Annotated in this window: 77 protein-coding genes and 1 tRNA gene (1 of these 78 cut by a window edge); 42 read left to right on the forward strand and 36 right to left on the reverse strand. The window is 41.3% G+C overall.

The features are described from left to right. From BVU_RS05670 to BVU_RS05705, 9 genes are all read right to left on the reverse strand, one after another. Nucleotides 1-495 carry the start of a glycoside hydrolase family 127 protein gene (locus BVU_RS05670; protein WP_011965051.1) on the reverse strand. It extends 1,911 nt beyond the left edge of the window, so the window shows 495 of its 2,406 coding nt (coding positions 1-495); the start codon lies at nt 493-495; the stop codon falls past the left edge of the window. Nucleotides 496-565: 70 nt separating this feature from the next. Continuing rightward, entirely contained in the window at nt 566-2,968 is a 2,403-nt protein-coding gene (locus BVU_RS05675) for a family 43 glycosylhydrolase (RefSeq protein WP_011965052.1), read from the reverse strand. Between the two features lie 36 nt (nt 2,969-3,004). After that, entirely contained in the window at nt 3,005-5,728 is a 2,724-nt protein-coding gene (locus BVU_RS05680; protein ID WP_011965053.1) for a glycoside hydrolase family 97 catalytic domain-containing protein, read from the reverse strand. Between the two features lie 198 nt (nt 5,729-5,926). Next, a complete protein-coding gene (locus BVU_RS05685; protein ID WP_011965054.1) occupies nt 5,927-8,191 on the reverse strand; it encodes a DUF6055 domain-containing protein in 2,265 nt (754 codons plus the stop codon). Nucleotides 8,192-8,217: 26 nt separating this feature from the next. After that, entirely contained in the window at nt 8,218-8,367 is a 150-nt protein-coding gene (locus BVU_RS22355; protein WP_154577111.1) for a hypothetical protein, read from the reverse strand. A gap of 79 nt (nt 8,368-8,446) precedes the next feature. Then, nucleotides 8,447-9,457, reverse strand: a complete 1,011-nt coding sequence (locus BVU_RS05690; RefSeq protein WP_008666523.1) for a DUF4859 domain-containing protein — start codon at nt 9,455-9,457, stop codon at nt 8,447-8,449. Nucleotides 9,458-9,488: 31 nt separating this feature from the next. Then, the gene (locus BVU_RS05695) at nt 9,489-11,168 is read right to left on the reverse strand and encodes a RagB/SusD family nutrient uptake outer membrane protein (RefSeq protein WP_011965055.1); all 1,680 of its coding nucleotides are present in this window, start codon (nt 11,166-11,168) and stop codon (nt 9,489-9,491) included. 20 nt (nt 11,169-11,188) lie between these two features. Further along, nucleotides 11,189-14,218 carry a SusC/RagA family TonB-linked outer membrane protein gene (locus tag BVU_RS05700; protein WP_011965056.1) on the reverse strand — a complete coding sequence of 1,010 codons (3,030 nt, stop codon included), beginning with the start codon at nt 14,216-14,218 and terminating at the stop codon, nt 11,189-11,191. Between the two features lie 34 nt (nt 14,219-14,252). Next, entirely contained in the window at nt 14,253-16,688 is a 2,436-nt protein-coding gene (locus BVU_RS05705; RefSeq protein ID WP_011965057.1) for a glycoside hydrolase family 127 protein, read from the reverse strand. A gap of 378 nt (nt 16,689-17,066) precedes the next feature. Here BVU_RS05705 and BVU_RS05710 point away from each other — a divergent pair, with 378 nt between their 5' ends. Then, nucleotides 17,067-17,678 carry a master DNA invertase Mpi family serine-type recombinase gene (locus tag BVU_RS05710; RefSeq protein WP_005844090.1) on the forward strand — a complete coding sequence of 204 codons (612 nt, stop codon included), beginning with the start codon at nt 17,067-17,069 and terminating at the stop codon, nt 17,676-17,678. Between the two features lie 840 nt (nt 17,679-18,518). Here the strand turns inward: BVU_RS05710 and BVU_RS05715 are convergent. Next, entirely contained in the window at nt 18,519-19,082 is a 564-nt protein-coding gene (locus BVU_RS05715; protein ID WP_041174417.1) for a PD-(D/E)XK nuclease domain-containing protein, read from the reverse strand. Beyond that, nucleotides 19,075-19,374, reverse strand: coding sequence for an AAA family ATPase (locus BVU_RS23005; protein ID WP_011965059.1), 300 nt, complete (start codon nt 19,372-19,374; stop codon nt 19,075-19,077). Before BVU_RS23005 ends, BVU_RS05715 begins: the two co-directional genes overlap by 8 nt. 188 nt (nt 19,375-19,562) lie before the next feature. Between BVU_RS23005 and BVU_RS05725 the strand changes: the two genes are divergently transcribed. The 4 genes from BVU_RS05725 to BVU_RS05740 all read left to right on the forward strand — a co-directional run bounded on the left by BVU_RS05725 (nt 19,563) and on the right by BVU_RS05740 (nt 31,879). Continuing rightward, on the forward strand, nt 19,563-22,610 hold the full coding sequence (locus BVU_RS05725; protein ID WP_226890755.1) for a SusC/RagA family TonB-linked outer membrane protein: 3,048 nt from the start codon (nt 19,563-19,565) through the stop codon (nt 22,608-22,610). A gap of 26 nt (nt 22,611-22,636) precedes the next feature. Beyond that, nucleotides 22,637-24,256 carry a RagB/SusD family nutrient uptake outer membrane protein gene (locus tag BVU_RS05730; RefSeq protein WP_011965061.1) on the forward strand — a complete coding sequence of 540 codons (1,620 nt, stop codon included), beginning with the start codon at nt 22,637-22,639 and terminating at the stop codon, nt 24,254-24,256. A gap of 139 nt (nt 24,257-24,395) precedes the next feature. Beyond that, nucleotides 24,396-27,752, forward strand: coding sequence for a beta-L-arabinofuranosidase domain-containing protein (locus BVU_RS05735; protein ID WP_041174418.1), 3,357 nt, complete (start codon nt 24,396-24,398; stop codon nt 27,750-27,752). Between the two features lie 140 nt (nt 27,753-27,892). Beyond that, nucleotides 27,893-31,879 carry a hybrid sensor histidine kinase/response regulator transcription factor gene (locus BVU_RS05740; RefSeq protein ID WP_011965063.1) on the forward strand — a complete coding sequence of 1,329 codons (3,987 nt, stop codon included), beginning with the start codon at nt 27,893-27,895 and terminating at the stop codon, nt 31,877-31,879. A 93-nt stretch (nt 31,880-31,972) separates the two neighbouring features. Here BVU_RS05740 and rbr read toward each other — a convergent pair whose 3' ends face one another. Continuing rightward, nucleotides 31,973-32,551 carry a rubrerythrin gene (gene rbr / locus BVU_RS05745; protein WP_011965064.1) on the reverse strand — a complete coding sequence of 193 codons (579 nt, stop codon included), beginning with the start codon at nt 32,549-32,551 and terminating at the stop codon, nt 31,973-31,975. A gap of 180 nt (nt 32,552-32,731) precedes the next feature. Here rbr and BVU_RS05750 point away from each other — a divergent pair, with 180 nt between their 5' ends. Both BVU_RS05750 and BVU_RS05755 read left to right on the forward strand, forming a co-directional pair. After that, nucleotides 32,732-33,001, forward strand: a complete 270-nt coding sequence (locus BVU_RS05750) for a DUF4884 domain-containing protein (protein ID WP_011965065.1) — start codon at nt 32,732-32,734, stop codon at nt 32,999-33,001. Nucleotides 33,002-33,099: 98 nt separating this feature from the next. After that, a complete protein-coding gene (locus BVU_RS05755; protein ID WP_005844072.1) occupies nt 33,100-34,782 on the forward strand; it encodes a SulP family inorganic anion transporter in 1,683 nt (560 codons plus the stop codon). A gap of 189 nt (nt 34,783-34,971) precedes the next feature. On the opposite strand, the gene BVU_RS05760 is transcribed toward BVU_RS05755, so the two are convergent. From BVU_RS05760 to BVU_RS05770, 4 genes are all read right to left on the reverse strand, one after another. Further along, nucleotides 34,972-35,148: a hypothetical protein gene (locus BVU_RS05760; RefSeq protein ID WP_157226777.1), complete on the reverse strand. Its 177-nt coding sequence runs from the start codon at nt 35,146-35,148 to the stop codon at nt 34,972-34,974. 222 nt (nt 35,149-35,370) lie between these two features. Then, nucleotides 35,371-35,502 carry a hypothetical protein gene (locus BVU_RS22685; protein WP_255323867.1) on the reverse strand — a complete coding sequence of 44 codons (132 nt, stop codon included), beginning with the start codon at nt 35,500-35,502 and terminating at the stop codon, nt 35,371-35,373. Nucleotides 35,503-35,692: 190 nt separating this feature from the next. Further along, entirely contained in the window at nt 35,693-36,469 is a 777-nt protein-coding gene (locus BVU_RS05765; RefSeq protein ID WP_008666505.1) for a radical SAM protein, read from the reverse strand. 45 nt (nt 36,470-36,514) lie between these two features. Beyond that, nucleotides 36,515-38,587 (reverse strand): helix-hairpin-helix domain-containing protein, encoded by a 2,073-nt coding sequence (locus tag BVU_RS05770; RefSeq protein WP_011965066.1) that lies wholly within the window; start codon nt 38,585-38,587, stop codon nt 36,515-36,517. A gap of 162 nt (nt 38,588-38,749) precedes the next feature. Between BVU_RS05770 and BVU_RS05775 the strand changes: the two genes are divergently transcribed. Next, on the forward strand, nt 38,750-39,256 hold the full coding sequence (locus BVU_RS05775) for a DUF4294 domain-containing protein (protein WP_007847909.1): 507 nt from the start codon (nt 38,750-38,752) through the stop codon (nt 39,254-39,256). A gap of 30 nt (nt 39,257-39,286) precedes the next feature. Here the strand turns inward: BVU_RS05775 and BVU_RS05780 are convergent, their stop codons facing one another. Next, nucleotides 39,287-39,823 carry an RNA methyltransferase gene (locus BVU_RS05780; protein WP_008666503.1) on the reverse strand — a complete coding sequence of 179 codons (537 nt, stop codon included), beginning with the start codon at nt 39,821-39,823 and terminating at the stop codon, nt 39,287-39,289. A 721-nt stretch (nt 39,824-40,544) separates the two neighbouring features. Here BVU_RS05780 and BVU_RS05785 point away from each other — a divergent pair. Further along, nucleotides 40,545-42,863: an outer membrane beta-barrel protein gene (locus tag BVU_RS05785; protein ID WP_011965068.1), complete on the forward strand. Its 2,319-nt coding sequence runs from the start codon at nt 40,545-40,547 to the stop codon at nt 42,861-42,863. A gap of 101 nt (nt 42,864-42,964) precedes the next feature. Further along, the gene (gene nadA, locus BVU_RS05790) at nt 42,965-43,957 is read left to right on the forward strand and encodes a quinolinate synthase NadA (protein ID WP_005849968.1); all 993 of its coding nucleotides are present in this window, start codon (nt 42,965-42,967) and stop codon (nt 43,955-43,957) included. 254 nt (nt 43,958-44,211) lie between these two features. Here nadA and BVU_RS05795 read toward each other — a convergent pair whose 3' ends face one another. Beyond that, complete coding sequence (locus BVU_RS05795; protein ID WP_005844057.1) at nt 44,212-44,793, reverse strand: non-canonical purine NTP diphosphatase; 582 nt, start codon at nt 44,791-44,793, stop codon at nt 44,212-44,214. A gap of 159 nt (nt 44,794-44,952) precedes the next feature. On the opposite strand from BVU_RS05795, the gene BVU_RS05800 reads away from it, so the two are divergent. Then, nucleotides 44,953-45,480 (forward strand): GNAT family N-acetyltransferase, encoded by a 528-nt coding sequence (locus BVU_RS05800; RefSeq protein ID WP_005844055.1) that lies wholly within the window; start codon nt 44,953-44,955, stop codon nt 45,478-45,480. Between the two features lie 98 nt (nt 45,481-45,578). On the opposite strand, the gene BVU_RS05805 is transcribed toward BVU_RS05800, so the two are convergent. Next, nucleotides 45,579-46,475, reverse strand: coding sequence for a YitT family protein (locus BVU_RS05805; RefSeq protein ID WP_005849962.1), 897 nt, complete (start codon nt 46,473-46,475; stop codon nt 45,579-45,581). A gap of 81 nt (nt 46,476-46,556) precedes the next feature. Then, the gene (leuS, locus tag BVU_RS05810) at nt 46,557-49,391 is read right to left on the reverse strand and encodes a leucine--tRNA ligase (RefSeq protein ID WP_005849960.1); all 2,835 of its coding nucleotides are present in this window, start codon (nt 49,389-49,391) and stop codon (nt 46,557-46,559) included. Nucleotides 49,392-49,758: 367 nt separating this feature from the next. Here leuS and BVU_RS05815 point away from each other — a divergent pair, with 367 nt between their 5' ends. The 4 genes from BVU_RS05815 to BVU_RS05830 all read left to right on the forward strand — a co-directional run bounded on the left by BVU_RS05815 (nt 49,759) and on the right by BVU_RS05830 (nt 61,203). After that, the gene (locus tag BVU_RS05815) at nt 49,759-53,742 is read left to right on the forward strand and encodes a hybrid sensor histidine kinase/response regulator transcription factor (RefSeq protein WP_011965069.1); all 3,984 of its coding nucleotides are present in this window, start codon (nt 49,759-49,761) and stop codon (nt 53,740-53,742) included. A gap of 139 nt (nt 53,743-53,881) precedes the next feature. After that, complete coding sequence (locus BVU_RS05820) at nt 53,882-56,320, forward strand: sugar-binding domain-containing protein (RefSeq protein ID WP_011965070.1); 2,439 nt, start codon at nt 53,882-53,884, stop codon at nt 56,318-56,320. 33 nt (nt 56,321-56,353) lie between these two features. Continuing rightward, nucleotides 56,354-59,407, forward strand: coding sequence for a SusC/RagA family TonB-linked outer membrane protein (locus BVU_RS05825; protein ID WP_011965071.1), 3,054 nt, complete (start codon nt 56,354-56,356; stop codon nt 59,405-59,407). A gap of 14 nt (nt 59,408-59,421) precedes the next feature. Next, nucleotides 59,422-61,203 carry a RagB/SusD family nutrient uptake outer membrane protein gene (locus BVU_RS05830; RefSeq protein WP_008666490.1) on the forward strand — a complete coding sequence of 594 codons (1,782 nt, stop codon included), beginning with the start codon at nt 59,422-59,424 and terminating at the stop codon, nt 61,201-61,203. A gap of 66 nt (nt 61,204-61,269) precedes the next feature. Here the strand turns inward: BVU_RS05830 and BVU_RS05835 are convergent, their stop codons facing one another. Continuing rightward, complete coding sequence (locus BVU_RS05835; protein ID WP_011965072.1) at nt 61,270-64,494, reverse strand: S41 family peptidase; 3,225 nt, start codon at nt 64,492-64,494, stop codon at nt 61,270-61,272. 178 nt (nt 64,495-64,672) lie between these two features. Here BVU_RS05835 and BVU_RS05840 point away from each other — a divergent pair, with 178 nt between their 5' ends. The 7 genes from BVU_RS05840 (at nt 64,673) to BVU_RS05870 (ending at nt 76,897) form a co-directional block, all read left to right on the forward strand. Then, the gene (locus BVU_RS05840) at nt 64,673-65,260 is read left to right on the forward strand and encodes an RNA polymerase sigma-70 factor (RefSeq protein ID WP_005844047.1); all 588 of its coding nucleotides are present in this window, start codon (nt 64,673-64,675) and stop codon (nt 65,258-65,260) included. An 88-nt stretch (nt 65,261-65,348) separates the two neighbouring features. After that, complete coding sequence (locus BVU_RS05845; RefSeq protein ID WP_008674594.1) at nt 65,349-66,359, forward strand: FecR family protein; 1,011 nt, start codon at nt 65,349-65,351, stop codon at nt 66,357-66,359. A gap of 64 nt (nt 66,360-66,423) precedes the next feature. After that, a complete protein-coding gene (locus BVU_RS05850; RefSeq protein ID WP_007834225.1) occupies nt 66,424-69,951 on the forward strand; it encodes a TonB-dependent receptor in 3,528 nt (1,175 codons plus the stop codon). A gap of 21 nt (nt 69,952-69,972) precedes the next feature. Next, nucleotides 69,973-71,895: a RagB/SusD family nutrient uptake outer membrane protein gene (locus BVU_RS05855; RefSeq protein ID WP_011965073.1), complete on the forward strand. Its 1,923-nt coding sequence runs from the start codon at nt 69,973-69,975 to the stop codon at nt 71,893-71,895. Between the two features lie 94 nt (nt 71,896-71,989). Then, nucleotides 71,990-73,411, forward strand: a complete 1,422-nt coding sequence (locus BVU_RS05860; protein ID WP_007834230.1) for a sulfatase — start codon at nt 71,990-71,992, stop codon at nt 73,409-73,411. A gap of 110 nt (nt 73,412-73,521) precedes the next feature. Further along, nucleotides 73,522-75,048, forward strand: coding sequence for an arylsulfatase (locus tag BVU_RS05865; RefSeq protein WP_005849945.1), 1,527 nt, complete (start codon nt 73,522-73,524; stop codon nt 75,046-75,048). Between the two features lie 256 nt (nt 75,049-75,304). Next, nucleotides 75,305-76,897, forward strand: a complete 1,593-nt coding sequence (locus tag BVU_RS05870; RefSeq protein ID WP_008666477.1) for an ABC-F family ATP-binding cassette domain-containing protein — start codon at nt 75,305-75,307, stop codon at nt 76,895-76,897. 89 nt (nt 76,898-76,986) lie between these two features. Here BVU_RS05870 and xyl3A read toward each other — a convergent pair whose 3' ends face one another. From xyl3A to BVU_RS05885, 3 genes are all read right to left on the reverse strand, one after another. Continuing rightward, nucleotides 76,987-79,581: a xylan 1,4-beta-xylosidase gene (gene xyl3A / locus BVU_RS05875; RefSeq protein WP_008666475.1), complete on the reverse strand. Its 2,595-nt coding sequence runs from the start codon at nt 79,579-79,581 to the stop codon at nt 76,987-76,989. Nucleotides 79,582-79,766: 185 nt separating this feature from the next. Then, entirely contained in the window at nt 79,767-81,260 is a 1,494-nt protein-coding gene (locus tag BVU_RS05880; protein WP_005849940.1) for an acetyl-CoA hydrolase/transferase family protein, read from the reverse strand. A 37-nt stretch (nt 81,261-81,297) separates the two neighbouring features. Next, entirely contained in the window at nt 81,298-81,648 is a 351-nt protein-coding gene (locus BVU_RS05885; RefSeq protein WP_005849938.1) for a hypothetical protein, read from the reverse strand. A gap of 337 nt (nt 81,649-81,985) precedes the next feature. On the opposite strand from BVU_RS05885, the gene miaB reads away from it, so the two are divergent. Continuing rightward, nucleotides 81,986-83,356: a tRNA (N6-isopentenyl adenosine(37)-C2)-methylthiotransferase MiaB gene (gene miaB / locus BVU_RS05890; protein ID WP_005844029.1), complete on the forward strand. Its 1,371-nt coding sequence runs from the start codon at nt 81,986-81,988 to the stop codon at nt 83,354-83,356. After that, nucleotides 83,356-83,757 (forward strand): FKBP-type peptidyl-prolyl cis-trans isomerase, encoded by a 402-nt coding sequence (locus tag BVU_RS05895; RefSeq protein WP_005844027.1) that lies wholly within the window; start codon nt 83,356-83,358, stop codon nt 83,755-83,757. The genes miaB and BVU_RS05895 overlap by 1 nt, the downstream gene beginning before the upstream one ends. 9 nt (nt 83,758-83,766) lie before the next feature. Here BVU_RS05895 and BVU_RS05900 read toward each other — a convergent pair whose 3' ends face one another. Next, nucleotides 83,767-84,003 (reverse strand): PspC domain-containing protein, encoded by a 237-nt coding sequence (locus tag BVU_RS05900; RefSeq protein ID WP_005844025.1) that lies wholly within the window; start codon nt 84,001-84,003, stop codon nt 83,767-83,769. Nucleotides 84,004-84,140: 137 nt separating this feature from the next. Between BVU_RS05900 and BVU_RS05905 the strand changes: the two genes are divergently transcribed. From BVU_RS05905 to folK, 7 genes are read left to right on the forward strand one after another with little or no spacing between them, the layout of a single operon-like run. Beyond that, nucleotides 84,141-85,037, forward strand: coding sequence for a class I SAM-dependent methyltransferase (locus BVU_RS05905; RefSeq protein ID WP_011965074.1), 897 nt, complete (start codon nt 84,141-84,143; stop codon nt 85,035-85,037). A gap of 2 nt (nt 85,038-85,039) precedes the next feature. Next, on the forward strand, nt 85,040-85,909 hold the full coding sequence (locus tag BVU_RS05910) for a cell division protein FtsX (RefSeq protein ID WP_005844021.1): 870 nt from the start codon (nt 85,040-85,042) through the stop codon (nt 85,907-85,909). 12 nt (nt 85,910-85,921) lie between these two features. Then, nucleotides 85,922-86,167: a DUF3098 domain-containing protein gene (locus tag BVU_RS05915; RefSeq protein ID WP_005844019.1), complete on the forward strand. Its 246-nt coding sequence runs from the start codon at nt 85,922-85,924 to the stop codon at nt 86,165-86,167. Nucleotides 86,168-86,204: 37 nt separating this feature from the next. Further along, on the forward strand, nt 86,205-87,005 hold the full coding sequence (locus tag BVU_RS05920) for an undecaprenyl-diphosphate phosphatase (protein WP_005844017.1): 801 nt from the start codon (nt 86,205-86,207) through the stop codon (nt 87,003-87,005). Between the two features lie 4 nt (nt 87,006-87,009). After that, entirely contained in the window at nt 87,010-87,717 is a 708-nt protein-coding gene (gene truB / locus BVU_RS05925; RefSeq protein WP_005844015.1) for a tRNA pseudouridine(55) synthase TruB, read from the forward strand. Nucleotides 87,718-87,728: 11 nt separating this feature from the next. After that, complete coding sequence (gene queA / locus BVU_RS05930; RefSeq protein WP_005844013.1) at nt 87,729-88,784, forward strand: tRNA preQ1(34) S-adenosylmethionine ribosyltransferase-isomerase QueA; 1,056 nt, start codon at nt 87,729-87,731, stop codon at nt 88,782-88,784. Between the two features lie 18 nt (nt 88,785-88,802). Next, a complete protein-coding gene (folK, locus tag BVU_RS05935; RefSeq protein ID WP_005844011.1) occupies nt 88,803-89,249 on the forward strand; it encodes a 2-amino-4-hydroxy-6-hydroxymethyldihydropteridine diphosphokinase in 447 nt (148 codons plus the stop codon). Between the two features lie 411 nt (nt 89,250-89,660). Here folK and BVU_RS05940 read toward each other — a convergent pair whose 3' ends face one another. The 9 genes from BVU_RS05940 to BVU_RS05980 all read right to left on the reverse strand — a co-directional run bounded on the left by BVU_RS05940 (nt 89,661) and on the right by BVU_RS05980 (nt 99,718). Further along, nucleotides 89,661-90,521, reverse strand: a complete 861-nt coding sequence (locus tag BVU_RS05940; protein WP_011965075.1) for a thiol-activated cytolysin family protein — start codon at nt 90,519-90,521, stop codon at nt 89,661-89,663. Nucleotides 90,522-90,550: 29 nt separating this feature from the next. Further along, entirely contained in the window at nt 90,551-91,123 is a 573-nt protein-coding gene (locus BVU_RS05945; protein WP_011965076.1) for a hypothetical protein, read from the reverse strand. 11 nt (nt 91,124-91,134) lie between these two features. Then, complete coding sequence (locus BVU_RS05950) at nt 91,135-91,503, reverse strand: DUF3244 domain-containing protein (protein WP_005844002.1); 369 nt, start codon at nt 91,501-91,503, stop codon at nt 91,135-91,137. A 182-nt stretch (nt 91,504-91,685) separates the two neighbouring features. Beyond that, complete coding sequence (locus BVU_RS05955) at nt 91,686-93,380, reverse strand: tetratricopeptide repeat protein (RefSeq protein WP_041174419.1); 1,695 nt, start codon at nt 93,378-93,380, stop codon at nt 91,686-91,688. 275 nt (nt 93,381-93,655) lie between these two features. Beyond that, complete coding sequence (locus tag BVU_RS05960) at nt 93,656-95,269, reverse strand: IS66-like element ISBvu4 family transposase (protein ID WP_011964728.1); 1,614 nt, start codon at nt 95,267-95,269, stop codon at nt 93,656-93,658. Nucleotides 95,270-95,337: 68 nt separating this feature from the next. After that, the gene (gene tnpB / locus BVU_RS05965; protein WP_008671451.1) at nt 95,338-95,847 is read right to left on the reverse strand and encodes an IS66 family insertion sequence element accessory protein TnpB; all 510 of its coding nucleotides are present in this window, start codon (nt 95,845-95,847) and stop codon (nt 95,338-95,340) included. 453 nt (nt 95,848-96,300) lie between these two features. After that, on the reverse strand, nt 96,301-97,443 hold the full coding sequence (locus BVU_RS05970; protein ID WP_011965078.1) for an acyltransferase: 1,143 nt from the start codon (nt 97,441-97,443) through the stop codon (nt 96,301-96,303). A gap of 14 nt (nt 97,444-97,457) precedes the next feature. Then, on the reverse strand, nt 97,458-98,201 hold the full coding sequence (locus BVU_RS05975) for an endonuclease/exonuclease/phosphatase family protein (protein ID WP_011965079.1): 744 nt from the start codon (nt 98,199-98,201) through the stop codon (nt 97,458-97,460). A 140-nt stretch (nt 98,202-98,341) separates the two neighbouring features. Then, nucleotides 98,342-99,718 (reverse strand): MFS transporter, encoded by a 1,377-nt coding sequence (locus BVU_RS05980; RefSeq protein ID WP_005849911.1) that lies wholly within the window; start codon nt 99,716-99,718, stop codon nt 98,342-98,344. Nucleotides 99,719-99,995: 277 nt separating this feature from the next. On the opposite strand from BVU_RS05980, the gene metK reads away from it, so the two are divergent. From metK to tyrS, 8 genes are all read left to right on the forward strand, one after another. Continuing rightward, nucleotides 99,996-101,288 (forward strand): methionine adenosyltransferase, encoded by a 1,293-nt coding sequence (metK, locus tag BVU_RS05985; protein ID WP_008666460.1) that lies wholly within the window; start codon nt 99,996-99,998, stop codon nt 101,286-101,288. A 114-nt stretch (nt 101,289-101,402) separates the two neighbouring features. Continuing rightward, nucleotides 101,403-101,990: a TIGR00730 family Rossman fold protein gene (locus BVU_RS05990; RefSeq protein WP_005843984.1), complete on the forward strand. Its 588-nt coding sequence runs from the start codon at nt 101,403-101,405 to the stop codon at nt 101,988-101,990. Continuing rightward, complete coding sequence (locus tag BVU_RS05995) at nt 101,987-102,799, forward strand: DUF4271 domain-containing protein (protein WP_005843981.1); 813 nt, start codon at nt 101,987-101,989, stop codon at nt 102,797-102,799. Before BVU_RS05990 ends, BVU_RS05995 begins: the two co-directional genes overlap by 4 nt. Nucleotides 102,800-102,803: 4 nt before the next feature. Continuing rightward, nucleotides 102,804-103,553, forward strand: a complete 750-nt coding sequence (locus BVU_RS06000) for a uroporphyrinogen-III synthase (protein ID WP_005843977.1) — start codon at nt 102,804-102,806, stop codon at nt 103,551-103,553. 102 nt (nt 103,554-103,655) lie between these two features. After that, on the forward strand, nt 103,656-104,048 hold the full coding sequence (rnpA, locus tag BVU_RS06005; RefSeq protein WP_005843974.1) for a ribonuclease P protein component: 393 nt from the start codon (nt 103,656-103,658) through the stop codon (nt 104,046-104,048). After that, nucleotides 104,045-104,266, forward strand: coding sequence for a membrane protein insertion efficiency factor YidD (yidD, locus tag BVU_RS06010; protein WP_005843973.1), 222 nt, complete (start codon nt 104,045-104,047; stop codon nt 104,264-104,266). Before rnpA ends, yidD begins: the two co-directional genes overlap by 4 nt. Before the next feature lie 14 nt (nt 104,267-104,280). Then, nucleotides 104,281-104,910 carry a TatD family hydrolase gene (locus tag BVU_RS06015; protein ID WP_011965080.1) on the forward strand — a complete coding sequence of 210 codons (630 nt, stop codon included), beginning with the start codon at nt 104,281-104,283 and terminating at the stop codon, nt 104,908-104,910. A gap of 79 nt (nt 104,911-104,989) precedes the next feature. Then, nucleotides 104,990-106,282 carry a tyrosine--tRNA ligase gene (gene tyrS / locus BVU_RS06020; RefSeq protein ID WP_005843969.1) on the forward strand — a complete coding sequence of 431 codons (1,293 nt, stop codon included), beginning with the start codon at nt 104,990-104,992 and terminating at the stop codon, nt 106,280-106,282. Nucleotides 106,283-106,406: 124 nt separating this feature from the next. Here the strand turns inward: tyrS and BVU_RS06025 are convergent, their stop codons facing one another. Beyond that, entirely contained in the window at nt 106,407-109,661 is a 3,255-nt protein-coding gene (locus BVU_RS06025; RefSeq protein ID WP_011965081.1) for a S41 family peptidase, read from the reverse strand. A 134-nt stretch (nt 109,662-109,795) separates the two neighbouring features. On the opposite strand from BVU_RS06025, the gene BVU_RS06030 reads away from it, so the two are divergent. Then, nucleotides 109,796-109,866: transfer RNA gene (locus tag BVU_RS06030), tRNA-Gln, on the forward strand. A 129-nt stretch (nt 109,867-109,995) separates the two neighbouring features. Here the strand turns inward: BVU_RS06030 and BVU_RS06035 are convergent. Further along, nucleotides 109,996-110,502, reverse strand: coding sequence for a flavin reductase family protein (locus tag BVU_RS06035; protein WP_005849897.1), 507 nt, complete (start codon nt 110,500-110,502; stop codon nt 109,996-109,998). 118 nt (nt 110,503-110,620) lie between these two features. On the opposite strand from BVU_RS06035, the gene mutS reads away from it, so the two are divergent. Together mutS and BVU_RS06045 are read left to right on the forward strand one after the other, a co-directional pair. Beyond that, nucleotides 110,621-113,233 (forward strand): DNA mismatch repair protein MutS, encoded by a 2,613-nt coding sequence (mutS, locus tag BVU_RS06040; protein WP_005849895.1) that lies wholly within the window; start codon nt 110,621-110,623, stop codon nt 113,231-113,233. 49 nt (nt 113,234-113,282) lie between these two features. Beyond that, on the forward strand, nt 113,283-115,262 hold the full coding sequence (locus BVU_RS06045; protein ID WP_011965082.1) for a family 20 glycosylhydrolase: 1,980 nt from the start codon (nt 113,283-113,285) through the stop codon (nt 115,260-115,262). The last annotated feature ends 81 nt before the right edge of the window (nt 115,263-115,343 follow it).

The raw sequence follows: 115,343 nt of genomic DNA on the forward strand, positions 1-115,343 counted from the left end.
GAATTCATGACTCAGTTCCTCCACCTTCTCCCACCGTTTGCTTCCTGCCCACTCATGCGGATGTTTGGGATTCATGGTACGCGAAGTATAAAGATAACCATCCGGTTCCTGTGCCGCAGCGACAATAACCAGCACACTATCAATATACTTAGCCAGTTTCTTATCCGGATAGGTCTGTAACAGATAACTGGCACCTTCTATCGTTTTGTACACATCGGTATCATCAAAAGCCAGTCCGCCTACTTTAATGGTATCACTGGGATGGGCGGCATTGACAAAGTTAGTATAACGTCCTGTTTCCTCGCATTTGCTGAACGCCAAGGGAATCGTTACTTCACGGCTGGCATTCAGTCGCTGTCCCCAAAATGAATCGGTTACTTTCACCGAAGTGAAAGGTACGGGGTCGATGGGATAGCCGTGCGACTGATTTTTTACTTGCGCTGTTCCACTTGCTACGGTAGCAGTCAACAGAGCAGTGACTAAAAATTTTTTCATGGTTCTATCATTTAATTGTTTATCATAGTTTTTGCAAAAATACATATTCCGGTCATAGGAAAAGGGTGAATCACTCTTTCAACGGCAAATATTCATCCCATAATTTCAATGAGTGCAGATAACCGGTAAAGGGCCAGTCTCCTTCGGCATTGCGTCCCAATGTGATGAATTGTGACGGTTTCACCAGCAACTGGATATCTTTCTCACTGACTAATTTTCCATTGACATAAACCTGTTCCATCCGCCCATCAAAGCAGATATAGATGTGCTGCCACTTTCCTGCCAATTCCTTCATGTCCTTATATCCTGCATCTTCATACCAGCCATAGTGATTGATTACTCCACAACGAGGCTCCGTGCCGTTGACCAACATGATTTTCTCCAATTCATCATGCGAGGTAGTAAAATCGGCCACACATTCATTTTCACTAATGGAATCATTCAGTACCCACGCCTCCAAGGTATAAGGAGCATTATCCTGCAAAGTGGCAGGAAGCATAAAACTGGAAGTATAGACCTGAGTACCCTCAAAATGAAATGCCTTTTTCCCTTTCACTTCTTTCACAACGAGAGGTAATTTCCGGGCTTCAAAATAACCTTTTACTCCTCGGTTTTCCAGATAAGGAACCGTATCGTTCACTGCAAAATCATCAGCAGAAAGACTGACCACCAACCCATGTTTCTGCTGATCGGCTACAGGCAGACGCACGATATCCGTTTCCGCATCGTATGCCTTTTCCGCTGCTTCCTGCTTCCAATTGTAGTAACGGAAATTGGTAATGACCAAAGGTTCGGTGGAACTATGCAGCGCAATCGCTCCTGATGAAAGACACGACTCCGCTTCATAACTCTGCCATTTACCTGACTTGTAAACCAACCCACTAACCGTATGCTCTTTGGACGAAGAGAGTAACGGATGGCGATACTCCAACGTAGTTCCCGGTTCCAGTACCAACGCATCACGCCCACCGATGCGCTGTGTGCGTGCCGAACCTTCCTTCAATGTAAAAGCCCCTCCCAGCATCCCTTCATTGTTCTGCCATTCACGACCATTCCAATCGGCAGCGGTAAGTCCCAGCCATTGTTGCGGAGCCGATGCTTCCACCCCATCAAAGATTTTCAAGTTCCAGACCGCCCCGCCAAATCCGTTCTTCTGTCCTCCGGTAAAGCTCAGACGGACATAACGAGCCTTCACTTTGCCAAAATCGACCATCGGGCTGCCTGCCAGACGATTATTCCGTTTATCAGCGAAAACAGACCAATGCTTGCCGTCGACAGAAGTTTCAATTAAATATTGATAAAATTGTGTGCCATACTCAAATTGAGTCCAGATAGTTTGTATTTGCCGGGCAACGCCCAAATCCACTTCTATCCACTCCTGTCCCATTCCACGAGGACGCCATAAAGTTCCGTTATTATCATCTACAGCATATTCGGGACGGAAACCGGCATCATAAAAAGAAGAAGCCCTCACCTTAGCACCCAATGCCAGATTTTTTGATTTCACGACAGAAGATGCCAATGCACCTATGCCGTCATGAGTGGGAATAAGGGGTTTAATACTTCCATCTTCGGCAAACTCCATACGGTCCACACAAAGCTGACGATGAAATCCGCGGTTGGAATGCGGATTATCATGACGGTGATAGACCATATAATATTCATTGCCTTCTTTCAAAATGCTATGATGTCCCGGCCCATGGATTGTTCCATCGGCATTGGTTTCAAGAATACATCCCTGATAGGTGTACGGCCCCATAGGCTTGTCCGAAGTGGCATACTGCACCCGATAGGTGTGGTCGTGACAGGAACCCGAAGAATACATAAAATAATAGATACCGTTCCGTTTCATCACAAAGGGCGCTTCAAAAAAATCCGTGGCTTCCGTATTCGGAATCAGACGCGTTTCAGTAAAACTCTTCATATCGGAAGCCAGTTTTCCGGCCCCGCAACCGAAACCTTTATAAATCCCCCAAGTCCCCCAATACAAATATACAGAACCATCATCATCCACAAAGGTCTGTCCGTCCAATGTAATGGCATTCGTCACAAAACGGTCGGGTACAAGAACAGCCTCACTTTCGCCCAATATATTTTTCCAAGGACCGCGCGGTGTTTCACTGACTCCGCAATGAATCATACAGGGCTGACAATAAAAATAATAATAATTCCCATCCGTATGTTTCATCACATCAGGAGCCCATATCCAATGACTGTCCGGCCAGTTCATAGGCATCAGCGTCCAGTTTACAAAATCCTTGCTGGTCCACACCTGTGCAGGACCGAAACCGGCTCCACTGCCATCCGTAGTGGCATACATATAATACGTATCGCCAAACTTCTTCACCGTGGGATCGGCAAAATATCCGGGAATAATGGGATTCCCCGTACCCGAAGCATTAAAAGGCTTCTGAGCAAAGCCTGTAGCAGCTCCCAACAATAAGGAAGCAACAACCAATCGTATCTTATTCATCTCTATATAGCAAAATTCTATTTGTCCCTGCGACGCTTATTCATGCACCACATTATGAATGGGAATTTCTATCTCATAAAAATATTCCTGCAACAACCGATACATATCCGGATCATACGTCTTCAGTTTCGTGCGGCGGTTCACCCAGTTATGAACTCCGTTTGCAGGTTCGGCATAGCGGTTACAGTTAAAGAAAGACTGTACGCACTCGGCAAAGTATTCCTCTTTATTGCTCACTGCATACGTCTTTTCCCACAGCCCTTTCCGGATTGCATTCTGACGAAGTGCCTCCAAACGCTCATTAAAGTCTGGCTCCACTCCCACTATACCTACCGTATGAATAAGGTGAGCGAACTCATGAATCAGGATATTCTCACCTACATATTTATCCTGCGGCAATGCCAGCAGATTCTCTTCTCCGCAACTGGATGAAAATTCATCTTCCGGTGCTCCGCCAAAACCACGGGCACGCCAGTTCCAATATTTAATGCTGTCCTCACAATTGCAGATATGGGCAAACTCCGGCAAATCGCAAGTTTCCTCATCTTTACCGATTATCATGACGTGGCAGCCTTTCTTCACCATGTGTGCCTTCACATCCGGACGTTTTGCCAACATCAAACTGATGATATCACAAGCTTTCAATAAGGCCTCATCGCTCACCTTTCCAGAAGAGGTGACATACAGACCTTCTGTCTCTATGTATTTCTGATAGAAAGAAGGAATATTTTTCCCTTCAGGAATACCGGTAACCTGTCCGTGAACAGGGCAAAGCTCCAACTTCATGGCGAATCCGCCTCCCGATGCCAGATGCAAAGTCAACCGGCTGTCCTTATCAATCCGGATGGTTTCCTTGCGATAGTCCTCGGCCTGCTTATTGGCATTCACACCGTCTTTAAACAAAACAGCCGTATAAGACATTCCTTCGGGAAGGAAAGAGAAATCGAGCTGCACATCACGTTCATCCCAATTGGTCATACCGCCGATATACCAGTTCACATCCTTCTTACGCACCGTTACAATATATTTTCCCAACTCGCCCGAAGCAATAAAAGTAGAATCCACCTCCACAGGCAGAGAAGCTATGAAATCCACACATTCCTGCTCATTCAGATAGTTGGTAGGCGCATCACACAACATGGTAAAAGGAGAATCGTGTACAATATAGGCAGCCAGCTGATGACACCGGGTTCCCATGCTGGCCGGTGTGTAATACATGGCGCGCCAATCTGCCTTCGTGGCATTGCGCATAGCTCCCGGCGTATAATCCACCGGTCCCGCCATCATACGGATATAGGGGAAAGTAACATCATAAAGAGGCATATTATTCTTGATATCCGTCCATTTCACCTCTTCCATGCCGAACACGCTTTCAAAATTGATAATATGAGGGTAGGTACGGTTGATACCTGTCGGTTTGTAAATGCCGTGCAGATCAAGGGTTAATTTATACCGGGCCGTCATCTCAGCGATGCGATACACCATTTCGACGGCAGTCTGATCATCACGATCCAGGAAATCCACCTTAAAACCTTTGATTCCCATATCCGCATATTTCTTACAAGCTGCTTCCAACTGGCTGTCGAGTACATTAAACACCGTCCAAAGCACTATTTCCACCCCTTTGGATTTGCCGTATGCTATCAGTTCCGGCAAATCAAGTTCGGGAATAACGGTCAGCATATCCCCGCTCTTCGGATCATACCATCCTTCATCCAACACAATAAACTCCAATCCGTTCCGGCTGGCGAAATCGATATAATATTTATACGTATCCATGTTGATACCGGCTTTAAACGGCACTCCTTTCAGATTCCAGTCATTCCACCAATCCCATGCCACTTTGCCTGTCTTTATCCATGAGGTATCACCGATACGGTTGGGAGAAGCCAGAGCATAGACTAGGTTGTTGACCGGCATATCCGTATCCTTCTCCGTAATGGCCAACACACGCCACGGATAGGAACGGGAGCCACGGCTACGGGATATAAAATCGGTAGTTTCAGTTACATATTCCTGCTTCCGCCAAGGATAAAAGTCTGTTTTAGCCGGATAAGGAGCAAAGACACCTTTCAATCCATACTTTCCCTGCTGTGACTGCACAAACATGCCCGGATAAGCTTCCAAATCTGACTCCAACAGGGTCAGTTTTACGCTGCCGCAATCCACGGTAACCGGAAGAAAAGCCAGTTTAGGCTGTGCTTTTGACAGAGGAGTGATGTCATATACATTCTGATAAGCCATCGCCATCGGTTTTTTATCATTGGTGGTATAAGGAAGATAAGCCGTATAATCTTCCTTAAAATTAAACTCGGCCTGTTCCTCCTTTATAATGATATCCGAAGATTGTGTGGTATAGAATCGATAGGCGACTCCCTCATTGTATGCACGGAAGATGATTCCGAACCCGCCTTTCAGCTTCAAGTCGAGTTCGTTGCCTGTTGCAACGAACTCCTTGAAACGGTAAAAAGGTGATTCTATGTTATCCTTTATCTTTCTCCTTCTTTCCCCTGTGATACGGGGAGTTTTACCTACTATAGTTCCGTTTTCCAGAACCAAACCTATATTAGAGTGTGAGAGAATTGTATCATTTCCATGCATCACTTGGTAGGCCAGTTCGTTTCCGGCGCTGATTTCCACTTTCAATGTTCCATCGGGTGAAGAGAGTACATATTTCTTTTCCTTGGCTGCAAATGAAGCATTTCCACTCAATAAAAGCAAAGATAAAATTGCAAGACAGAGTTTCTTGTTGTTTTTCATAATCTATCGGTTATATACGTTGTTCACTTGCAAAGTAAAATAAAAAAATTACAAGAAAGGGAAGATATAATATAATGTAATGGCAGAATCGTCCAATAAATCTCATTTTATGGATTTGACAGTTAGGCGGTTGTACTATTCTTCCATTCGTTTAGACTATTTTTTTATCCTCTTGGAGGTGTACGGTGTAAACAGCTATTAAAATTGCATATTCAACACAATAGTCGCTTTATACTGTACACCATTTCTGGTATATATCAGAGTAGGTTTCAACATATATTTCTGGCCGGCAACACTTACTCCTTTCCGGTGTCCGTATGTCATGGTCAGTCCACTGAATTCTACATAGACCGGTGCCGTATCACCCCAGTTGCCTACGTTGCCATTGGCTTCACACCAAAATCCGTTATTGGCAGTAGAAGTGTAAGCAAAAGTGCCGTCAGTCTGACCGAGTGCGATAACCACTTTGTCCTCGGCAGGTTCTGTACCTACACTGGCCAGTTTACTTTCCAACACGGCAGGCTTCATGACAAACGCCTGTGCCAAATCTTTATTTGTTTTCAGGTCCACCGTTCCTTGTGGATAATCCTCGGAACCGGCATTGCACTTCACATCGAATGTCAATGTAATATCTTTAGGCATAGCCGTCTCGTCAATAGAGAAATTGCCAAGCAAGTCCGTTCCTTCAAACTTTACTTTGTAAGGCCATTGCTCATCGTCAGTCTCATCATCATTCCATGGATGTGACTTATACTGAACGGGAGCGCCCATTACCACTAGGCATAATTTTTCTGTTCCGATCGGTATCGTATAAGAAACCACTCCTGCATTTTCCTTATTCATAGATGCGTATTGTGGAGCTCCATTCACAATAGCCACAAATCCATATCGCCATCCGGCTGCCGTATTGCCACCATTATTGTTGTAAGCGGTAGCCGTACCTGCCACATTGCCGTCGGCATCCAATGTCGTTCCCGGATCCTCTTCTGCCAAAGCACATCCCACAGCCAGTCCGGCAAAATTCGCCTTGACCGTTGTTCCGGCTTCGGGAACGTTCAATGGAATGATATTGAATCCAGTAGTGCCCGGACAGCTGGCATAGCCTACCTGATAATATCCTCCGGCTGCATCATACATTTTCGTTGTATAATTGCAAGCGGTCTCTGTGACATAATTCCGCACCACGTCCATATCATAAGTCACCATACGGGTAGCGTAGCCATAAAGTTCCGTATAAAGTGTTTGCAAGTCATTGTTACAGTACAGACGCTGATAAGTCATGAGCGGATCTTCCGGATAGCGCGACTGTGTCCAGACATTCCCTACCACATCGACTCCATGTTTCTGCGCCCAGTAATATTGCAACCAATAACTGGCATAACGCATCCATTCATGATTGAAATGGCGATGGTAATTGGCTTTCCACACATCTACATGGTAACCGAACAGCTCCGCCGGATAATCTTGGAACGACTGCCATTGCGCACATTGTTCCCAAAAGCCATTTCCACCTTCACCACTCGACCCATAACCGTATCTGAATCCTACTTGCGAAAAGTCCGCCTCTCCGTTCAACATCTTGTCACAACTTACCTGATACTGGAAACTATGTCCTATTTCGTGCGCAATGGTAGAACCTACCGGTTGGCAGGTGCTGGGATTTACCCACAATGCACCGATTGTATTGTCGTAACCGGAACCTGTAGCAAGCCACTCAGTCTGATACAGCAAGTAAATCTCCATCTTATATTTATCCAGAAAAGACTTGTTTTGCCCAGTGTCAGCAAACTTCAAGGTTTCGATATTTGTCCGGTAGAATTGTTCGGCCTTTGCCAATAAATCATCAATGTCTACACGCAATACCTCCGGCACTGACTCTGCTCCCGGATCGTTGCCGAACCCCGGTTCCCAAAACACGAAGAAATGCTCGCTTTGCTTCATGCGCCACCATGACCAGCGCGCATCACTGCGAAGCATATTCATATTACTAAACTCAATAGGTTTGTAATATTTATCAAAATCTTTGATATCAGCCGAATTCAAGGTTAACACAGCATTGGGATTAGCTTCCTGGCGGATATGGACGGTTACTTCGGATTCTCCGCATACTATGACAAGAGTTGCTTCCCGATAGTTTTCGCTATCATTCTTCTGCAACAACATGGGCAATGAAATTTCGCCTGCCTCACCTTCATATCGGGGCAGTTTAATCCAAGTGCAACTGGAATCGGTGGCACGGCTGGTTACATCTTCTACAGTGGCTGTCCAAGGACCGGTAGCGGAGAACTTTACGGAAGCTTCTGTCTCATCCCAAAATAGTGTTTTGCTTTGCTGACTGCTGTCTAGGGTGAGCTGGAGGATAATACTTTCATCCTCGCTGTCACTGCAACTGCTGAAGGCAATAAAGAAACAGCAAAAAATGGATAAAGCAAATAGTAATTCTTTGCACAATAATTTCTTCATAATTATAGCTTTTATTGGAGTCCCATTTAAATGCCTGCGGTAAAGTCAATATTTACCCCATTACCACTAACACATATATAAAGTTTTTGATGGTCATTCGTTTCAGCTAAAACATTTATAAAGCTAAAATATCCTAATAAAGTCACTAAAAGACTTCTTAATAATAATATTTTCACACATTTGTTTTTCTGAATTTACTAAATAAAAAAGAGAAACCAATATCCATTATAGATACTGATTTCCCTCGATAAAATATTATTCCAACGTTGCTTTAACAATAAACTCTACGAATTTACTATTATCCTCCTTAAGCGCATATACAAAATTTACATTAAAAACAGAACCGGAAGTTGAAGCTGGATTTCGACCTATATTAACCATATCACCATTCTCTTGTGTTTCAACAAACAAAACACTACCAGTCGAACCATCATCACTCCAATTCGTTACTTTTAAATTAGAAGTCAGCCAATAACCTATTCCACTACCACCAGCAGTATAATCACTAGTAGTATTCCATTCACCAGATTCACTATCGACCATATACAGAGCAATCGGGCCTCCCGGTTCTTTGCAAGCGGTAATGAATTCAGATAAAGTCAGCCCCAAACAACTTTCTATCACCTCCTGATAATCTGCAAATTCAATAGAAAATGCAGAATAGTCACCTGCTGGAATAGTATTGGCAACAACAATACGTCCCGGATCAGTAACGGTCACATCAAAAGCAAAACGTACATAATCATCAAAATTTGCACCATTGTTTATAGCAAATCCAACGTTAATGGAGATAGCTGTACCTACAGAAGCGGTTTCGAGCACATTAAGAACCAGCTCCTTCTTTGTTGCATCCAACTCAATACTAGCTATACCAGAAGCTGCATCACAAACACCGCCTGCCGTATTATAGTACCAACCGTTGGTACCCTTGGTAGGAGCTGTTCTATTCCAACAGTTTTTCGATATATTGATAGGATAAAACACCACACTCCCATTAGACAATGCAGCCAACGTCTCATCTACCGTCATCCCCAAATACGTATGAAACTTTTCTGCATAATCAGTCAGTTTAACCGTCTTCGCTTCCAAACGGCTGATGGGAAACTCTGCTTTGGTAGAAACCACAGCATCCGCATTCGTCTTCAGATAGGGATTTTCATTCTCCCCGTACACATGCTTGCTGGTAGCATCCTCCGGATCCGTACTGCATGCAGCCAGTGACAGAGTGAAACAAGCAATTAAAGCATATATAAAATTCTTTTTCATCGTACTTTTCTTTTTTTAATTAATGAATTCATTATTCGGCACCACCATATCCCGGATTCTGCTTCAACTTAATGTTGCCATCCAATGCAGACTTAGGTAACGGAAAAATATCACAATGCCTGTCTGTCTTATCCGTCTTCGCATCTTTGCAAAACCATGACTTGCCATTATATACATTCTGATTGGTTCCGTTTATACGGAAACGGATCAAGTCCTGACGACGGTGATGCTCTGCCACAAACTCCCAGGCCAGTTCGTCCAACAAACCACCCAGTTCAATATCATCGCCCCCTTCTTCTGTGATAATCCAGTTATCGGCTTCTCCCATGATTCCCTGATTCTCCCGATGTCCGTAGTTATAACGGCTGCCACCCTTCAATTGAGCTACAGTAACCGTTGCTTTACCGGGATCGGACTTGAAGGCACGTTGGCGTACAGCTGTTACCAAATCGGCCGCCACTTGCTCGCTTTCTCCATTGTAACCACCTAAACGAAGCAAGCACTCCGCTTTAATAAAATAAGCATCAGCCAAACGGAAGAAAGGCACATCATCATAAGAAGTTCCATAGTCGCCTGAAAGTATTTCATATTTCACCAAGCGTTCACTTTCAAAGGGATAGCAACCGGGATTGTCTATACTATGTAATTCCCGAGTATATACCAAAGGTTCACTGTCCACATAAATGGGAGCACCGGCATAGTCATATTGCTGTCCTGATATCCAACAGTCTTCATAGCGGCTGTCTTCTTCATCGTATGTTTCCAGAAATTGAGGAAGAACAGCCGCCCCACCGGTAGCCCATCCGTTAAACTGCCACGTTGCACGTCCGGCTACATGCATCCACATATTTGCCATATAGTTACCTCCGGCATAATTGAATTCAAACGGAATACCAAAGATAATTTCAGGCGAACCGGAAATATCTTCTCTAAAATTATCCGAATAATTCGGAGCCAAAGAGAACTTGCCACTGTTAATCACTTCATTTACCTCATCAATAGCCTTTCCGTAATAAGAATTATCAGAGTAATCATTGAACCATGCATTGTGGTTCAAATACATTTTTGCCAGAAGCATATTGATGGCATAGTCGTTCAGCTTACCCATTTCTACTTTTGTTCCACATTTCCCCTTTACATCCGTCAACTCACTGATCAGGAAATCCCACATCTGTTGGGGAGTTGCCTGTTCGGGCAACCATCCGTCTTCATGTTCATATTGCGTATCCAATGGGATGTTGCGGAACAAATCGAATAAAATATAATAATAAAGAGCGCGATAAGCCCTTAATTGCGAAGAAGTGGTTATATCAGCAGCAATGACTTCATCTGCCAACAGTTTGTTACAGGCATTGATACCGGCATAGTTACGATTCCATGTATCATTGAAATGGGCTATCTGTGAATGGAACTGATGTTTGTGCATAGACACGTACAAATCTCCCCAGCCGATACTGATCCGATAAGGAATACACCATGAATCGGACGACTGGTCCATCATATCGGCATAACTATACCATCCCCAATACACATCACGAAGACTGCTGTATACCGGAGCAAACATGGCCGCCCGGTCTTTTTCTGTAAACTCATACTTCTCGGAAGCAATCGTATCATAAATCGTTTCGCTCAAATCTGTACAACTGCCCAAAGACAAGGTACAAGCTCCTATCGCTGAAGCCCAAAGTGCTTTATTGAATATTGTTTTCATGTTAGTTCTTCATTTAAAAGTTAGAAAGATACATTCAGACCGAAAGTGAATGAACGGGTAGAAGGATATTTATCGCGCCAGTCAATACCCAAAGACCAAATATCACCATTTGACATTTCAGGATCCAATCCATCATATCCGGTAATGCAGAATAAATTATCGGCAGAAACATAAGCCCGGATATTTTTCACAAACTTACTGCTTTTCAATGGAATGTTATAGCCCAACGTAATGTTAGTCATTTTCAAAAAATCACCATCCTCCAAATAATAGCTTACAAAAGTCTGTTTTTGGGCTGTTGATAAGGTATATTGTCCACCATAAGGAGCCTTTTGCACAGATTTCAAGCGATTATAAGCGATCGAGTTGTTCTCATAATAAGCACGAGGCTCGTTCAGAATCTTAAAACCAAACTGGCCTGTCATCTGGAAAGATAAATCAAAATTTTTATATCTGAACGAGTTGTTCCATCCCAAATACAATTTAGGAAGAGCATTCCCTAAATATTGACGGTAGTCATCATTAGACAGCATATTGTCTGTAAACTCTTCAATCTCACCAGTCTTCGTATTCTCAACCATCCAAAGTCCGTTTTCTGAAACACCAACGGACTTCATGCCATAAAATTGTCCCATAGATCTCCCCACTTCCATCCGCTGGGTAGAAAGATTGATAGGTTCACCCAAATAAGCATGATCTATCTGATTTGAAGTCTCATACAAGTCATTTGAAAGACTCAATAATTTGTTCGCATTATGAGAGGCGGTAACTGTGGTTTTCCATTCAAAATCCTTTGTCCGTACAGGAATGGCATTGACAGCAATTTCAATACCTTGGTTACGCATCTTGCCGGCATTAGCCAAAGTCTTGTTATACAAATTGGGAGGAGTCGGTACCGTAAAATCATATAGCATATCCGAAGTCTTCTTCTGATATACATCAATAGAACCACTCAGACGTTCATCCAATACAGCCCAGTCCAGACCAATATTAAATTCCTTGGAAGTTTCCCATTTCAAATCAGGATTAGGATTGGATTTTACGCTTAACCCCTGATGCCAGACGCCATTATCATAGAAATAAGGAGAACCATACTCATACCGGGTTAATGAATTATAAGAGTCACCTACAATGACACCTGTCACACCATAACCGGCACGTAACTTTAAGTTATTCAGCCACGTAAGGCCTTCCATGAATTTTTCGTTACTGATAGTCCATCCCAAAGAAACAGAAGGGAAAGTAGCCCATTTATTGTTCTCACCAAATTTGGAAGAGCCTTCACGGCGTACACTCAGCAGAACATTATATTTATTATCGTAACCATAGCTCACACGTCCGAAGAAACCAATCAAGGTATTGTCATTCTTGTAACTGCTCATGCCGGCTTTTCCATCTTTCAAAGCTGTACCTAATCCCAAGTTATTCCAAAGATAAAAATCTGTTGGATAATCATAGTTATTAGCTCCAAAACCTTCATTTACATTATACTGGTAATTATATCCCACCAATGCATCAAAACGATGTTTATTCCAAGTATGATTATATTTAGAAGTAACTTCCAGATTATCTGTGGTATATTCATTCTGAGAATGATAAGCATATCCTGTGTGATTCTCGCTCTTCTGTGAAAAATATTCGGAAGTATAATATCCACGATTATGATCACTAGTAACCCTACGGCTTAACATGAGGTTGGTCTGCCAGTTTTTAATCGGTTCAAAGGTGATATTCCCCGTCATCCGGGTATTCTCACTATTGTATTTACCATCCTGTTCACGGATGATACCTACCGGATTATAATAATAATTTACGGCAAAATTCTCGTAAAAAGTTCCATCCTCATTCCAGATGGGTTCAGTAGGGTTACGCATAATAGCCTGTCGGTAAATACCCAGACCTGCCGCATCAATCGGACCATTCTTATGGAATGTCTTTACCATATTGAAATTCACTTTCAACATATCATTTAACATCCAGTGAGAAACATCAAACCTCATTCTCATCTCTTCATTATAGGTCTCAAGCAACACACCTTCCTCTTTGCGATACGTAAAATCCGCAGAATAAGTGGTATTTTTTGATCCTCCGGAAATATTAAAATTATGGTTATGAGTAAATGCAGTACGGGATACCGCATCCAACCAATCCGTATCATACCCTTTATCAGCATAGTTTGTCAATCCCTGACGGATTTCCTCTGCTCCATAGAAATCAAGCGTCTTGCCAAACTTGGAAAGAGACATATACCCGGAATAATTGGCAGCCGTACGCGACTCGCGCTGGCCGTTTTTTGTAGTAATCAAAATAACGCCATTAGCACCTCGTGTACCATAAATAGCTGCCGCAGAAGCATCCTTCAACACATCAATAGAAGCTATGTTTTCGGGGGAAACCGTTCCTAAACCACCTTCTATTCCGTCCACCAATACCAATGGAGTAGAGCCTCCCTGCAATGAAATCACACCACGCAAACGAATTGTAGATTCCGCATTCGGATCACCGGAGCCTTTCGCAATGGTCAATCCCGCCACTTTACCTTTAATCAGTTCGGCTGCATCTCCAATCTTACCTGCCGTAAAGTCTTCGGCCTTCACAGAAGCCACCGCACTGGTCACATCACCCTTTCGCTGCGTACCATAACCGATCACAACCACTTCATCCATCAGTTCGGAATCGTCTTGCATAGTAATATCTTTCTTACCACCATTTCCGACTGGAATTTCCTGGGTCTTATAGCCAATATAAGATATTGTCAAAACGGACTGGGCACTTTTTACCTTCAGCGTATATTTACCGTCAAAATCGGTAATGGTACCGTTGGTCGTTCCTTTTTCCATGATATTGGCACCAATGATAGGTTCCCCTTTCTTGTCTTTCACCACACCGCTTACTGTTACAGTTTGCTGTGTAATTTCCATTTTCATAGACTCTGCTGTTCCCGGCAGTGCAAATACAGGGCTCATCCCTGCACCCGCAGTAAGGAAAAGACAGGTTGCGGCCTTTAGCAATGCTTTGCTGAACAAGACCCGATTGTCATGTGTTTTCATCATACAGTTTTATTTAAAAGGTTTATATGTTCATTCAGTTCACTTTCCATTCAATCACCCCTCCCGAAGCTCCTTTCTGCAATTGTGCTGCAATTTTAAGCCCCTTTGTTTTGACAGGTTTGAAATCCAAACTATTATAGCAATCTTTTTTTACAGTATATTCAGTCAACGCCTCTACCTCTTTCCAACTTTCGCCTTCTTTATAATATAATTTCCAGCTTTCCGGCACACGGAAATCCCCGTCATAATGGTCAAAATCCAACCAATACACTTGTACGTTCGATACGGTATAAGGCTGGTCGAATTCATAAGCCAGTGTTTCGACAGTACCGTTCTTCAGCCACCAATAGTGGTAAGGTTTCGAGATATCCGATGAGCGTTTAGGTTCCCATTGGTCATTTACCCCCCATGCCCATGTTTCCACCGAAGCCGATTCGGGAGCATCTTTCTGTATAGGAGCCTGTATCATCAGAGTACGTGCTTTGCTGGCAATAGTAGCTTCCGGAGTGGGGCGGGCATACTCGGCCGCTTCGGGAATCCATACAGCCATCTGGTCGGCACCGCGGTTGTTCCATGTAGAATAAGGAATTGCTTTGAAGGGAACATCTTTTACCTTACCATTCCTGTCAATTTCTTTAGCTGTACCGCTCAGCACCATTACGCCATTCAACAAACCGGCATCGTAAGAAGCCTCCATCGGAGTACCGTCGGGGATGAATTTGTTGAATACAGTACTGTCGGCTTGGTCTTGTCCTTCCAGACAGAACATAATAGGACCCCGTTCTATAGCCAGTTTGCCACGGTCATCCTCTACTTGGTCATTTGCTTTCACACGACGTACCTCCATAGGAAGATTGATTTCAACCACATCACCCGCTTTCCAGTTGCGTACAAGGGTGGCATAACCATCATATTGCTTCGCATTGACTTTGGAACCGTTCACAGAAATGCTGTAAGCCTGAGCCTTGTCTGTAAATGAGTAGAGATCTGTGGGTACGGGAGCGTCTTGCGCCCATCCGGGGATACGCACACGCAAAGCAAACTCCTGTTCTTTTTCGGGAGTGACGGCAATACTTATCTTTCCGTCCCACGGATAGCCTGTAGTTTGTTCCACATTTATTTTATTACTTTCCGTTTCAATATCCGCCTTGCTTTGGATAAAGAGATTGACATACACATCATTGCCTTGAGTGGCATACATATAATAAGGTACGGAAGCCATGAAACGGGTTATGTTGCCCGGACAGCAGGCACATCCGAACCAGTGCTGGCGCTCATGCTGCCCCATGGATTCCAACGGATTGTCATAGAAGAACTTGTCACCGCTGAGTGATACGCCCGAAATGACTCCGTTATACAACGCACGTTCCAGCACATCCGCATATTTGGCATCTCCCGTAGCGAGAAACATACGATGATTCCAATACACATTGGCTATAGAGGCGCAGGTTTCGCAATAGGCTGTGTGATTATTCAGTTCATAGTTCGGACCGAATCCTTCACCTTGTGGGCGGGAACCGATTCCGCCTGTGATAAAGAGTTTTTTGCCGGCCATATTTTCCCAAATACGGGTTAAGGCATTGAAATAGGCGGTATCATGAGTCAAAGCGGCTACATCTGCCACTCCGGAGTAGAGATATCCGGCACGGACGGCATGACCTACTATCTCGTCTTGTTGCAGGATGGGCTTGTGATCCTGACTGTATTCGCTCAGTTTATGTCCGTCTGTTCCTCTGCCGGTTTCTTCTACAAAATACTTGGCCGTCTGCAAATATTTCTCATCGCCTGTCACCTTATATAGTTTGACAAGAGCCATCTCGGCGATAGGATGACCGCTGGGACGATGGATCTGCCCTTCGCCGGGTCCGAAGACCTGACATACCAGATCGGCATTTTTGATAGCCACATCCAATAATGTACGTTTTCCGGTGGCGCGATAATGAGCAACGGCGGCTTCGTACAAATGGCCGCTGTTATAAAGTTCGTGGCTGTTGATTTTTTCCCAGCGGCGCGTGCCCCACCAACCGGATAAACGGGTACATTGATTGGTTACACAAGTAGTAAGATAACCATCCGGTTCCTGTGCGGCAGCTATGATATGGATTACACTGTCCAGATAATGATCCAGTTTCCCGTCATATTTTACGGCCAGCGAGTAGGAAGCTCCTTCTATAATTTTATAGGGATCGGTATCGTCGAAAGAAAAGTCACCGCGATGCTCGCCTTTCATCAGACCACCCGCAATGGCAAAGTTATCGAATCGGCCGTTCTTTTCACATTCTTTGAAAGCGGATGGGATGGAAACGGTGCGGTTGGTTTCAATCCGCGGTGACCAGAAATTATCATCTAAATGAACTTGGGTGAAAGGAACTTCTTTGATAGGAGCATCAGGTTGTGTATAAGGTGTGCTACATGCGCATACACTTATTATAGCAATGCTGCTCCATACTATTTGCAATTTGTTTTTCATACTATATCTGTGTTTTTTATTTCAGTATCAACTATGTCAACAGATGCAAAGTAAGTGAACAAACCATTAAGTAGATAAAAGAAAAATCTATTATACTGCGAAAATCGTCTTAAAGATGATCAATCCATTTTCAACATAATGATATTGATTATCAGTATTTTATACTATTGTTATAGACAATTTTTTCATTCTATTGGACAATCGTTTTATCTTATAAAGACAAGGATTAAGCAGATTTGTCTGTTTTTTGAGCTTGAATAGTTGGAGATACTTAATTCTTCTTAGAAAACCTCAATAAGATCCGGTGAAACTTTCCTTCTCTGATAATATAAATTAGATTGGCGTTCCTTATTCAATAAAAAACTTAATGATGCAGCTATGATATATGCGTATATTCGGGTTTCAACTGATAAACAGACTGTAGAGAACCAGCGGTTCGAGATAAATCGTTTTGCCAAACAGAGGGATTTCCAAATTGATGTGTGGGTGGAAGAAACGGTTTCAGGAACACGGTCAGCCAAAGACAGAAAGCTTGGCGTACTATTGAAAAGAATAAAGAAAGGGGATACATTGATTGTGTCGGAGATCTCTCGTTTGGGAAGAAGATTGATGGAAGTAATGAGTATACTGAATGCATGTATGTTGAAAAATGTCATCCTGCTCACGGTGAAAGAGAAATATGAGCTGGGAAATAATATACAATCTCAAATATTGGCATTCGCTTTTTCCCTTTCCGCACAAATAGAACGCGACTTGATTTCCCAACGTACCCGTGAGGGACTTGCACGCAGAATCGCCTCCGGACAAAAGTTGGGACGTCCCATGGGAGGACATAACTCGAAATATAAACTTACGGGAAAAGAAGAAAAAATTAAGGCTATGCTGGAGGCGGGAACCAGTAAGGCGGAGATGGCGAGGAAATTGAAAGTGAGCAGGAATACATTGGCAGCTTTCCTTAACAGAAACAGGACAGGGATTCCTTCGAACTGATAAAAGTGATATGTCTGTTATTCGTAATAAGAAGAAACAAAGCCTCTGATAGATTATTCTTACTTAAATTTCGGTTTTAGCATAAGGATATACATAAAGCACAAAAACGCTCTGTCACAGTAAAATGCACATTACTAATCACTTCCGGTGTAAAAGTCTCTCAAATCCCCTTCAATTGGTATGTCGGTGGGGAAACAAATCCGTTTTTGGGAATGCTCGCATTCGGGAATACCAGCGGACAAGATGTAGAGTCAGCCCCTCACTGCCTCCCGGCTACTCGTGGGCATCATAGTTCATATCTGACAGGATACTGTTTGTTTCGGCTATTGAACCTTGTTGCGTATGTAATAAGAACCTGTTTCTATCGTATCTTCACTCCGTTCCGTTTGATATTCCACCTAAGTGAAGCAACTATTCCACCCTAGTGAAAATGGCTGTTCACTAAAGTGAAATCGCCTCTTCACCTAGGCGAAGCAACGAACGCAGCCAGACAAAATATGCCACAGCTATGCTCTCTTGCAAGGAAGCGACCACAGCTATGGCACAGGAATTAAAACAACCTGTATACGTCAAGCCGAATTTGACAGCGGAGAATGGCAAACCGTTTCAAGGGGACTTAGAATCTATTTACACAGTATGTCGTTGATTTACAGTAATATACTGTGTATGATTTGGAATGGTAATGTGCTGATGCAGAAGAAACTGATACGAAAAATCATCGAAAAAATGGCATCTTATCTTTGTAATTACAAATGAACAATTTTGTACTTTCGATGAAAACGTGGATAGAACGGACGAATGAATGCTTCCATTGTAAGGGCAGACACTGCCTCTTATCGATTACAATTCTTCGCAAACAACCATTTCCATGCCTCGGTATACAACAATGATTTTATGTAGCATGGTAGGACTTATCGCTTTCTGCACAGACTCGCTCGAAGCGTAGCGTTCAGCTTGTTCAATGGCTTGTCGCCTTAATTGTTCTATCCGTTCGCTACTGTCTTTTCCTTTGGCATATTTCAGTTCGATGATGTAGGAGTGGCTCATGTCTTTGTAAATATCCAATAACGGATGCAAGAACAGGTTGACGTATCCTTCCTGACTGTCTTTCTCGGACACAGGACGATAGAAAGGATTTTGTGCGGTCATGGCAAGAGTAAAACCATGAACAAAATATTCACCTTTCTGCTTGTCCCGTTGCGAGGCATAACGGTGCAGGCATCCGGCAATGTATTCAAAATAAGGTTTCCATTTGCCATCATAAGCCAGCCCTGAGGCAAGCTTCCTCTTTTCATAACTGTCGAAAGTCAAGTCGTTTTCATGATAAGTATCCAGAATGTAGGCAAAGAGTTGTTCACATACCACCTGGTTAGGGATGGTGAGTTTGGTTTCTCCTTTATGCATTCCGCTGATGGCCAGCATTCCGAAGTAGAAAAGCAATCAGTTCTATCAACTCGTCTACCGAATGATTGAATGGGCATGTTGTGGAGTAATACTCCAGCATATCCCGTACATCTTTTTCTGTGAATCCTGTCATTTCATTGAATTGTGGATTCAGCGTGTAATTGGTGCCGATGTTGAATCCGCTGGTCAGGTCGTTCATGGATAGATAATAAGATAAGAATTGCGTTCGGGAGTGGGGTGTTGTCCATGGTAGTTTTATCCGTTTACGATAAAACAATACCGGGTGACTCATATTAACATCTTCACATGCCAAGCTTAAAATAAAATATGCAGTAATATATGTGTATAATTATTTTCTTCTTCTTCCTGTCAAAACAAAGGGGCTTAAAATTGCAGCACAATTGCAGAAAGGAGCTTCGGGAGGGGTGATTGAATGGAAAGTAAACTGAATGAACATATAAACCTTATAAATAAAACTGTATGATGAAAACACATGAGAACCGGGCCTTGTTCAGCAAAGCATTGCTAAAGGCTACCACCTGTCTTTTCCTTACTGCGGGTGCAGGAGTCAGTAGTGTATGGGCAACACCGGAAACAACAGAATCTATGAGAACCGAAATGGTACAACAGCAAACTGTAACCGTAAGCGGTGTGGTGAAAGACAGGAAAGGGGAGCCTATCATTGGTGCCAATATCATGGAAAAAGGAACGACCAACGGTACCATTACCGATTTTGACGGTAAATATACGCTGAAGGTAAAAAGTGCCCAGTCCGTTTTGACAATATCTTATATTGGCTATAAGACCCAGGAAATTCCAGTCGGAAATGGTGGTAAGAAAGATATTACTATGCAAGACGATTCCGAACTGATGGATGAAGTGGTTGTGATCGGTTATGGTACGCAGCGAAAGGGTGATGTGACCAGTGCTATTTCAAGTGTAAAATCAGAAAGTTTTGTGAAGGGGGCGGTAACCGATGCAGGCCAGCTGATACAAGGTAAGGTAGCAGGGCTGAATATTTCTTTACCTTCAGGAGATCCTACCGGCAACACACAAATTATGCTACGTGGTATTTCATCTTTAAAAGGTGGAACTTCACCATTAGTATTAGTTGACGGAGTGCCAGGAAGTCTGAATACAGTAGCCCCTGAAGATGTTGAGTCCATCGATGTATTAAAAGACGGTTCGGCTACTGCCATTTATGGTACACGTGGTACAAATGGCGTAATTATTATTACAACCAAACAAAGTCGTAAAGAAATGGCTCCCACCATTGATTATAATGGATATGTTTCTGTATCAAACATTTTAAACAGACCTGATTTCATGGATGCTGATGACCTTCGTCAGAAATGGAATGAAGGATATACTTTCAACGGAGCTAACTTGAAAGATTTCGGAGCCAATACCGATTGGCTGGGTGAACTGACCCGCACAGCTGTTTCTCATTCACACAACTTATCCTTAAGAGGTGGTAGTAAAAATACCAATTATACAGCCTCCATCAACTATACCAACCGGCAAGGTACTTTTATAAAGACTGACTTTGAAGCTATAAACGGTCGTATGGACATCACTCACTCTATGTATGACAATAAATTGACAGCCAATGTCAGTACATTCGTCAGCCAACATACCATGCCTCGCAGTTGGAATACATACGCTTATCGACAGGCTTTGATTCACAATCCTACAGAACCTGTAAAAGATGAGAACGGTGACTGGTTTGAGCGCGACTTGTATTTTTATGATAATCCTGTAAGTTATATCCGCGAAACAATTGGTGAAATGAAACGTAAAAACATCCGTTTCAATGGTAGCCTGACTTTCCGCCCTATTGAATCTTTGACCTTGAAAGCCATGTATGCCCGCCGGAGTACGACTTCTACCGATGGATATTACCAAACCAAGAAACATGTATCTACAACCAAGAGTGGCCGTAACGGCTATGCATATCGTTATGATTCTGATTTTGATAATAATCTGATAGAATTGACGGCCAACTTTCAGAAAGCATTCGGCAAGCACAATGTCAGTGTATTGATAGGTTATAACTATGAAGACAACACCAACTCTAACCTGTCCATGTCCAACTACGATTTTCCTACCGATGCTTATTCTTACAACAAAATGGAAGCAGGTATGGCCTTGAAACGTGGTGAAGCTTCCATGACCAGTTATAAAAATTCTGATAAATTAATCGGATTATTCACCCGTGTCAGTTACAATTTCAATGACCGCTACTTATTGATGGCTTCTTTGCGTCATGAAGGCTCTTCCAAGTTCGGTAAAGATCATAAGTGGGGTAATTTCCCCGGCATCTCTTTAGGATGGAGAATTAACAGAGAGAATTTTATGAAAAATGTGAATTGGATGGATAACCTGAAACTTCGCGTGGGATACGGTGTGACCGGAATCAATGTAGCCGACCCGTACACATCACTCTCAAGTTTGAATTATAATGGCGCTTTCCTGTACAATGGGACATGGGTCAAAGCATTGGAAACAATCCGTAACAACAACGCTGACCTGCGTTGGGAAAAGAAACACGAATTCAATGTAGGTCTGGATTGGGATGTCCTAGGAGGACGATTGGGTGGAACCGTTGACTACTATATACGTAGAACAAAAGATGCTCTTTGGGACTACGAGGTTCCTGTTCCGCCTTATATGTATCCAACCATGCTAGCCAATGCATCGGAAATGGAAAATAAAGGACTTGAAATTCTAATTCGTGCTACGCCTATCCAGACAGAAAAATTCACTTGGAATACCAATGTATCCTATTCTACTAATTCAAACAAGGTCGTTGCACTATCCAGCGAGAAATTCTCGATGGACCAAGATTATTTCTATACAGGGTATACCGGAGAACCCATTCAAACCACTACCCATATCGTCCAAGTAGGCAAGCCTATAGGTACTTTCTATGGTTTGAAATCGGTTGATATTACAGATGACGGACTATGGTTGGTAGAAAACAAAAAAGGTGAACATGTTTTAGCTGAGGAAACCGATGCCACTGACTGGCAAGTATTAGGTAATGGTATTCCTAAACATTATCTGAACTGGAACAATACCTTCAATTTCTTTAATTTCGATTTAAGTATAAATATGCGTGGTGCTTTCGGCTTCCAGATTTTGAATTACCAACGTATGTATTATGAAAATGCAAAACCTGAAATCCAGTACAACCGCCTGAATTCTGCTTTTGACAAAGTATATGGCAAAACCCAATTGAAAGATGACCAACGCTATGTCAGCTATTACGTAGAGGACGGTGATTACTGGAAAATTGACAATGTGACTTTGGGGTATACCTTCAAACTATCCAAACAGCATATCATCAAAAACCTACGTATCTATGCTTCAGTATTGAATCTAGCTACCATTACCGGTTACAAGGGTATGGATCCGGAAGTACCATTGAGCAGCAACACCTATGGATTATTGGATGCCGGTACTGACAATCGCGACAAGTATCCTACCAATCGCACTTATACTTTTGGAGTTAATCTTACATTCTAAATCTAATTAAACAAAAAAGAACAGTTATGAAACTATTTAAATATGGTGTTTATGCACTCTGTGCATCTGCCATGCTCAGTATAAGCAGTTGCTTTAATTTGGATGAGGAGCCTTATTCTGAAATCATTGAAGAAGACTATGTACCAACCGAAGCCGATGAGATAGCCTTGTTGGCTACCACCTATTCACAATTACGCTTTGTGATGGACTGGTATGGCTTGTTTGACCTACAGGAAGAATCGGGCGATGTAATTGTCACACCTACCCGCCCTAACGGCTGGGATGACGGAGGTACTTACAAGCAAATGCACAAACACACTTGGGACAACCAGCAAGGACAGCCCCAAAGTATTTGGGACTATTGCTATAAAGGCATCGCCAATGCCAATAAAATATTAAAACGTGCCGATGAAGGTTTTTTCACAGAAGAAAGTAAACCTAAAGTCGTAGCTGAGGTAAAAGGAGTACGTGCGCTTTGGTACTCCATTCTTTGCGATACACATGGAAATATTCCTATACAAACCAGTTTCAGTGAAGAGGTTCCGGTTCAATCTACTCGTAAACAAGTTTTTGACTTCATTATCAATGAACTGAAAGAAGTAATGCCCAATTTGCCTACTGAAGTCAATAAATCCACTTATGGCAGACTCACTCAATGGGGGGCCAAATGCTTGATGGCACGTATGTATCTGAATGCTGGGGTCTATACAGGAACTCCAATGTGGAACGAATGTCTGGAACAATGTAACGATATCATTAACAGCGGTTTGTTTAGTTTAGAAACAAACTACACAGATATCTTCAAAACAGAAAACTCCGGATGTGTGGAAACGATCTTTGCCATTCCTTATGATGAAGTTTATAATGAAGGGGACAACAATGGTCCTGTTTTTGGAGCCCACATGAAATTTCTATCTTCAAACAGTCGTAAGGTCTTCAATATGCAAACCACCCCATGGGGAGGTTCAGCAGCAAACCCTCAGTTCATTAACAGCTATGATCCTGATGATATGCGGTTAAAATATACATGGCTGCAAGGTGACCAGTACAGCCCGGACGGAGTACTGATCACCACTTTCCCCAATAAGCTACCCAGTATTTACAAAACAGACACAGATGACGGTTATCGGGTAGGAAAATACGAAATTAAGGTAGGAGCTAAAAGCCTTCTAAGCAACGACTTCCCTTATTTCCGTTATACTGAAGTATTGCTGATGAAAGCAGAATGTCTGCTCCGCTTAGGACAAAACGAAACCGAAGCAGCCCATATCGTATCACAGATCCGTGAGCGTGCATTCCGTGAATCGGCTCATCCGGAAAAAGCAACGGTTGATGCAGCTTGGTTAAAAGGCGATACACACATTAACTATGGTACGCTTGACGAAAAAGGTCAGATTGATGATGCGGGTAATACAGAAGTCGTAGAATTAGGCGGACTTTATGATGAATGGGGATGGGAATTTGCAGCCGAGGCCCGTCGACGTACGGATATGATTCGCTTCGGAACCTATCAGAAGAAAAGTTGGTTTAATCATACTCCGACTGCCAATGACTTGAATGGCAACTCTATCCTGTTCCCGATTCATTTAGATCATCTTAATACAAACCCTAATTTACAGCAAAATCCAGGCTATGCCGGTAAATAAGAAATAATGTGATAGAAAGCAACCTTCTTTCTTCTCAATAGTTGCTAATTATTTAAACAAATATTTATTTTCCAGCCCGGTTTAAGTTATTAGAACCGGGCTTTATATTCCCATCTCTTATAAAATCATTACTTAAAATATGCTCATGGAAATGAACAGATATTTATCTTTTACTCTCTTTACAGGATTATCCCTATTGACAACAATACCCATTGAGGCGTATACACTAAATCCTAATAAAACAGCAACATCCATCTTACAGACAAATGTTATCGAAGTACGAAGCATAACTTCTGTACAACCCATCGTGATCTATTGTCCTGTGGGAACTGTTCCTCAATTACCTTATCAAGTATGGGTGACTTATTCAGACGGACAAGGTGAATACCGTCAAACTAAATGGTCCAATTCCGCTTTATCCACAGAACAATCAGAGGCTGACGATAAAGTTTATCCCATTGGAAGCCAATACACAATAAACGGATTCATTATAGGAGACGATACTACAGAAAACGGATATCCTATCACTGCTAAAATAGAGGTGGTAGACACTAAAAATACAATTTCCCCCAAGCTAATAGCCCATACTATCCCCTTAAACAATGTAAAGATTAACGGCAACAATCGCCTGACCTCCAATCGTGATCTTGCCATTAAAGAGATTATCAGTTGGGATGTAAGCCAACAGCTATATAATTATCGCGACACTTATGGACTGAGTACCGAAGGATATACCCGGTCTGACGGATGGGACTCACCTGAAACTAAATTAAAAGGACATGGTTCCGGACACTATATGTCCGCACTGGCCCTTGCCTATGCCGCTGCAACAAATCCTTCGCATAAAGAAATTTTACGCCGTAACATCACCCGAATGGTGAATGAACTGCGCGAATGTCAGGAGCGTACATTCGTATGGAGCGAAGAATTAGGAAGGTATCTCGAAGCCCGTGATTTTGCCCCTGAAGAAGAATTGAAAAAGATGAAAGGTACATGGGAAGCTTTTGATGAACATAAAACAAAATGGGCTACTTATGGCTATGGTTATCTAAATGCGATCCCCCCGCACCATCCCGCACTGATAGAGATGTATCGTGCATATAACAATTCGGACTGGGTATGGGCTCCCTATTACTCCATTCACAAACAGTTAGCGGGTCTGATAGATATTGCAACTTATATGGATGATAAAAGCATTGCCGACAAAGCATTGCTCATAGCCAAAGATATGGGTCTGTGGGTATGGAATAGAATGCACTACCGCACTTATGTAAAAAAAGACGGAACACAAGAAGAACGCAGGACACATCCCGGCAATCGTTATGAAATGTGGAACATGTACATTGCAGGTGAAGTGGGAGGTATGGGAGAATCTTTAGCACGTCTTTCAGAAATGGTCAGCGCCCCTGAAGAGAAGGCGCGTCTGATAGAAGCATCCAATTGTTTTGATAGTCCGGCCTTTTACGAACCGCTTTCAAAGAATATTGATGATATACGTAACAGACACGCCAATCAGCATATCCCTATGATCATCGGTGCACTGAGAAGTTATTTAAGTAACAATGATACATTTTATTATCATGTATCCCATAATTTCTGGAATTTAATACAAGGACGTTATCGTTATTCTACCGGCGGTGTGGGTAATGGCGAAATGTTCAGACAGCCCTATACCCAAATAGTAAGTATGGCCATGAATGGCGTATCTGAAGGAGAGAGTCACTCAAATCCACATATCAATGAAACTTGTTGTGCATATAACTTGCTAAAATTAACAAAAGACCTCAACTGTTTTAATCCGGACGATGCCCGTTACATGGATTATTACGAACGGACACTTTACAACCAAATAATCGGCTCATTACACCCTGAACACTATCAGACTACTTATCAATATGCCGTAGGACTAAATGCATCGAAACCATGGGGCAACGAAACTCCGCAATCTACCTGCTGCGGAGGTACGGGATCTGAAAATCATGTAAAATATCAGGAAGCAACCTACTTTGTTTCGGACAATACATTGTGGGTAGCCCTTTATATGCCTACCACACTCCATTGGGAAGAGAAAAATATCACTTTACAACAGGAATGTTTGTGGCCAGCAAAAAGCTCCACAATTAAAGTTACTGCCGGAGAAGCCCGATTTGCCATGAAACTGCGAGTACCTTATTGGGCCACCGACGGCTTTGATGTAAAACTAAATGGAATCTCTATTGCCACTCATTATCAACCTTGTTCATACGCGGTAATACCTACCCGGCAATGGAAAGAAAATGATATAGTAGAAATTACAATGCCATTCACCAAACATATAGACTATGGTCCCGACAAGCTACCGGCTGAAATAGCAAGTAAAGACGGACACCAACTTGAAACGGCTTGGGTAGGTACATTAATGCATGGACCGTTTGCCATGACAGCTACCGATATCACTAATTGGACGGAAGCAACACTCAATATAGACTCACGTCTTGCCAGTATTACCGTTGTTGAACCTAACGGTCCGCAAACCGGTACTACAGGAAATTTATATACACTGATGCAAGGTGGACGAACTTTCCAACCAGATTATTATCGCCATGACCATACAACTCATTACTTCCGCATCAATCATATTAAAGATCCTACTGTAGAACTGAAAATGGCTCTGTCGGCAAAATTACGAGAAACTACGGCATTTAGTAAAAGCCATTACACAAAAGCAAGTTTCGCCAAACTAACAACCGCTATACAAGAGGGAGAGAAACTAATGAAAATATCTCCTCTGACAGAAACTACCATTTCTACTTGTGTAGACAATATTGACAAGGCCATAGAATCATTAGTCGCCTCCCGATTAGATAAGAGCAATCTTGAAGCCAGTATCCATATAGCTAAAAAATGTAATCCGGACCTTTATACTACTGATAGTTTTAAAACATTGCAAGCTACTCTTGAAAGCGCCCATGAAGTAATGGATAACATTGATTTACAAACCGTTATTGACAAACAAACTTTATCACTACAAGATGCCACCGCTTCTTTGGTACTGGCAAATAATGTAGATAAAACAGAATTAAAGGAGTTACTTAATATAGCTATGGAACGCCAAACAAACCAAGAAAAATGGAATGCTCTCGCAGTCAAGATTCCTGAATTTGCTCCTTGGGCTCATTTCGGGTTTACCCGTTTGAAACGTACATTGGAACATGCCCAAAATGTATATTTTAATAAGGATAAAAACTACTCCCAAGGAGAAGTCAATGCCATAGTAGCTAGTTTGAATACCGTCATCAATACAATGAGACCGGGTAACTTACCCGAAATGGAAGATTTAAGACCTTTATCTGCTCTATTAAGGCGCGTAGGCACCATAGACGATTCTACAGATCCGACATTAAAAGACGCTGTTGCATTCACTGAAATGGTCATAAAATACGTAGCAGACGGCAGTGGCACACATGATATGATAGAAACAGCTATCAGCCGCTTAAAATCTGCAGCAGGATTATGATAAGCTAGCTTTTAGAGAATGTCTGAAAAGGTCTATTGAAAGATTCATCTGGAATCCTCACTTTTTCTTCGAATTTTCTCTTTTCTTTCTCAGAAAAATAGTAATCTTGCATAAGATTTAGAAAATAAGAAGAAAATACTATGAAAAGACTAGTCCTATTGCTATTGAACTTACTGATGCCGATGATTCTGTTTGCAGCGTCCAATGACCTCTGTTTCCGTCATTTTTCTGTAGAAGACGGACTATCATCCAATTCGGTACGTGCTTTAATGCAAGATAAATACGGTTTCCTATGGATAGGAACGGATGAAGGACTGAACCGCTATGACGGCACTACTGTAAAACTCTATAGGCTGAAAGATAGGGGAGCTAATGAAGCTATTTCATCTTTATACAGCACCCTCAACAAAATATGGATAGGTACAGACGAAGGCATATATATCTATGATTACGAAACAGAAGATATAATGCCTTTTGTACTGGCCACCTCCAAAAATATCCATATTGAAACAAATACGAACCATATTGTCGAAGATAAAGACAAAAACCTATGGTTCACTACGGTAGGACAAGGAATATTCAAATACAACACTATCACCAACCACTTGGAGCAATACGAATTTAAAAACGAAAATGGTTTAATGGCAAGTGTACTGGTGGATAGTGAAAACCAAATATGGGCCATTACCAATTGGGGAAACTCAGGTCTTTTCAAACTGAATAAAGCAGAAAATAAATTCGAGACTTTTCCGCTCTCCTATGAAAGCGGAAAGCATGACTCAAACGCATTGGTCATGTTGGAAGACTCGGAACATACACTGTGGTTAGGAACCTGGGAGTGTGGTTTGCAAAAAATCGATAAATACAGCGGAAAGGCCACTACTTATCTGCATCCCACAGACGGAAAAGGTGCCACCCATATTCATTCTATCATGGAATATGCCCCTCACCAGCTACTCATAGGCTCGGATGACGGGCTTCTGTTATTCAATACCATTACAGAGGAATATCAATTGTTTACAGAAGATGAAACAAACCCACATTCATTGTCCAACTGTTTTGTTTATCCTATTATAAAAGATCATGAAGGTGGAATATGGATCGGAACTTACTATGGAGGAGTAAATTATATTTCACCCAATACTGGACAATTCGAAAGTTTTGTCCACTCACGTTTCTCCAATTCTGTTAACGGAACAGTCATCGGACGGTTCTGCGAAGACTCTAACGGAGATGTGTGGATCGCTTCGGATGACGGAGGGTTAAACCGCTTTTCTCCCAAAAATAGAAAATTTTCCCATTATTTGCCCTTGGAGGGAAAAAACAGTCTGTCCTATCACAATGTACATGCACTTTGTATGGACGATGATAATTTATGGATCGGTACTTATACTGGAGGGGTAAACGTATTAAATCTGCAAACGGGAACTTTTAAAACATATTCTGCCTATCAGGATAATCCCGCCTCACTGGACGGAACCAGTTCTTATGCCATATTCAAAGACAGAAAAGAGAGAATATGGGTCACCTCCATGTCCGGAGTAAATCTATATAACCGGGAAAAAGATAATTTCACCCGAATTAAAGACTTGGACGCACTGACCATTGACATTGACCAGGATACCAAAGGAAATCTCTGGTTCTCCACCCAAGGCAAGGGATTATTTAAATACCATCCAGAAAAACAGATATGGAAGAACTATATACATGACCATAAAAATCCGAACTCACTGGCAAACAACCAAGTGAACTGCGTACTGATTGACACAAACGGAGAGATGTGGGTGGGAACCATGAACGGGCTCTGCAAATACAATGCGGAAGAAGATGCATTCGAAACTTTACCTCTTGAAATTCCCAGTCACAATATATGCAGCATCATCGAAGACCAACGCATATTGTGGCTCACCACCACCAAAGGGCTAGTGCGCTACACCCCTGGAGAAGGTTGCCGAGTATTTACTAAAAGCGACGGACTGCAAAGTGAACAATTCCTACCTAATGCTGCCTTAAAAGCATCGGATGGAAAAATCTATATCGGCTCAGTAAACGGATTCAATGCTTTCTACCCCCATCAGATTAAGACAAATGTGATGCTTCCTCCAGTAATCATTACAGAACTGGAAATAGATAATAAGGAAATCCAAACTGGAAACAAACTGCTTCCAAAATCTCTCAACCAGTTGGAAGAACTGGAGCTATCCTATAAAGAAAATGCATTCAGCTTGCTTTATGCCTCTTTAAGCTATTGCACCCCCAATAAAAACAAATACGCCTATAAACTGGAAGGATTTGACAAAGACTGGAACTATGTAGGCTCCCAGAATAAGGCCACTTACACCAATTTGCCCGCAGGAACCTATCTTTTCAAAGTAAAGGCGACCAATAATGACGGAATATGGAATGAAAAAGGAACCAGTCTGAAAATCACCATCCACCCTCCTTTCTATTGGTCCACCGCTTCCAAACTGCTCTATTTTGTATTGGTTTGCATAGCTTTCGGATTCGTCATCCGCTTCATCATCAAACGGACAGAGAAGAAACATACGGCTGAAATAAACAAACTGAACGCCAACAAGGAAAAAGAAGTACACGAAGCCAAAATCAAGTTCTTCACCATGATAGCCCACGAAATACGCACACCGGTATCCCTTATCATAGGACCTTTGGAGAAAATAATGAAATCTCCCGTGTCCCTTCCTTCTACAGTACGCGACGATCTGAATATTATTGACCGTAACAGCCAGCGTCTGCTGTTCCTGGTAAACCAATTGCTGGATTTCCGGAAGGTGGAACAGGAAGGAATGAAAATGAAGTTTGCTTCCCAAAATATCCACCAACTGCTCAAAGCGGTTTGTGAACGTTTCGAACCTTTCATCGCCCAACATGGAGCACGGCTTACTGTAAAATATCCTGAAGCAGATTTCACGGCTATAGTAGACAGTGAGGCGGTAACCAAACTAGTCAGCAATCTGTTGACCAATGCCAGTAAATACACAAAAGATGAAGTTACTCTTACCTGTATCGTACAGCCGGAACAACATACTTTTATAATCCGAGTGACAGATAACGGCATAGGGATCAGCAAAGAAGAACAAAAGAAGATATTCCATCCGTTCTATCAGGCTATGGATAACAAGCCGGGAACAGGTATCGGCCTCAGCATTGTCAAAAGTATCGTAGAATCACACAATGGCTGCATTGAAGTGGAATCCGAAGTGAACAAAGGGTCATCTTTTATCGTAACACTGCCTGTAGAACAAGTACAAGTCCTGCCACAGGATACGGGCACATCACTATTGAACAACCCAACCATTCCCGAAGGAATCTTGCAAGAGGACCTCTCCGGTTCTCCTATCAAACATAAACCAACCATGCTGATTGTGGATGATAATGAGGAAATGTTGAATTTCCTTTCGAGTAGTCTGACTGATAAATACAGCATACTTACCGCAGAAGACGGTATAGAAGCACTGAATAAACTGAAAGAAAACGAAGTGACACTCATTGTAAGCGACTGGATGATGCCACGCATGGACGGAGTGGAATTCTGCAAAGCAATAAGGACTAACCAGGCTACCAGTCATATACCCTTCATCCTGCTAACGGCCAAGACAGATACCAACTCCAAGATAGAAGGTATGGATTGTGGTGCAGATGCCTACATAGAGAAACCTTTCTCCATGCAATACTTGGAAGCATGTATCAAGAATCTAGTAGACTTGCGTAATCTACTGCGTCAGAAATTCTCGAAGATGCCGTTGGTTCCACTGAACAGCATTGCCAATAATTCTATGGACGACAAGTTCCTTACCCGTATGAATGAAATCATAGAAGAGAATTTCTCCAATCCGGAATTATCCGTAGATTTCCTGGCCGAAAAATTGTGTATCAGCCGTTCGGGTCTGTTTGCCAAAATTAAAACATTGGCCAATATCACCCCTAATGAACTGATTCAAGTGGTACGTTTGAAAAAAGCAGCGATCTTGCTGGCAGAAAACAAATATCGCATCAATGAAATCTGTTATATGGTAGGATTCAATAATCCGTCTTATTTCTCCAAATGTTTCCAAAAACAGTTCGGCATGAAACCGGGGGAATTTGTAAACGGGAAAAGAGAAGAATAAAAACTAATCAAAAATCATTTCCTAAAAATAAAAAATCCGGTTTCCCCTTTTCAGAGAAACCGGATCCATGATGAACGAGTGGTTTTATTTCAATCAATAATTATTCTTCTTCACTTCGAAATAAGCTTGCGGATGCAGACATGCAGGACATACTTCAGGAGCTTCCGTACCTACATAAATGTAACCGCAGTTACGGCACTGCCATACAGTTTCTTCCGCTTTCTTGAATACTGTGCCTTCTTCCACATTCTTCAATAAAGCCAGATATCTTTCCTCATGCCCCTTTTCAGCTTCAGCGATTCTGCGATACATAGTAGCGATAGCAGGAAAACCTTCCTGATCGGCCACATCAGCAAAGTGAGGGTAATCAGTAGTCCATTCTTCATTTTCACCGGCAGCGGCAGCTTTCAAATTTTCCATAGTGGTACCAATGATACCTGCAGGATAGCTGGCAGTAATTTCTACCATACCGCCTTCCAACCATTTAAACATACGTTTTGCATGTTCTTTTTCCTGATCAGCTGTTTCTGTAAAAATAGCTGCTATTTGTTCATAACCTTCCTTCTTTGCTGTACTTGCAAAGTAAGTATAACGCATTCTAGCCTGTGATTCACCTGCAAATGAATTCAGCAAGTTTTTCTCTGTCTGTGTACCTTTTACGCTTTTAGCCATAATTGTTAGTTTTATTAGTTAGTATTATTTGATCATCTGTTGATGACACAAAGATATATATTTTATTTCAAAATTGTATTTATTACAATTACGTTTTTATATTTAATTAAACGTTCACTTTATATAAAATAAACAAGAACACCTATATTTGTGTTCACAACAACATTAACATTTTCCATTATGAAAAACATCATCAAATTATTCACTTTTCCCCTCCTTACTATAATAGGATTTAATTCATGTGCGCCCATACCGTTAAAAATCGGAGAGTCTGAAAACAACTCCACTTACACTGTCAGCTATCTGTTTGAACATGACGGTTGCAAGGTATATCGTTTTTACGATAAAGGAAATTACGTTTACTTCACTACGAGAGGAGATGTAACCAGTATCACAAATGATTCTACCGCCCAACGCACCATTACCATCAACAAAACACCCTATGAATAACAAAAATACGAATTTAAATAGAATAATACCTTAATTTATACATTAATTTTATCTACTTTTGCAACTCGTTTAAAATCATAGCATAAAGTAGTTGACAAATGAAAGCATTTGAATTCAAACCGAAGCTCTTCACTACCCTACAGAATTATTCAAAAGAGAGCTTCATGGCCGACCTCATGGCCGGAATTATCGTAGGTATTGTTGCACTTCCACTGGCTATCGCATTTGGTATCGCTTCGGGAGTTTCCCCAGAAAAAGGCATCATCACTGCTATTGTAGCAGGATTTATCATCTCTTTATTAGGAGGAAGCAAAGTACAGATAGGCGGACCTACCGGAGCATTTATCGTAATTATCTATGGAATCATCCAAGAATACGGCATCAGCGGATTAACAGTAGCAACTCTTATGGCAGGAGTACTCCTTATTTTATTAGGTGTATTCAAGCTGGGAGCTGTTATCAAATTCATTCCTTATCCCATTATTGTAGGATTTACCAGTGGTATTGCCGTTACCATCTTTACGACACAGATTGCCGATATCTTCGGACTGAACTTCGGAGGAGAAAAAATACCGGGAGACTTCATAGGTAAATGGATGATGTATTTCCGTCATTTTGATACTGTTAATTGGTGGAACGCCATTGTCAGCATAGTCAGCGTCCTGATTATCGCACTGACTCCCCGGTTCTCAAAAAAGATTCCAGGTTCACTGATTGCCATCATTGTAGTAACCATTGCCGTGTACCTGATGAAAACATATGGCGGAATCACTTGTATCGACACCATTGGCGACCGTTTTACCATTCAGTCACAGCTGCCGGATGCAGTAGTGCCCGAATTAAATTGGGAAGCTATCAAGAATTTATTTCCGGTTGCCATCACCATTGCTGTACTGGGAGCCATAGAATCTCTGTTGTCTGCTGCCGTAGCCGATGGTGTCATTGGTGACCGCCACGATTCAAACACGGAACTGATAGCCCAGGGCGCAGCCAATATTATCGCTCCGCTGTTTGGCGGTATTCCTGCTACAGGAGCCATCGCACGTACCATGACCAATATCAACAACGGTGGAAAATCACCTGTTGCAGGTATCATTCATGCAGTCATTCTGTTGCTGATTCTCTTGTTCCTGATGCCTCTGGCACAATATATCCCGATGGCCTGTCTGGCAGGTGTATTGGTGATTGTTTCCTATAACATGAGCGGCTGGCGTACTTTCAAAGCGTTGCTGAAGAATCCGAAATCAGACGTCACCGTATTGTTGATCACTTTCTTCTTGACTGTTATCTTCGATTTGACCGTAGCTATTGAAGTGGGTTTGCTCATTGCCTGTGTATTGTTCATGAAACGTGTCATGGAAACAACAGAAATATCGGTTATCAAAAATGAAATCGACCCCAATAATGAATCCGATCTGGAAGTGCACGAAGAACATCTCATGGTTCCCAAAGGTGTGGAAGTATATGAAATCAACGGTCCCTACTTCTTTGGTATCGCTACCAAGTTTGAGGAAATCATGTCCGAACTGGGCGACCGTCCCAAAGTACGGATCGTACGTATGCGTAAAGTACCATTCATTGATTCTACCGGTATTCACAACCTGACTAATCTATGCGAAATGTCTAAGAAAGAAAATATTCAGATTGTGCTCTCGGGAGTGAATGAAAAAGTGCATCAAATTCTTGAAAAATCAGGATTTAATGAACTGCTGGGAAAAGAAAATATCTGTCCTAATATCAATGTGGCTTTGGAGAAAGCAAAGGCTATTATAGAAAAATAAAATAAGAAAGGAGAGCATTATGGACTAAAATAAATGCTCTCCTTTTTGATTCTATTCTGCTAATGAGGGACAGGAATAGAAAGCCAATATCCTTTTTTCAGTAAATAAGTGTAAAATGCCCCCATACTCCTCACTGGTGTTTTAAAATCTTGAAATCAGATTTATCATTAAAAGACCTTATCCGCATCCCTAAGCCCTTCCTGCCATATAGCCAAGTGCTTTCTTCGTGTTTGTTGTATTTCCATAGCTTATGGAAATAGATAAATGAATATTCAATGCCTCCAACAGCATATTTCCTAAAAGGCTGTTACCTCCCCCATTATACCGCATATCAACAACCAGCAAAGAAACTCCCCTTTGATTCATATCCTGAATCATGTGTTCCAAAAAATGGAGTATAAATAAAAATTCCCGTTAAAATAGCGGACAGAAAATGGATATAGCGACAACGGTTCTATATTCACAAAAGTATGGGCATCCTGCAAAAGAACTAACAATTCATTAATTCTCAGCTGGAAATCGGCTAAAGTGATGTTATTTATTCATATCACAAAGCTCATCGCAAGCGGACAGGACAAACAGACAGCATTAAGCTTTCAATGACTTGTCAAGAATAAAAGCTGGATGTACCTTGGTCAGAAAGATGAAAAAGTTCATCAGTTCGTTCTGATAAAGATTAAAGCTTCCATCATTATAATCAGGGATAGAAGTATATTCCATTATTATTCAAATCCATTCAATTGCAAGTATGTGAAACAACGTATCTCCAGTCTTTGAAAAATATCCAGGAATAAATTATATGTTTTAATAGTGACCTGAAAAAGTAAGATATGTTCATGAGCAAAGTAAGTTCACTTCATCGGCAAAGTAAGTCAACTTACTTGCCCTTTGAAGTCAACTTACTTTTTTCTCAATACGAGACCGATACCGGAATGCCGGAATCCTTTATCAATTTTCCTATTCTGTCCAATTCCTCATGAGTAGCCTTTTCCAAATCATGATCGGGCGTTTCACGGTCGATGGTGTAAATCATCACCTGACGGGGAGCAATCTCTTTCACCGTTTCCAGCCAGGGCAGCACATACCGATCTGAAGTATTATCCACATCCTGCCCTTGATATTTACCTTTCATGAACATGGTCTGAATAATCAGATTACCTTTGAAAGCTTTCATCCCTTTTATAATTTTCCGTACATCATAGTGCCCGGTCGGGCGGTCTGTCAATCGAATATAATCCGTATCAATAGTATCCAGCTTCAATATATTATTATCTATCTTATTCAATGCATCAAATACCTCCGGTTTGTGAATAAAAGTAGAATTACTCAATACACTCACTTTTGCCTGAGGAAAATATATATCACGCAATGCCAAAGTATCCTCTATAATTCCTGCAAAGTGAGGATGAGCCGTCGGTTCGCCATTACCGGCAAAAGTCAGCACATCCGGTTTAGGACCATTTTGCTGCATATCAATCAAACGGGCTTCCAAAGCCTCACGAACCTGCTCGCGAGTAGGCAGTTTCTTTTGGGGACGATGATCTTCATTAAAACCACATTCGCAATAAATGCAATCGAAGGTACAAAATTTACCATCTTCAGGAAGAAGATTGATTCCTAAAGACACTCCCAAACGACGACTATGTACCGGACCGAAGATGGGAGAAGGATAAATGACTGTTGACATAGTTCTTTTTTCAGTTGATAACAGTACAAAAATACAGAATGTTTTTCAAAATTTCAGTCTCAACTGCAAATAAAGGTCACTCTTTGTACTGCCGTCAATTTCCTCCAAAGCGGAACTTATCTTATCCCGATTGAAATAATGGGTAGTTCCGTACTTGGCCTGCAAGATAATGTGTTTATTCAATTCATAACGGGCGTTCACTGCCACACGCATACCTTTATAATAGAATGAAGGCATGGAAAAAGCATAGAGCACACTCTTTTCATAGATAGTAAGACGGGAATTATAGTCATCCGTATTAAACCATGCGGCACTCAAATCAAGCTGAAGAGGAAGCAAATGAAATGTATAAGCAGCACTTTGAGAAACCAGAAAACCATTGGAAGCAGATTGCCCACGAAAGTTGATGCGTACATAATCCGCTATGGTTTTCAATGTCAGTTTATCTTTCACGCTATAATTCAATTGGTATCGGCATTTCTGCTGAATAGATGGAATAGTTTGCTTGGTTTTATCCGCAGCAGTGAAGTCCTTTTCCTTCTTTTTATAACGATATCTTATAAACATTTCCAGTTCATAAGTAGGTGAATAACTTAATTGGAGTAATCCATCCAATCCTTTGGTTCCTGCTTTGCTTACTAAATATTTCTTCCAAGGGAAATAGAAAAAATCACCATAACAGGTCATTTTGATATACTTTAAAATACTGGTTTCCAATCCTATATAAAATCCACTCTCATTTTGTACCGTACTTCCCTCTCCTATAGAACGAGCATAAACCGATTGATATTTGGCATCATAATACCTGTTCATAACTATTAACTGTGTTCCTCCTTTCGGTGAATAACGTAACATATTCATGGTTGCCCAAGTACCACATTTGTCTATAGCCGTTTCACCCAATAAAGAGAAGCGTTTCCAAAAGAATTTATAATCTCCTCCCACATTATAAAAGTCCTTTCCACGGGGATAATAAATATTATAGTACTTCTTCTCAGGATTCAACGGCTTGTTGAAAACATTATAAACAGCTGTTAATCCTAACTCACAGTACTTTCCATTATAATTTAAATTACTGCCAACCAACTGATTAGTTAATGTATTTTTCTTCTCAAACTCACGATACAACCGATGATATCCATCTTTTTTCAACGACCTTATAAACTGGTTATCAACAATACCATCCATCTTCCGATAAGAATAGAAACCATCCAATGTCCATCTTTTCGCCAACTTATAGCTGACTGCCATTCCTTGAAAATAGTTATATTCATCGGTAGAAGAATGCTTGCGTATGCCCCGGCTCTTATTTCCCAAAGTAGAGAGTGTAGCTGTTTTTCCCATCCCGAAATCAGTGTTGATAACTAGTCCATAACCATAGCTGACACGGTAATTACCAAGAGCTAAAGTCTTGATATGACCTATATTACGAATTAACAAGTATAGTGAATAAAAATCATAACCTTTTTTATTTTGTCCGGTAAAGAAAGGTTCTCCTGCATCCTTTTCAGCAGTAATTCCTGCATAAATCTGATCCCGATAATGAAAACTATATCGCAGATTATGATAATATCCATATCCCAAATACTGTTTGTTCGGATTCTTTTTTAAAGTTTCTGCCGGGTACTGTTGATACCCGGCCTTCGTATAAAAAGGAATATCGACACGTGTTGATAACTCTTGTTTACCGTATTTCAATATTCGCTTTATATTTGGTTTATATTGCTCTTTTTCAGGAGTTTCAAAGTAAATAAAGGGTAGTAAATAGTGAATAGTCTGCCTGTCAATATCTTCAATCATCCATAACTCATTGCGGGTAAGCATAGGACCATATTTGTACAGATAATACAATATATTCTCTACCAGTTGGTCAGAGAGAAATGGAAAACGTTCCAGTTGCTCTTTAGTTGCTGTATTGATATTGATGGGATTTTCACGTAATTCGGAAAGCTCCTCAAAGTGAGTATCCCATTGAAACGAACTGTTTTCATCTTCATCCATCAATTGCTCTGCCAGTTCTTCCCATACTTCCTGCGCACACAGGTTATGCACCGATAAAAGTATTGTAATACAGATAATTAACATTACTCTTAACAACCTGTTCATTTTGTAATTCATTGGCGTGTTTTAAGTTAAATAGTTTTATCCACTATACAGAGTAATCATATTTCTTGCTACTTTTGCACCAAGATGAAAAGGAAACTCTTTATAGCATTGTTTTTTTCCTTTATAGCCGCTGCTGCTTATTCCCAGCAACAAACGACTACTATAAACGGATACATGGTACCTGTATGTGTATACAAAGGAGATACTATTCCAGCTGTACAGTTACCTAATGTATACATTTTCAGACCATTAAAATTCAAAAACGAAAAAGAAAGACGGGAATACTACCGCCTGGTAAGGAATGTGAAGAAAACCCTGCCATTAGCCCGTGAAATTAACCGTGCTGTGATAGAAACTTACGAATATATAGAAACACTGCCTGACAAAAAAGCCAGGGAAAAGCACCTGAAACTCGTAGAGAAGGGACTAAAAGAGCAATATACACCGATTATGAAGAAATTAACCTTTTCACAGGGTAAACTGTTGATAAAGTTAGTAAACCGTCAGACGGATTCTTCCTCTTATGAATTGGTAAAAGCTTTTATGGGACCCTTTAAAGCCGGATTCTATCAAACTTTTGCAGCACTTTTTGGTGCCAGCCTGAAGAAAGAATATCATCCGGAGGGAGAGGATCGACTGACCGAACGGGTGGTATTGTTAGTTGAAAACGGACAAATCTAACTGATTCCTACTGTTTGAATTTTACTCTTATTATCTGAATTTCATTAATTTATTGGCAAACTCCCATAAAATAATTCCTGTGGTAACCGATACATTCAACGAATGTTTTGTGCCGTATTGGGGAATCTCAACACAACCGTCGCAAGCATTGACCACTTCCTGCTGTACCCCTTTCACTTCATTTCCCATTACGATGGCATATTTTTTATCGGCATCCAGTTCCAGTTTATCCAGCAAAGTACTGCCTTCCACCTGTTCGATAGCCAATACGGTAAACCCTTGATCATGAAGTTCCTGAACGGCATCAAGCGTATTCTTTTTATATCTCCACTCCACCGAATACTCAGCTCCTAAAGCTGTTTTATGCATTTCGGGATGGGGAGGAGTGGCTGTAATACCACATAAATAAATGCAATCTACCAAAAATGCATCCGATGTGCGAAACACTGACCCTATGTTGTGTAAACTGCGTACTTCATCCAGCACCACTGCTAAAGGCAACTTATCGGCTTTCTTGAATTCGTCTACAGTAAGCCGGTTCAGTTCTGTTATTTTGAGTTTCCTCATACTCTATTTTCTACTTTATTATTAACGGTTACAAACTTACATAAAAATCTATGATCTTTACGCCTATATAATGAAAAAGAAGTCTCTCCTACTCTCTTTTTATTTTTACTTCAGTCCTAAACTCAATTGTAAAACAGATGGATTTCTTTATACAAGAAAAGATAATAACTAATTCACATCCCCCTGTTGATAACGGTTGAAAACATGTAAAAAGGATGAGGATATCATTTCAAAAGTATTTCTTGCATATTTCAAATAATGGTATAATGTACACTTAAAATCAACAATCCAAAAATTAATCACATAACTTAAACAATCAATATCAACACAATTTAATCACTATTTCAGGCGTTCATAACCATAAAGTTTTTAACTCATATTCTTATCAACAATATGTTAATAGAATAAGTAAAACCTGTATTATCAGTATTTAAGCCGGTTGATTATTTATTCATATTTTGGTATTATATATAAATAACTTATCAGGCAAGAGAAAGAACTCTTTTTTACTAACAATATAAACAGCCTATTATTAATACCATATTTCTTTTTTTGAAAGAAGGAGAAAAAATATAGATATAATAGATACAAAGAAATTGTTGGTAACTGTTCATTGTGTTTCTTGAAATGTAACCTGTAGTAATTTCCTGCGTCTAAGTAACAGAAATAAAAGGTAGAAGATCGCGGTCTTTTTATTAACTAATGCACTAAGATAAAGAATATGATAAAAAGAATATTGGTTGCCACATCACTTTTGTGTATGTGCTGCATACTTTTTGCTCAAAATGTACAGGTTAAAGGAAAAGTTGTTTCAGAAAATGAAGCGGTGGAATTTGCGAATGTCGTATTGCAGACAAAGGATTCTATATTTATAGCCGGAGGAGTAACCGACAGTAAAGGAAGGTTCATGATGGAGAATATCCAAGCTGGAAGTTATCTGCTTTGTATTTCCGGTATGGGATATACCTCCCGGATTATATCATTGGATCATTTAGCTGTTTCTAAGGATTTAGGCGTTATCATGATATCTCCGGAATCGATCCTGTTAAAGGAAGTGGTGGTAACGGGAGCCAGTGTGATAAATGCCGCCGACAGGAAAATTATCCTTCCTACAGCACATCAGTTAAAATCGGCCGGCAATGGTCTGTCTTTATTGCAGCAGATGAAGCTGAGCAGAATACAAGTGGATCAAATGCGTAACAAGGTAACATCCTCCGGTGAAGGGGATGTACAGTTACGGATGAATGGAGTAAATGCCGAGATACAGGATATATTGGTTCTTCGTACTGAAGATGTGATTCGTATAGAATATCATGATGCTCCCGGTTTGCGATATGGGGATCATACGGCTGCTGTGATTGATTACATTGTAAGACGGCATGAAACCGGTGGCTATGTGGCTTTGGATGCGCAGGATTCTCCGCACGTACTTTTTGGAAACAATAATTTTATGGTGAAGATAAACCATAAAAAGTCAGAATTCGGTTTGAATTATAATAATGTTTATCGTTCGGTAGATAATTATTGGCGTAATAATTGGGAAACTTTCCGCTATGAGGATGGTTCTTCCTTTACACGGGTGGAAGATGGCATTCCGAGTAGAATTTCCACTTATGGACATAATATAGGATTGAATTATAGTTTTCAGGATCAGGGGAAATGGTTCTTTAATTCCACTGTACGGTGGGCTTTTAATAAGAACAAGCAGAATAACCAAAGCAGTCTGTATGTTTTGGAGAAGCCTGAAGAAATTTTGATGATGAAAGAACATAGTACGGGCCGGACTTCCCGTCCGTCGGTGGACTTGTATTTTCAATGTAAACTGAACAATGACCAGTCATTGATTATCAATGCTGTGACTACTTATATTGACACTCAAAGTGACAGGAGTTATACGGAGGAGAAGAGTGATGAACCGCTGACTGATATTTATTCTACTGTATCGGGAAATAAATACTCATTTATAGGAGAGGGTATTTATGAAAGGAAAATAACCAAGAAGAGCAGATTGAGTGCAGGACTGAAATATCAGCAAAGTCTGGCGGACAATACCTATGGTGGAAACGAGTCATCTGAAACAAAGATGCATGAAACCCATGCGACAGCTTATGTGGAATACAGTGGGAAAATGGATCGTTTCAATTATTCTTTTGGACTGCAAGGCAGTTATTCACGATTCAAACAGAAAGAGGAAGGATATAACAGGTATTCGTTATTGCCCCGTTTGAGATTTGGGTATCAATTTTCAGATAATGTCTTTGTCCGTTACCGGGGACAGATTTCACGTAAATCTCCCGGTTTGTCCGATATGGGAAATGTGAGACAATTGATTGACTCTTTGCAGGTGAGAAGCGGAAATCCGGAATTAAAGATATTCACAGTATATAAAAATGAGTTGGAGGCAGATTTCCGAAAAGGTTTGTTTAGTGGTAATTTTCACTTGTCGTATCAGTATCAGCACAGGCCTATCATGGAAGAAACCATACGAGATAAGAATAACAGTTTTGTCCGTACCAATGCCAATCAGTTAAGTTGGCAGAAATTGAATCCTGAGTTGGAATTGAAACTCGGTCCTCTGAAAGATATTTTGACTTTTTCTTTTTCCACCGGTATAAATTATTATGATAGTCGTGGCTTGGATTATCATCATACATATACCAATTGGTATTACAGGGCCGAAGTGATGGCATCTTATAAAAGATGGTCCGGATTCTTTCAAATGGAAAATCATCGGAATAATTTCTATGGGGAAACATTGTCATACGGGGAGAGTTTTCATACCTTGGGATTGTCCTATCGATACAAGCGTTTAAATATCGGGGTGATGACTTTGAATCCATTTGTTGATAATTACAGAATGGGAGGAGAAATGTTCAGTAAAGTGGCTCCTTCTAAGAATTGGTGGTATGTGAAAGAGAGCTGCCGCCTGTTTGTGGCAAAAGTATCATGGAATATCAGTTTTGGACGTAAGTATGAAACCATGCAGAAACGTGTGTATAACGAAGATAGCAATGCAGGTACATTGAAGTCGGGGAAATAAAAATCACTATTTTGGGTGGTCATAACCATAAAGTTTTTAACTTTGCATATTATCAATACCATATTTCTTTTTTTGAAAGAAGGAGAAAAAATATAGATATAATGAATAAAGAGGAATGGTTGAAAAAAGGGTATGTTACCGAACCGGTAGACAAAACTCTGGATTTGAAAACTGAAATTGATAAGTTGCGTAAGGAAAAGAATGCGCTTATCCTAGGTCACTATTACCAGTCGGGCGAAATACAAGATATTGCCGACTTTGTAGGTGACAGCTTGGCGCTGGCACAATGGGCGGCTAAAACGGATGCGGATATCATTGTGATGTGTGGTGTCCACTTTATGGGTGAAACGGCTAAGATTCTTTGTCCTGATAAAAAAGTGCTGGTACCGGATTTGAATGCAGGCTGTTCATTGGCCGACAGTTGTCCTGCTGATGAGTTTGCTAAATTTGTCCAAGAGCATCCGGATTATACAGTGATTTCGTATGTTAACACTACAGCGGCTGTTAAAGCGGTGACCGATGTGGTGGTCACTTCTACTAATGCCAAGCAGATCGTAGAAAGTTTTCCGGCAGATGAAAAGATTATTTTCGGTCCGGATAGAAATTTGGGTAATTATATCAATTCGATTACAGGACGCAATATGTTGCTTTGGGATGGTGCCTGCCATGTGCACGAACAGTTCTCTGTGGAGAAAATACTGGAGTTGAAAAAACAGTATCCTGACGCTGCTGTTCTGGTTCATCCCGAATGTAAAGGAGCCGTTTCCAAACTGGCCGACAAGGTTGCTTCTACGGCAGGATTGTTGAAATATGCCATTGCCAGTGACAAAAAAGACTTTATTGTGGCTACAGAAAGCGGTATTTTGCACGAGATGCGTAAGAAATGTCCTGAGAAGAACTTTATTCCCGCTCCTCCCGAAGACAGTACCTGCGCTTGCAATGAATGTAATTTCATGCGTCTGAATACGCTGGAGAAGCTGTACAATACGTTAAAGTATGAATGGCCGGAAGTGACAGTGGATGAAGCGGTAGCTGAGGAGGCAGTGAAACCTATCAAGAAGATGCTGGAAATTTCGGAGAAGCTGGGATTATGACTTTTGTAAAAGATAACAAGATGTGGTTAATAAAAGACGTTTCTGTTATTCTTAAAAGTAAAGGGGAATTCTTCTGGAAAGGATTTATCATCGGAATAGGAGTGACATTTCTGTTTCATTAAAGATTTGTTTTGACGGAATAATGGTTCTCATGGAAATCATTATTCCGTCAAAATTGTTTTCAAAGGAAAACAGAATACTTGTTTTTATGAGGCTCAATAGAGGTAAACAAATGATATAACTAATTTATATAGTTACGCCTTCAGAAACCGGCAAAGTTTCTCTACGGCCAGTGCACGGTGACTGATTTTGTTTTTCGTCTCATTGCCTAGTTCGGCAAAAGTTTTAGTATATCCTTCGGGCACAAAGATAGGGTCGTATCCGAAACCTGACGAACCTCGTTTTTCTTTGATAATCTCACCTTTTACAATTCCTTCGAACAAATGCTTCTTTCCATCCAGAATCAGGCAGATAGCTGTGCGGAATTGTGCTTTTCTATTTTGCACTCCTTGCATATTCTGCAATAATTTTTGCATATTGGCTTCCGCATTGTGTCCTTCGCCTCCGGCATAACGGGCGGAATAAACACCCGGAGCACCATTCAAAGCTTCCACTTCCAGGCCTGTATCGTCGGCAAAACAGTCTAAACCGTAGTTTTTATAAATATACTCCGCTTTCAGCATAGCATTGCCTTCCAACGTATCAGCAGTTTCGGGGATATCAACATGGCAATGGATATCTTTCAAACTCAATAATTCAACTTTTTCTCCTAGAATGGAGGATATTTCATCCAGTTTATGAGCATTGTTTGTAGCAAATACTAATTTCTTTTTCATTTTATATCATATTAATTGAATGCAAAGATACTGAGAATGAACCAAAGTAAGATAATTCCTGACAGAATAATATAGGTGAAAAGGTAAATAGTAATTTGTTTGCTATGTGTATTTTCAATTTTTGATTATTTTTGTTGGTATCATTTGATACTTGATAGTATGGTATATATAGAAACTCCTCATTTGTTGTTACGGGACTGGGAGGAAGAAGATATTCTTCCGTTTGTCCGTATGAACAGTGATAAAGAAGTAATGGAATTCTTTCTCACTACTTTGACAGAGGAAGAAACGATGGCTTTTTATTGTCGTATCCGGAAAGAATTTGAAGAATATGGTTATGGTTTGTATGCTGTAGAATGTAAAGAAACTCAGAATTTTCTAGGCTATGTGGGTTTTCATAATATTGCTTTCGAGTCGGATTTTACTCCCGGAGTGGAAATAGGCTGGCGGTTGTGCCGGGATGCATGGGGAAAGGGATATGCCACAGAAGCCGCTTCTGCCTGTCTGGATTATGCGAGTGATAATTTACCTTTTAAAACGGTATATTCGTTCACTGCCATACCCAATAAACGCTCTGAACGGGTCATGCAGAAAATAGGAATGCATTTTGAAAAAGAGTTCGATCATCCTTTGGTGGAACAAGGGCATTGGTTATGCAGACATATATTGTATAAAATAGAAATTTGAGAAAATAGATTAACCGATATGTAGTAATCCTATCATTGCTTCATCGTTCTGTTTTTCAATGCAGAAACAGTGAAGCAATGGAAGAGATTATTTTTTAGTTACTTTATTTTTAGTTTGTCGAATCCTTCGCCATACACTCCTACCACATTACTTTGTGATATAAATGCATTGGGATCAATATCTTTCACCAATCGGAATATATCCAGTGACTGGCTTTTCTTTGCCAGTACCACTACGACCTTGATTCCTTGTTTGCTATACCATCCTGTACCATCCAATAAGGTAACTCCACGATCTATTTGTTTGGTGATTCCTTCGGCTATTTCATCATGTTTACGCGAGAAAATAAGGAACTGTACGGATTGGCGTGAACTGTTTATAACATAATCAATCACAATGCTCATAATAAACAATACGCAGAAACCAAACAACACCCGTTTCCAGTCATGGAATATGAAATAACAGGAGGATATGATGACAATATCACAATACATCATCATGCGGCCAAGGGTTACATCTTTATATTTATTGATAATCCAGGCAATGATATCCGTTCCGCCGGTACTTCCATTATTGCAGAAAACAATGCCGATACCAAATCCCAGCAAGCCGGCACCTACTACACAAGCCATGAATTCTTGTCCCGGTCCTAACAATTGCGGCAGTGTACCATCCGGGTTTTTCAATAATGCTTGAAAGAGCCATAATAGGAATGTCAGCATAAAGATGGCATAAATGGTTTTAAGGCTGAATTTAGGTCCTAGTATCTTTAATGCGAAACCTAAAAAAACAGCGTTGATAATAAAATAAGAAACCTGGATTTCAATGCCTGTAACATAATATATAATGGCTGAAATACCGGTTACTCCGCCTGTAGTTATTTGATAAGGCAGTAAGAAAGCCGCCCATCCCAGTGCATAGCAAATCAGTCCGAAGGTAATGGATAAATAGTCTTTTACCTCTCTGCCTAGTTTGATTTTTAATATTTGGTCCATGGTAATGAGGATTGTTTTTAATGTAAGTAGAAAGGTGTGTCAAAAGTTACTGCTTTTGACACACCTCAAGGATAGTATCGATTATAATACGATGTTTACAATTTTTTTGGGAACGATGATTACCTTTTTCGGGGTTTTGCCTTCAATCCATTTCTGGGCTTGTTCATCTGCCATAACTGTTGTCTGAATGGTATTGTTATCAGCATCAGCGGCGAAATCCATGGTGAAACGTGCTTTGCCATTGAAAGAGATAGTGTATTTTACAGTGTCTTCTTTCAGGTAATCTTCATTGAATGCAGGCCATTGTGCATCGCATACGCTGGTGGTATTTCCCAAAGCTTCCCAAAGTTCTTCTGCATAATGTGGAGCGAACGGAGCTAACAGGATGATGAGATTGCTCAATACCTCTTTATTGCGACATTTCAATGAAGTAAGTTCGTTTACACAAATCATGAATGCACTGATAGAAGTGTTGTAAGAGAAAGTTTCAATATCTCCGGTTACCTTTTTAATCAGCTTATGAATTGCTTTCAACTCTTCTTTAGTCGGTTCACCCTCTACAGGCAAGAATTCGTCTGTGCGGCTATAGAACAGATTCCACAGTTTCTTCAAGAAACGGTGAACACCGTCAATACCATTGGTATCCCAAGGTTTGGACTGTTCTACCGGACCGAGGAACATTTCGTACATACGCAGCGTGTCGGCACCGTATTTCTCGACAATCATATCCGGATTGACTACGTTGTACATGGATTTACTCATCTTCTCTACCGCCCATCCGCAGATATATTTTCCATCTTCCAGGATAAACTCAGCATCGTTATACTCAGGACGCCATGCTTTGAAAGCTTCTACATCCAGAATATCGTTGGATACAATATTCACATCCACATGCAGCGGAGTGGTTTCGTACTGGTCTTTCAGGTTCAATGACACAAAGGTGTTGGTGTCTTTGATGCGATATACAAAATTGCTTCGTCCCTGAATCATTCCTTGGTTTACTAATTTTTGGAATGGTTCTTCCTTGATACTTACGCCCAGATCATGCAGGAACTTGTTCCAGAAACGAGAATAAATCAAGTGACCCGTAGCATGTTCGGTGCCGCCTACATAGAGATCTACATTTTGCCAGTAATGATCTGCCTTTTCTGATACTAGTGCTTGTGCGTTGTGTGGGTCCATATAGCGCAGATAGTATGCGGATGAACCTGCGAAGCCCGGCATGGTATTCAGTTCAAGCGGGAATATAGTGACGTTGTCAATCAAGTTGTTTTCCACGACTTCACCTTTTTCTACATCCCAGGCCCACTTGGTGGCATGTCCCAATGGAGGTTCGCCTGTTTCGGTTGGCAGGAACTTAGCTACTTCGGGAAGTTCAAGCGGCAATTTAGATGAGTCAATCATATAAGGCATACCGTTTTTGTAATATACAGGGAACGGTTCACCCCAATAGCGCTGGCGTGAGAAGATGGCGTCACGAAGACGATAATTCACTTTCACGCGTCCCAAATTATGGGCTTTCACATATTCTTTGGTAGCTGCGATAGCTTCTTTGATGGTCAGTCCGTTTAAAGAAAGGTCACAATAAGGAGTGACATCCTTGCGGGGTGAGTTGCAAACAATACCTTCTTTGGCATCGAAACTTTCTTCACTTACATCACAACCTTCTACCAACGGAACGATAGGCAGATTGAAATGTTTTGCAAAAGCGTAGTCACGGCTGTCGTGAGCAGGAACCGCCATGATGGCGCCTGTTCCATAACCTGCCAATACGTAATCACTGATCCATACGGGAACAGCCTCGCCGGTAAACGGATTGATGGCGTATGAGCCACTGAATACACCGGTTACGCGGCGGTCGGCGATACGTTCACGTTCCGTACGTTTCTTGGTGCGGTCCAGATAGGCTTCCACTTCGGCTTTCTGTGCTTCAGTAGTAAGTTGGGGAACCAGTTCGCTTTCGGGCGCCAGTACCATGAAGGTTACACCGAACATGGTATCTGCACGGGTAGTAAAGATAGTGAATTCAATATCACTGTCTTTCACTTTGAATTGTACTTCCGTACCTTCCGAGCGTCCAATCCAGTTACGCTGTGTTTCTTTCAGTGAATCAGTCCAGTCCACAGTGTCCAGTCCGTCCAGCAGCCGTTGTGCGTAAGCCGATACGCGTAAACACCATTGGCGCATTTTTTTCTGAACGACGGGGAAACCGCCGCGTTCCGAAACTCCATCCACCACTTCGTCATTGGCAAGAACAGTTCCTAGTTGCGGGCACCAGTTCACCATGGTTTCTCCCAAATAGGCAATGCGGTAGTTCATCAGGATTTCCTGTTGTTCTTTTTCGCTTTTGGCATTCCATTCTTCGGCTGTAAAGCTGAGTTCTTCGCTGCAAGCCGCATTCAGTCCTTCGTTGCCGTACCGGGCAAATGCTTCCGTTAGTTCGCTGATGGGGCGTGCCTGCTGTGTATCGTTACAATAATAGCTGTTGAACATTTGTTGGAAAGCCCACTGAGTCCAATGGTAATATCCTGGTTCACAAGTACGTACTTCACGGTTCCAATCAAAAGAGAAGCCGATTTTGTCCAACTGTTCACGATAGCGGTTGATATTGTTCACAGTGGTGATGGCAGGGTGTTGTCCGGTTTGTATAGCGTATTGTTCTGCAGGAAGTCCATATGCGTCATATCCCATCGGATTCAGCACGTTGAAACCTTGCAAGCGTTTGTAACGGGCGTAAATATCACTGGCTATGTATCCCAACGGATGTCCTACGTGCAATCCGGCTCCCGACGGATAAGGGAACATATTCAATACGTAGAATTTCTTTTTGCTTTCGTCTTCAGTCACTTGATAGGTATGGTTCTCTGCCCATCTTTGCTGCCATTTCTTTTCAATCTCTCTGAAATTGTATTCCATGATCTATTTTTTGTTATTTAATATCTTTGTTATTAAGTGATTGCAAAGATAATGAAAGTCGGGGAGATATATGGAAAGAACAGAAATAAAAAACTTCTTGTTATGTATATAGATTTCTTTTTGATGACACTTTTTGGAGGAATATATAATATATATACCTCCAAAAATTATTATATTTATTTAGACAAATAGCAGTTGTAAGATTTATAATCTTCCGAGGATAAGATTATAGAACTTACAAGTATATTATTTAGATGTTTAAGGTGTAGATGTATTATTTTTCCTGTTTCAATACGAATTCTTTGCCAAAATCATCTACAAAACAATTAATTTCCATAACTTTGTTTCATCAATATATCTGATAACTATGAAGTACTTTTTCCTCTTTCTCTTTTTATTTTTTGGTAATTACTCTGTTTGTGCACAACATATGATCTCCAAACAGCTTCCTTTTTTTTATCAACTTTCTTCTAATGAGATTTTTGATATCTATCAGGATAGAGAAGGATATTTATGGATAGGAACCACTAACGGGCTGGCAAGGTATGATGGTTTCCGCTTACAACCTTTTCGGTCTGATTATAAAAATCTGAATTTGCTTACAAATAATTCAATTTCAAATATAGTGGATAATTCTCGCTATGTATGGATTGGTACATGGAAAGGATTAAATCTTTATGATAAACAAACTTGTAAAATAATTCCTTTTCCGGATACAAGACTGCTGGATAAGGGGATTAATTATATGGCAGCAGATAAGGAAGACAATATTTGGATAGGAGCTGGTAATACAATATATAGATGTAATTCTACGGCTTCTATTGCGAGGGAATATGATATTTTTGGCTCGCAACAGAATAAGCATACTATCAATTTTGTTTATCAGGATAGAGAGGGAAATATGTGGGTACTTACGGGAGGAGGCTTGTTCAAGTATGATGATAAGTCAGATTCCTTTATTACTTATCCTCCATTAGGCAAGAATAATGCACCTTATACTATGTGTCAAGATCAATCGGGCAATTATTGGATTGGTACGTGGGGTGAAGGATTATGGCAGTTTTTTCCACAAAAAGAAGGAGAGGAATGTTATAAAAGGCATCATATTATCAATTCCAGAAGTGGGGAAACGGAACCGATCTTTTATAGTATGACGCAAGATAATACATTCGGCTACTTGTGGCTATTGTCTTATAATGAACTTTACGCCTTGCAATATACCGAAGAGGGTACATTGGTATCTGTGGATATACATGATTTGGTAGATACACACATGATGTACACTAAAATCATGAAAGACAGAGAAGGGAATCTGTGGCTGGGGTCTTATGATATGGCATATACTATTTTCTTTGATAATTCGAAGATTGATAATTATCCTTTGCCGCAACTTAAAAAACACATGGGTTGGGATGCAAATATCTTGAATCTTTGCTTGGATAAAAATGATGTAATGTGGGTCAATCAGGATAGATACGGGCTTTGCCTGTATGATTTGTCACAAGATCTATTTGCAGATAATAGTGGTAATAATTTGTCAAATCCGGGCGAAGTAAGCATTATTGTGAAATCCAAGCTTAAGGAAGGAGTATGGATCAGTCCCAGATATGGTGCACGGGTAATGAGAATGACTCATCAGGGTATGAAGATACAGTTGGAAGAGGATATTGATTTGGAAAAACAAATCTATAATCCGGGAAATATCAGGGACTTGATTGAGGATAATAAAGGTTGTTTATGGATTTTTAGCCAGTCGGGGCTTTATGTAAAGCGTCCTGATAATTCTATTTTACTTGTAGCAAGTTCTGATTTTCCAGAGATGTCTTCCTTGACAAGTGATAGGGAAGGTAACATATGGGGAGTGTCTACTGATAAAAAGGTGTACAGGTTAAGCTGTATTGATAGGAATATATCTTATGAATTAAAAGCTTGTATTCCAGTCCTTTCAGGACAGGAAAATGTAAATCATGCCTGTATAGATAGGGAGGGTTGCTTATGGTTGGTTTCTTCTTTAGGAAGAATATTCAAATCGGATACGAATAAAGAGGCATTTGAAAATATGGCTTTGGATAATCAGATAGATGATTGCTCTGTGTTGGGATTACTTGCTGATGAAAACAATGTGTGGATTATAACTAACAAAAAGGTGCTTCAATATAATATTTATCAGAAGGTATGTATGAATTATGCTACTTCGGATGGGAACATATGGGTTGATGTATTCAGATACAGAGCGATAAGCAGGGACAGGCAAGGAGGGCTGTATGTAGGTGGGCATCGTGGTTTTATACATATTCAGTCTGGTAGTGTCTCATTGGCGGATAAGATACAGTTTTCTTCTGTCGTTACGGATGTAAAAATTGAAAATAAAAGTATATTCTTTGCTGAAGATGAATCACTTCATACCATCAACCGGATTTCTTTGGCCCCCAATTCCAGAAATATAGAAATATTTTTTTCATCGCTTATCTATTCATTGAATTCCAAGGTAGAGATGGCTTATAAATTGGATGGAGTAGATAAGGATTGGGTATATCTGCCCTATGATAAGAATTCTGCTTTTTATAATCAGTTAAAGAAAGGTACTTATTCATTCTGGTTAAAATGGAAATATGGACAAGGAAAATGGACGGAAGGCAAAGTTGTATTGGTTATTGTTCAGGCTCCGGCTTTTTATGAAACTTGGTTGGCATATATGGTTTACCTTGTTTTGATTGTACTTGCTGTCTATCTGTCTTTTCATACTTATGCGCAGCGTATTAAAATCAAAAATGAAGTGAAACTAAAAGAAGAGCTGGCACGGACAAAATTGAACTATTTTACAAATATCTCTCATGAATTACTAACTCCGCTGACAGTCATTTCTTGTATTACTGACCATTTGGAACAAAAAGTTCCTGCTATCCGACAACAGTCTGTAATACTGAAATCCAATGCCGACAAACTGAAACGGTTAATACAGCAGATTTTGGACTTTAGAAAGATGGATGTGGGAAAAATGAATCTGAATGTGTCCGAAGGAAATATCAGTGAGTTTATACAGAATATTTGCAAGACGAATTTTCTTCCTCTTGCTCAAAAGAAAGGCATAATTTTAGAGATTGACGTAGAACCATTGGAAATTAAAGGTTATCTGGATTTTGATAAATTAGACAAAATAATATATAACCTGTTATCGAATGCCATAAAATACACTCCCGAATATAAATGTATCAAAGTAAACGTATATCTTATAAATAAGGAAGGAAATAAGGTCTTGGTTATCAAAATAAAGGATGAGGGAATAGGTATCTCACCTAAAGAAATCAATTATATTTTTACTCGTTTTTATAGTAGTAAGAAACGGGTGGGAATAGAATCGAATGGTATCGGGCTTTCTTTGACGAAAGAGTTGGTGAATCTTCATCATGGAACTATTACAGTAGACAGTGAATTAGGTAAAGGTACCTGTTTTACGGTAGAACTTCCCATTGACAGAATGGGGTATAAGCATGATGAAATAGTGGATGAGATGGAAGGTGTGACAATGGATATCACCGAATGTGCAATTGTAGCAGAAGATGACGTTTCATCCGATGGAGCTACGGATAAATCTACCCTTCTGTTGATAGATGATAATGCAGAATTACTCTATATAATGAAAGAGATGTTTAAGGAAAAGTATAGTGTATGGACTGCGGCAGACGGACAGCAAGCTTGGGATAAACTAAGCAATCATGAAGTGGATATGATTATTTGCGATGTGATGTTGCCTGATATCAATGGTTGGGAGCTTTGCACCCGCATCAAGTCGGATTTGCGTTTTAATCATATTCCAGTGATCATACTTACGGCGAAGAACGGTATTGATGACCGGATAGCCAGTTATGATGCCGGAGCGGATGGTTATATTGCAAAGCCATTTGAAATGAAAGTACTTTTTGCCCGTGTGGATAATCTTATCAGATCGTTTAAGATGCGTCAGGCGGCTTTTCGTAAAGAAGAAGACGTCAATTTGGAAACTTTAGCTTATCCGTCTGCTAACAAGTTGTTTCTGCAGTCTATTATTGCAAGCATAGAACAACATCTGGAAGAGTCTGAATTTGATTTGGAAAGACTTTCTGGAGAAATGAACATGTCCAAATCTACTTTATATCGTAAAATAAAGGCTATGACCGGGTTGACGCCTTTAGACTTTGTACGCAATATAAAGATGAAGCGTGCCTGCATGATGTTGCTTGCACGTACTCAGACCATATCTGAAGTGGCATACGCTGTAGGATTCAGTAATCCTAAGTATTTTACGAAATGTTTTAAAGAGGAGTTTGGTATGACTCCTACTGAATACCAACAGTCACATATCAAGGTCTAGTAAAAGAAGGGATAAATTTCTGTCATTAGGGTATTGAAACGTTTCATGAAAGGATTTTATACCTTTTGTAAAGTGTTTCGATACCCTGTTGTTTTTAGGATATGGCTTCTTTTGTTTCATGATTCTTAAATTATAAAGCATGAAGAAAAAGAAGTTACCATTAGTCTGTTGGGATAGTATCAAATTACTAACCGCACTTTTCCTGTTATGGGGAGTTTGTTTCGGAGCAGATGCGTATCCGGAAAGTGAATATCGAAAGCAACTTTTTGATTATGATTGGAAATTCAAGTTGGGAGATTATCCTGACGCTTCATTGAATACATACGATGACGCTGATTGGAGGATACTTGATTTACCTCATGATTGGAGTATAGAAGGAACTCTTGATCCGGAAAATCCAATGGGGAATGATGGAGGTTATTTTCCGGCAGGAACAGGATGGTATCGTAAGTCATTTGAAATATCTTCTAAGTATAGAGGCAAGAAAGTGGGTATTTACTTTGAAGGAGTTTATATGAATTCAGAAGTCTTTGTTAATGGAAAATCTATAGGAATTCGTCCTTATGGATATTCATCTTTTTACTATGATCTGACTCCTTATCTGCGTTATGATGATAAGAATATTATTGCTGTACGGGTAGATAATTCGCAGCAGAAAAATTGTCGCTGGTATACTGGTACAGGCATTTACCGGCATGTGTGGCTGACAGTGATGAATCCTATTCATATAGAGCATTGGGGGATAGCTATAACTACTCCTGAGGTGAGTGAGGAGAGAGCTGTTGTACAAATAAAAACTATTTTGAGAAATGAAACTTCTTCTAACAGACAGATTACCTTGACAACAAAGTTGACTAAAGGAAATGATGAATCTGGAAAAGGAGAAATAAAAGTGGATTTGCCTGCCAATGGAATAAAGGAAATAACACAAAAAATTTCTGTATTGTATCCTGCTTTGTGGAGTCCTGAGTCCCCTCATTTATATAATGCACACTTTCTAGTGACTGAAGCGGGTGATGTAATAGATAGTATAACGGAATCTTTTGGTATTCGGACGGTTACTTATTCGGCTGAACAAGGATTATTCTTGAATGGCAAGAGAATTATTTTAAATGGTGGATGTTTACATCATGACAACGGTTGTCTGGGGGCAGCGGCTTATGATCGTGCTGAAGAACGGAAAGTAGAATTAATGAAGGCTGCGGGATTTAATGCGGTACGTACTTCGCATAATATTCCTTCAGAAGAGTTCCTCCATGCCTGTGATCGTCTCGGATTATTGGTTATAGATGAAACCTTTGACGGTTGGCGTGACAGTAAGAATCAATATGACTATTCTATTCTTTTTGATCAATGGTGGCAACGGGATATCGAATCCATGGTACTTCGTGACCGCAATCATCCTTCTATTTTTTGTTGGAGTATTGGTAATGAAGTAATTGAGCGTAAAAAATTGGAAGTGGTCACTACAGCTCGAAAGTTGGCCGACTATGTACATAAGTTTGATCCCAGTCGTCCGGTAACTTCTGCTTTAGCTGCTTGGGATAATGACTGGGAAATATATGATCCATTGGCTGCCGTGCATGAAATAGTGGGATATAATTATTTGCTGCATCGAGCGCCGGTTGATCATCAGCGTGTACCTTCCCGTGTTATTATGCAAACTGAATCTTACCCACGAGACGTTTTTGCCAATTGGTCATTGGTTAATGATCATGATTATATTATTGGTGATTTTGTTTGGACAGCTATTGATTATTTAGGTGAATCGGGTATCGGGCGATTTTATTATGCAGGTGAATCGGAAGGTGAACACTATCAACGTAACCATTATCCTTGGCATGGGGCCTATTGTGGAGATATTGATTTAACAGGTTGGAGAAAGCCTATATCACATTATCGTGACTTGTTGTATAATCCTGATAAGAAACTTTATTTGGCTGTAAAAGAGCCGGATAATTATTATGGTAAGGTGAAGGAAACCTTATGGTCTGTCTGGCCTACTTGGGAAAGCTGGAATTGGCCGGGACATGAAGGAAAAGAAATAGAGGTAGAGATTTATTCCCGATATCCCAAAGTACGTCTGTATTTGAATGATAAGCTGATAGGCGAGCAATTTACAGGACAGGAACAGCAATTCAAAGCAGTCTTTCCTATTTCATACGAGCCAGGAATATTGAAGGCGGTAGGTGTGGAATCCGAGATAGAAATAGAGAAAACGATCTTACAGACTGCCGGAAAACCTGTGAAAATTCAATTAACGGCCGATCGTACAAAAATAAAGGCAAATGGTCAGGATTTGAGTTTTATCACAGTAGAAATATTAGATAAGGAAGGCATTCTGGAGCCGAATGCTGATAATCAATTAACTTTTGAAGTGAAAGGGGCAGGTACTATAGTGGCTGTGGGAAATGCTGATTTAAAAGACACGGATAGCTATATCGGTTATCAGCGGAAAGCATGGAAAGGGCGTGCTATAGTGGTAGTAAAAAGTACACGGAAAGAAGGTAAGATAATGTTGAAAGTGGCTTCTCCCGGATTGGTTCCGGCTACTGTATCCATTCGTACAAGTAAATAATAATAACTTTTGTTTAATTCTAAATATAATAGTATGAAAACATTTCGTTTTGTTTTATTGCTGTTTTTGGTATTGAGTATATCCAATACAGCTTGGGCGCAAAACCAGACTGTAAAAGGTAGGGTGATAGACTCTAAATTAAAAGAAGCTCTTATGGGGGTTTCTATTTTGGAAATAGGTACTTCAAATGGTACTGTAACTGATTTGGATGGTAACTTTACGCTTTCTGTTCCTAAAGGAGCTGTATTGCGTATTTCTTATGTGGGATATTTAGTTCAGGAAGTTCCGATAAATGGAAAAACATCTTTGGATATATTTTTGAAGGAAGATACTGAATTATTAGATGAGGTAGTGATTGTGGGGTATGGGGCCCAAAAGAAAGCTACATTATCCGGCTCTGTAACAAGTGTAGGTGGTGAGAAGCTGGCAAAAACTCCAGTAACGAATGTATCACAAGGATTAGCTGGACGTTTACCGGGCGTGGTCGCTGTTTCTAACACTTCAGAACCAGGATATGATGGTGCTACTATTACTGTTCGTGGGGTTAATACCTTTGGAAAAGCTGATCCGTTAGTAGTTGTTGATGGAGTACCTGGACGTTCTTTGGAGCGTATTGATCCAAGTACCATTGAAACGATGTCTGTATTAAAAGATGCTTCAGCAGCTATTTATGGTGCTCAAGCTGCCAATGGAGTTATTTTGATTACAACAAAACGAGGAAAAGCAGGCAAGCCGAGAGTAGGTTTTACTTATAATTATGGAATAGCTGCTCCTACTGTAATACCGGAAATGACCAATGCTGTGGAATATGCCACTTTGATGAATGAAATAGATAAGTATGCCGGTAATAAGGGTCGCTATACGGTAGATGATCTTAGATTATATGCTGATGGTTCCGATCCTTGGGGACATCCGGATACGGACTGGTTTAATGAAACATTGAAATCATGGTCTCCACAAACTTATGCCAATGCTACTATTGATGGTGGTACAGAGAATGTGAAATATTTTGTTAGCGTATCAGCCAAAGGACAAGATGCATTTTATCGTCATAGTGGGTCAAATTACCATCAGTATGACTTGAAGATGAATCTTGATATGAAAATTAATAAATATGTTGATACTTATGTCAATGTAACAGGAAGAATGGAAGATCGGAAATATCCAACCCGTTCTGCAGAGAATATTTTCCGTATGCTGATGCGATCTAAACCTAATTCACCGGCTTATTGGCCTGATGGTCGTCCGGGACCCGACATTGAATTTGGTGATAATCCGGTAGTTATATGTACCAATCAAACTGGTTATGAACGTGATAAGCGTTATGTGTTAAATGGGGATTTCGGAGTTAATATCAAGGTGCCTTATGTGGAGGGATTGACTTTGAAGGCTACTGCGTCACTCGATAAGACGTTCCGTTTTCGTAAAATATGGCAAAAACCTTGGTATTTGTATTCATGGGATGGGACTTCGATGGATGAAAATGGCCAGCCCCTATTGGTGGAAGGAAAGAAAGGGTTTAGTGATCCTCGTCTGACAGAATCAATGGAAGATAATTTGGGGGTATTATTGAGTGGTATCGCTAGTTATAGCCATACATTTGCTCAAGATCATGATGTAAATATTCTAGCAGGTGTAGAACGTATCACGGATAAGGGGGATTCATTTGAAGCTTATCGTCGTTATTTTCTTTCTGCCGCTATTGACCAGCTTTTTGCTGGTGGTCAGGATGAAATGAATAATACAGGTACAGGGTATGAGGAAGCCCGTTTAAATTATTTTGGTCGTGTGAACTATGCTTATAAGTCTAAATATTTGGCAGAGTTTGTTTGGCGTTATCAAGGTTCCTATATTTTTGATCGTTCTAATAAATTCGGATTCTTTCCAGGTATTTCATTAGGATATGTAATATCTGAAGAAGATTTTTTCAAAAAGAAATTGCCCTTTATTAGTTTTGCCAAAGTACGGGCATCATGGGGACAGACAGGAAATGATTTGATTGATCCTTATCAGTATTTGGCTTCCTATACTTTCAATGATTTGATGTATTTGACTAATAATGGTGCAACGATGAACCAAGCATTGAAAGAAGGAGTAGCTCCTAATCAAAATGTGACTTGGGAAACAGCTACACAAAAGAATATAGGTCTTGATTTACAATTTTTGAATGGAGATTTGGCATTTACTATTGACTATTTTCATAATAACCGCAGTGATATTTTATGGAAACGAAATGCTTCTGTTCCGGGCACTTCCGGATTGGTACTTCCTGATGAAAACTTAGGGAAAGTACAAAATCAAGGGGTAGATTTCAATATTGATTATCGTAGAAATTTCAAAGATTTTCGGTTGGGTATAAACTTGAATGGGGTTTATGCTAAAAATAAAATTCTTTTTTGGGATGAGGCACCTGGTACTCCAGAATGGCAGAAGTCCACAGGCAAACCTATCGATTCGGGACTTTATTATGAAGCTATCGGCATATTTAAAGATCAAGCAGCTGTAGATGCGTATCCTCATTGGGCCGGTGCACGTCCGGGGGATATTATTTTCAAAGATGTAAATGGGGACAATGTGATAGATGGCAATGATCGTGTTCGTAATGATAAGAGTCGTACTCCACGATTTACAGGTGGATTGAATGTAGATTTAGGATATAAGGATTTTGACCTTTCATTTTTACTACAAGGTGCTATGGGAGGAGTTTTTTATCAAACGACAGAGTCGGGGGATTTTGCCAATTTCTTAAAAAGTTTTTATGATAATCGTTGGACAGAGGAAAACCCAGATGCCGATTTTCCTCGTACTTATAATCGAAGTAATGAATATTTTATAAATCAGCAGAATACATTCTGGTTGCATAAAACTGATTATATACGTTTGAAGAATATAGAATTGGGATATACTGTACCATCTATATGGAGTAAGAAAATAGGTGTGGAACATTTACGTGTTTATATTAATGCTTATAACCTGCTGACAATTAGTCCTGATATGAAGGATTATGATCCCGAAAACACAAGCGGATCGGGATATAATTATCCGTTGAATAAAGTGATAAATTTTGGAGTAAACCTTACTTTTTAAATAAAATGAAAAATATGAAACGTTTATATGGATTATTTGTATTGCTATGTCTTATGCTAACAGCATGCAATGATGATTTTTTGGATGTGGATCCAGTAGACCGTTATTCAGATGCAGTTGTCTGGACGGATGAATCATTAATAACTTCTTTTGTTAATAATATTTATGAGGGACAGAAATGGGGATTTCATACCGTAATGCTTTCTTCTTTGTGCGATGAGTCAATGGAGGTTTGGGCATGGGAGAGCCAGCCAGTAGTGATGAGTGAATTGAGTCCTAGTTATCAAGGCATTCTTGCTCCTAATTTTTGGATTATAACCTTCCATAATATAACTTGGACCAATCTTTATAAAAATATCCGTGCCTGTAATATCTTTTTTGAAAATGCAGAGAAATATGCTTTAGAAGGAGATGTTGTCGATAAATTGAAAGGTGAAGTGCATTATTTACGTGCTTATTTTTATTATTGGTTGTTGAGCCAATGGGGTGGTGTCCCTTTGATTGAGAAATCTTTTACTCCTTCTGATGATTTACTCGTAGCTCGTAATACGTTTGAAGAAACGGTAGATTTTATTGTGAAAGATTTAGATGAAGCAGCTTCTATTTTGCCTTTGAACGGAGATAAAGCCCGTGCAACAAAAGGTGCTGCTATGGCTTTGAAAGCCCGTGTCCTGCTTTATGCGGCTAGTGACTTATTTGTTTCTCAGTCTTTATGGGCATCCGGTTATGAGCATCCTGAACTTATAGGGTATGTGGGAGGTGATCGTACGGAACGTTGGCAACGGGCTAAAAAGGCTGCTAAAGCTGTTATGGATTTAGGTATATATCATCTGTATGGTGAAAATGGAGGATGGAAAAATAGAGAGGAAGCTACTCAAAACTATGCTGATATTTTCTTGTGTCATAATTCGGATGAAGATATTATGGTACAATATTATGATTATGTAAATCATAATAGCAGTGATTTTCAATTGCCTCGTGTTGGTTTGTTCAATAGTCCTAATGGTTTTCATGGTTGGGGTGGAAATACTCCTACAGGACAATTAGTTGATTCTTACGAAATGGCAGATGGTAGTAAATTTAGTTGGGATAATCCACAACAAGCAGCTTACCCTTATCAAAATCGAGATCCTCGCTTCTATGCTTCTATTATGTATAATGGTTCTTATTGGCGTCAACGTCCGGATGATACAGTAGGTAGTGATCCTGAAGGAATAGTACAAACTGCTTATTATCAGCAGTCAGATGGAAGTTATACACCAGGCTTAGATACTCGCCAAGGCCCTATTGAAGATTGGAATGGTTCTTACACAGGATATTATATGCGTAAATTTTTAGACCCTTCAGTTAATCATCAGTATGATAAACAACCTTATCCTTGGCGTCAGATACGTTATGCTGAAGTTTTGTTGAATTATGCTGAAGCATGCATAGAATTAGGTGAAGATGTTGAAGCTCGTAAGTATATCAATATGATTCGTAAAAGAGCGGGAATGCCTGATATACCAAATTCTGAAACGGGAGATGTCTTGAAAGAGCATTATCGTAATGAACGTAAAATAGAATTAGCTTATGAACAACATCGTTATTTTGATATCCGCCGTTGGATGATTGCACCTGAAGTGATTAAGAATGTTCAGGGAATAGATATTCGCTATCCTTATGGAGCTACAGAGCCTAATTATTCCATTATTGATGTGCAGGAGAGAAAATGGAATGATAAGTCTTATTTACTCCCTATTTATCTAGATGAAATGCAGAAAAATGATTTGTTGATACAAAATCCATTATATTAAAAAATTATACATAGATAAGCCCGTAGCTTAATGATAGCTACGGGCTTTGTTAAAAAGAATGATTTTTTATTCCACTCCCAAATCTTTATAAGTTCTCGGAGCCGGAACAGAAGGTAACGGTTTGCGATCCTTCAGCTCTTGTAGAATTACTTCAATAGCTTTATTCAACTGCTGGTCTTCACCTGACTGTTCTTTTACCGGATCATTATCAATCAGAATATCAGGGTCTACTCCATGATTTTCTACTATCCATTGACCGGTCTTTGCATCATAATTGGTAAAGAACGGAACACGCACATCCGTACCATCCATATAAGGCAACGGGCCACTGATACCGATAATGCCACCCCATGTACGAGTACCGATAACTTTACCGATTTTATTTGCCTTAAAACTCCATGGGAACAAGTCACCGTCCGAAGCCGAGTATTTATTGATTAGCAATACTTTCGGACCCACTAGTGTTGCATCAGGAATGGTACCGATTTTGGTTGATCCACGACGCATGGTCAGGCGATAGGGTTCACGAAGCAAACGTTCGATAATCATTGGAGATACATTACCACCTCCATTGGCACGGTCATCAATAATCAAGGCTTCTTTATCGAGTTGGGGATAGAAGTAGCGGGCGAATTCATTCAGACCGTCCGGTCCCATATCGGGAATATAGACGTAACCTACACGACCATTAGTTGCTTCTTCCACTTTTTTGATATTATTCTGTACCCAGTTATAATGATACAATGGGTATTCATTGTCTAATGGTTTAATGACCACTTTACGTACTCCTTTACTTGATGCGGTACGGTTTATGCTTAGTTCAGTCAATACATTGGCTTTGCCTGCCAGCAGACTGTAAATGTTATCAACAGTAGCTGTTGAGATGCCATCAATAGCTGTGATATAATCCCCTTCTTTTACTCCGATACCCGGTTCTGTAAGGGGAGAACGCAGTTTCTGACTGTAAATTGCACCCGGTAGGATTTTGTCAATACGGTAGAAGCCACTCTTGTCACGACTCAGTTCAGCTCCCAGTAATCCCATTGGAATACGTTCGGGACCTTTTATTTCACCCGGATTCACATAAGCGTGTCCGCAAGCCAGCTCGGCAATCATCTCACCGATGATATAGTTCAAGTCCAGACGGGTTTTTGCATGAGGAACTAATACAGCATATTTTTCTTTAATCGCATTCCAGTCTGCTCCATGCATATTTTCCAGATAGAATCCGTCACGGAAAGCCCGCCATGTTTCATCGAATATCTGAGCCCATTCTTGACTGTAATCAATGGGAGCAACCATATCGCTTAAGTTAATATTCTCTTCCAATGAGGCTTTAGTGCATGGAAAATCACAGATATACAGATTATTTCCTTTAAAGAACAATGCTTTCCTATGATTGGCAGCTACATCCATATATGCTCCTTCGGCTACGATTTCTTCTTTTTGTTTAGCCAAATCATATACTTTGGTACTTCTACCATTGGCATACCACACTTTTTTACCGTCTGAATAGAAATTATCGTAGTTACCTGCTTGTAAAGGTAATTTAATCAGTCTTCCGGGCAAGCCTTCCGGATCTATTTTAACTGTATTATTTGTGGCTTCCGGTTTTTTATTGGCCGCATCGGTAGTCTGTTGTTCTATGCTGACCATTTCATCCGAAGGTAATAAAGGTGACGGTGTGTCATTGGCGAGCATGGCCATATAGACTCCTCCCATACGATTATAGGCATGATTCCATTCTGTCTGGCTGTAGATGGGATTAAAATCTCTTTCGGAACTGAATATGAGGTATTTTCCATCCGTGCTGAAGACAGGTGAAGAAGAACTGTACCATTTTTCGGTCACCGGATATTCCTTACCTGAAGTCAGATGGTATACATAAATGACACTCATGTTATTAGCTCCGGATTTAGTATAGGTAATCCATTGGCTGTCTGGTGAATAGTTCACTTCATAGAACTCTCCTTCCGGATTCTGCATGACAGTCCGTTTCGCTTTTGAGGCAATATCAACTTCTACGATACGGTTTTTACGGTCGGTATAAAGTATTTTCTTGCTGTCCGGGCTCCACATCAGTTGGCGGATATAAGTATCATTGTTTTGGGTCAGTTGGATGGGATCACCCCCTTCGACAGATTGTAGCCAGATTTCAGTTTCACCGGTACGGTCACTGATATAGGCTATTTGTTTACCGTTCGGACTCCATTCTCCTTCCCGTTCATTGGCTCCCGGGGTGCGGGTGATATCACGGGTTACCCCTTTTTCGGCAGGGATATCGAATACTTCTCCGCGAGCAGTTACTACCAGACGGTGGCCATCCGGTGAAAGGCTGGCGGCAGTCAGGTTATCTGCTACCCGTTTCATTTCTTTTCGGGCATAGATATTGTCTGAAGTCAGCGTGATGGAGATTTTTTCTGATTTGCGCGTTTTAGGATCCAGTTTATAGAGGTATCCTCCATGTTCATAGACAATAATTTGTCCGTTACTGCTGGGGAATTTTACATCATAATCCGTATAGTTAGTTACTTTTTCAGTTTGTTTGGTCCGGATATTATAAACAAAGATATTCATGGTGCGATCCCGATCGGAAATAAAGTAGATTTCCTCTCCTATCCACATAGGGATAATATCTTGTGCAATATTATTGGTGATATTCTCTACTTTCTTAGCAGCCGGATCATAAATCCAAATGTCATCTGCCATGCCACCGCGATAATATTTCCAATTACGGAATTCTCGCATAACCCGGTTGTAAGCCAGCTTTTTTCCATCGGGGGAATAGCTGCAAAAACCTCCTTCGGGTAATGGAATCACTTCGGGCATTCCTCCGTTTTTCGATATGCTCCATAGTTTGCCATCAAAACCGTCACTGATACGATTGCGGTAGACTATGTTTTTTCCATCCGGCGTCCAAGTCATTACTATGTTATTGGGACCCATTCGATCTCCTAAGTCATCCCGGTTGTTTGTTGCTGTGTAGGTAAGTCGTTGGGGTTCGCCTCCGTCAGTTGGAATCAGATATACTTCAGTGTTACCGTCATATTGACCGGTGAAAGCAATTGATTTTCCATCCGGAGAAAAACGTGCGAACATTTCATAACCGATATGGGAAGTCAGCTTTTGTGCTTCTCCTCCATTCAAAGGTGCTTTGTACAGATCTCCGGCGTAAGAAAAGACAATGTCGGAGCCATTGGTAGCGGGAAAACGGAGTAATCTAGCCTCATCGGCATGTCCGGTGAAAGCTGTTCCTGCCAGTAACAGGGAGAATAATAGCTTTTTGTTCATTTTATTTAGGGTTTGATTTTCGTCGGAAACAAAGTTAGGTATTATTCTTCAGATTATGAGCTGGAACTTATTTCTTTTTTCAGTTGATTATTACTAGAGTTTTTTAATAAGAAATAGTTTTATTGGCATGATGTTTTTAAGAAATGCTATATTTGCAATATTAATAGTCTTAATAAAGATGGATGCAAGTATAGTAGATAAAGATTTGATTGAAAGAATAAACAAAGGAGAAGAAAAAGCTTTTGAGGTTTTATATAATAGCTATTTTGTCTATCTCTGTGCTTGTGCTAATTCTTATATCTTTAACCCTGTGGAAGCGCAAGATATAGTTAATGAAACTTTTGCTAAAATATGGTATAGGCGTGGTGAGTTATCTTTTCCTATTCATGCTTATTTGATACGTGCTATTCAGAACGGGTGTTTGAATTACCTCCGTTCGCTTCACAGCCGTGAAAGAATTATAGATGAATACCGTGAAGCATTACTTGAGTATCAAGAAGAATTTTGTGCTTCCGAGTGTTCGCCTTTGCAAGAAATGGAATTAGCTGATTTGGAAAAATCAGTCCAAAATATAGTGTCTTCCTTGCCTGATAAATGCAGGTTCATTTTTGAGCAATATCTTTATTCCAATCTGACTCCTCAAGAGATTGCAGATAAAAATAATATTTCAGTCAATACAGTCAGAGTACATGTAAAAAATGCCATGGATAAAATAAGAGAAAAGGTGGGATCTAGAGTAGGGATTCTATTATTTTTTCTTTTCTAAAAAAAGAATGAAAAAAATCTGTTTTTGGCTTAAATGTTTTGTCTGTTGCTTGTGTATTATCTATAGTAGATAATTCCAAAGATATAAAATGAACAGCCAAATAGATGAATTTGAACGAATAATGCTGGATTATCTGAAAGGCGAAATCTCGTCTGAAGATATGCAGAAACTAACTATATTACTGAAAAGAGAGAATACTTGTCGCGAAAAATATCGTGAAATAGCCCGTTCTTATGCATTGGCATCCTCTTCTTGGTTTGCACGCAGGAAAGAGCAAAACTTTGAGCAATTGTGTGATACATTGAATTTCTATTCTTCTCGTAAACATTCTTTTTTCCGTAAAATAAGCGTTTGGAGAAGCGTTGCTATATGGACTTTACTGATTGGTTGTAGTATAACATTCTTTTATTTATATCATTCGCCTAGTCCAGAAGTTCTTACTCCTTCTTATTGTCAGATTGAGGTTCCCCAGGGGGCCAGTTCGAAATTATTATTGCCTGATAGTACCATTGTTTTTCTGAATGGGGGGACGGTTTTAAAGTATGATGTTTCTTTGCAGCAGCGGACTGACCGGAAAGTTTTTCTTTCAGGTGAGGCTTATTTCAAAGTTTCTAGAAATATGCTCAAGCCTTTTATTGTTCATACGGGGGAATTGAATATAAAAGTATTAGGTACAACATTTAATGTGGCTTCTTATCCTGATGATGCGGAAATAAAAGTGAGCCTTGTGGAAGGTAGTGTGAATGTTTACACTACTTCAGATGCTAAAAAGAATATTCTTCTTTCTCCTGATGAGCAAGCTGTTTATAATAAAAATGATAAGGTATTGTCTATGAGAAAGATAGATGCGGTATCTCAAGCAGCATGGACTACAGGAAGACTGGTATTTGTTAATGAAAAGTTATTTGATATTTTGAAAACAATCGGGAAAAAATATGATGTACAGATACTTGTGCAGTCTCGGAAAGTGTATACTGAATATTTTTCAGGAAGTATAGATACGAATCTGACTTTGGATGAAATTCTTTCTTATTTAGATGTGGATAATAAGTTTATGTGGAGAAAGAAAGGAAAAACAATAGTTATTACAGACCGGTAACTGATAGATAAAAAGTACTGTGAAAAGTACATGCTTAAATAATTGTTAACTAAAAATTCTAAGTATGAAAAAAAACTTTTGTAAAGTTCGTAGGGGGCATTGCCTCTCTCTTGTATGGATAGTTTCATTTCTACTATGGGGAAATGTCACTATGGCCGCATTGCCTATTCAGGAGGCAAAACTTTCTATACAACAGCGTTCAGTGGCTTTGAGTCGGGTTTTTTATGAGATTGAAAAACAGACCGGCTACTCTTTCCTTGTTCGTAATAATGATATTAATATGAATGAGAAAGTATCTATTGATGTTAAAAATAAAAGTGTGGAAGAGGTGCTTGAGATGTTGTTTGTAGGGAAAAATATCCGTTATAAAGTGGAAGGGGAGCATATTTCTGTTTATAAACCCCAGCAATCAAGACAAAATGCAATTACCGGATTGGTTATGGATGTGGCAAAAGAACCAGTTATTGGTGCTTCTGTTGTGGTAATGGGATCTACTAACGGGTGTATCACAGATTTTGATGGAAAATTTTCTTTAGAAGTTTCTGAATTTCCTGTGAAGTTACAAATCAGTTATATTGGTTATAAATCTCAAGAGGTAACTGTACGTGATACAAAAACTATTCAGGTGGTATTACGTGAGGACACTGAAACTTTAGATGAAGTGGTGGTAGTGGGATACGGTTCGCAGAAAAAAGCAAACCTGACAGGAGCCGTTGCCTCGGTCAAGATGGATGAAGTGATAGGCAATCGTCCTTTGTCACAAGCTGCTGATGCATTGCAAGGTACGGTTCCCGGCTTGTTTGTGTCTAGTGATGGCAATGCTCCAGGTAAAAGTAAGTCATTCCAGATTCGTGGCGCTTATTCTGTAGGTATTAAAAATGATGATGGTTCTTATGGTAGTGCTATCAAGCCTTTGATTTTGATTGACAATGTGGAAGGAGACTTGGATATGGTTAATCCTGAGGATATTGAAACGGTTACAGTGTTGAAAGATGCTGCTTCAGCTGCCATTTATGGTGCCCGTGCTGCCGGTGGTGTAATTTTGGTTACTACCAAACGTCCGAAAGGAGAAACTTCTTTCCAACTGAATTATAATAATAACTTTGCCTTTGCAACTGCCATGAATTTGCCAGAACAGGCACCGTTGATGGAATATTTGCAGGCCTATTCTGATGCAGCCGGAGATCAATTCTGGACAATGGGTTCGCCTAGTGTAAGCAAATGGATGGGATATTTGGAGCAATATCGTAATAATCCGTCTTCTATTCCTACTGTCGGCGATGGTATCTTTAAAGATACGGATGGGGCTGTTTATTATATGAATGAAAAGGACTTGGTGAAGAACATGCTTGAGACTAGTTTCCAGCATACACATAATATATCAATGACAGGTGGTACTGATAAGCTCCGTTATCGTCTTTCTGCCGGATTTATTGATAATGACGGTGTGCTGATTACTGACAAGGATAAATACAGACGAATGAATGTCAGTGGATTTATATCTGCCAATGTTACAAAATGGTTTACTCAGGAAGCCACTTTTAGCTATGCACATAGTAAAAGAATGGAGCCAAAGTCTGCTTTGGGCGCTGTTTACAGTACTCGTCTTGCTTCTTTCTATCCGGAAGGCAATATGCCGGAAGGTATTTCTGCTGCAGGCGATGGATTACCTTTCTTTACTCCGTCCAATCAGATACGTTGGTCCAATCCAGAAAAAACATTGTATGACAATCCTCGTATTTTCCTGAAGTCTATATTGAAGCCATTAAAGGGATTTGAAATAGCATTTGAATATACTTTCGACAAGAATATATATGATTATAGCTGGTATACGGGAAGTGTGGTATATACTACTGTGCAAGGTGGTAAAGACACGACTCCGACCAATGACTATTTACAAAAAAAGAAAAGATATACCGACTATAACTCAATCAACTTGTATGGTACTTATGATTTCTCATTGGGTAATCATCAGTTTAAGATAATGGCAGGTTTCAATCAAGAATCCAGTTATCAGGAAACAATGGAGGCTTTATCCTATGGACAAGCTGTTATTGAGGTGCCTTCATTGGGTTCGGGTACATCTACATTGAAAGCTACGGACAAGTATAATGAGTTTTCTGTTCGCGGCGGATTCTTCCGTGTGAATTACAACTATCAGGATAAATATTTGCTGGAAGTAAACGGACGTTATGACGGTTCTTCTAAGTTTCCTAAAGAATCACGTTACGGTTTCTTCCCCTCTGTTTCGGCCGGTTGGAACATTGCACAGGAAAAATTCATGGAAAGTACTCAGAATTGGTTAGGTTCTTTGAAGCTACGTGCTTCTTATGGTATGATTGGTAACCAGAACGTGCCTGCTTATTCGTTTATTCCAACTATGGCGGTGAATAATAAATACAATGGTTGGATATCCAATGGTAATTATGTAACCGCTATTACTTCTATTCCTTCATTGGTAAGTCGTAACTTTACTTGGGAAAAGGTAGGGACATTAGACATCGGTATTGATTTCTCTATGTTCAGTAATCGCTTTACAGGTACTTTTGACTGGTATCAGCGTAATACGAACGGCATGCTTGCTCCGGGTGTGCAATTGCCTGCTGTAGTAGGTGCGGATGCTCCTTATCAGAATACGGCAGATATGCGTACACGTGGCTGGGAACTGAGTTTCAATTGGCGCGACCAGATTGGAAAGGTGAGCTACCGAGTCGGTTTCAACCTGTCCGACAGCAAGTCAAAGATTGTGAAGTATGACAGTAACTCATCCTACATATTAAGCAGCCAAAAGACGAATGCGCTGACGGGTGGAACATATACATTTTGGGAGTTTTATAAAGGTAAGGAATTAGGCGAAATCTGGGGATATGAAACAGATGGTTATTATACCGTAGACGATTTTGTCGATACTTCTTCATGGAAATTAAAGGATGGCGTTCCAAGCATAGATGGCTATAATCCTCGTCCGGGTGATGTGAAGTTCAAGAACTTAATGGATGATGAAAGAGGGACAAATATGATTTCCAGCGGTAACAATACGTTGAATAATCCGGGCGACCGTAAAGTGATTGGTAATGAAACTCCTCGTTATCTTTATGGTATTAATCTAGGATTAAACTATAAAGGTTTTGATTTGAGTGCCTTTTTGCAAGGAACCGGTAAACGCGATAAATGGATTGCCAATACATTGACTTTCCCATTATATTCTGACTTTAAGTTTATTCCTTTATATAAAGGTTTGGGTGATTACTGGCAACCGGTAGATGCTGCCAATGGTGATTACACAGCAGTTAATCCTAATGCTGAGTTCCCACGTATTTATGGCAACTATGGTAACCAAGGCTCTAATTACCGCCAGTCAGACAAGTACTTGTCCGATGCTTCTTATCTGCGTATCAAGAATGTTACTTTGTCATATACATTCCCCAAAGCATGGATTACCAAAATATCTTTGTCGCAGTTACGTGCTTTTGTCAGTGTAGAAAATCTGGCAACGTTCTCATCATTGCCAAAGGGTATCGACCCGGAAACGCTGAAATGGGATTATCCCGCATTCCGCACAGTATCCTTTGGGCTTAATCTTACATTATAAACCTTAAATTAGTACGAGTATATGAAAAGATTATTTATAAGTTTAGCAATTCTCGCAGGAATCAGCCTCTCTAGTTGTAATGATAGTTTCTTGGAAAAGACTCCTGTTACAGACTTGACGGAGAATAATGCATTCAATTCCTACGATAACTTCAAGGCTTTTATGTGGCCTTGTTATGAGATGTTTACAAATAATACTATTCGCACTTCCTTACAAGGATTCGGACAAGACGGACAGTATAAGGGCGATATGGCAGCAGGATACTTTCAGCAAAAATATGAAAGTGGCTACAATGAATTTGCTTATCAGACAGTTGCCAGTGTAGCATCCGGTAATGGCTGGGATTTTAAATCATTTATCCGCCGTGTCAATATCATGCTTTCACACATTGATAATTCTAGTATGACAGAGGCTCAGAAAGACCATTGGCGTGCAGTAGGATATTTTTTTCATTCTTTTTGGTATATGGAATTGATAGATCGTTTTGGCGATGTGCCTTGGGTGGACCAGGTATTGCAGGAAGATTCTCCCGAAGCTTATGGACCTCGTGTGGATAGAAAAACCGTAGCCGACAAGGTATTGGAACGTCTGCAATGGGCGGAACAGAATATTGGAAATTTCACATCACAGGATGGGGACAATACGATTAACCAAGATTGTGTACGTGCCGTTATTTCGCGTTTCGGATTACGTGAAGGTACATGGAGGAAATATCATGAATTGGGTGATGCTGAAAAATATCTGCAAGAGTGTGTACGCGCATCCGAGTTATTAATGGCCGCTTATCCTACTCTTTACACAGGAACAGACGGTCAACCCGGTGCCGGATATGGTGAAATGTGGACAACAGAGGATTTGGGACAAGTTCCAGGTATCATTCTCTATAAATCTTATGTGAAGGATATAAATCCTATGGGCATGAGTTATATTGAACATACTTCTTCACACTATGTGGAGATGAACCAGAATACGGTAGATCTTTATTTGATGAAGAATGGCAAGCCGATTTTGGCTGACGGATCGGGCTACCATGGAAATAAGGACATGTATGCGGTATTTCGTGACCGTGACCCGCGTTTGTATCACACGGTTATACCTCCTTATAAAGTAAAATCTGGAAAAGGCGACTATCCTACCTGGTCGTATACAGACAATCCGGCAGACCGTGAATATATTGATATTATGGGAGCAAATGAAAGTTGCAGTAACCCGGGTGTTGGTATGAAACGTTTGCCTGGGCAGAACTGGAGTGCATCACTTGTACCTGAAATACCAAGATTAGGTACTGGAGCATTTGTGACTTGCCGTTCAGGCTACTATGTATGGAAGAATTGGGATAACTGGGAAACCAGCTTTAATAATGGTAATTTGAATACAGCTGACAAACCTATTTTTAAAATTGAAGAAGTCCTGTTGAATGAAGCTGAAGCCAAATTTGAATTGGGAGTATTTGACCAAGGGGTTGCAGACAAAACAATCAATAAGTTGCGTGATCGTGCCGGTGTAGTCAAAATGGTGGTTGCTGACATTAATGATAGTTTTGATCCTAACCGTGGAAAATACTATCCTAAAGGTAATGAAAGTGGTATTTTGGTTGATCCTGTCTTATGGGAAATTCGTCGCGAACGTATTATAGAATTGATGGGTGAGGGATTTGGTATTTATGATATCCGTCGTTGGCGTATGGCTCCGTGGTTCCTCAATAAACCTGCAACTGGTCTTTGGATGAGTAAAGAAGAGGCAATGAAAAATAATATGACTTTATATAATCCTGCAACTGGTTATTCTGATGGAACTGACGGTTCATTGACGGAAGGTAATTTGTATCTTTTCAATGATCCTCTAAAAGAAGGTAAAGGTTGGTTAGATAAATATTATTTGTATCAAGTACCGACTACCGAAATATTATTGAACCCAGAACTGGAACAGAATCCTGGTTGGTAATTTATAGTGTGATACGAATGAGGCTGTCTCAAATGCGGAATAACGTATGGAGACGGTCTTGTTTGGTTTTTAAACTTAGAAAAATCGAAATAAAATGAGATTTCAGAAAATAGGATTGACTACTGTAGTGTTGTGTACCGTAGGAATACAACAGAGCTTTTCTATCGATATAGTTACAAAAGAAAAACCTAATATCGTGTTTATTTTGGCTGATGATTTAGGTTGGACGGATTTGGGTGTAATGGGCAGTGATTATTATGAAACTCCTAATATAGACCGTCTTGCTACAGAAGGAATATTGTTTGACAATGCTTACGCTGCAGCCGCCAATTCAGCACCTAGCCGTGCTTGTATGATGACAGGAATGTACACGCCACGCCATGGAGTATATACAGTTAGTCCTCCCGACCGTGGTGATCGTACCAAACGTAAATATATAGCTATTCCCAATGTAGAAGATGTCTGTGCCGACTTTGTGACTATGGCCGAGGCTTTGCAAGAACAGGGTTATCAGTGTGGTCATATCGGGAAGTGGCATTTGGGGGATGATGAGGACGGTACAGGACCCTTGTCACAGGGATTTATATGGAATGTGGGCGGTAATAGAGCAGGAGCTCCCTATTCTTATTTTTATCCCTATTGTCTGCCTGATAAAAGTAAATGTCATGTGGGATTAGAAGAAGGTATATTGGGTGAATATCTTACTGATCGGTTGACTGAAGAAGCTGTTTCTTTTATAAAATCTCATAGTGAAGGTCCTTTTTTCTTACATTTGTCCCATCATGCCGTACATACGGTTTTGCAAGCACCTGATTCATTGATAAATAAATATCGTAATAAAACTCCCGGTAAATATCATAAGAATCCTATATATGCTGCAATGATTGAAAAACTAGATGATAGTGTTGGTAGGATATGCCAAGTTATTAAGACATTAGGAATAGCAGATCGTACAATAGTCATTTTTTATTCAGATAATGGAGGTTCGGAACCAGTGACAGACAATTATCCGTTAAATGGAGGAAAGGGAATGCCTTATGAAGGTGGGAGCCGTGTGCCGTTGATTATAAGGTGGACTGGTAAAATAGAAGGAGGCATCCGTTCATCTGTTCCAATAACAGGAGTTGATTTTTATCCAACTTTTGTTACTTTGGCACAGGGTAAGATTCCTGCTAACTTAGATGGAAAAGATATTTTTACGCTTATAAATAATAATGAGACGGAACGTGATCTTTTCTGGCATTTTCCGGCTTATTTGGAGTCTTATTTAAACGGGGGAAGAGATTTCCGTGCAAAACCTTATTCCAGTATTCGTTCAGGTGATTGGAAATTGATATATCATTATGAAGATAAGTCTATGGAACTGTTTAATTTGAAGAATGATCTGGGAGAATCACAAGATCTATCAGGTTCAAATCCTGTAAAACGAGGAGAACTTTATCAGAAACTGATGAAGTGGATTCAAGAAACTCATGCTCCTATTCCTGTGAAATTGAATCCTTATTATCGAGAGTAGGTGAATGATATTTTTTTCTTCTATAGCTTTGCAGCCTAGGATATTTTCTCTAAATTGCCGATGTTTATAGCAGGAGTAGTAATTATTAAATTCAGTAAAAAACAGAATATATGAAAAATCGAAACCTCTTTCTTTTAACCAGTGGGCTGGCATTTCCTTTATTAGGTGCTTATGCCCAGAAAACCCCTAAACCGAATATCATTTATATAATGTGTGATGATATGGGGTATGGTGATTTAGGGTGTTACGGTCAGCCCTACATCAGTACACCGAATATTGATAATATGGCTAAAGAAGGTATGCGTTTTACACAAGCGTATGCCGGTAGTCCGGTGAGTGCTCCATCACGTGCGTCATTTATGACCGGGCAACATTCCGGACATTGTGAAGTACGTGGGAACAAGGAGTACTGGCGCGATGCCCCTGTTGTGATGTATGGAAATAATAAGGAATATGCCGTGGTGGGGCAACATCCATACGATCCCGGTCATGTGATTATACCTGAAATAATGAAAGATAACGGTTATACTACCGGTATGTTTGGTAAATGGGCAGGGGGCTATGAGGGATCTGTGTCTACGCCGGACAAACGGGGTATTGATGAATATTATGGTTATATCTGTCAGTTTCAGGCTCATTTATATTATCCGAATTTCCTGAACCGGTATAGTAAATCGGCTGGTGATACGGCAGTGGTTCGTGTAGTGATGGATGAGAATATCAACTATCCTATGTTTGGTAAGGACTATTTCAAACGTCCGCAATATTCTGCGGATATGATCCATGAAGAAGCAATGAAATGGTTGGATAAACAGGATGGCAAGCAACCTTTCTTTGGTATTTTTACTTATACGCTTCCTCATGCAGAGCTGGCGCAGCCCGAAGATTCTATTCTGACAGGTTATCAAAAGAAGTTTTTTGAAGATAAAACTTGGGGTGGACAGGAAGGATCAAGATATAATCCGTCGGTACACACCCATGCGCAGTTTGCCGGCATGATTACTCGCTTGGATTATTATGTAGGAGAAGTTTTGAACAAATTAAAGGAGAAAGGACTGGACGAAAATACCATTGTGATTTTTACCAGTGATAACGGCCCTCATGAAGAAGGAGGAGCTGATCCTACCTTTTTTGGTCGTGACGGCAAACTTCGTGGATTGAAACGTCAATGTTATGAGGGAGGTATCCGTATTCCGTTCATTGTACGTTGGCCGGGCAAAGTACCCGAAGGAACGGTCAATGATCATCAGTTGGCTTTCTATGACTTGATGCCTACATTTTGTGACTTGGCAGGTGTGAAGAATTATGTAAAGAAGTACACTAACAAGAAAAAAGATGTGGATTATTTTGATGGTATTTCTTTTGCTCCGACTTTGTTAGGGCAGGAAGGACAGAAGAAACATGATTTCTTGTATTGGGAATTTGATGAAACCGATCAGATTGGTGTACGTATGGGAGACTGGAAGATGGTAGTGAAAAAAGGGACTCCTTTCCTTTACAATCTTGCTACAGATATTCATGAAGACCATGATATCGCTGCCGGACATCCGGATATTGTGAAACAAATGAAAGAGATTATCAGAACACAGCATACTCCGAATCCTCATTTCTCTGTGACTTTGCCTTCATTTGAATAAATAGATTTTTTATTCTGATATTCCTCAATCTATTCATTTAGATTGAGGAATATTTTTTTATGTTCCATAAACCTGCTATCTTTGTCTCGCAAATTTAAAAATATTCCGATGAGAATTTAAAACATTCATTTCCATACAACTATTTGTTTTTACGTTGGGACAGCAGGCGAAATAATTTCGTTTGTTGCGCAATAGTTGTCTTCTTATTCCAACTACGAACTTTTCAGTATTCATATTTAAAATTCTTAGAAAGAGTATGTGTATACATGTACAGTCCATTACTTACATGCATCCGGATAAAGATGTGCTTTTCAGTAATGTCAGTTTTACTATCAGTAAAGGGCAAAAAGTAGCCCTCATCGGAAACAACGGTTCGGGAAAATCTACCTTGATGCGATTGATAACTAAAGAGCTATTACCTTCTGAAGGACAAATTATATGTCCGGATATCCCCTATTCTATTCCACAGCATTTTGGTCAGTTTAATCATTTGACAGTAGCCGGGGCATTGGGAATAGAAAGAAAGTTATATGCACTTCATGCCATTTTACAGGGAGATGCTTCGATAGAGCATTTTACGGCTTTGGCGGATGACTGGAAAATAGAAGAGAAAGCGGTTGCTGCTTTGAATGAATGGGGGTTGGTAGGAGTACCTCTTTCCTATCCCATGCATTTGTTGAGTGGCGGTGAGAAAACAAAAGTTTTTCTAGCAGGAATTACTATATACTCTCCTGCTTTTATTTTGATGGATGAGCCTACCAATCATTTGGATGACGAAAGCCGTATCCGGCTGTACCGTTTTATAACTACTGCTGCAGCAGGGATACTGGTTGTCAGCCATGACCGGACATTACTCAATTTACTTTCTTCTACCTATGAGCTTACTGCAAAAGGTGTCACTTATTATGCTGGAAATTACGATTTCTATAAAGAACAGAAGAAATTGGCTGTAGAAGCTCTGCAAACCCGGTTGAAGGAGAATGAAAAGCAATTACAAAAAGCCCGAAAGCAGGCACGTGAGGTAATGGAGCGTCAACAAAAGCATGATGTGCGAGGTAAAAAACAAAATGTGAAGAAAGGAGTCGGAAAGATGGCAATGCATACATTCAGGGATCAGGCTGAGAAAAGTACTGTCCGTTTAGGAGATGTTCATGCTGATAAGATCCGTTTTTTGGCAGGAGAAACAGTAGAACTGCATAAAGCTTTACCTGATATGAAGGCGATGAAAGTAAATTTCAATTCATCTTCTTTGCATATCGGTAAGATACTTATCGTAGCTTCAAGTGTGAATTATTCGTATGGAGAAAATCCTTTGTGGTCTTCTCCTCTTGAGTTTACCATCAAAAGTGGTGACCGTATTCATTTGAAAGGAAGTAATGGTAGTGGTAAAACAACTTTATTGAGGTTGATAACCGGAAGTCTTGCTCCTACTCAAGGTTCTTTGATACAGGCAGAAGGGCTGACGTACGTTTATCTTGATCAGGAATATTCTATAATTCGTAATGATTTGTCGGTATTGGAACAACTTGCCTTATTCAATAGTGAATTGTATGATAATGAATTGAGAACGATTCTCAACCGTTTTTTGTTTCCTGTTTCCACATGGAACAAGAAGTGTAGCTATCTGAGTGGAGGTGAGAAGATGAAACTTTCTCTCTGTTGTCTTATGGTGAGTGCACAGGCCCCCGATGTTTTTATTGTGGATGAACCTACTAATAATATTGATATTCTGAGTATGGAGATATTGACCGAAACTTTGAAGGATTATCAAGGCACTTTGTTGGTGGTGAGTCATGACAACTATTTTGTGCAACAAATAAAGGCAGATAAGCAGATTGAGTTGTTCTGATGTTTTTATTTTGTCAAGTGCGGCATTTTTGTTTTAAATATAGAATTTGACAAAAATGCCGCAGACTTGATTTATTTTATTCGGAGTTATTATTGCAGTGTCAGCGTCTTTACTTGTAATTCAGCATCTTTAGAATTACCCCCTACCATTATATCGAAGTTTCCGGCTATGGTGCGCATGGTATTTGTCTGCGCGTCCCACCATTCCAATTGTTTGGGTGTTAACTCTAATTCTACATTGACTGTTTTTCCTGCAGGAATTTGTACACGTTTGAAAGCACGCAGTGTTTTAACCGGTCCTTCCGCATCTTCTTGTTTTTTCAGATATACCTGTACTACTTCTTCCCCGTCACGATTACCGGTATTGGTTACAGGAACAATAATTTTGGCAGTTTCTCCTACTTTAATCGTTTGCTCCAGTTTGATGTTACCATAGTTAAAAGTGGTATAACTCAAACCATAACCGAATGGGAAAAGAGGATCACCTTTAAAATAACGGTAAGTACGTCCTGTCATATTATAATCTTCAAAATCAGGTAATTGCGTTATGTTCCGGTAAAAAGTAACGGGCAGTCGTCCGGCGGGATTGTAATCGCCGAACAAGACTTCGGCAGCAGCTTTACCTCCGGATTGTCCCGGATACCATGCTTGTAAAATGGCCTGACAATATTTGGTTTCGGGTTCCATGGCAATGGGTGATCCGGAAAAATTAACGAAAATAACTTTTTTCCCGGCATCACAGAGTGCTTTTATCAATTCACGCTGAACAGCCGGAAGTTCGATGTCAGTACGGTCTCCTTTGCGGAATCCCGGTAAATTGACACCCATCTCCTCTCCTTCCAAACTTGGAGATATACCGCCTGCAAATATAACTACATCAGCATCTTTCACTTTTGCTACCGTGTTTTTAATGTTGACTTCTTCTTTAAATCCAAGATCGAAATTCAACTGTGCATCTCCACTAAAGTATTGGAAGCGGATTTCTATATCGTATGGCTTGCCGGCTTCTGCATGCATGGCGTAAGCTTGTCCCCTGCCCCCATGTTTGTTGGTGAATTTCTTTACTTCTTCACCATTTATCAATAATTGTGTAGCTCCACAACTATAGAAGTTGAAAATAACCTCTCCTGTTTCCTGGGGGGTGAACACACTTTGATAGACGGCCGAGAAATCGGTCAGGTTCACACCGGGAGCAAATACGGTAGCTCCGGAAGTGCAAAGACGGAACGGTGTGGTAAGTTGTGCGGTGGCTACCGCATTTCCTTCATATTCCTTGTTGTTCCAATAGCGGGCGGAGAATCCTGGACCTTCTTTAGAAGTACACTGGCTGAAAACGCTTCTGATTAATGAGCGCTCCACCCAGCTGCAACCTTGTTCATAGATCAGCTTGTCGTTCTCTCCCATGGCTGAGCGGATACCTTCCAATAAGGTGATCGTATGTTTGGGAGTACCGTTATAATTACCCCATTGCATCACAGAATCATTTGCGTTAGGTCCCATGACGGCGATGGTTTGTCCACCGCGTTTCAGTGGCAGGATATTATTTTTGTTCAGTAACAGCGTCATTGATTTGCGTGCTATATCTAGTGACAGGGAATCATGTTCTGCCGAGCAAACCACAGAATAAGGAATTTTAGTCCATTCCACTTTGTCAGGATCATCCATTTCCCCCAATTCAAAGCGTGCTTTTAATAATCGTTTTACGGATACATCAATGTCCTTTTCACTGATTAATCCTTTTTTAGCGCTTTCTACCAATGCTTTATAACTGGAACCACATTCCAGATCCGTACCGCTTAATACTGCGGCGGCAGAGGCCGATTCAGCATCCGGATGTGTTTTGTGTCCTTTTTCCCGATAGAAATCGTCAATAGCACCACAATCTGAAAGTACAATGCCGTCATATCCCCAGTCTTGACGGAGAATTTGCATCAGCAGGCGGTCACTTCCGCAACACGGATCACCTTCCAAACGGTTATAGGCACACATTACCTCCTTTACTTTTGCTTCTTTTACTAATGCTTCGAAAGGTACAAGATAAGTTTCATGCAAGTCACGCGGTTTGATATTTTCCGCATTGAACTCATGACGATTCCATTCCGGCCCTGAATGGACGGCAAAGTGTTTGGCACAAGCGTGTATTTTATCGTATTTTTGATTAGCATCCATGCATTGCAATCCTTTTACCACATTTACCCCCATGACACTTGTCAGATAAGGATCTTCCCCGTACGTTTCAATACCTCTCCCCCATCTGGGATCGCGATAAATATTGACGGTGGGTGTCCACATGGTCAGGCCTTGATACCGTTCGTAGCTTCCCGCCGCCGAGTATGCGGCATTTTTGGCCCGGGCTTCATCCGAAACTGCAGTATAGATGGTATGTATGGCATCGGGCTCAAAAGAGGCCGCCATGCCTATAGGCTGAGGAAAGACGGTGGCCAGTCCGCTCCGTGCCACTCCGTGCAAGGCTTCGTTCCACCAATTATAAGGTTTAATGCCTAATCTTTCGACAGGTTTGGAATTGTCCATCATTAAGGCAACTTTTTCTTCTAGAGTAAGTTGTTGCAATAAATCCTCTGCCCGTTCTTCGGGAGATAAACTGCTGTCTTTATAAGCCGGTTGATTGTTACAGCCGCTTAGCATCACAAGGGAAGCAAATAAATATAGAATTTTGTTTCTCATAGTAAAATGGTAAAAATGATTAGTTACACGGCAAAAATAGAATAATTGTGAAAAAAGTCCGTGTATTTTTTGATTAAAAAGGTGGAAGATATTGTTTTTTATACAAAAAGGTGGGATAGATATAAAAAGTTTCCGGCCGGATACATCGTACCGACCGGAAACGTATGAGATACAGCAAATAATGACTATTTATATTCTGCCCAATCTATCAGGCGCATATCCCCTTTCTTGGCCAGCGTATCATGCATAGCCAATGCAGCCGGAATACAATGAGGAGTTTGTCCTTTGGAAGACATTTTTACATAATCCCAAAGAATGTTCTTATAATCCGGATGTGCACAATTTTCGATGATAGCCTTGGCGCGTTCTACCGGGCTCTTGCCGCGTAAGTCGGCAACACCTTGTTCAGTAATAAGGATATTGACATCGTGTTCACTGTGATCTTCGTGAGAAACCATAGGAACGATGGCACTGATTTTTCCTTCTTTTGCCACAGACGGGCAAGTAAAGATGGAAATATAGGCATTGCGGGTAAAGTCACCTGAGCCACCAATACCATTCATCATTTTGGTGCCGCTGATGTGAGTAGAATTTACATTACCGTAAATATCTGCTTCGATGGCTGTATTGATAGATATAACACCAAGACGACGGATAATTTCCGGGTTGTTTGAGATTTCAGACGGACGCATGACCAGTTTGTCACGGAAGAAGTCGATATCATCATAAATACCTTGCAGACATTCGTTGGTGACAGTCAATGAACAGGTACTTCCAAATTTTACACGTCCCTGGCGAATCAGGTCCACCACTGCGTCTTGTAATACTTCCGTATACATTTCGAAGGCGGGAATTGTTTTGTCTCGTCCCAAAGCACCCAATACGGCATTAGCAATGTTACCTACTCCACTCTGTAATGGCAGGAAGCTTGCAGGAATAATACCCCGTTTCATGTCAGCTGCCAGGAAGTCGGCAACATTTTGTCCAATCTGGTCGGTGATAGGATCCGGTGCGGTAAATGAACGGGCCTGGTCAGGGGTGTTTACTTCCACTACGCCGATGATTTTTTTCGGGTCTACCTGTACATAAGGCAGACCGATACGGTCGCTGGGTTTGTAAATAGGAATTTCACGACGGTAAGGCGGGTCAAGCGGTTCATAAACATCGTGCAGGCCCATACCGTTTTTACTGTGGGCAGCGTTCAATTCGATGATCACTTTATCTGCCAGACGTGCAATAGTCGGTGCAATTCCACCGGCGGCTGTCAGATAAACTTTGCCGTCGGGAGTGATTTCACACGCTTCCAGAATAGCGACATCTACTTTACCCATGAACCCGTAACGTACCTCCTGTGCCATTTGTGACAGATGGATATCGTTGTATGCTATTTCGCCGTTATTTACGGCTTTTCGGAAATCGGGGTTGGTTGTGTAAGGAGCACGGTAACGGATTGCCTTGACCCTGGATAAGATGCCGTCTGTAGCATCTCCTGTAGAAGCACCGGTAAAGATACTAATTTGAAAAGGGTTACCTTTGGCATGTTCTTCTTCTGCTATTTTTGCGACTTCGGGTGTTACGGCTTTCGGTGTTCCTGCCGGAGTAAAGCCGCTGAGTCCAATGTTGTAGCCATGCTTGATATAGCTGGCTGCTTCGGCTGCGGAAATAATATTAAATCCCATGATATTCAATGTGTTATTCTTATTAGTATAGTTGTTATTAATATTTGCGATTAAAAATCTCTGAATAAATAAAAGCACGTCGTGCCTCTTCTTTAGTACTCAGTCTTATAGGAGTCCGGTCTTCCCTTTTGTTCTCTTTCCGGGGTGGATCTGTTGGCTTCTTGACCATCGGCTGATGCTGCATGCGGGGAGTCTGAGGTTTGCGGACTGTTTGAACGGAAGAAACAGGAAGGTCCTCTCCTATGTTCTCCTGCTCTATTTCAGGAAACATATCTGCAAGCACTTTCTTTGGAGAAGGTGTTTTCTTCTCTTTGCCTGTTCTTGAGATTTGTTGCACGATGGCTGCAACAATGATTATTATAAATATGATAACCTGAATGATATCCATACTTTCCTTATTATATAATGAATGCTCAAAGTTAGAAAAATATTTCATAACTAACTCTATAAAAGGGCATAAAAAAAGGAAGAGAACTTCACAGTTGTCTTCCCCTATTTTTTTAACCTAAACCTTAACTATGAAAAAATCTAATGTTTTTCGGAAGCAAATATGCGAATTATAATAATACGTTGGTAACGTTAACGGTTTTTTTTGTTCACTGGTTATAATTATTTAACAGTTAAATGCATAAATCTCTTATAATATTCAATTTTCGGCTCTTTTATTCGTTTAATTTGTCGGTAACTCCGTATCTTTGCCTACGAAACCATAAAACAGAGAAAATATGAAAGAAACAACAGGAGCAGACTTTAAATCTGCAACTGATTCCGAAAACAAGAAATTGTTTATTGAAACTTACGGATGCCAGATGAATGTTGCTGATAGTGAAGTGATTGCTTCTATTATGCAAATGGCAGGCTACCATGTATGCGAAACATTGGATGAAGCGGATGCTGTATTTATGAATACCTGTTCCATTCGCGACAATGCAGAACAAAAGATTCTGAACCGTCTGGAGTTTTTCCATTCTATGAAGAAAAACAAACGCCGGAATCTGATTGTCGGTGTGTTGGGCTGCATGGCAGAACGTGTAAAAGATGATTTGATCGAGAACCATCATGTAGATCTTGTCGTAGGACCGGATGCCTATCTCACTTTGCCCGATTTGGTCGCTTCGGTGGAAGCGGGGGAGAAAGCCATTAATGTGGAGCTTTCTACTACAGAAACCTATCGTGAGGTAATTCCGTCCCGTATTTGCGGCAATCATATCTCCGGGTTTGTATCCATTATGCGTGGTTGCAATAATTTCTGTCATTATTGTATTGTGCCGTATACCCGTGGGCGTGAGCGCAGCCGTGATGTGGAAAGTATTCTGAATGAGGTGCGTGACTTGGCAGACAAAGGTTATAAAGAAGTAACGTTGCTGGGACAGAATGTGAATTCTTATCGTTTTGAGAAAGAGGGTGAAATAATTACTTTCCCGATGCTGCTCCGCACAGTGGCCGAGGCGGTTCCGGACATGCGTGTTCGTTTTACCACTTCACATCCCAAGGATATGAGTGATGAAACCTTGCAAGTCATTGCGGAAACGCCTAATGTATGCAAGCATATTCATTTACCGGTACAGAGCGGCAGTTCGCGCATATTGAAGCTGATGAACCGCAAATATACCCGTGAGTGGTATTTGGAAAGGGTAGCGGCTATTCGCCGTATCATTCCCGATTGTGGTCTGAGTACTGATATTTTCTCCGGCTATCATTCGGAAACGGAAGAAGACCATCAGGAATCTCTATCCTTGATGCGTGAGTGTGCGTACGATTCCGCCTTTATGTTTAAATATTCTGAACGTCCCGGAACATATGCTTCCAAGCATCTGCCGGATGATGTACCCGAAGAGGTTAAGATACGCCGGCTGAATGAAATCATTGAATTGCAGAACCGTCTTTCTGCCGAAAGTAATGCCCGTGATGTAGGCAAGACTTTCGAAGTGATGGTAGAAGGTGTTTCCAAGCGTTCCAGAGAGCAGCTTTTTGGCCGTACACAGCAAAACAAGGTGGTGGTCTTTGATCGTGGGAATCATCGTATCGGTGATTTTGTCCATGTACGCATTACTGAAGCCAGTTCGGCTACATTGAAAGGAGAAGAGGTGTTCTGATGGGGAGAAAAGAAGAATATAAGGAAAAGAACTTGCAATATTTGCAAGTTCTTTCTACACAGGAAGGTATTTGTCCTTTACCTTGTAATATGTTTTATAAAGTATTGCAGACAGGTACGGGTACAGTTTCACCTACAATCCGAAGTATTGTCACCGTTCATTATCGGGGAAGTCTGATAAACGGAAAAGAGTTTGATAATTCCTATGACCGTAACTGTCCCGAAGCTTTCCGGCTGTGTGATGTCATAGAGGGATGGCAGCTGGCGCTTCAACGTATGCATGTAGGAGATAAATGGGTGGTTTATATTCCTTATACTATGGGATATGGCAACCGTACAAGCGGGCCGATTCCTGCTTTCTCTACATTAATATTTGAGGTGGAACTGCTGGGCATTGCATAATGCCTCCGGTTATCGGTTATGCAGTCTGTCATTCATCCGGTCTTCGTAACCGTCACGATATTTCTTTTCGGGCATAACAATCCATAAGATTATATAGACAATAATGCCCGAAAAGGCTGTGAAAACCGTGGCAAATGAATAGATAATGCGCACTACCGTAACATCCCAGCCAAAATAATCGGCCAGTCCCGCACATACTCCGGCTAGCATTCTGTTGTTGGAACGGGTCAGTTTTTTATTTTCCATTTCCGTCTCTTTTTAAGTTATCTGCACAAATGTAGGAAAAGTAAAAACGAATTATTAACTTATACTCTTAAAAGTACTTAAAGGATAGTCCTTCTCATTCAATTTATTTGTTATTTTGCAGCAAATTAGGGCAAAAAGTGGATATACTCAAAATAAATACTTGTCCGTTGTGCGGCGGAAAACATTTGGGACATGCAATCACTTGTACGGATCACTATGCTTCGGGTGAACAATTCAATTTGGTTCGCTGCGATGATTGTGGCTTTATTTTTACACAAGGTGCACCCGTGGAAGCCGAGATAGGGCGATATTATGAGACCCCCGATTATATTTCACACACTGATACCCGCAAGGGGCTGATGAACCGTGTATACCATGAGGTACGCAAGTATATGCTGTCACGCAAAGCCAAGCTGATAAAACGGACATCCGGTTTGAGTAAAGGTACTTTGTTAGACATAGGTACCGGTACCGGATATTTCAGTAATGCTATGAAGGAGCGCGGATGGCGGGTGAAAGCGATAGAGAAAAGTCCGCAGGCGCGTTCGTTTGCCAAAGAGCATTTTGAATTGGATGTAGATACGGAGGATGCTTTGGCGGGATATGCCGATCATTCTTTTGATGCCATAACTTTATGGCATGTGATGGAGCATCTGGAACATCTGAATGAAACGTGGGAGAAATTATTCAAGCTGTTGAAAGAGAGGGGAGTATTGATAGTGGCTGTGCCTAATCCCAGTTCGTATGATGCGGAAAAGTATAAGGAATGGTGGGCGGCATACGATGTGCCCCGTCATTTATGGCATTTTACACCTTCCGTCATGCAACAATTCGGTGTCAAGCATGGTTTTAAATTAGCGGAACAGCATCCGATGCCTTTTGATGCTTTTTATGTATCCATGTTGACGGAAAGATATAAAGGCAGCCGTTTGTCCTTTTTGAAGGGAATGTGGACGGGCCTGTTGGCCTGGTTCAGTTCACTGGCGAAAAAAGAACGCAGTAGTTCAATGATTTATGTATTCAGAAAGAAGTGATTATGGGAAAAAAATCAGGGTCCTTTTTCGATATGCAGTTCATTACCTCCAGCATCAGTACAATGCTGGTGTTGCTCTTGTTGGGGATGGTGGTATTCTTTGTGCTGTCTGCCAATAACTTATCCAAGTATGTACGCGAGAACATCAGTTTCTCCGTACTCATCAGCGATGATATGAAAGAAGCAGACGCTTTGAAATTCCAGAAAAAATTGAATGAGGAACCTTTTGTGAAAGAAACTTCCTATATATCGAAGGAGCAGGCGTTGAAAGAGCAGAGCGAAGCGATGGGTACAGACCCGGCTGAATTCTTGGGATATAATCCTTTTACAGCTTCTATTGAAATAAAACTGAATGCCGATTATGCCAATTCGGACAGCATTTCTTGGATAGAGCAGAAAATTATGCAGAACAAGAAAGTAATGGAAATCAACTATCCCCAGGATTTACTGGATGCAGTGAACAGCAATATACGGAAAATCAGTTTTTTGCTATTGGGACTGGCTGCGCTGCTTACCCTTATTTCTTTTGCGCTGATTAATAACACCATCCGTCTGGCCATTTATTCCAAACGTTTTCTGATTCATACCATGAAACTGGTAGGGGCAAGCTGGGGATTTATCCGTCGTCCTTTTTTGGTGCGGAATATATGGATAGGGATACTGGCCGCTGCCATGGCAGATGCGGCATTGATAGGAATGGCCTATGCGTTGGTAAGATATGAACCCGAATTGATTGAGATTATTACCCCTATGACCATGCTTATGGTAATGGGTTCTGTTTTTGTGTTTGGTGTGGTTATTACCTTTATGTGTGCATATATATCAATCAACAAATACTTGCGCATGAAAGCTAGTGCGTTGTATTACATTTAATAATAAAAGGATATGGATAGACAAAAATTCGCCTTTGATAAAACTAATTTTATATTGCTTGCCATAGGTATGGCAGTGATTATTGTCGGTTTTCTGCTGATGACAGGACCTAGTTCGACAGAAGGATATTTTGAGCCGGATATTTTTAGTGTACGTCGCATCAAAGTGGCGCCCGCAGTATGTTTCTTTGGCTTTATCTTTATGATTTATGGCATTGTCCGCAAGCCAAAGGACAAGACAGAAGTGGTTAACTCTTGATTTTTTTAATTTTTAATTCTCAATTTTTATTTAAAGAATGGAATGGTTTGAGGCATTGATCCTTGGTGTGCTCCAAGGATTGACAGAGTATTTGCCGGTCAGCAGTAGTGGTCATCTGGCTATCGGTTCGGCATTGTTTGGCATACAAGGGGAAGATAATCTGACTTTTACCATAGCAGTGCATGTGGCTACGGTACTCAGTACTTTGGTTATATTATGGAAAGAAATAGGCTGGATATTCCGTGGCTTGTTCAAGTTTGAGATGAATGCGGAGACAAAATATGTGATCAATATCCTGGTATCCATGATTCCTATCGGCATTGTGGGTGTGTTTTTTAAAGATTATGTGGAAGAAATTTTCGGTTCCGGCTTGCTCATTGTAGGTTGTATGCTGTTATTGACAGCTTTGCTTCTTGCTTTCTCTTATTATGCAAAACCTCGTTTGAAAGAGAACATCAGCATGAAGGATGCGTTTATTATAGGTCTGGCACAGGCTTGTGCCGTGATGCCGGGATTATCCCGTTCGGGTACTACCATTGCTACCGGTTTGTTGTTGGGAGATAACAAGGCGAAACTGGCTCAGTTCTCTTTCCTGATGGTGATTCCTCCTATATTGGGTGAGGCGTTGCTGGATGGTATGAAGATTGTAAAAGGAGCTGCAGCCGGCACATCAGATATATCTGTATTGTCATTGGTTGTAGGTTTTCTGGCAGCTTTCATATCGGGCTGTGTAGCTTGTAAGTGGATGATTAATATTGTGAAGAAAGGTAAGTTGATTTATTTTGCTATCTATTGTGCCATAGCCGGTGCCGTTACGATAGCGTGCACATTGATGTAATTGGATGAATTTTAAAGAAGGAGAAGTATTATACTTTGATAAACCGCTGAAATGGACCTCATTTGCAGTGGTGAACAAGATAAGATACCATATTTGCCGCAAACTGGGCGTGAAGAAAATAAAAGTGGGACATGCCGGGACATTAGACCCGCTGGCTACCGGGGTGATGATTATTTGTACAGGCAAGGCAACGAAACGCATCGAAGAGTTCCAGTATCATACCAAAGAATACATTGCCACCTTGCAGTTGGGGGCTACCACACCTTCATTCGACCTGGAGAAGGAGATAGATGCTACCTATCCTACGGAACATATCACCCGCGAGTTGGTAGAGGAAGCCTTGCAGCGTTTTATCGGCAGGATAGAACAGATTCCGCCTGTTTTCTCGGCTTGTAAGGTAGATGGTAAACGCGCTTACGATTTGGCTCGAAAAGGTGAGGATGTGGAGTTGAAAGCCAAGACGTTGATTATAGACGAGATAGAGTTGCTGGAATGTAATCTGCCTGAGATTAAAATCAGGGTAGTGTGCAGCAAGGGCACTTATATCCGTGCATTGGCCCGTGATATTGGCGAAGCTTTGAATAGCGGTGCTCATTTGACAGGGCTGATACGTACCCGGGTGGGGGATGTGAGACTGGAAGACTGTTTGTCGGTGGAAAGTTTTCCGGAATGGCTTGACCAACAAGAGATTGAAGAAGTTATAAACGAATAAGGAGAGATAAGATGAAACTGTCGCAATTTAAATTTAAACTGCCGGAGGATAAAATAGCTTTGCATCCGGCTAAGTATAGAGATGAGTCGCGCCTGATGGTTGTTCACAAATCAACAGGTAAGATTGAACACAAGGTATTCAAGGATATCCTGGACTATTTTGATGATAAAGATGTGTTTATCTTTAATGATACGAAAGTTTTCCCTGCGCGTTTGTATGGAAATAAGGAAAAGACCGGTGCCCGTATCGAGGTATTTTTGTTGCGCGAGCTGAATGAGGAACTTCGCTTGTGGGATGTGCTGGTAGATCCTGCCCGTAAGATCCGTATCGGTAACAAGCTTTATTTTGGTGACGATGATTCCATGGTGGCCGAAGTGATTGACAACACCACTTCCCGCGGACGTACCCTGCGTTTCCTGTATGACGGCTCTCACGACGAGTTCAAGAAAGCATTGTATGCGTTGGGAGAGGCTCCGCTGCCCAGTTTCATCCGTCGTCCGGTAGAAGAGGAAGATGCCGAACGTTTCCAGACTATCTTTGCCAAGAACGAAGGAGCTGTGACAGCTCCCACTGCCGGACTTCATTTCAGCCGCGAGTTGATGAAGCGTATGGAAATCAAAGGTATAGACTTTGCTTTTGTGACGATGCATGCCGGACTGGGTAATTTCCGCGAGATTGATGTGGAGGACCTTACCAAGCATAAGATGGATTCGGAGCAGATGTATGTCAATGCGGATGCGTGCCGTATTGTGAATAATGCCAAGGATGAAGGAAAGAATATTTGTGCGGTAGGAACGACAGTGATGCGCACGATAGAGACTGCGGTAGGTACGGATGGTCATCTGAAAGAATTTGACGGATGGACCAATAAGTTCATTTTCCCTCCTTATGATTTCTCGGTAGCCAACAGCATGGTTACTAACTTCCACCTGCCTCTCTCCACTTTGCTGATGCTGGTAGCTGCCTACGGTGGTTATGATCTGGTGATGGAGGCTTATCACACAGCGTTGAAGGAAGATTACCGTTTCGGTACTTATGGCGACGCTATGTTGATTTTGGATAAGTAATACCGGTTGGAGCAGCGTATGAGGGTTTATTTGGGACTTGGAACCAATCTGGGTGATAAAGAATCAAATCTGCATGTTGCTGTCCGGAAGATAAATGAGCGGATAGGGGAGGTTACTGCCCTTTCCGCTTTTTATGTTACCGCCCCTTGGGGGTTTTCTTCTGAAAATTCTTTTCTGAATGCCGCCTGTTGCGTGGAGAGTGTGCTTCCTCCCTTGGATATATTGCGGGAAACACAGGAGATAGAGCGTGAATTAGGTCGGATGAAGAAGTCGGCGGGAGGTAATTATAGTGACCGCCTGATTGATATAGATATTTTGTTGTACGGCGATTTAATACTGCATACGCCGGAATTGGAAATCCCTCATCCCCTGATGACTGAACGGAGGTTTGTCATGGACCCGCTGGCGGAGATTGCATCGGATGTGGTGCATCCGGTATTGGGAAAAAGGCTGGGGGAGCTTTAAACCTGTAAGAGTATATTAATTAAAAGAGGACGGAAAATTCTTCAAATCCGTCATTGTGGTGTAGATAGCTGATTGATAGTGTATTGTTATGAAGAATTCGTAATAGAATCCTTCATAAATGTTTCAGATGAATCAATGTTTATAATGTTATTATATTTTGTCATGGATATAATATCTATGCTCATATTTGTTTTCTCTTCCAGATTCTTATTATATTGATTTATCCAATTCTGATATAGAGAATCTCCTGGATATGTATATAAAGAGTCTATTTTAACAATATCTTTATATTTTATAAGACTGACATTAGGGGTAATATGGGCTAATTCTGTTGCTTCATTGCATGAGCAGATTAGCGTTACGCAGAAGTATGTGTAAAATAGAACGGATGTTTTTCATAATGATGATTATTTATTGTACATTGAAATAGTTAACAAATACAGAATTATCTTTTATGTTAGAGGCGGAAAATGATATAGGTCCTCCGAAATCATCGGGTGTAACTGTTGAAGATAAATAAGTAAGTATGCTTGTAAAAGGATTGTCTGGGTTGATATCTTTTATTTCTTTGTTTCCAATAGTCATCAATCTGATATTAGAATTGGCTAATATTGCTAGTTCTTTTTGACTAACTTCCTTAGACTTCAGTAAATTGTCAATAGCTTCTTGTAATTTGTCATAATCAATATTACTTTCAATAACTAGTATAACTTTTCTGCCAAATTGTATTGAGTTTATAAATGCAAGCTTGTCTAATTGTTGCAAAACTTGTGGATCAGTGCTTAGTGATTCCGGCATATCCATTATAATGCTGAAAAAACTTTGATTTATATCTATCAATATAATATTCTTTTGAGGCTTATAATCGGGTGTGATGCCTAATAGTTGCTGAAGGTTAATATTTTGTCCCCAATTGACAGCTAATTCTTGGTATGATTTTATCTTTTTAATTACGAATGAAAAAGAATAGTTACTTTTCAAGACATCGTTTGTTTTTAACGCTTCATGAATAGCTTTCATCATGTTATTATAGGAAGGAGTGATTGTTTGTGACTTTATAGGAATGGTGTACCCCATGTTTATAGGATTCATTGATATTTTCAGGAACTTATATGTGTCTTGATTGATGCTGTTGGCTTCCAATATTGCTCCTATGAATATTTCATTGGGGCATTTTGCCACAAACTTATCTGCACTATATTGCTCTTCTTGGCTATAAGCAAGTTTAGCAATCATCAAAAATACGATGGTGTATATTATTTTAGTTTTCATTTCTTTGTATTTAGGTTTTATACTCATATTTATTCAAAGGTATATTTTCTTTTCAGCCATATAATGGAAAGGAAATCTTGATTCATTAGTTCTGAATAAGAGATTAGATTATACTCTTGTCCTATTGCCATAAATGTACGTTGGTCATTATTGTTTTTTATTATATAGAATCCTATATTGAGTATTACTCTTCCATTTTCGTCTTTTTCTCCACAGTATTCCCATTTATCTATTGGCTTCTGGTATATGAATAATTTTTTATCTTGCCATTTTAGTTTATACTTTTCTACTATATTATTGGTTTTTACAATGGAAAGGGAGTCTCTATCGAATTGTAATTCATGGGGGCAAGACCATTGGATTCGTTCTCCGAAATATGCAGTTTCTGTTTCTGTTAGGTCTTGAATATCGTTTTTATTGAGTATTTCTTTAAATTCTACTTTTTCAGAAAACTTTAGTTTCAATATGTAAGGAGTGTCTTCCGGTGTGGGAAGAATAGGAGAGGGATCGTCCTTGTCTGCGCAAGAACTAAACATAAGTGTTCCTATTGAAAGGAGAAAGGACATGCTTACAATAAGTAGAGTGCTTTTTTTCTTTTTCATAATATTGGACTTTAGTTTTCGTATATAAATTCTCCTGCCAATATTCCCTTTTCATCGGTGATTGTCAGTTCATATATTCCTGCCGGAATATTCTCTAAAGAAGTTGATAAAGAAGAATTGGAGTGGGGTATATAGAGGTTTCTATATACTACATATCCTTCTTTTGATTTAATCTCGATGGTTACCGCTTCCCAGTCCTGTGCGAATTCGATGGTTAATTCTTTATTGCAGTCGTCAAAGAAAGCTTTTACCGGAATGAATGACTCTACTGGAATTCTATGGTTGCCATGTTTTATAAATTCTATATTTCGTTTTTTAGCGCATAGTAATAGAGGAATAATTAAGGCTATCAAAGCCAAACTCATTTTTAATTTGTTCATAATCGTTTTACGTTTTAGTTTTGTGCAAACTTAGGTATTATAGGATTATGAATGACAAAAAGAGGGAGTTATAGTATATACAAGATTTATTGATTATCAGTGAGTTATAAAAATTATTATATACAGTGATGTATATGTAGTGTTTTATAATTCACTGAAAATAAGACCAGTATGAGAACTATTTATTTTAAGAGGTTTTTGATGATGTAATCTCGTAAGAACGTTTCTTTATTGTGCTTTAGTTGGACCTCTTGATAAATTCTCGTTCGTTTCATTCGTACAGAAGCCGGATTGATGCCGAGCAATTTGGCTTCATCATTTGCGTCAAATCCAAAGATATGGAGATAGCAATATTGATATTCTGATTCTGTCAGGTTGGGAAATGCCTCTTTTAGTAGGGAGTAGAATTGGGGATATATCTTGTCTACTTCCGTCATTATGGAATGCCATGTTTTGTCAGTAGGGAGTTGGGAGTCCTCAAGCCTATTTTTTTTAGTCAAAGAAATAAGCTTCTTGCCAACTGTGGATGTTTCCAGATTTTGCTTTTGCAGCCGGTCGTATTTATAGGATATTACTTCTATTTCCTGTTGTAGTTTGTGGGCATTATTCTCTTTGTCTGCCAATGCTTTTTGCAAAATCTGCTTTTTTTCTTCTAGTTCTGCAGATAAGTGAAGGAGCTCTATTTTCATCTTATCTAGAATTGTTTGCTGGTAATAGATTTTGGCTTTGCTTCTCTGCCGGTAAATGATATATCCTGCAACTGATAGTAAGAATAAGGAGATGGCAATAATGATGATGATTGTATTCCTTTGCTGTGTAATCTTTAATAGTTCGTTCTCTTCCCGTATCTTGGCGTTGTTATACTTTTTTTCTATTTCCAATACTTTTGTCTCATTTTGAACTAATGTCAGTGAATCGAGCATGTCGGAACAGATTTCTTTGTAATGGAGTGCTTCCTTGTATTTTCCTTCTGCCTTATAAAGCAGGTAGTAGGCTTGATTGAAGTAATAAGCGATATCATTGTGTTTGGTTATCGTTTCAATCCATTCGTGTGCTTTTGCCAGTTGGTTGTCTTTTATATATATGTGTAATAGGGAGATAGAATCCTTATAGCTTTCTTTGCTGCCCGTTTCAATGGCTTTTAAGAAATATCTTTCGGCATTCTTGTATTTTTCTTGTGCCTCATATATCACTCCAAAAGCATTGGCTACATCAGCTGTTAAATCTTTGTTATGCAGTAGTTGTGAGATGGAATCAGCCTTTTGAAGTAAGGGTATGGTGCAATTAAAAGAATCAGTGAGTGTACATTCACACGCTAAATCTTTTAAGGCGTATGCATAGCTTTTGTAGTTCCTTGCTTTCTTGAAGAAGTTACTGGCCTCTTTTCTTTTCTCCAGACGTTCACTGGTTATATCTCTAAAACCATACAAATCTGCCATATAGGCACAAATATACCCTGCCACATTATAGGCCTGATGTTCTTTGGCCAGTTGCAGCGCATCGGCATATATTTGCATTGCTTTATCATACTCCCCATCTTCTACATAAGCACGGCCCAGATACAAGTCTATTTGCGCCTGTTCTTCTGCCGTGCCGTGTTCGGTGAACCATTGTTGTGCCCGTTGCCATTGGTAGATAGGGAGTAATCCGGTGGCTGCTTCGTCCGTTACTTTACCGCATAGCATACACCAGTGGGCAAAGTCCTTATCAGTCAGTTCATCGGGGGCTTGTATGCTGTCCAGTAGCACGGAAGCACTATCGGCATACATGGGAATCAGTTCCTCTACAGATTGTAATAGCGGAAGTATGCTTGTCTCTTTTCTGCATCCGGGGAGGATGAGAATGAATAGTAGTCCTGTCAAAAGTAAAGCTTTCATAAGAATGTGTTCAGATTTTGCAAATATAGTCATAAATCCGGGCAACTTGTATCTGATAGAGGGAAAAGTCAGTTTTTTATGCTTTCCGTGGCTTCTCCTTTGGAAGTGAGGTGGGAAAGCATGAAAGCTCTTTGTCTTGTCAGTGAAATCTGTCTGTTGTATTTTGTTCTTCTGCCGTAAGCATTCGGCCTCGTGCGTGTTTCTCTCCAAGTTATAATAAAGTCAAAAGCCAGACGAAGCATGTCTGGCTTTTGACTTTATTATAGCTTTCCTGTTTATCCTTTCCAATTAAATGGCAGTAAATCGGTGTAATCGTTTTTCTCTTCTCTTTCTTTCTCCTGTACCCTAATCAGCACGTCCTGCATCCATAGTTTTGGGTTCACCTTATTTTCCCTACAGCATCCCATCAGTGAAAAGAAAATTGCCGCTGCATGTGCTGCCTCATGTGATCCGGAGAAGAGCGTATTTTTTCTGTTTAAAGTCAACGGCCTTATAGAACGCTCCACCGGATTATTGTCAATGCAGAACTGTGCGTCATTGACATATCCGGACAGTTGTTCAAAGCGTGTGTACATATAGAACATGGCCTTGGCAATAGGCGATTTATCGACCGTATGTCCATATTCCTCCTTGCACCATTTTTCCAGTTCTTTGATAATAGGGTACGATTTTTCCCGGCGAAGCTTTACCACCGCCTCCCCTTCCAGATGTTCCATTCTGATTTTCTCCTCCACGGCATACAGTCCGCCTATTTTTCCAAGTGCATGCCTTGCTCTGGGAGGGTCATTTCCTTCCGCTTCCACAAAGTTGCGCCTGACGTGCGCCCAGCAGCACAGATGCAACTTTCCGGGTAGCGTGTCGAACTTGTCATATACTGCAAAGCCGTCACTCTGTACCACCCGGACCTGTCCTGCCAGCAGTGTGTCTATTCCGCTGCTGCCACGGCCCTTGTGATATTCAAAGAAGGGGGTATGGAACCGGGGCAGATAGAAGTTCCACATATACCCGCGGTGAAGAGCACCGGGCCGGTCGCTTTCAAGTACGGGATGGGGTGTCTCATCGGCCATGACGTAATAGCTGTCCTTGACCAGTTCACGAAGTTCATTATAGATTGGTTCCAGACGCTGTGCGGCAGCCATCATCCAGTTACTTACGGTGGAAGGACTCAGATGGATTCCTTCACGCTCAAAGATATCCAGCTGTCTGTGCAGAGGCAGGTGGTCGTAATATTTGGCGGTAGCAATGTGGGCCAGTACACTTTCCGAGGCATTGCTGTGGGGATGTGCCATTACGGGCATGGGAGCGGTTATGATACGACCGTCGGCGAGCCGGTATTTAGGACGGATGATGCGTTTCACATAGAATCGGGCGGGACTGACAGCATACTGTTCGCTCACTTCCTCTCCCAGCTTCGTCGCTCCCTCCAACGAAAGGCCTTCCGGCATGGGAATGATAATCTCCTCACGGGGAAGGGACGGGTCGATGGGCTTACGGGCGTGGGGAGTGATCTTTTTCGTGAAGCTTTTACGGAAACGATTGTAGCCATTCTCCGATGTGACGGATTTCCCAGCGGTTTTCTGTTCTTCCGCTACCGGGTCATTGACATCGGACGGAGACTCGAAACAGATGCTCAGCTGGCCGGCATCTTCGGGAAGATGACGTTTTTCACTGGATTTACCCCATAAACGGCGTGTCAAGTCAGCCAATTTCCATCTCAGATCGGCAATGACGGCTGTACAGGCCGAGATTTCTTCGACCTGGCGGGAATACTCCTGCAAAGAGGCTTCGTATTTTCTCTGAAGTTCCGCATGCTCCTTTTCAAGGCATTCATGTTCCTTGCGCAACTCTTCGTACTCTTCCAAAGTAAGGGTAATAACCGGTTCTTTCACTGTACATCCACTTTTTATTATGTGGCAAAGTTATCAAAATAAAACTGCACGGCTTATAGAATGGGGAATTACTTTTCAACTGTTTTCCGATACTTTTTAACAGTAAGCAGCTCATTCAGGCGATTCCAGGAAATTTGAAGAAAATCCTTCTTCCGTTCCTCCTTTTTCAAGAGGAAAGAACCGCGATTCAGACGACGGCATTCCAGACGGTATTCGTCGTCGCACCGATAAAGGATATGCAACCTGCTACGGGAGCGGTCGGGAAAAATATGACAGCTCTGCTCTGACACGCAGGAACCCGTGTGTCGGATGACCTCGCCACAAAGACCGTCAATACCTTTATGGAAATTACAACCTTGGGGATAAAGGTAATAAGACCAAAAAGGACTGCTGCGGAAAAGGCCAAGACCTAAAGGGAGAAGTAGGTCCTGAGGGGAATGGATACCAAGGCTGGAAGACGAAACTTTATAACGACGGCCGCCATCAAATATGAAAAGAACAGAATCAAAATGGTTAGACTCGGAAAAGAGAGTACGTAGTTTATCACTTTCGCTAGAAAATTCTAATACTGAACACATAATGGATTAAGATTATAATGAAGCCACAAAGGTAGGAAGGAAAAGAGGGGAAAAAAACACGCACGAGGCCGAATGCTTACCTTCTGCCTTTTCAGTAAGTTTTATCACTAAAGTGAAGAAACTGTATCACTTTAGTGATGAAGTTTGATTAACTTAGTGATGAAAGTTCATCACTAAGGTGAAACGATTAAATGAAAAGGCAGAGATTGGGAGAAAATACCGGTGGAATCACTCAAGTTACAGGAACGGAATTCATTTTGTTTGCGCCATTTATAACGGTTGTAATGTTGTGCTTTCTATTGAAATATCCTATGACAAAATGATGAAGAATTTATGAATAAATCAATCATGGTAAATAATTGGTTATCAACACTTAATAAGTAAATGAAGAATTTGAAGGAAATAATCAGCCAACTGGATACTGTAACTCCTTGTGTTTTGAATCCGTTGTTTTTACGCCACAAATCTTCTGGTCCATTTGCATGCATACATCCCTCTGGCCACCAGGTAGCTGATGAGAAAGGCTGTTACGGCCATGCAAATAATGTGTATTATGGCAGGAATCCCCTGAGGCAACAGCGAGGCGAACAAGTCATATCCCATTTGCACGAAGACGAAATGACACAGATAAATGCCGAAGGTCATGGATGCCACTTTTGAAAGAACAGGCGAAGAAGGTATTTTAAGCTTCTGTATGCAGACAAAAACAGGAAATGTCATCATAAATACATTGATGCCGCCGAAAAGCCATACTATTTCCAGATAGGCGTAGTTTCCCGGAAAATATTCCTGCATGATGAGGTAGCCGCCGAAAGTGATGGCGTACCCTGTCACAAACATAGGGATACCGATAGCCAGGGTTTTTCTCCAACTCCATTGCAGCGGGTATTTTACCAGATAATGGGCCAGTATCAGATAGCCGATAAATCCGGAAACATAATAAAATGAACCGAATGCATTCCAGTCGCACACTCCCAGGATATCCATATTGCCCCAGTTGCCGATATATCCCAGTGCGGGAGCGGCCATCTTTATGTAGGGAAGGAACAAGGAGATGCCCCAGATGGAAAGAAATAGCTTGATATCTTTCCGGGTAGCACGCTCCAGCCATGCATGGAAGATGGGGATGATGAAGTAGAGCCCCACCAGCATATACAGATACCACAGAGGAGTGGTGTCATAGTTGAAATTGAAAATGAATGTCCAAATCTTCGTGATAGTCATTTCCAGGGTGAAGGCGGACATGTCTATGGTAGGATTGTCTGTCGTGGTGATGTAATTCAGATAAATGAAATACAATACAGGCAGCATGACCGACCAGAAGATAAGCGGGACAACAATGCGGCCGATCCGCTTTTTGTAAAATTCACTCATGCCGTTTCGTACAGGAAACAGCAGCACTCCTGTCATCATCACAAACAAGGGTACGCAACAGCGTACGGCACTTCCCAATGCGCACCCTTGCAGAAAAGTAGGACGGTCTGTGTCAAAACGTGCCACAAAAGGGTCACAGCAATGGGCGAATACAACTAAAAAACAGGCGGTGACGCGTAGCAAGTCTATCCATCCGATGTTCTCTCTTTTATTTATTTCCATATTCTCTGTTGGGCTTATTTTTGTTCAAGCACCACTACTAAGGGACGGTGATCTGATGCTACCGGTTCATTTACTACCTGTGCGGAGGTTACTGTGAAGCCTTTCATGTTCTGTTTCAGTGCTGTAATATAATCAATGGTTTCTGTAGGGGCGGGAGCCGGAAATGTATGCTGGTTTACGTCAGAAAGTATCTGAAAATCCTGTTGCAAGTATTTTATGAATGCGGATTCGGGTTCGGCATTCAGGTCGCCGGCCAGGAAAAAAGGTTTTTTGTGAGCGGCGGCAAAGTCTTTTATAAGCTCCAGTGAGGCCATGCGGTCTTCTTCGGTGAGAGACAGATGGGTGCAACAATAAATGTAGTTGTCGAACTCTGCCATAATCAACGCACGTGCTTCTTCCCGTCCGGGAAGTGTCATGGTTTTCAGGCTGACGGGAATTTCTTTGGTGAGAAGTCCGATACCATATTTTCCTCCGTCGTAATCAATGGCAGGGGCAAAGTAAGCGTGCATTTGCGTACGTCCGGCTATTTCGCCCAGTACGTATTTTTGTCCGCTGCGGTGGGTCATGCTGTCCAGTTCCTGCAAGGCTACCACTTCGGGGTGGATATGATTGATTACATCGGCTATGCGTTGGAAGTCGCATACATCATCCATTCCGTTTGCATTTTTAATGTTATAGGTCATTAGCCGTAACGAATTTTGTGATTGTGCCGACAGGGCTAAAAGAAGGGTAAAAAGTAAGAGCAATGTCTTTTTCATATATTCATCAGGTTTTGATTGTTTAAATTCTCTCCAAAGATAGATAAATTCATTCTTTTTTTCTTTGCCCTCAAAGATAAAAAACAAGAGAAAGTTTTTATCAGAAAGGAAATGTTTCTGTTCAACAACTTGCCGGGGCTTTATTTCTTTCCTGCCGGAGAAGCCTGTGTCATACGGATACTGCTTACCACGCCTGCGGCAATGGCAAAGAATATGGCTAATAACAAACAAGCCTGCGCCCGATGTCCTTCGGCAAACATACGGAACAACAAAGCAACCAGTGTGGTTCCCAAAGTCTGACCTAACAGACGCGCCGTACCTAGCATACCGCTGGCTCCACCGCTTCTGTGAGTGGGAGCGGAAGAAACAATGGTTACATTATTGGGCGTCTGGAACAGCCCGAAGCCCATACCACAGAGTGCCATTCGCCAGATGATATTCCATTCTGCCGGATGGGGGGGAAGCAAATAGAGTGTGAATAGGCCGGTAGCGAAGATGGCCATGCCGATGCCTCCCAGCAATCCGGGATGTACTTTCTCTACCAGTCTGCCTGCAAGTGGTGCGGTCAGGATGGTAGCCAATGGCCAGGGGGTAAGTAGCAAACCGATCTGTACGGCGCTGTATCCCAATATATTCTGCATAAAAAACGGTAAGGAAACCATAGCCAGCATCTGGGCGGTGAATGAGGTGATGGAAGTACCGATAGAAAGAGCGAAAATAGGAATCTTCAGTAAGTCCACAGGTAGGATAGGGGTCGTTTCCTTCAGTTGGCGGCGGATGAAATAAGTGCCGATTATGATTAACAAAACCAACTGGATGGCAATGAACTTTCTGTTTTCGGCGTGTGCAAAACCTTCCAAGGTATAAATTAACAACCCGAAGGTCAGTGCGTTGGCTATTGCACTGATTTTATCAAACTTGTGTTTTGTGTCTGAAGCCGGATTATGCGGTAAGAACCGATGTCCGATCACTAATGCAGCCAATCCCAAAGGAATGTTGATTACAAAAAGCCAGTGCCAGCTTCCCAATGCTAAGATACTGCCTGCAATGGATGGACCTGCGGCGGCCGAAACAGCTACCACCATGGCATTTACGCCCATTCCGCGCCCTAGTATCTGCGGCGGGTAAATTAAACGGATAAGGGCGGTATTGACACTCATTACACAGGCCGCCCCGAAACCTTGAATGATACGGGAGACAGTCAGCATCCAGAAAGAGTCCGAGAGGGCGCAGGCCAAAGAGGCGCCTGCAAAAATGGAGATGCCGGTCAGAAATATCCGTCTGTAACCGTAAATATCACCTAATGAGGCAAATGATAGCAAGGTCATGGTAATCACCAGTTGATAGGCATTGACAATCCAGATGGCATTGGAAGGGGTGACATCGAAATCGTGTGCCAGCGTGGGTAATGCGATATTCATAATGGTTCCGTCCAGTACGGACATCATGATAGCCAGCAGTACGGCTACCACTGCGAAATATTGTTTAGGTATAAATGCGGTCTTTTCTTTGCTCATGATGCAAAATTAACGGAAATCGGTCAGATTAGGTTTAATTTCTTCTAAATAATTGCTATTCCAATGTTAAAGAACCGGGAATTTATAGAATGGTTAAGGAATAATGCTTATCTTTGCAGCCGTTAAAAACAGTGGAGAGATTTGAGTAGCTTGCAACCACAGAAAAAAATGCTAAAAAATACATTGACTTTCTTATTTACATTTATCTACTCTGATAACTTCCCAAGGTGGTTAACGAATTAACTTTTAATTTTTAATTCTTAATTTTCAATTTAGAATGGGATATTTATTCACATCCGAATCGGTGTCTGAAGGACACCCCGACAAAGTGGCCGATCAAATATCGGACGCTGTGCTTGATAAACTGTTGGCGTTTGACCCCAGTTCGAAAGTAGCTTGCGAAACCCTGGTGACTACCGGACAGGTAGTGCTGGCTGGAGAAGTGAAAACCAAGGCGTATGTAGATTTGCAGCGCATTGCACGTGAAGTGATTAACCGTATCGGTTATACCAAAAGCGAATATATGTTCGAAGGAAACTCCTGCGGCGTATTTTCTGCCATTCACGAACAAAGTGCGGATATCAACCGTGGCGTGGAACGCGAGGACCCTATGAACCAGGGTGCGGGCGACCAGGGAATGATGTTTGGTTATGCTACCAATGAAACGGAAAACTATATGCCGCTGTCACTGGACCTGGCACATAAACTGTTGATGGTACTGGCCGAAATCCGTCGTGAAGGGAAGGTGATGACTTATCTTCGTCCCGACGCCAAGAGCCAGGTTACTATTGAATACGATGATAACGGCAAGCCGGTACGCATTGATACGATTGTGGTTTCTACCCAGCATGACGAGTTTGTAACCCCGGCTGATTCTTCCAAAGAAGCTCAGTTGAAGGCCGACGAAGAGATGTTAGCCAAGATTCGTCAGGATGTGATTGAAATCCTGATGCCACGTGTCATTGCCGGAATTCATAATGAAGAAGTATTGGCTTTGTTCAATGACCGGATAGTTTATCATGTGAACCCTACAGGTAAGTTTGTGATCGGCGGTCCTCATGGAGATACCGGTTTGACCGGCCGTAAGATTATTGTGGATACATACGGTGGAAAAGGTGCTCACGGTGGCGGGGCGTTCTCAGGAAAAGACCCCAGTAAGGTAGACCGTAGTGCTGCCTATGCAGCACGCCATATCGCAAAGAATATGGTTGCTGCCGGTGTTGCCGATGAAATGCTGGTGCAGGTGTCATACGCCATTGGCGTGGCCCGTCCTATCAATATCTACGTAAATACGTACGGTCGCAGCAATGTGAAACTGAGCGACGGAGAGATTGCTAAGAAAATAGACGAACTGTTCGATCTGCGTCCGAAAGCCATTGAAGAGCGTTTGAAACTGCGTAATCCTATTTATGAGGAAACAGCTTCTTACGGTCACATGGGACGTGAGCCGAAAGTGGTGACCAAGACATACGAATCCATGTATCATGAAGCAAAGACGCTGGAAGTGGAACTGTTCACTTGGGAGAAGCTGGATTATGTGGATAAGATAAAGGAAGCGTTCGGTTTGTAAGAAACGGATTCGAATATGGTGATGTATACGGGCGAATTCAATTCGTTCCTGCGGCAATGAGCGTCATTGGCTGGCAGGGGAGGATTGGATCCGCCCGAAAACATAAGGAATTATATGAATGATATAAAGAATGTATGTGTATATAGTGCGTCCAGCACAAAGATAGCGAAGGTGTATTTTGATGTAGCGGAAGAATTAGGACGTCTTCTGGCTGAAAAGAAGATCAATCTGATTAACGGGGCAGGCTGTATCGGCCTGATGGCGGCTACCTCCGATGCAGCATTGGCTGCAGGCGGTACGGTGACGGGGGTAATCCCTCATTTTATGGTGGAGCAGGGGTGGCACCATACAGGGCTGACCCGATTGATTGAGACGGAAACCATGCACGAGCGTAAACGGATGATGGCCGATTTGTCCGATGGTGTCATTGCATTGCCCGGAGGTTGCGGCACATTGGAGGAATTGCTTGAAATCATCACCTGGAAGCAGCTGGGGCTTTATCTTAATCCGATAATCATCTTGAATATCAACGGGTTTTATAATCCTTTGCTTGAAATGCTGCAAAGGGCGGTGGAGGGTAATTTTATGCGTAAAGAGCATGTTGCGATCTGGAAGGTGGCTTCAACAGCCGAAGAAGCGATAAATTTGCTCTATACAACGCCTGTTTGGAACAAGGAAATACGTAAATTTGCAGCGATATGAGTGAAACCTGTCATCCCGGAATAGCGTATATTCTCCAACTTTATACGGAAGAGCAGAGCCGTGTTGATACGGCTTTGACACACAGCGTGTGTCATACGTCCAAGGAAGACGGGATGAGAGGAATGGAGTTGCCCTATCAGCTGCGTTCGGACTGGATGGTGACCTGCGTGCTGTTTCTTTGCTTTATCCTGGTATCATACGTGCTGGCACATGGCAAGAAACATCTTGAACAGCAATTTAAGAATTTTGCTTTGTCTAAAGAGCGTGCCAGTTTGTTTGATGATACTACCGCATCTGATGTGCGTTATACATTGGTGCTGATATTGCAGACCTGTATATTATCCGGTTTTTGTGTGTACGATTATTTTTCGGACCATGACCTGCTCCTTTTTCGTACGGTTCCTCATTGTTTATTGCTAAGTATTTACATTGGTTATGTAGTTTTTTTCTTTGTCATCAAATGGCTTCTTTATAGCTTTGTAAATTGGATTTTCTTTAACAAAACACGCAATATTATTTGGCTGGAATCTTACTTTAATGTTGTAATCGGGGCCGGATTTTTACTTTTCCCAATTGTACTTTTGATTGTGTATTTCGATCTGTCACCGCAAATTGCTCCTTATTTTATCGGTTTTGTTATAATAATTGCTAAAATTCTGCTGTTTTATAAGTGCTTTAGTAACTTTTTCAACAAATTTTATGGCGCTTTCCATTTAATTCTGTACTTTTGTGCCCTTGAAATACTCCCTGATTTTGTTCTGTGGAAAGGGATTATCTTAGCGAACAACATTTTGATTTTAAATTTTTAGTACATTGAAAATAAAAAAAGTCCTCGTATCTCAGCCGAAGCCGACTTCTGAAAAGTCGCCATACTATGATATTGCTGAGAAGTACGGTGTGAAAATTGATTTCCGCCCGTTCATCAAAGTTGAGAGCTTGTCGGCAAAAGAGTTCAGACAGCAAAAAGTCTCTATTCTTGATCATACCGCTGTGATTTTTACATCGCGGCACGCTATCGACCATTTCTTCAATCTGTGTACAGAATTGCGTGTTACTGTGCCCGAAACAATGAAATATTTCTGTACGTCCGAAACCATTGCTTTGTACATTCAGAAATATGTTCAGTATCGTAAGCGTAAAGTGTTCTTCGGCGCGACCGGTAAATTCGCAGATTTGGTGCCTTCTATCGTAAAGCACAACACGGAAAAATATTTGGTGCCGATGTCTGATGTACACAATGATGAGATCAAGACTTTATTGGATAAAAATAAAATTCAGCATACGGAGGTAGTGATGTATCGTACGGTAAGTAATGATTTCACTCCTGAAGAAGAGTTCGATTACGATATGCTGTTGTTTTTCAGTCCTGCAGGAATCAATTCTTTAATGAAGAATTTTCCGGAGTTCGACCAAAAGGAAATTGCGATAGGATGTTTTGGTCCTGCTACTGCTAAAGCGGTAAAGGATGCCGGATTGCGGTTGGATCTGGAAGCTCCTACTGTAGAGGCTCCGTCCATGACTGCGGCATTGGATATGTTTATCCGCGAGCGTAATAAGGATTAATTTTTAGTTTATATCCCAAAACCGGGGGTTTTGTATCAATAAAGTTGTAACTTTGTGATTCGAAACCCTCGGTTTCTTTATTTTAATAAAAGAAAGAAGATTATGGTAGAATATACACTCGGTAAAAAAGAGCGTCTGAATAGTAAGACATTGATTGAGCGTCTTTTTTCAGGTGGAAGCAAGTCTTTTCCGGCTTTTCCGCTACGTGTGGTGTATATGTCGGTAGAGCCTGTGGAGGAAGATATGGCGGCAGCTTCCATTCTGATCAGCGTGCCCAAGAAGCGGTTCAAACGTGCGGTAAAGCGTAATTTGGTGAAACGTCAGGTACGTGAGGCTTATCGGAAGAACAAGCATTTGTTGCTGGATGCGCTGGCTTCCCGGAACAAAAGACTGATTATCGCCTTTATATGGCTGGATAACCATATTCATTCTTCTGCCGAAGTGGAGGAGAAAGTGAAGAAGCTGCTGTTTCATATAGTGGAAAGGCTGGAATGAAAAAGATACTTTCCTATCTGTTGCTGTTGCCTGTTTATTTCTATCGGGGGTACATTTCTCCAATGACTCCTCCTTCATGCCGTTTTGTACCTACCTGTTCGGAATATGCCATCGAGGCTATTAAAAAACATGGTCCTTTCAAGGGATTGTATCTGGCTGTCCGCCGGATATTGCGTTGCCATCCGTGGGGCGGGTCGGGCTATGATCCGGTTCCGTAAAATCTGTTGTCCTTATGTTGCTGGATATTCATACGCATCGCAATGCTGCTGTACCGGGAGAATGCATTTTCAATGTAGAGCCTGCATGGTTTGAACCTGTGGAAGGGTGTTATTATTCTGTAGGCATTCATCCGTGGAAAGTTTTGGAAGCTGGTCCGGAAGATTGGACAACGTTGGAAAAGGCGGTCTGTCATCCCTCTGTTCTGGCGATAGGAGAGGCGGGTTTGGACCGTTTGGGGCCGGCAGATATTCTGTTGCAAAAAGAGGTGTTTGTCCGACAAATTTTATTGAGCGAGTCAGTAGGAAAACCGTTGGTTATTCATTGTGTGAAGGCGTTTAATGAACTGATTGAACTGAAAAAGAAGTATCGTCCGCAGATGCCTTGGGTGGTACATGGTTTCCGTAATAATCTGCATATTGCCTGCCAGCTGATGCAGGAAAACATTTATTTTTCGTTGGGAGAAAGATATCAGCCTGATGTGTTGCGGTACGTGCCTTTAGAATGTTTATTGGCCGAAACGGATGAGAGCACGCAGGATATCCGTATGGTGATAGGACGGATGGCGGAAACGAAGAATGTGGAAGTTTCCTTTCTGTGCGATAGGATAGATGAAAATGCACGGAAAATCTTTTTTCGGCAATAAGAGTTGTTTCTTCAGATAAAGAGTCGTACTTTTGTAGCATTTAAAGTATAAATCAAACATTTAAATAGATAATCATTCGATGAATTTTGTAGAAGAATTAACATGGCGTGGAATGGTGCACACAATGATGCCGGGCACCGAAGAGTTATTGGCTAAAGAACAAGTGACAGCTTATCTGGGTATTGACCCTACGGCTGATTCTCTGCATATCGGCCACTTGTGTGGTGTGATGATGCTACGTCATTTCCAGCGTTGCGGTCATAAGCCGTTGGCATTGGTGGGCGGCGCGACCGGTATGATCGGTGACCCTTCCGGCAAATCGCAGGAGCGCAATTTGCTGACCGAGGAAACATTGCGTCATAATGTGGCTTGCATCAAGAAACAGCTGGCTAAGTTCCTTGACTTTGAGAGCGATGCTCCCAACAAAGCCGAATTGGTGAATAACTATGACTGGATGAAGGATTTTACTTTCCTGGACTTTGCCCGTGAGGTAGGGAAGCACATTACAGTGAATTATATGATGGCTAAGGATTCTGTACAGAAACGTTTGAACGGTGAGGCGCGTGACGGTTTGTCATTTACAGAATTTACTTACCAGTTGTTGCAGGGATACGATTTCTTGCATCTTTATGAAACAAAGGGCTGCAAACTTCAGATGGGTGGTTCGGATCAATGGGGTAATATCACTACCGGGGCCGAGCTGATTCGTCGTACCAATGGCGGTGAAGTGTTTGCATTGACTTGTCCGTTGATTACAAAGGCCGATGGTGGTAAGTTCGGTAAGACTGAGTCTGGTAATATTTGGTTGGACCCCCGTTATACTTCTCCTTACAAGTTCTATCAGTTTTGGTTGAATGTAAGTGACGAGGATGCCGCACGTTATATAAAGATTTTCACTTCGCTGAGTCAGGAAGAAGTGGAAGCATTGACAGCAGAACATGCTGAAGCTCCGCACTTGCGTGTATTGCAGAAGCGTCTGGCTAAGGAAGTAACTGTGATGGTTCATTCGGAAGAAGATTACAATGCTGCTGTTGAGGCATCGGGCATCCTGTTTGGTAACGCCACTTCCGAAGCGTTGAAAAAGCTGGATGAAGACACGTTGCTGGCAGTGTTCGAAGGTGTTCCTCAGTTTGAGGTGTCACGAGATGCATTGGCCGAAGGTGTGAAGGCAGTAGACTTGTTCGTTGATAATGCCGCTGTTTTCGCTTCTAAAGGTGAGATGCGTAAGCTTGTACAGGGCGGTGGCGTTTCATTGAACAAGGAGAAATTAAGTGCCTTTGACCAGGTGATTACGACTGCTGACCTGCTGGATGAAAAATACCTGCTGGTTCAGCGCGGAAAGAAGAACTATTATCTGGTGATTGCCAAATAAGAAAAAAGAGAACTTCTTTTATAAATAAAAAGGGGATATTCAGTAAATGTCCCTACAAACAAAAACCGGAAGAAGAAAACCTGTTGTTTCTCCTTCCGGTTTTGTTTGTATCTTTTCTTTCGTCTTATTTTCCGTCTATCTCTTTCAACAGCTCGTCTACCGCAGCTTTCAATTGTGTGTCTTCACCTTTCACTACTGTTTCCGGTGAATTGGCCACTTTGATATCCGGCTCTAATTGTGAATTTTCCAGATAACTTCCATCCGGCAAGCGATAGCCGATAACAGGAATGCCGAATACCAGTGTCGGATCCTGCAATGTTTCCCAAGATACGCTGGTCATGGTTCCCGGTACAGGCATACCTACCAGTTTGCCTATTTTTTGATGGCTGTATACCCACGGAGTGCCGTGTGCGTTACTGTAGTTGGCTTCACACTGCACCATGATACTCGGCTTGTTCCAACGGCGGCTGGGCATATCGCAAGCTTCACGTCCGCGAACTACCTGTGTAAAGTATTTCTTTCCGCTGAACAGGATCTCAATATCCTCGTGCAAACGTCCTCCGCCATTGAAACGGGTATCGATGACGATACCTTCACGGTTATTGTACTTGCCCAGAATATCCGAATAAACGGAACGGAAGCTGTCATCTCCCATGGATTCAATGTGCACATATCCCAAACGGCCGTTCGACCATTTGTCTACATCGGCTGCCCGTTGTTTTACCCAGCGTGCATAGAGCAGATCGCTCATTACACCATTGCTGACAGGAACAACTACTTCTTCCCAACGTTCTTTGGTCTGCGGGTTATAGAGCGTAACCAGTGTTTTCTTTCTGGCTTTACCGTTCAGCAGAACAGAGTAATCGCTTTCGGGAGTGATTTCCTGACCGTCGATCTTTTCAATGATATTTCCGGCCTTCACTTTGGAACGGGCGTGGTCGAAGGGGCCTTTTTCCACTACTTCAGAAATCAGCAGACCTTTGCCGTTATGATTCCAGTCATACAGTAATCCTAAGGTAGCGGTGGCATCTCCTTTCAGTTGCGGACGGAAACGTCCTCCGGTATGTGAAACGTTCAGTTCACCCAGATATTCGCTCAGTAATTCCGCAAAGTCATAATTATTATCGATATGCGGCAGGAACTTGCGATAGGCTTTGGTCATGGCATCCCAGTCTATTCCGTGCATGTTCAGGTTGTAGAAGCGTTTCTGTTCTTGTTTGTATACATGGTTGAACATATAGTCACGTTCGGCTGCGAGGTCCATTTTCACGTGGGCTTGATAGCTGATGGGCTTCAAACTTTCAGAATCAGTACCCATTTTCTGCATCGTGTTACTGCCTAGCAAAAACAAGTTCTTTCCATCCTTGTCCATTTCCATGTTGGCCCATCCGGCATCCATTTTATGGAGTAACTTGGTATCTTTCTTGCGCAGATTCATTTTCCACAGGTCATAGCCGCCTTCAAAGGCAGAGAGGTAATATAAGGTCTCGCCGTCTTTGGTGATAATGGCGCTCCCCAAATCGGAAGAGTTGGGAGTAAGGCGTACGATGCGGTCCTCTATGTTGTTCAGTTCCACCACAATGTCCTTTACTTTTTCTTCTTTCTTCTCTTCGGATTTTTCTTTGTTATCACCTTTCTTTTTATCGTTTTTCTTGGCTTCGGTTGTGTTCTTTTGTTCTTTTTCCAGTTCTTTCTGCAATTCGTAATCTTCTTTGCTCAGGCGGAATTTGTCGTATGCATCCTGGTTCATAAATACCAGCATCACATCGTTCAGTGATCCCCATGAGGCATGGGCACGCATACCATAACGCTCGGTAATGAATAAAATGGCATTACCATCCAGTACCCAGCGGGGGGAGCCACTGGTATAGCCGCTATTGGTCAGATTGATAATTTTTCCTCCTTGTGCACTTACCATACCTATATCGGAATATGGATCATGCCGGTTTCCGATAAATTCCAATGTGAACCATTTGCCGTCCGGCGACCATGAATAGTCAAAGCCACCGCCGGTACTGAACCAGGTGGAACCGTCAGTGACCTGACGTACCTTTTTGGTTTCCAGATTAATCACCATCAACCGGTTACGGTCTTCTATAAAGGCAAGTTCCTTCCCGTCCGGTGAGAATTGCGGATAGGTACGTTCTGTCTTGTCCGAAGGCAGGAGTACTTCTTCTTCAATGGCAGTCGCATTGGGGAAGTTGGCTTCCTCCTTACGTGCAATCTTGGCCATGTAAAGTTCCCAGTTTCCGTTGCGTTCACTGGCGTACGCCAAAGTACGGTTGTCCGGTGAGAAAGTAAGTCCTGCTTCACGGGCAGGGGTATGTGTGATTTGCTTGGTGGTATTATAATCGGCGGAAGTGACGAATACTTCACCTCGTACAATGAAAGCAACTTGTTTGCCGTCCGGTGATACGGTAGCTGAGGTTGCTCCGTTACTGAAATTCAGATCCGCTATTGTATTTTGGTCATCACGGATGATATCGATTTTGACTTTCTGCGGTTTATCTCCTTGTTTTTGAGTGTATATTTCTCCATCATACGTATAACAGAGAGTGCCGTTGCTGCCCATTGACAGGAAGCGGACCGGATGGGTCTTGAAATGGGTGACCGTTTTCAATGATTGAGGACTACTTATCGGAAAGGAATATACGTTGAATGTACTTCCGTCTCGTTCGCTCAGGAAATAAACGGTTTGCCCGTCGGGCGCAAATACAGGGTTACGGTCTTCGCCTGCATGGGCGGTCAGGTTGGTATGCTTGCCGTTTTCCGAATCATATAACCATACGTCACGGGTGATGGACGAGGTGTGGTGTTTGCGCCATTCGTCTTCAAAACCTTTGCGGTCTTGGTAGAGAAATGTTTTTCCTGATTTGTCAAAGCAGACCATTTCTGCGGGAGTACCCAGCACTTGTTCGGTACGTCCGCCGGTTACCGGGACTTTGTATAGTTCTGTCATGGCCGAGGTAGGGAACAAGGCACTGTTGGCAGGGTCTTGGATAGAGGCCGAGAACAGGATATAGTTGCCGTCGGTGGTGAAGGTTGACGGTATTTCGGAAGCCGAATGGGTGGTAAGACGCCGGGCTGCTCCGCCATCGGCCGACATGACGAACAGGTCGAAATTGCCATTGCGGTCACTGGCGAAGGCAATCTGTTTACTATCCGGTGACCAGATGGGGCTGCACTCGTATGAGGCTTGTGTAGTGAGTTGGGTGGCAGTTCCTCCGTTGGCGGGTACTTTATAGATGTCTCCTTTATAACAGAATGCAATTTCCGTGCCGTCGGGGGAAATTTGCACGTCACGCAGCCATAAAGGTGTAGCTGCATAACTGCTTGCTGCAACAAAGCTTAAAGCAAGGCAAGTTAGAAGTTTTTTCATGTATTTATTTCTTTTAGTTTGTACGCAAAGTTAAGCATTTGCACTTTATTGCAAAAAAAAGTGCGAAAATATTTGGAATATATTGCAGGAAAAACGTATCTTTGCACCGCTTTCTAAGGAAAGCACATAATGATTGGACTATGGTGTAATGGTAGCACAACAGGTTTTGGTTCTGTTTGTCCAAGTTCGAATCTTGGTAGTCCAACAGTTTTCAATCCGAAATGAAACAAAAGCCCGTTAAACATACAGTTTGACGGGCTTTTTCGTATCGGATCATATCCTTTAATATAGTCAATACAAGGAGCAGCAGTAAAAAAACAATCGATGCCGTTAATTAGCGGCTTAGCACATTTACAATTTCCACCACATACATCTTGTGAAAACCACCGTGTGATTCCCCATACCATCGGTCCGTAATGCTCTTGTCGATAAAGTTTCCGGGCTTGATCAGATCGGCATACAGTTTCTTGCATTCAAAAGTCAACCGCGCCTGCTCAAAAGTGATGCTTCCGTTCTCGGTGAACAAGGGCGATAGTCCTGTCGCTTTTACTTTATCCATGTCACGTCCCGATTTGGAACCGCATATCTTATGTATTTCTTTATGCTCTTCACCTAGAAAAGAGAGAGTGAGATAGTCATTTTGCTCTATAAAGTCGAATGTATAACGCTCGGGGCGGATAAAGATAAAGGCTACCGGACGGTTCCATAGAAATCCTGCACCTCCCCAGTTTGCCGTCATGGTGTTGAATTTGTCTTTGGTACCGGCGGTTACCAACATCCATTCCTTGCTGATTGTCTCAAACAGATTGTCAGTCAGTTCGTTTACTTTTATTTCTTTCATTGTTTCCGTATTTTTAGCTAGTACAAAGATATAATTTTTTTCTTTTACTGTTTCAGATTAAATTTGCTAATTATTATCTTTGCGAGAAATATTAATTAAAAAAAGAAAGGACGATACAGTGGCAAATGATGTAGTTTTAACCCCGATGATGAAGCAGTTTTTTGAGTTGAAGGCAAAGCATCCCGATGCGATTATGCTATTCAGGTGCGGGGATTTTTATGAAACTTATTCAGAAGACGCTATTGTTGCCTCAGAGATTTTGGGTATTACGCTGACCAAGCGGGCCAATGGACAGGCAAAGAGCGTAGAAATGGCCGGCTTTCCTTTCCATGCATTGGACACGTATTTGCCCAAGCTGGTACGTGCCGGCAAGCGGGTGGCCATTTGTGACCAATTGGAAGATCCCAAGATGACCAAGAAACTGGTAAAGCGCGGTATCACCGAATTGGTGACTCCGGGTGTAGCCATCAATGACAATGTTCTTTCGTACAAAGAAAATAATTTTCTGGCTGCCGTTCATTTTGGGAAAGCCAGTTGTGGTGTGGCCTTCCTTGATATCTCTACCGGTGAGTTCCTTACCGCAGAGGGGCCTTTTGACTATATAGACAAGTTGTTAAATAATTTCGCCCCCAAAGAGGTGCTTTTCGAACGTGGTAAACGGGGGATGTTTGAAGGAAATTTCGGAAGCAAGTTCTTTACTTTTGAGTTGGATGACTGGGTGTTTAATGAAAGTTCCTCACGCGAGAAGCTGTTGAAGCACTTTGAGACCAAGAACTTAAAAGGTTTCGGGGTGGAGCACCTTAAGAATGGTATTGTAGCTTCGGGAGCTATTTTGCAATACCTCAATATGACGCAGCATTATCAGATCGGCCATATAACTTCTCTTTCCCGTATAGAGGAAGACCGTTATGTGCGGCTGGATAAATTCACGGTACGGAGCTTGGAACTCATAGGTAGCATGAATGAGGGCGGAACCAGTCTGCTGGATGTGATCGACCGCACTATCAGCCCTATGGGAGCCCGTTTGCTAAAACGCTGGGTAGTCTTTCCGTTGAAAGATGAGAAGCCTGTCAATGAGCGTCTGGATGTAGTGGAATACTTCTTCCGCGAGCCGGATTTCAAAGAGTTCATAGAAGAGAAACTACATCTGATAGGAGATTTGGAACGTATTGTTTCGAAAGCTGCCGTAGGACGAATCTCTCCACGCGAGGTGGTGCAACTTAAAGTAGCTTTGCAAGCCATCGAGCCGATTAAGAATGCCTGTTTGAATGCGGATAACGGGAGTCTCCGCCGTATTGGGGAACAACTGAATTTATGTCTGTCTATCCGTGAAAAAATAGCGAAAGAGGTTAAGAATGATCCTCCTTTGCTGGTGAATAAAGGCGGTGTGATAGCAGACGGGGTGAATGCGGAACTGGACGAACTGCGGCAGATAGCTTTTTCCGGCAAGGATTATCTGCTCAAAGTACAGCAACGTGAAAGTGAGCTGACCGGCATTCCCAGCTTGAAAATTGCTTATAACAATGTGTTCGGTTACTATATTGAGGTGCGTAACACGCATAAGGACAAGGTACCTGCCGACTGGATCCGTAAACAGACGCTGGTGAATGCGGAACGCTATATTACTCAGGAACTGAAAGAATACGAAGAAAAGATCTTGGGGGCCGAAGATAAGATTTTAGTGCTTGAAACAAAGCTCTATAACGAATTGGTGGTCGCTTTGGCAGAGTTTATTCCAGCCATTCAGATTAATGCCAGTCAGATTGCCCGATTGGATTGTCTGCTGGCTTTTGCCAATGTGGCGAAAGAGAACAATTATATCCGTCCTGTTGTGGAGGACAGTGAGGTGATTGACATCAGGCAAGGCCGTCATCCTGTCATCGAGAAGCAGCTTCCGGTAGGGGAGAAGTATATTGCCAATGATGTCTTTCTGGACTCGGAAACCCAGCAAATCATTATCATTACCGGTCCCAATATGGCGGGTAAGTCGGCTTTGCTACGCCAGACTGCGCTGATTACCTTGTTGGCGCAGATGGGTAGTTTTGTTCCTGCCGAAAGTGCGCGGATCGGTATGGTGGATAAAATATTCACCCGTGTGGGAGCCAGCGATAACATTTCTGTGGGCGAATCTACCTTTATGGTTGAAATGAATGAGGCGGCAAATATTTTGAACAACCTCTCTAGCCGCAGTTTGGTGCTGTTTGATGAGTTGGGACGGGGAACCTCCACTTATGATGGTATTTCCATTGCTTGGGCTATTGTGGAGCATATTCACGAGCATCCTAAAGCCAAGGCACGTACGTTGTTTGCCACTCATTATCATGAGTTGAACGAGATGGAGAAATCTTTCAAGCGCATCAAGAATTACAATGTATCTGTGAAGGAGATAGATAATAAAGTGATTTTTCTGCGCAAACTGGAACGTGGCGGCAGCGAACATTCTTTCGGTATTCATGTGGCAAAGATGGCAGGTATGCCGAAAAGCATCGTGAAGCGTGCCAATGATATTCTGCATCAACTGGAAACGGACAACCGCCAGCAGGGCATTGCCAAGCCTACGGCTGAGATAGCGTCCGGCCGGAGCGGAATGCAGCTCAGCTTCTTCCAGTTGGATGATCCGGTATTGAGTCAGATACGGGATGAGATTCTGAATTTGGATGTCAATAATCTGACCCCTCTTGAAGCATTGAATAAACTGAATGATATCAAGAAGATAGTAAAAGGCAAATAAATGCCTTCATTTTTCATTAACCGTTAATTACTAACCATTAATCATTATCATGAAACACTTACTAACCTTATGGATGTTGGCCTTGTGTCTGTGTGTTTCGGCCAAGGAAACATGTCCGAAAGTAATTCCCGCCCTGCAAGAGTGGAAGGGGGGAAGTGGAAAACTCGTATTGCCTGCTGAAGGCAGTATTGTTGTAGCTCCTGCCGATGAGGCGGCACTGAAAAGTGTGGCGACTGTGCTGGCACAGGACTTGAAAGATCTGTTGGATTGGAACTACACCATTAGGACCGGGAAACCGGGAAAGAATGATATTTATCTTTCATTGATGAAACCCGACAAACAATTGGGAAAGGAAGGGTATGTGCTGACTGCCGGACGCTATGCCGGTATTGAAGCACCGGCTCGTCAGGGAGTCTTTTGGGGAACCCGGAGTTTGTTGCAGATTCTTTATAATGAAAAAGGACAGTTGCCCAAAGGAGTTGCCCGTGACTGGCCGCAATATCCCAGTCGTGGCTTCATGCTGGATGTGGGCCGTAAGTTCTTCACAATGGATTTCCTGCGGCAATATGTCAAAATACTATCGTTCTATAAACTGAATGAATTCCAGATTCATCTCAATGACAATGGTTTTGTACAGTTCTTTGATAACGACTGGAACAAGACCTATGCTGCTTTCCGCCTGGAGAGTGAGCGTTTTCCGGGGCTGACCGCCAAGGATGGTTCTTATACCAAGAAAGAATTCACCGACCTGCAACGTCTGGGCATGGAATATGGTGTGAATGTGATTCCGGAGATTGATATTCCGGCTCATTCATTGGCCTTTACACATTATAAACCCGAGATAGGCAGTGATAAATATGGAATGGATCATTTGGATTTGTACAAGGAGGAAACCTATCGTTTTGTAGATTCTTTGCTGGATGAGTATCTTTCTGGTGAGAAACCGGTTTTCATAGGTCCCGACGTACATATCGGTACAGACGAGTACAATGCCAAGGAAGCTGAGAAATTCCGCTATTTTACAGACCGGTATCTGAAGTATGTAGAGAAATACGGGAAGAATGTCCGTATGTGGGGAGCACTGCGCTGGTTGAAAGGAAACATTCCGGTGAAAGCGGATAATGTAACTATTAATGCCTGGTCATACGATTGGATTGATCCTAATGCTTCTTTGAAAGACGGATATAAGATTATCAATACGTGTGATGCTTATCTTTATATTGTTCCGGCTGCCGGATATTATCGTGATTTCCTGGACACGAAATGGCTGTATGAGCAATGGCGTGTGGGTAAAGTGAATCCTAAGGAAGAGTTGCCTGAAGGAACTCCGGGACTGTTGGGAGGTATGTTTGCCGTATGGAATGACCATTGTGGTAACGGTGTGTCACAACAGGATGTGCATTTCCGTACATTCCCGGCCGCTCAGGTACTGGCCGAGAAGATGTGGAGAGGGAAGAATGAAATGGTTTCTTACGAGGAATTTGAGGAATTGTGCAAACAGATGCCTGAAGCTCCCGGTGTCAACCTGCTGGGGCGTGTGCAGGGTGAGGTAGTCCTTCCGGGGCAGAATGAAGAACTGTCTTTGAACGGTACGGACAGCATTGCCACTATGTTGCCGGAGGTAGGCTATCCATACGTGGTAGAATTTGAAATAAATCCGGACAAAGACCAAAATATCAACGGTATTTTGTTTAAAGGTCCTCATTCCACCGTATATGCCAATTGGGAAAATAAGGGAAAATTGGCTTTCAGCCGTGACGGCTATACGTTTGTATTCCACGCTGCCACACTGCCTGCCGGAGCATGGACGAAGGTACGCATAGAGGGAGACCACAAAGGTACTACTCTTTACATAAACGGTGAGAAAGCGGAACGTTTGGAAGGACGTGTCAAGCAGTTTTACAACTATACTCATAAACGCAAGGACAAGATGTATATGCAGGAAACTTTGGTGTTTCCCATGCGGCAGATTGGGGATGTGCAGAATGGGTTCAGAGGGAAGTTGCGGAATATAAATTGCACGCAATAAAAGATATTTCTTTCTCTTGCTGTGTAGGGGCAGGTTTTAGACCTGTCCCTATGCCCAATAGGAGTGAAATTTCTCCGAATG

Origin of the sequence: Phocaeicola vulgatus ATCC 8482, assembly GCF_000012825.1 — a bacterium.
Lineage (GTDB): Bacteria > Bacteroidota > Bacteroidia > Bacteroidales > Bacteroidaceae > Phocaeicola > Phocaeicola vulgatus.

Bases quoted from the DNA above. Each gene is read 5' to 3' on its own strand.
- BVU_RS22685 (WP_255323867.1), bottom strand. From the start codon at position 35,502: ATGGAATATACTTCTATCCCTGATTATAATGATGGAAGCTTTAATCTT.
- BVU_RS05920 (WP_005844017.1), top strand. From the start codon at position 86,205: ATGGAATGGTTTGAGGCATTGATCCTTGGTGTGCTCCAAGGATTGACA.
- BVU_RS05805 (WP_005849962.1), bottom strand. From the start codon at position 46,475: ATGGACCAAATATTAAAAATCAAACTAGGCAGAGAGGTAAAAGACTAT.
- BVU_RS06045 (WP_011965082.1), top strand. From the start codon at position 113,283: ATGAAACACTTACTAACCTTATGGATGTTGGCCTTGTGTCTGTGTGTT.
- BVU_RS05685 (WP_011965054.1), bottom strand. From the start codon at position 8,191: ATGAAGAAATTATTGTGCAAAGAATTACTATTTGCTTTATCCATTTTT.
- BVU_RS05970 (WP_011965078.1), bottom strand. From the start codon at position 97,443: ATGGAAATAAATAAAAGAGAGAACATCGGATGGATAGACTTGCTACGC.
- BVU_RS05820 (WP_011965070.1), top strand. From the start codon at position 53,882: ATGAAGAAAAAGAAGTTACCATTAGTCTGTTGGGATAGTATCAAATTA.
- BVU_RS05955 (WP_041174419.1), bottom strand. From the start codon at position 93,380: ATGAAAGCTTTACTTTTGACAGGACTACTATTCATTCTCATCCTCCCC.
- truB (WP_005844015.1), top strand. From the start codon at position 87,010: ATGAATTTTAAAGAAGGAGAAGTATTATACTTTGATAAACCGCTGAAA.
- nadA (WP_005849968.1), top strand. From the start codon at position 42,965: ATGAATAAAGAGGAATGGTTGAAAAAAGGGTATGTTACCGAACCGGTA.
- BVU_RS05830 (WP_008666490.1), top strand. From the start codon at position 59,422: ATGAAACGTTTATATGGATTATTTGTATTGCTATGTCTTATGCTAACA.
- BVU_RS05795 (WP_005844057.1), bottom strand. From the start codon at position 44,793: ATGAAAAAGAAATTAGTATTTGCTACAAACAATGCTCATAAACTGGAT.
- BVU_RS05825 (WP_011965071.1), top strand. From the start codon at position 56,354: ATGAAAACATTTCGTTTTGTTTTATTGCTGTTTTTGGTATTGAGTATA.
- BVU_RS05910 (WP_005844021.1), top strand. From the start codon at position 85,040: ATGGGAAAAAAATCAGGGTCCTTTTTCGATATGCAGTTCATTACCTCC.
- BVU_RS05950 (WP_005844002.1), bottom strand. From the start codon at position 91,503: ATGAACAAATTAAAAATGAGTTTGGCTTTGATAGCCTTAATTATTCCT.
- BVU_RS05945 (WP_011965076.1), bottom strand. From the start codon at position 91,123: ATGAAAAAGAAAAAAAGCACTCTACTTATTGTAAGCATGTCCTTTCTC.
- BVU_RS05870 (WP_008666477.1), top strand. From the start codon at position 75,305: ATGTGTATACATGTACAGTCCATTACTTACATGCATCCGGATAAAGAT.
- BVU_RS05900 (WP_005844025.1), bottom strand. From the start codon at position 84,003: ATGGAAAATAAAAAACTGACCCGTTCCAACAACAGAATGCTAGCCGGA.
- BVU_RS05755 (WP_005844072.1), top strand. From the start codon at position 33,100: ATGAAAGCATTTGAATTCAAACCGAAGCTCTTCACTACCCTACAGAAT.
- BVU_RS05860 (WP_007834230.1), top strand. From the start codon at position 71,990: ATGAGATTTCAGAAAATAGGATTGACTACTGTAGTGTTGTGTACCGTA.
- BVU_RS05990 (WP_005843984.1), top strand. From the start codon at position 101,403: ATGAATGATATAAAGAATGTATGTGTATATAGTGCGTCCAGCACAAAG.
- BVU_RS05895 (WP_005844027.1), top strand. From the start codon at position 83,356: ATGGGGAGAAAAGAAGAATATAAGGAAAAGAACTTGCAATATTTGCAA.
- BVU_RS05800 (WP_005844055.1), top strand. From the start codon at position 44,953: ATGGTATATATAGAAACTCCTCATTTGTTGTTACGGGACTGGGAGGAA.
- queA (WP_005844013.1), top strand. From the start codon at position 87,729: ATGAAACTGTCGCAATTTAAATTTAAACTGCCGGAGGATAAAATAGCT.
- BVU_RS05975 (WP_011965079.1), bottom strand. From the start codon at position 98,201: ATGAAAAAGACATTGCTCTTACTTTTTACCCTTCTTTTAGCCCTGTCG.
- BVU_RS05835 (WP_011965072.1), bottom strand. From the start codon at position 64,494: ATGAACAAAAAGCTATTATTCTCCCTGTTACTGGCAGGAACAGCTTTC.
- BVU_RS05880 (WP_005849940.1), bottom strand. From the start codon at position 81,260: ATGGGATTTAATATTATTTCCGCAGCCGAAGCAGCCAGCTATATCAAG.
- BVU_RS05845 (WP_008674594.1), top strand. From the start codon at position 65,349: ATGAACAGCCAAATAGATGAATTTGAACGAATAATGCTGGATTATCTG.
- BVU_RS05715 (WP_041174417.1), bottom strand. From the start codon at position 19,082: ATGCATAAAGGAGAAACCAAACTCACCATCCCTAACCAGGTGGTATGT.
- BVU_RS05785 (WP_011965068.1), top strand. From the start codon at position 40,545: ATGATAAAAAGAATATTGGTTGCCACATCACTTTTGTGTATGTGCTGC.
- metK (WP_008666460.1), top strand. From the start codon at position 99,996: ATGGGATATTTATTCACATCCGAATCGGTGTCTGAAGGACACCCCGAC.
- BVU_RS05680 (WP_011965053.1), bottom strand. From the start codon at position 5,728: ATGAAAAACAACAAGAAACTCTGTCTTGCAATTTTATCTTTGCTTTTA.
- BVU_RS05995 (WP_005843981.1), top strand. From the start codon at position 101,987: ATGAGTGAAACCTGTCATCCCGGAATAGCGTATATTCTCCAACTTTAT.
- BVU_RS05940 (WP_011965075.1), bottom strand. From the start codon at position 90,521: ATGAAAACTAAAATAATATACACCATCGTATTTTTGATGATTGCTAAA.
- BVU_RS05840 (WP_005844047.1), top strand. From the start codon at position 64,673: ATGGATGCAAGTATAGTAGATAAAGATTTGATTGAAAGAATAAACAAA.
- BVU_RS05760 (WP_157226777.1), bottom strand. From the start codon at position 35,148: ATGAATCAAAGGGGAGTTTCTTTGCTGGTTGTTGATATGCGGTATAAT.
- BVU_RS05915 (WP_005844019.1), top strand. From the start codon at position 85,922: ATGGATAGACAAAAATTCGCCTTTGATAAAACTAATTTTATATTGCTT.
- BVU_RS05730 (WP_011965061.1), top strand. From the start codon at position 22,637: ATGAAACTATTTAAATATGGTGTTTATGCACTCTGTGCATCTGCCATG.
- BVU_RS05885 (WP_005849938.1), bottom strand. From the start codon at position 81,648: ATGGATATCATTCAGGTTATCATATTTATAATAATCATTGTTGCAGCC.
- BVU_RS05775 (WP_007847909.1), top strand. From the start codon at position 38,750: ATGGTACCTGTATGTGTATACAAAGGAGATACTATTCCAGCTGTACAG.
- BVU_RS05765 (WP_008666505.1), bottom strand. From the start codon at position 36,469: ATGTCAACAGTCATTTATCCTTCTCCCATCTTCGGTCCGGTACATAGT.
- tyrS (WP_005843969.1), top strand. From the start codon at position 104,990: ATGAATTTTGTAGAAGAATTAACATGGCGTGGAATGGTGCACACAATG.
- BVU_RS05815 (WP_011965069.1), top strand. From the start codon at position 49,759: ATGAAGTACTTTTTCCTCTTTCTCTTTTTATTTTTTGGTAATTACTCT.
- BVU_RS05865 (WP_005849945.1), top strand. From the start codon at position 73,522: ATGAAAAATCGAAACCTCTTTCTTTTAACCAGTGGGCTGGCATTTCCT.
- rbr (WP_011965064.1), bottom strand. From the start codon at position 32,551: ATGGCTAAAAGCGTAAAAGGTACACAGACAGAGAAAAACTTGCTGAAT.
- BVU_RS05695 (WP_011965055.1), bottom strand. From the start codon at position 11,168: ATGAAAACAATATTCAATAAAGCACTTTGGGCTTCAGCGATAGGAGCT.
- BVU_RS05700 (WP_011965056.1), bottom strand. From the start codon at position 14,218: ATGAAAACACATGACAATCGGGTCTTGTTCAGCAAAGCATTGCTAAAG.
- BVU_RS06025 (WP_011965081.1), bottom strand. From the start codon at position 109,661: ATGAAAAAACTTCTAACTTGCCTTGCTTTAAGCTTTGTTGCAGCAAGC.
- xyl3A (WP_008666475.1), bottom strand. From the start codon at position 79,581: ATGAGAAACAAAATTCTATATTTATTTGCTTCCCTTGTGATGCTAAGC.
- BVU_RS05855 (WP_011965073.1), top strand. From the start codon at position 69,973: ATGAAAAGATTATTTATAAGTTTAGCAATTCTCGCAGGAATCAGCCTC.
- BVU_RS05675 (WP_011965052.1), bottom strand. From the start codon at position 2,968: ATGAATAAGATACGATTGGTTGTTGCTTCCTTATTGTTGGGAGCTGCT.
- BVU_RS05690 (WP_008666523.1), bottom strand. From the start codon at position 9,457: ATGAAAAAGAATTTTATATATGCTTTAATTGCTTGTTTCACTCTGTCA.
- BVU_RS05770 (WP_011965066.1), bottom strand. From the start codon at position 38,587: ATGAATTACAAAATGAACAGGTTGTTAAGAGTAATGTTAATTATCTGT.
- BVU_RS23005 (WP_011965059.1), bottom strand. From the start codon at position 19,374: ATGAGTCACCCGGTATTGTTTTATCGTAAACGGATAAAACTACCATGG.
- leuS (WP_005849960.1), bottom strand. From the start codon at position 49,391: ATGGAATACAATTTCAGAGAGATTGAAAAGAAATGGCAGCAAAGATGG.
- BVU_RS05740 (WP_011965063.1), top strand. From the start codon at position 27,893: ATGAAAAGACTAGTCCTATTGCTATTGAACTTACTGATGCCGATGATT.
- BVU_RS05705 (WP_011965057.1), bottom strand. From the start codon at position 16,688: ATGAAAAACAAATTGCAAATAGTATGGAGCAGCATTGCTATAATAAGT.
- BVU_RS05735 (WP_041174418.1), top strand. From the start codon at position 24,396: ATGCTCATGGAAATGAACAGATATTTATCTTTTACTCTCTTTACAGGA.
- miaB (WP_005844029.1), top strand. From the start codon at position 81,986: ATGAAAGAAACAACAGGAGCAGACTTTAAATCTGCAACTGATTCCGAA.
- BVU_RS05980 (WP_005849911.1), bottom strand. From the start codon at position 99,718: ATGAGCAAAGAAAAGACCGCATTTATACCTAAACAATATTTCGCAGTG.
- BVU_RS05725 (WP_226890755.1), top strand. From the start codon at position 19,563: ATGATGAAAACACATGAGAACCGGGCCTTGTTCAGCAAAGCATTGCTA.
- yidD (WP_005843973.1), top strand. From the start codon at position 104,045: ATGAAAAAGATACTTTCCTATCTGTTGCTGTTGCCTGTTTATTTCTAT.
- rnpA (WP_005843974.1), top strand. From the start codon at position 103,656: ATGGTAGAATATACACTCGGTAAAAAAGAGCGTCTGAATAGTAAGACA.
- BVU_RS05780 (WP_008666503.1), bottom strand. From the start codon at position 39,823: ATGAGGAAACTCAAAATAACAGAACTGAACCGGCTTACTGTAGACGAA.
- folK (WP_005844011.1), top strand. From the start codon at position 88,803: ATGAGGGTTTATTTGGGACTTGGAACCAATCTGGGTGATAAAGAATCA.
- tnpB (WP_008671451.1), bottom strand. From the start codon at position 95,847: ATGTGTTCAGTATTAGAATTTTCTAGCGAAAGTGATAAACTACGTACT.
- BVU_RS05710 (WP_005844090.1), top strand. From the start codon at position 17,067: ATGATATATGCGTATATTCGGGTTTCAACTGATAAACAGACTGTAGAG.
- BVU_RS06015 (WP_011965080.1), top strand. From the start codon at position 104,281: ATGTTGCTGGATATTCATACGCATCGCAATGCTGCTGTACCGGGAGAA.
- BVU_RS05850 (WP_007834225.1), top strand. From the start codon at position 66,424: ATGAAAAAAAACTTTTGTAAAGTTCGTAGGGGGCATTGCCTCTCTCTT.
- BVU_RS05750 (WP_011965065.1), top strand. From the start codon at position 32,732: ATGAAAAACATCATCAAATTATTCACTTTTCCCCTCCTTACTATAATA.
- BVU_RS06035 (WP_005849897.1), bottom strand. From the start codon at position 110,502: ATGAAAGAAATAAAAGTAAACGAACTGACTGACAATCTGTTTGAGACA.